The 115,343-nt window shown below is 69.5% G+C and carries 90 protein-coding genes and 1 riboswitch (1 of these 91 running past the window's edge); of the genes, 56 read left to right on the top strand and 34 right to left on the bottom strand.

Going from position 1 to position 115,343, the window contains the following annotated elements; translation table 11 throughout:
- Positions 1-152: 152 nt before the first annotated feature.
- Entirely contained in the window at positions 153-746 is a 594-nt protein-coding gene (locus J2851_RS04990) for an O-methyltransferase (protein WP_209764672.1), read from the bottom strand.
- A 97-nt stretch (positions 747-843) separates the two neighbouring features.
- On the opposite strand from J2851_RS04990, the gene J2851_RS04995 reads away from it, so the two are divergent.
- Positions 844-1,524: a GntR family transcriptional regulator gene (locus tag J2851_RS04995; RefSeq protein ID WP_209764673.1), complete on the top strand. Its 681-nt coding sequence runs from the start codon at positions 844-846 to the stop codon at positions 1,522-1,524.
- A gap of 25 nt (positions 1,525-1,549) precedes the next feature.
- Here the strand turns inward: J2851_RS04995 and J2851_RS05000 are convergent, their stop codons facing one another.
- From J2851_RS05000 to J2851_RS05015, 4 genes are all read right to left on the bottom strand, one after another.
- Positions 1,550-2,383 carry a tellurite resistance TerB family protein gene (locus J2851_RS05000; protein ID WP_209764674.1) on the bottom strand — a complete coding sequence of 278 codons (834 nt, stop codon included), beginning with the start codon at positions 2,381-2,383 and terminating at the stop codon, positions 1,550-1,552.
- A gap of 150 nt (positions 2,384-2,533) precedes the next feature.
- Positions 2,534-3,502: a CDF family Co(II)/Ni(II) efflux transporter DmeF gene (gene dmeF, locus J2851_RS05005; RefSeq protein ID WP_209764675.1), complete on the bottom strand. Its 969-nt coding sequence runs from the start codon at positions 3,500-3,502 to the stop codon at positions 2,534-2,536.
- A 15-nt stretch (positions 3,503-3,517) separates the two neighbouring features.
- The gene (locus tag J2851_RS05010) at positions 3,518-4,081 is read right to left on the bottom strand and encodes a manganese efflux pump MntP (protein ID WP_209764677.1); all 564 of its coding nucleotides are present in this window, start codon (positions 4,079-4,081) and stop codon (positions 3,518-3,520) included.
- A 60-nt stretch (positions 4,082-4,141) separates the two neighbouring features.
- A riboswitch (yybP-ykoY riboswitch) is annotated at positions 4,142-4,275 on the bottom strand.
- Between the two features lie 79 nt (positions 4,276-4,354).
- Positions 4,355-4,711 (bottom strand): hypothetical protein, encoded by a 357-nt coding sequence (locus J2851_RS05015; RefSeq protein ID WP_209764679.1) that lies wholly within the window; start codon positions 4,709-4,711, stop codon positions 4,355-4,357.
- Between the two features lie 148 nt (positions 4,712-4,859).
- On the opposite strand from J2851_RS05015, the gene J2851_RS05020 reads away from it, so the two are divergent.
- Positions 4,860-5,225: a hypothetical protein gene (locus tag J2851_RS05020; RefSeq protein WP_209764680.1), complete on the top strand. Its 366-nt coding sequence runs from the start codon at positions 4,860-4,862 to the stop codon at positions 5,223-5,225.
- A gap of 76 nt (positions 5,226-5,301) precedes the next feature.
- A complete protein-coding gene (locus J2851_RS05025; RefSeq protein WP_209764681.1) occupies positions 5,302-5,625 on the top strand; it encodes a DUF1289 domain-containing protein in 324 nt (107 codons plus the stop codon).
- 10 nt (positions 5,626-5,635) lie between these two features.
- Here the strand turns inward: J2851_RS05025 and J2851_RS05030 are convergent, their stop codons facing one another.
- The 5 genes from J2851_RS05030 to J2851_RS05050 all read right to left on the bottom strand — a co-directional run bounded on the left by J2851_RS05030 (position 5,636) and on the right by J2851_RS05050 (position 13,259).
- Positions 5,636-5,992, bottom strand: coding sequence for a hypothetical protein (locus tag J2851_RS05030; RefSeq protein WP_209764682.1), 357 nt, complete (start codon positions 5,990-5,992; stop codon positions 5,636-5,638).
- A 188-nt stretch (positions 5,993-6,180) separates the two neighbouring features.
- Positions 6,181-8,253 (bottom strand): carbohydrate-binding domain-containing protein, encoded by a 2,073-nt coding sequence (locus J2851_RS05035; protein WP_209764683.1) that lies wholly within the window; start codon positions 8,251-8,253, stop codon positions 6,181-6,183.
- 624 nt (positions 8,254-8,877) lie between these two features.
- A complete protein-coding gene (locus J2851_RS05040; RefSeq protein WP_209764684.1) occupies positions 8,878-9,153 on the bottom strand; it encodes a hypothetical protein in 276 nt (91 codons plus the stop codon).
- A gap of 643 nt (positions 9,154-9,796) precedes the next feature.
- Positions 9,797-10,954, bottom strand: a complete 1,158-nt coding sequence (locus J2851_RS05045; protein ID WP_209764685.1) for a right-handed parallel beta-helix repeat-containing protein — start codon at positions 10,952-10,954, stop codon at positions 9,797-9,799.
- Between the two features lie 10 nt (positions 10,955-10,964).
- Positions 10,965-13,259 (bottom strand): GumC family protein, encoded by a 2,295-nt coding sequence (locus tag J2851_RS05050; RefSeq protein ID WP_209764686.1) that lies wholly within the window; start codon positions 13,257-13,259, stop codon positions 10,965-10,967.
- Positions 13,260-13,725: 466 nt separating this feature from the next.
- Between J2851_RS05050 and J2851_RS05055 the strand changes: the two genes are divergently transcribed.
- The 13 genes from J2851_RS05055 (at position 13,726) to J2851_RS05115 (ending at position 28,780) form a co-directional block, all read left to right on the top strand.
- A complete protein-coding gene (locus tag J2851_RS05055; RefSeq protein WP_209764687.1) occupies positions 13,726-14,448 on the top strand; it encodes a nucleotidyltransferase family protein in 723 nt (240 codons plus the stop codon).
- Between the two features lie 55 nt (positions 14,449-14,503).
- On the top strand, positions 14,504-15,655 hold the full coding sequence (locus J2851_RS05060) for a DegT/DnrJ/EryC1/StrS family aminotransferase (protein WP_209764688.1): 1,152 nt from the start codon (positions 14,504-14,506) through the stop codon (positions 15,653-15,655).
- Positions 15,652-16,377, top strand: a complete 726-nt coding sequence (locus tag J2851_RS05065) for a sugar transferase (protein WP_209764689.1) — start codon at positions 15,652-15,654, stop codon at positions 16,375-16,377. Before J2851_RS05060 ends, J2851_RS05065 begins: the two co-directional genes overlap by 4 nt.
- A 147-nt stretch (positions 16,378-16,524) precedes the next feature.
- The gene (locus J2851_RS05070; protein WP_209764690.1) at positions 16,525-17,964 is read left to right on the top strand and encodes a nucleotide sugar dehydrogenase; all 1,440 of its coding nucleotides are present in this window, start codon (positions 16,525-16,527) and stop codon (positions 17,962-17,964) included.
- Positions 17,961-19,619 carry a Gfo/Idh/MocA family oxidoreductase gene (locus J2851_RS36240; RefSeq protein WP_209764691.1) on the top strand — a complete coding sequence of 553 codons (1,659 nt, stop codon included), beginning with the start codon at positions 17,961-17,963 and terminating at the stop codon, positions 19,617-19,619. Before J2851_RS05070 ends, J2851_RS36240 begins: the two co-directional genes overlap by 4 nt.
- Before the next feature lie 182 nt (positions 19,620-19,801).
- The gene (locus J2851_RS05080) at positions 19,802-20,965 is read left to right on the top strand and encodes a DegT/DnrJ/EryC1/StrS family aminotransferase (protein ID WP_209764692.1); all 1,164 of its coding nucleotides are present in this window, start codon (positions 19,802-19,804) and stop codon (positions 20,963-20,965) included.
- Positions 20,962-22,335 (top strand): lipopolysaccharide biosynthesis protein, encoded by a 1,374-nt coding sequence (locus J2851_RS05085; RefSeq protein ID WP_209764693.1) that lies wholly within the window; start codon positions 20,962-20,964, stop codon positions 22,333-22,335. Before J2851_RS05080 ends, J2851_RS05085 begins: the two co-directional genes overlap by 4 nt.
- Entirely contained in the window at positions 22,332-23,567 is a 1,236-nt protein-coding gene (locus J2851_RS05090; RefSeq protein ID WP_209764695.1) for a glycosyltransferase family 4 protein, read from the top strand. The genes J2851_RS05085 and J2851_RS05090 overlap by 4 nt, the downstream gene beginning before the upstream one ends.
- Positions 23,568-23,634: 67 nt before the next feature.
- The gene (locus J2851_RS05095) at positions 23,635-25,086 is read left to right on the top strand and encodes a nucleotide sugar dehydrogenase (protein WP_209764697.1); all 1,452 of its coding nucleotides are present in this window, start codon (positions 23,635-23,637) and stop codon (positions 25,084-25,086) included.
- The gene (locus J2851_RS05100; RefSeq protein WP_209764699.1) at positions 25,080-26,072 is read left to right on the top strand and encodes an NAD-dependent epimerase/dehydratase family protein; all 993 of its coding nucleotides are present in this window, start codon (positions 25,080-25,082) and stop codon (positions 26,070-26,072) included. Before J2851_RS05095 ends, J2851_RS05100 begins: the two co-directional genes overlap by 7 nt.
- Positions 26,073-26,345: 273 nt before the next feature.
- Positions 26,346-27,191: a hypothetical protein gene (locus J2851_RS05105; protein WP_209764701.1), complete on the top strand. Its 846-nt coding sequence runs from the start codon at positions 26,346-26,348 to the stop codon at positions 27,189-27,191.
- Between the two features lie 19 nt (positions 27,192-27,210).
- Complete coding sequence (locus tag J2851_RS05110) at positions 27,211-27,933, top strand: WbqC family protein (RefSeq protein ID WP_209764703.1); 723 nt, start codon at positions 27,211-27,213, stop codon at positions 27,931-27,933.
- Between the two features lie 16 nt (positions 27,934-27,949).
- Entirely contained in the window at positions 27,950-28,780 is an 831-nt protein-coding gene (locus tag J2851_RS05115) for a metallophosphoesterase family protein (protein ID WP_209764704.1), read from the top strand.
- Between the two features lie 5 nt (positions 28,781-28,785).
- Here the strand turns inward: J2851_RS05115 and J2851_RS05120 are convergent, their stop codons facing one another.
- Entirely contained in the window at positions 28,786-30,105 is a 1,320-nt protein-coding gene (locus J2851_RS05120) for an O-antigen ligase family protein (protein ID WP_209764706.1), read from the bottom strand.
- A gap of 237 nt (positions 30,106-30,342) precedes the next feature.
- Here J2851_RS05120 and J2851_RS05125 point away from each other — a divergent pair, with 237 nt between their 5' ends.
- The 4 genes from J2851_RS05125 to J2851_RS05140 all read left to right on the top strand — a co-directional run bounded on the left by J2851_RS05125 (position 30,343) and on the right by J2851_RS05140 (position 34,449).
- Complete coding sequence (locus J2851_RS05125; protein ID WP_209764708.1) at positions 30,343-31,566, top strand: glycosyltransferase family 4 protein; 1,224 nt, start codon at positions 30,343-30,345, stop codon at positions 31,564-31,566.
- Entirely contained in the window at positions 31,563-32,423 is an 861-nt protein-coding gene (locus J2851_RS05130) for a polysaccharide deacetylase family protein (RefSeq protein WP_209764709.1), read from the top strand. Before J2851_RS05125 ends, J2851_RS05130 begins: the two co-directional genes overlap by 4 nt.
- 809 nt (positions 32,424-33,232) lie before the next feature.
- Entirely contained in the window at positions 33,233-33,868 is a 636-nt protein-coding gene (locus tag J2851_RS36665) for an ATP-grasp domain-containing protein (protein WP_370881302.1), read from the top strand.
- An 86-nt stretch (positions 33,869-33,954) separates the two neighbouring features.
- Entirely contained in the window at positions 33,955-34,449 is a 495-nt protein-coding gene (locus J2851_RS05140) for a hypothetical protein (RefSeq protein WP_209764711.1), read from the top strand.
- 47 nt (positions 34,450-34,496) lie between these two features.
- Here the strand turns inward: J2851_RS05140 and J2851_RS05145 are convergent, their stop codons facing one another.
- The 3 genes from J2851_RS05145 to J2851_RS05155 all read right to left on the bottom strand — a co-directional run bounded on the left by J2851_RS05145 (position 34,497) and on the right by J2851_RS05155 (position 43,044).
- Positions 34,497-36,662, bottom strand: coding sequence for a response regulator (locus J2851_RS05145; protein WP_246500428.1), 2,166 nt, complete (start codon positions 36,660-36,662; stop codon positions 34,497-34,499).
- Between the two features lie 7 nt (positions 36,663-36,669).
- Positions 36,670-42,501: a HAMP domain-containing protein gene (locus J2851_RS05150; RefSeq protein ID WP_209764712.1), complete on the bottom strand. Its 5,832-nt coding sequence runs from the start codon at positions 42,499-42,501 to the stop codon at positions 36,670-36,672.
- 180 nt (positions 42,502-42,681) lie between these two features.
- Positions 42,682-43,044 carry a response regulator gene (locus tag J2851_RS05155; RefSeq protein WP_209764713.1) on the bottom strand — a complete coding sequence of 121 codons (363 nt, stop codon included), beginning with the start codon at positions 43,042-43,044 and terminating at the stop codon, positions 42,682-42,684.
- Between the two features lie 599 nt (positions 43,045-43,643).
- Here J2851_RS05155 and J2851_RS05160 point away from each other — a divergent pair.
- From J2851_RS05160 to J2851_RS05180, 5 genes are all read left to right on the top strand, one after another.
- Entirely contained in the window at positions 43,644-44,915 is a 1,272-nt protein-coding gene (locus J2851_RS05160; RefSeq protein ID WP_209764714.1) for a pentapeptide repeat-containing protein, read from the top strand.
- Positions 44,916-45,018: 103 nt separating this feature from the next.
- Positions 45,019-46,047, top strand: a complete 1,029-nt coding sequence (locus J2851_RS05165) for an amino acid ABC transporter substrate-binding protein (protein ID WP_307418996.1) — start codon at positions 45,019-45,021, stop codon at positions 46,045-46,047.
- Positions 46,048-46,313: 266 nt separating this feature from the next.
- Positions 46,314-47,504 carry an amino acid ABC transporter permease gene (locus J2851_RS05170; RefSeq protein ID WP_209764715.1) on the top strand — a complete coding sequence of 397 codons (1,191 nt, stop codon included), beginning with the start codon at positions 46,314-46,316 and terminating at the stop codon, positions 47,502-47,504.
- The gene (locus J2851_RS05175) at positions 47,501-48,904 is read left to right on the top strand and encodes an amino acid ABC transporter permease (protein WP_246500429.1); all 1,404 of its coding nucleotides are present in this window, start codon (positions 47,501-47,503) and stop codon (positions 48,902-48,904) included. Before J2851_RS05170 ends, J2851_RS05175 begins: the two co-directional genes overlap by 4 nt.
- Before the next feature lie 119 nt (positions 48,905-49,023).
- Complete coding sequence (locus J2851_RS05180) at positions 49,024-49,395, top strand: c-type cytochrome (RefSeq protein ID WP_209764716.1); 372 nt, start codon at positions 49,024-49,026, stop codon at positions 49,393-49,395.
- An 87-nt stretch (positions 49,396-49,482) separates the two neighbouring features.
- Here the strand turns inward: J2851_RS05180 and J2851_RS05185 are convergent, their stop codons facing one another.
- The 9 genes from J2851_RS05185 to J2851_RS05225 form a co-directional block, all read right to left on the bottom strand.
- Entirely contained in the window at positions 49,483-51,477 is a 1,995-nt protein-coding gene (locus J2851_RS05185) for a methyl-accepting chemotaxis protein (protein ID WP_209764718.1), read from the bottom strand.
- 151 nt (positions 51,478-51,628) lie between these two features.
- The gene (locus J2851_RS05190; RefSeq protein ID WP_246500430.1) at positions 51,629-52,720 is read right to left on the bottom strand and encodes a prohibitin family protein; all 1,092 of its coding nucleotides are present in this window, start codon (positions 52,718-52,720) and stop codon (positions 51,629-51,631) included.
- Positions 52,717-52,911 (bottom strand): hypothetical protein, encoded by a 195-nt coding sequence (locus J2851_RS05195; protein ID WP_209764720.1) that lies wholly within the window; start codon positions 52,909-52,911, stop codon positions 52,717-52,719. The genes J2851_RS05190 and J2851_RS05195 overlap by 4 nt, the downstream gene beginning before the upstream one ends.
- Before the next feature lie 120 nt (positions 52,912-53,031).
- Positions 53,032-53,709, bottom strand: a complete 678-nt coding sequence (locus tag J2851_RS05200) for a YcjF family protein (RefSeq protein ID WP_209764722.1) — start codon at positions 53,707-53,709, stop codon at positions 53,032-53,034.
- 181 nt (positions 53,710-53,890) lie between these two features.
- Positions 53,891-54,655: a thioesterase II family protein gene (locus J2851_RS05205; RefSeq protein ID WP_209764724.1), complete on the bottom strand. Its 765-nt coding sequence runs from the start codon at positions 54,653-54,655 to the stop codon at positions 53,891-53,893.
- Positions 54,652-56,322: a cyclic peptide export ABC transporter gene (locus tag J2851_RS05210; protein WP_209764726.1), complete on the bottom strand. Its 1,671-nt coding sequence runs from the start codon at positions 56,320-56,322 to the stop codon at positions 54,652-54,654. The genes J2851_RS05205 and J2851_RS05210 overlap by 4 nt, the downstream gene beginning before the upstream one ends.
- A complete protein-coding gene (locus J2851_RS05215; RefSeq protein WP_209764728.1) occupies positions 56,319-57,965 on the bottom strand; it encodes an ATP-binding cassette domain-containing protein in 1,647 nt (548 codons plus the stop codon). Before J2851_RS05215 ends, J2851_RS05210 begins: the two co-directional genes overlap by 4 nt.
- A gap of 4 nt (positions 57,966-57,969) precedes the next feature.
- Complete coding sequence (locus tag J2851_RS05220) at positions 57,970-59,007, bottom strand: TauD/TfdA family dioxygenase (protein ID WP_246500431.1); 1,038 nt, start codon at positions 59,005-59,007, stop codon at positions 57,970-57,972.
- The gene (locus J2851_RS05225; protein WP_209764731.1) at positions 59,004-71,576 is read right to left on the bottom strand and encodes a non-ribosomal peptide synthetase; all 12,573 of its coding nucleotides are present in this window, start codon (positions 71,574-71,576) and stop codon (positions 59,004-59,006) included. The genes J2851_RS05220 and J2851_RS05225 overlap by 4 nt, the downstream gene beginning before the upstream one ends.
- A 434-nt stretch (positions 71,577-72,010) precedes the next feature.
- Here J2851_RS05225 and J2851_RS05230 point away from each other — a divergent pair, with 434 nt between their 5' ends.
- The 3 genes from J2851_RS05230 to J2851_RS05240 all read left to right on the top strand — a co-directional run bounded on the left by J2851_RS05230 (position 72,011) and on the right by J2851_RS05240 (position 73,174).
- Positions 72,011-72,430, top strand: a complete 420-nt coding sequence (locus tag J2851_RS05230) for a PRC-barrel domain-containing protein (RefSeq protein WP_209764733.1) — start codon at positions 72,011-72,013, stop codon at positions 72,428-72,430.
- A gap of 234 nt (positions 72,431-72,664) precedes the next feature.
- Positions 72,665-72,925 (top strand): GlsB/YeaQ/YmgE family stress response membrane protein, encoded by a 261-nt coding sequence (locus tag J2851_RS05235; RefSeq protein WP_209764735.1) that lies wholly within the window; start codon positions 72,665-72,667, stop codon positions 72,923-72,925.
- Between the two features lie 45 nt (positions 72,926-72,970).
- Positions 72,971-73,174: a hypothetical protein gene (locus J2851_RS05240; protein ID WP_209764736.1), complete on the top strand. Its 204-nt coding sequence runs from the start codon at positions 72,971-72,973 to the stop codon at positions 73,172-73,174.
- Between the two features lie 26 nt (positions 73,175-73,200).
- On the opposite strand, the gene J2851_RS05245 is transcribed toward J2851_RS05240, so the two are convergent.
- Positions 73,201-73,620, bottom strand: coding sequence for a four-helix bundle copper-binding protein (locus tag J2851_RS05245; RefSeq protein WP_209764737.1), 420 nt, complete (start codon positions 73,618-73,620; stop codon positions 73,201-73,203).
- A gap of 142 nt (positions 73,621-73,762) precedes the next feature.
- Between J2851_RS05245 and trxC the strand changes: the two genes are divergently transcribed.
- Positions 73,763-74,206 (top strand): thioredoxin TrxC, encoded by a 444-nt coding sequence (gene trxC / locus J2851_RS05250; protein ID WP_209764738.1) that lies wholly within the window; start codon positions 73,763-73,765, stop codon positions 74,204-74,206.
- 20 nt (positions 74,207-74,226) lie between these two features.
- Here the strand turns inward: trxC and J2851_RS05255 are convergent, their stop codons facing one another.
- Positions 74,227-74,883, bottom strand: a complete 657-nt coding sequence (locus tag J2851_RS05255) for a class I SAM-dependent methyltransferase (protein ID WP_209764739.1) — start codon at positions 74,881-74,883, stop codon at positions 74,227-74,229.
- Between the two features lie 243 nt (positions 74,884-75,126).
- Here J2851_RS05255 and glpD point away from each other — a divergent pair, with 243 nt between their 5' ends.
- The 11 genes from glpD to gltA all read left to right on the top strand — a co-directional run bounded on the left by glpD (position 75,127) and on the right by gltA (position 87,604).
- Positions 75,127-76,668, top strand: a complete 1,542-nt coding sequence (gene glpD / locus J2851_RS05260) for a glycerol-3-phosphate dehydrogenase (RefSeq protein WP_209764740.1) — start codon at positions 75,127-75,129, stop codon at positions 76,666-76,668.
- 58 nt (positions 76,669-76,726) lie between these two features.
- Positions 76,727-77,830, top strand: a complete 1,104-nt coding sequence (locus J2851_RS05265; RefSeq protein ID WP_209764741.1) for an ABC transporter ATP-binding protein — start codon at positions 76,727-76,729, stop codon at positions 77,828-77,830.
- 206 nt (positions 77,831-78,036) lie between these two features.
- Entirely contained in the window at positions 78,037-79,122 is a 1,086-nt protein-coding gene (locus J2851_RS05270; protein WP_209764742.1) for an ABC transporter ATP-binding protein, read from the top strand.
- Positions 79,122-80,006 (top strand): carbohydrate ABC transporter permease, encoded by an 885-nt coding sequence (locus J2851_RS05275; RefSeq protein WP_209764744.1) that lies wholly within the window; start codon positions 79,122-79,124, stop codon positions 80,004-80,006. The genes J2851_RS05270 and J2851_RS05275 overlap by 1 nt, the downstream gene beginning before the upstream one ends.
- A 17-nt stretch (positions 80,007-80,023) precedes the next feature.
- Positions 80,024-80,821 carry a carbohydrate ABC transporter permease gene (locus J2851_RS05280; RefSeq protein ID WP_209764746.1) on the top strand — a complete coding sequence of 266 codons (798 nt, stop codon included), beginning with the start codon at positions 80,024-80,026 and terminating at the stop codon, positions 80,819-80,821.
- Between the two features lie 16 nt (positions 80,822-80,837).
- The gene (locus J2851_RS05285; protein ID WP_209764747.1) at positions 80,838-81,119 is read left to right on the top strand and encodes a DUF2160 domain-containing protein; all 282 of its coding nucleotides are present in this window, start codon (positions 80,838-80,840) and stop codon (positions 81,117-81,119) included.
- A 58-nt stretch (positions 81,120-81,177) separates the two neighbouring features.
- Positions 81,178-82,929 carry an ABC transporter substrate-binding protein gene (locus tag J2851_RS05290; RefSeq protein WP_209764748.1) on the top strand — a complete coding sequence of 584 codons (1,752 nt, stop codon included), beginning with the start codon at positions 81,178-81,180 and terminating at the stop codon, positions 82,927-82,929.
- Positions 82,930-83,081: 152 nt separating this feature from the next.
- Positions 83,082-84,587 carry a glycerol kinase GlpK gene (gene glpK, locus J2851_RS05295; protein WP_209764749.1) on the top strand — a complete coding sequence of 502 codons (1,506 nt, stop codon included), beginning with the start codon at positions 83,082-83,084 and terminating at the stop codon, positions 84,585-84,587.
- 16 nt (positions 84,588-84,603) lie between these two features.
- Positions 84,604-85,374, top strand: a complete 771-nt coding sequence (locus tag J2851_RS05300; RefSeq protein WP_209764750.1) for an SDR family NAD(P)-dependent oxidoreductase — start codon at positions 84,604-84,606, stop codon at positions 85,372-85,374.
- Between the two features lie 48 nt (positions 85,375-85,422).
- Entirely contained in the window at positions 85,423-85,887 is a 465-nt protein-coding gene (locus J2851_RS05305) for a flavodoxin family protein (RefSeq protein WP_246500432.1), read from the top strand.
- A 376-nt stretch (positions 85,888-86,263) separates the two neighbouring features.
- Positions 86,264-87,604, top strand: a complete 1,341-nt coding sequence (gene gltA, locus J2851_RS05310; RefSeq protein WP_209764751.1) for a citrate synthase — start codon at positions 86,264-86,266, stop codon at positions 87,602-87,604.
- Between the two features lie 148 nt (positions 87,605-87,752).
- Here the strand turns inward: gltA and J2851_RS05315 are convergent, their stop codons facing one another.
- Together J2851_RS05315 and J2851_RS05320 are read right to left on the bottom strand one after the other, a co-directional pair.
- Complete coding sequence (locus J2851_RS05315) at positions 87,753-88,619, bottom strand: aldose 1-epimerase family protein (RefSeq protein WP_209764753.1); 867 nt, start codon at positions 88,617-88,619, stop codon at positions 87,753-87,755.
- A 22-nt stretch (positions 88,620-88,641) separates the two neighbouring features.
- Positions 88,642-89,268, bottom strand: a complete 627-nt coding sequence (locus tag J2851_RS05320) for a MarC family protein (RefSeq protein WP_307419011.1) — start codon at positions 89,266-89,268, stop codon at positions 88,642-88,644.
- A 211-nt stretch (positions 89,269-89,479) separates the two neighbouring features.
- On the opposite strand from J2851_RS05320, the gene J2851_RS05325 reads away from it, so the two are divergent.
- The 10 genes from J2851_RS05325 (at position 89,480) to J2851_RS05370 (ending at position 99,820) form a co-directional block, all read left to right on the top strand.
- Complete coding sequence (locus tag J2851_RS05325) at positions 89,480-89,875, top strand: response regulator transcription factor (RefSeq protein ID WP_209764757.1); 396 nt, start codon at positions 89,480-89,482, stop codon at positions 89,873-89,875.
- Entirely contained in the window at positions 89,875-90,513 is a 639-nt protein-coding gene (locus tag J2851_RS05330; RefSeq protein ID WP_209764759.1) for a chemotaxis protein CheC, read from the top strand. The genes J2851_RS05325 and J2851_RS05330 overlap by 1 nt, the downstream gene beginning before the upstream one ends.
- A gap of 39 nt (positions 90,514-90,552) precedes the next feature.
- The gene (locus tag J2851_RS05335; protein ID WP_209764760.1) at positions 90,553-92,523 is read left to right on the top strand and encodes a methyl-accepting chemotaxis protein; all 1,971 of its coding nucleotides are present in this window, start codon (positions 90,553-90,555) and stop codon (positions 92,521-92,523) included.
- Between the two features lie 22 nt (positions 92,524-92,545).
- On the top strand, positions 92,546-94,147 hold the full coding sequence (locus J2851_RS05340) for a chemotaxis protein CheW (protein WP_246500433.1): 1,602 nt from the start codon (positions 92,546-92,548) through the stop codon (positions 94,145-94,147).
- 3 nt (positions 94,148-94,150) lie between these two features.
- Positions 94,151-95,263, top strand: coding sequence for a chemotaxis-specific protein-glutamate methyltransferase CheB (gene cheB / locus J2851_RS05345; protein ID WP_209764762.1), 1,113 nt, complete (start codon positions 94,151-94,153; stop codon positions 95,261-95,263).
- A 189-nt stretch (positions 95,264-95,452) separates the two neighbouring features.
- Entirely contained in the window at positions 95,453-96,064 is a 612-nt protein-coding gene (locus J2851_RS05350) for a HEAT repeat domain-containing protein (protein WP_209764764.1), read from the top strand.
- Between the two features lie 12 nt (positions 96,065-96,076).
- Positions 96,077-96,934 carry a CheR family methyltransferase gene (locus tag J2851_RS05355; RefSeq protein ID WP_209764766.1) on the top strand — a complete coding sequence of 286 codons (858 nt, stop codon included), beginning with the start codon at positions 96,077-96,079 and terminating at the stop codon, positions 96,932-96,934.
- Positions 96,935-96,945: 11 nt separating this feature from the next.
- Complete coding sequence (locus tag J2851_RS05360; RefSeq protein ID WP_209764767.1) at positions 96,946-97,377, top strand: response regulator; 432 nt, start codon at positions 96,946-96,948, stop codon at positions 97,375-97,377.
- Entirely contained in the window at positions 97,374-99,575 is a 2,202-nt protein-coding gene (locus J2851_RS05365; RefSeq protein WP_209764769.1) for a chemotaxis protein CheA, read from the top strand. Before J2851_RS05360 ends, J2851_RS05365 begins: the two co-directional genes overlap by 4 nt.
- Entirely contained in the window at positions 99,575-99,820 is a 246-nt protein-coding gene (locus J2851_RS05370; protein ID WP_209764771.1) for a hypothetical protein, read from the top strand. The genes J2851_RS05365 and J2851_RS05370 overlap by 1 nt, the downstream gene beginning before the upstream one ends.
- A 162-nt stretch (positions 99,821-99,982) precedes the next feature.
- Here J2851_RS05370 and J2851_RS05375 read toward each other — a convergent pair whose 3' ends face one another.
- The 5 genes from J2851_RS05375 to J2851_RS05395 form a co-directional block, all read right to left on the bottom strand.
- Positions 99,983-100,381: a response regulator gene (locus J2851_RS05375; RefSeq protein WP_209764773.1), complete on the bottom strand. Its 399-nt coding sequence runs from the start codon at positions 100,379-100,381 to the stop codon at positions 99,983-99,985.
- Positions 100,378-102,246 (bottom strand): sensor histidine kinase, encoded by a 1,869-nt coding sequence (locus J2851_RS05380; RefSeq protein ID WP_209764774.1) that lies wholly within the window; start codon positions 102,244-102,246, stop codon positions 100,378-100,380. Before J2851_RS05380 ends, J2851_RS05375 begins: the two co-directional genes overlap by 4 nt.
- Positions 102,227-102,868: a chemotaxis protein CheC gene (locus J2851_RS05385; protein WP_209764775.1), complete on the bottom strand. Its 642-nt coding sequence runs from the start codon at positions 102,866-102,868 to the stop codon at positions 102,227-102,229. The genes J2851_RS05380 and J2851_RS05385 overlap by 20 nt, the downstream gene beginning before the upstream one ends.
- Positions 102,869-103,259: 391 nt before the next feature.
- Positions 103,260-104,423, bottom strand: a complete 1,164-nt coding sequence (gene argE / locus J2851_RS05390; protein ID WP_209764776.1) for an acetylornithine deacetylase — start codon at positions 104,421-104,423, stop codon at positions 103,260-103,262.
- 189 nt (positions 104,424-104,612) lie between these two features.
- On the bottom strand, positions 104,613-104,960 hold the full coding sequence (locus J2851_RS05395) for a hypothetical protein (protein ID WP_209764777.1): 348 nt from the start codon (positions 104,958-104,960) through the stop codon (positions 104,613-104,615).
- 331 nt (positions 104,961-105,291) lie between these two features.
- On the opposite strand from J2851_RS05395, the gene J2851_RS05400 reads away from it, so the two are divergent.
- Positions 105,292-105,876 carry a DUF2934 domain-containing protein gene (locus J2851_RS05400; RefSeq protein ID WP_209764778.1) on the top strand — a complete coding sequence of 195 codons (585 nt, stop codon included), beginning with the start codon at positions 105,292-105,294 and terminating at the stop codon, positions 105,874-105,876.
- A gap of 52 nt (positions 105,877-105,928) precedes the next feature.
- Here the strand turns inward: J2851_RS05400 and J2851_RS05405 are convergent, their stop codons facing one another.
- Positions 105,929-107,221, bottom strand: coding sequence for a family 4 glycosyl hydrolase (locus tag J2851_RS05405; protein WP_209764779.1), 1,293 nt, complete (start codon positions 107,219-107,221; stop codon positions 105,929-105,931).
- 189 nt (positions 107,222-107,410) lie between these two features.
- Between J2851_RS05405 and J2851_RS05410 the strand changes: the two genes are divergently transcribed.
- From J2851_RS05410 to J2851_RS05430, 5 genes are all read left to right on the top strand, one after another.
- The gene (locus J2851_RS05410; RefSeq protein WP_209764780.1) at positions 107,411-108,742 is read left to right on the top strand and encodes a GH1 family beta-glucosidase; all 1,332 of its coding nucleotides are present in this window, start codon (positions 107,411-107,413) and stop codon (positions 108,740-108,742) included.
- 131 nt (positions 108,743-108,873) lie between these two features.
- On the top strand, positions 108,874-109,503 hold the full coding sequence (locus tag J2851_RS05415; RefSeq protein WP_209764781.1) for a class I SAM-dependent methyltransferase: 630 nt from the start codon (positions 108,874-108,876) through the stop codon (positions 109,501-109,503).
- Positions 109,504-109,655: 152 nt separating this feature from the next.
- Positions 109,656-111,797 carry a glycosyltransferase family A protein gene (locus J2851_RS05420; RefSeq protein WP_209764783.1) on the top strand — a complete coding sequence of 714 codons (2,142 nt, stop codon included), beginning with the start codon at positions 109,656-109,658 and terminating at the stop codon, positions 111,795-111,797.
- Between the two features lie 13 nt (positions 111,798-111,810).
- Entirely contained in the window at positions 111,811-113,433 is a 1,623-nt protein-coding gene (locus tag J2851_RS05425; protein WP_209764785.1) for a DUF6212 domain-containing protein, read from the top strand.
- A 99-nt stretch (positions 113,434-113,532) separates the two neighbouring features.
- The gene (locus J2851_RS05430; RefSeq protein WP_209764787.1) at positions 113,533-115,323 is read left to right on the top strand and encodes an ABC transporter ATP-binding protein/permease; all 1,791 of its coding nucleotides are present in this window, start codon (positions 113,533-113,535) and stop codon (positions 115,321-115,323) included.
- A gap of 9 nt (positions 115,324-115,332) precedes the next feature.
- Here J2851_RS05430 and J2851_RS05435 read toward each other — a convergent pair whose 3' ends face one another.
- Positions 115,333-115,343, bottom strand: the end of a protein-coding gene (locus tag J2851_RS05435) for a tetratricopeptide repeat protein (protein WP_209764789.1). It continues 2,059 nt past the right edge of the window; 11 of the gene's 2,070 nt are visible here — the last part of the coding sequence; its start codon lies beyond the right edge, outside the window; its stop codon occupies positions 115,333-115,335.

Consider the following 115,343-nt stretch of genomic DNA (forward strand, 5'->3'; position numbering starts at 1 on the left):
CCCCTCACCCCCAACCCCTCTCCCCCAAGGGGAGAGGGGCTTTTTCCATGCTGCTCAATGCATTATCGCATCCGCGAGATGTGTGCATACCGTAGCGCGAAGTGGGGGGAGGTCGGGAGGGGGGCCCAACGCAACCACTTCCCACAACCCACTCACCCCCGATGCGCCACATGCAACCCCTTGCCGACCGCGAAGGTCGTGGAGGCGACATCGGGCAACGCCTCCACCGCGGCGATGTAGCCGGCGATCTCCTCGGGATGGGACAGGGCGTTGTCGGCCAGCAGCAGGCAGTCCCGCTCCAGCTTCGGCAGGAGCAAGCGCAGCTGGTCCGGGGCGCTCCAGCGGTCGGCGTCGAAGAAGACGCAGTCGAAGGGGCCGGGCAGGCCGGCCACCACCTCCGTCGCGTCGCCGACCAGCAGGCGGACGCGGTCGGCCAGCCCGGCGCGCTCCAGGTTCGCGCGGGCCTCGGCGCTCTTGGCGGGGTCGCGCTCCACGCTGATCAAAGGCTCCGTGGCGCCGGTCGCGCGCAGGGCGGCGGCGAGCCAGAGGGTGCTGACGCCGTTGGACGTGCCGATCTCCAGCACGCGCCGACGCCGCCCGCTGCGCACCAGGACATGCACAAGCTCCGCCGTTTCCCGTTCCAGGTTCAGCATCTTGCGGGCGCGGTCGCCCTCGCGGCTGTCGTTCTCGCGGCCAAAGCTTTCCAGGTCGCGCAGCACGCGGTCGACGGCGGCATCCACCAGCATGGGTCGGGCTCCTCGGTGTGGGTGGAACGGTGCGGATGGGCTCGACTGTGCACCGGTGACATGTTACCGTCAATGGTAACATTGCATGGGGAAGAGCATGACCGTCCGGACGCGCCGCCCGAACCTGGGGGAGGAGGCCTACGACCGCCTGCGCGCGCTGCTGCTGGACGGCGGCCGGTACGCGCCGGGCGACAAGGTCAACGTGATCGCGGTGGCTCAGGAACTTGGGGTCAGCCGCTCGCCGGTGTGGGACGCCATCGCCCGGCTGGAATCGGAAGGGCTGCTGGAGGTCGTGCCGCGCCACGGCGTCTTCCTCGTGCGCTTCGACGCGCGCCGGCTGGCCGAGCTGTATGAAACCCGCGAAGCTCTGGAGGGCATGGCCGCGCGCCTCGCGGCGGAGCGGGCCGGGCTGGCGGATGTGGCGGAGTTGGAGCGGTCGCTGGCGGCGCAGCAGGCCCGCCTGGATGCGGGTGATACCGCCGGCTACGCCGACGCGGCGCTGGCCTTCCATCAGGCCGTGCTGCGCATCGCCGGCAACGAGACCATCGCGCGCATGCTGGACGCGCTCTACGCGCAGACGCGGACCATGTGCCGCGGCCTTCCGACGAGGCCGGGGGAGCTGCCCGCGCGGCGCGACGATCATGCGCATCTGGTCGCCGCCATCCGCGACCGCGACATGGACCGCGCCGAGGCGGTGGCGCGCGTCCATGTGCGGAGCTTGGCGCTCGCCGCGCGTTGCTTCCCTGGGAAGCCGGCATCGCAGGGAGACGCGCCGTGAACCCGCGCGTCGGCGGGCCGGTCGCTTACGCCGCCTGGTTCAGCTGCTGAAGCCTCTGCGGGTCGATGCGCAGGCGGGTGGCGAGGTACTGCAGGTAGGAGCGCTCCGTCTCCGAATTGCGGTCCACCGCCATCATGGACGCCAAGTAGACCTGCTCCGCCGTCTGCGGGTCGCGGACGGCCTGGACGAGGCTGTCGAGCGACTGCGGCCGATCCAATTCCTGCTCGACCACCCGACGCTCCTCCTGGCCGGCGCCGGCCTCGTCGAGCGCGGACAGGACGCGCCCGCGCTCCTCGGCGGTGATCGTACCGTCGGCGTTGGCGGCGGCGATCATGGCGCGGATCAGCAGCAGGGCGTGCTGGTCCTCCATCGCCAGGGCCGGGTAGGCCCCCTCGCCGGCCGGGGCGGGCTGGGCCGCTTCCGGCTGCGGCGCGCGGGGCTGGAGCACCTGCGACAGCCGGTCGCCGAGGGAGCCCCCACTGGCGCCGGCCGCGCCGCCGAAGATGCTGCCCAGGATGCCGCCGCCGGACGAGCCGCCCCACAGGCTGCCGCCCGACGGGGCTCCGCTGGCGGGCGTTTCCGTCGGCCGCCCGGAGTCCGGACGCATGTTCTGCTGGCGCTCCTGGAAGGCGCGGTAGGCGATGTAGGCCAGCGCGCCGAGCCCGGCGACGGACCCGACGCCCATGCCGCCACGTGTGTGTCCGGCGGAGGCGGCGCCCATCGGCCCGGCGCCCAGGCCGCCCGTGTTGTTCAGGCCAGTGTTGTTCAGGATGGAGCCCATGCGTTCCATCCCCATGCCGCTGCGCCCGCCCATGCCGGTCGCGAGCATGGTGCCGAGAAGTTTCTGGAGGTCGGCCATTCGTCGTCTCCCCACGGTTCGATGTTGCCTTGCGCAAGCGACAACAGGCGGGGAGGGCGGGTGTTCGACGGCCAAGCCGCCGTTTACGGCAAAAGCCTCCGGAAATTCAGGCAGAACGCCCGCCTGTACCGACGGGCATCGCCGGGCGGCTTAAGCGCAGCGGTTGACTTCGATGCTGAGGTGCCGGATGCCGAGTGCGGCCGGGATGCGCGCGCGGTAATGCTCCGGCGGCTGCGGGTCGTGGGTGACCAGACTGACGATGGCGGCGTTGACGCCCGGTCCGATGGACCAGACATGCAGGTCCGCCACGCGGTCGTCCCCGCGCTCGATGGCGGCGCGGATGCCCTCGCGCACGCTGTCCGGCGCCTGATGGTCGAGCAGGACGCGGCTGGTCGAGCCGATCAGCCCGCGCGACCAGTTCGCCACCATCACCGCCCCGACCACGCCCATCACCGGGTCGAGCCACGTCGCCCCCGAATATTTGGCGCCGAGCAGGGCCGCGATCGCCAGGACGGAGGTTAGCGCGTCCGCCAGCACATGCAGGTAGGCGGAGCGCAGGTTATGGTCCTCATGCGCATGGTGGCCGTGCCCGTGATGATCGTGTTCATGATGATCATGGGAATGTCCGTGGTCATGCCCATGCCCATGCCCATGCCCATGCCCGTGCCCACCCAGGACCAGGACGCTCGCGGCGTTCACGACGAGGCCGAGGATGGCGACGAGGATCGCCTCGTCGTAGGCGATGGGGCCGGGGGTGATCAGGCGCGCGACGCTCTCCCACCCCATGCCCAGGGCGACGACGGCCAGGAGCAGCGCGCCGGTGAAGCCGCCCAGCGCGTTGACCTTGCCGGTCCCGAAGCTGAATCGGGGGTCGTGGGCGTGGCGGCGGGCGTACATGTAGGCGAAGGCGGCGATGCCCAGCGCCAGCACGTGCGAGGCCATGTGGACACCGTCGGCCAGCAGGGCCATGGAGCCGGTCCACAGGCCGGCCGCGACCTCCACCACCATGGTGGCGGCGGTCAGCGCGACGACGACCAGGGTGCGGCGCTCGGCCGCGTTGGCTTTCTCCTGCCCGAAGGCGTGGTCGTGCCTCCAGCGGTCCAGCGAATGGGTGTGCATGAAAACCTGTTCCGGTCAGAGCAGCGTGTGTTCGACCAGAATCTTGGCACCGATGGCGATCAAGCCAAGCCCGCCCGCCAATTCCGAGCGGCGGCCGAGCAGCGGGCCGGCGGCGCGGCCCAGCAGAACCCCGCCGAAGCCCATCAGGAAGGTGACGCCGCCGATCAGGGTCGCGGTCACGGCGATGTCGACGTCGGCCATGGCAAGGCCGACCCCGACCGCGCTGGCGTCGATGCTCGTCGCCACGGCCATGGTCAGCAGGGCCAGCCAGCCCGACCGGGTCGCCGCCGCCTCGTCGTCGTCCTCGCCCTTGACGGCGTTGCGGACCATCGATCCGCCGATCAGCAGCAGCAGGCCGAAGGCGATCCAGTGGTCGACCGCCTGCACCATGTCGGCGAAGGTAGCACCCACGCCCCAGCCGATGGCGGCCATGCCCAGTTGGCAGGCCCCGAAGGTGACGCCGACGCGGATCGCCTCGGTCACGCCCGGGCGCTTCTGCGCCGCGCCGCGGCCGAGCGCCGCGGCGAAGCTGTCCATGGAAAGGCTGACGGCGAGCGCGAGGGAGGTCATGCCGAACATGGGACCAACTCCGGCCAAACGATCACGACAGCGCGCCCGCCCCCGTTTGGCCTTCGGGTCGCAGCCGCACCATCGGTCTTGCCGGACTGGCCGGATCCGAAGTCCGGCTGCCGCACGCACCACGGGGGAAGCCCCCGAGTCTGTTGGCACGCGCCCCTCTCCACGGAGGGTGGCTACTCCCCAATGACGGCGCGGACCCTACAGCGGCCGGTTCGGAACGTCAATCTATATGAACAGCTGTTCATACGTTTTGAATCGCTCTAAATCTCCCGCCTATCGTCGGCGGTGGTCACGGTCGCGCCGGAGGGCGTCCTGCTCGTCCTGCGACTGGCGGCGCTGGCGGATGCGGTCCTCCTGCCATTCCCAAAAACCAGCGCCGATGTCGTCCACCTCGCCCCAGCCGCGGGCGGGCCGGGTGCGGACCAGGAACGGGTCGCCGGCCCCGGCGATGGGGCCGAGCGCGGTGCGGTCGTCCCGGTCGGGCGACAGGTTGTTGCTGTAATGCGGGCCGCCGTAGGCGTCCCGGTAAGTGTCGTAGGGGGTGTAGCCCTGGGCGGACGCCGCGGCCAAAAACAGCACGGGAAACAGCACGGCGAGCGTCCCGACCAGGGCGGTACGGCGAACCGGCATGGCCGCTGCCTCCTCGCAGGGGTTTTCCCAACGGAATACGAACAGCCTGCGCCCGCCGCCCGTGCGATGAGCAGATGCAGGAGGGGAGGGTTCTGGTGCAAAAGGAGGGCGGCGGTCATGCCGCGTCCTGGTCCGGAGACATAAGCCCGTGTTTCGAAGCCCGCGTTCCCTGCTGGTCCTGTTCGCCGTCTTCTGCGTCGCGGCCCTGATCCTGTTCGGCCGGACCCCGTCCGACGATGTCGGCCGCGCGGTGGACGGCCGGGGCTTCCTCGCCGTCTGCGAGGCCAGTCCCTTCGCGTCGGGCAACGGATCGGACGTGGCCGAGGCGGCACGGCTGTGCTCCTGCGTCCTGGCTTGGCATCTGCGGGAGGGGGAGCGGACCGGCTATCCGCTGCCGGCGGCGCTCTACCGCAGCAACCCGACGGCCGCGGCGACCGGGGAGGTCAGCAGCCTGGCCCGGATGGTGGACACGAAGGCGCGCGAGGCCTGCCGGTCGGGGCGCAGGACCCAATGACTGTGCGAATGCCCATGGTCACGGACGCGTGAAGGGCCCTTCCGATCGGGCACCGGCGCACCCATCCTTTTCGGCCATGAGCACGCCCGACACTCGGAACCCCTGCATCAAGGTCTGCCGATTCGATTCGGCGGGCACCTGCCTCGGCTGCCTGCGGACGCGCAGCGAGGTGAAGCATTGGAAGCGCTTTTCCGACGAGGCGAAGGCCGCCATCAACGGGCGCCTGCGGGCGCTCGGCGTCGATGACCCGCGGGCCGGCCGCAAGAAGACGGCCAAGCGCCTGAAGAAGCTCGACAAGAAGATCCGCAAGCTGGAAGCCAAGCTCGGCGCGCTGCGGGCGGAGCGGGCGGATTTGGCCCCGCCTCCGGCCCCTTCATCGGCGTTGGACGCGGCGGATTGACGGTCGCCGGTCAGACCGGGCAGACCGCCTCGACGATGCGGCACACGTCGCCGGCGGTTTTCGGCGCGAATCGGGCCAGCAGACCGCTGCGCAATTCCGGGATCAGCAGCGACAGCGGGCGGTCGCCCGGCGGGCTCAGGTCGTGCTCCAGATCGCAGACGCTGACGTAATCCAGCCCCTTCAGCGCGACGAGGAGCGACTGCCGCCCCTCCGCGTCCACCTCGTGCGCGATGGCCCGCCCGTTGGCGGTGGCGTAGACGGCCGCCTGCTCCTGCGTGTAGCGGGAGATCGGCAGCAGGCGCAGCGCCGGGTGGCTGCCCAGCACGGTGGCGACGAGGGAATTGAGGCCGGAGGAGAGGCTCGACATGGGGTCCAAGGCGTCTGTCGTTCGGTCCCCATCCTACCACAAGGCCGGGCCTGCGACGCCATGCCATCCGCCATCGCAAAATGATCACGCGGACCAACAGGCAAAAAAGCCGGGAAACGTCCCAAAACGGAAAAGGGGCCGGCAGCGCAGGCTGCCGACCCCCGATCCCGACGGAATGACGCGGTGCGTCAGGCCGCCGACGACAGGTGCGTGTCGTGGTGCAGCGCCAGCAGGTGCGCCGCGTCCATCCCGTGGTCGTAGGACTCGGCCGAGGTGACCTGCGTGTCCACCGCGGCGATCGCCGGATGCTCCACATTCTGCACGGCGACGTGGGTCCACACGTCCGTCTGGTCGCCCAGCGACTGGGCCGTGGCCGTGCCGGCGGTGGTGGCCGACGCCGGGAACCAGCTCTTGTCCGCGCTGACCACCAGCGTGCCGTTCCACCACATCCCGGACTGGCCCTTCACCACATCCTGACCGTCCAGCGCGCCCTTGTCGTAGGACACGTTGGCGTCCGTGGCGTTGGAGGCATGGCCGTTGATCGTCACCTTGTTGACCGTCAGGTTGCGGTCCTGGCCGTTCACGGTGCCGTCGTTGTCGTACTGCACCTGCACCTTGTGCGCCTGGCCGGCGGCCAGATCGGTCTTGAAGGTGTAGTCCTTGGCCGTCGTGCCGGCGACACCCTCGCCAACCTTCTTGCCGTCGACCAGCAGGTTGAAGTGGGCGTTCACGCCGCCCGCCGCGTTGCCCGACGCGTTCACCGTGATGGTGGAGTTGCCGGCCGTCGGGGCGGTGCCGCCCGCCGGGAAGAAGGACTTGTCGGCGCTGACGGCCAGCGTGCCGTTCCACCACATCCCGGACTGGCCCTTCACCACGTCCTGGCCGTCCAGCGCGCCCTTGTCGTAGGACACGATGCTATCGGTCGGGTTCACGGCGTGGCCGTTGATGGTGATCTTGTTGACGTACAGGTTGCGGTCCTGGCCGTTCACGGTGCCGTCGTTGTCGTACTGCACCTGGACCTTGTGCGCCTGGCCGGCGGCCAGGTCGGTCTTGAAGGTGTAGTCCTTGGCCGTCGTGCCGGCGACGCCCTCGCCGACCTTCTTGCCGTCGACCAGCAGGTTGAAGTGGGCGTTCACGCCGCCCGCCGCGTTGCCCGACGCGTTCACCGTGATGGTCGAGCTGCCCGCAGTGGGGGAGGTCGGCGTGGTGGGCGTGGTCGGGGTGGTCGGCGTGGTCGGGCTGTTGCCGCCGCTGGTCGAAGACTTGTACTCGTAGGCGCCGATGTCCACGGCCCCCTCGCGCGACGCGCCGCTCATGTCGGTGGTCGGGGCGTTGGCCGAGGTGCCGGCGTTGATGGCCGGCGAACCCGCCGCGAGGTGGTAGTCGCCGCCGCCGTCGGCCACGTACTTCACGAACTTCGGGTCGGCCGCGATGGTGCCGGTCGCCTTCAGGCCGTTCTGCAGGCGGAAGTCCGTGCTGTTGTCGTACACGAGATTGTTCGTGTAGGTGTTGTGCGTACCGGTGGTGCCGCCTTCCGCCACGCCGTAGGCGCGGTTGTCGTAGACGATGTTGTTGGCGAACTTGATGTTGTCGGCCGCACCACTGTAGGTGTAGTGCTCGTCCGCGCCGATCCACGCGCCCATGTAGTTGTTGAACGCCGTGTTGTTCACGATCGTCAGGTTATGGGCATCGTGCCACAGGTGGATGCCGACGCCCGCGTTGTCGTAGACGAGGTTGTTGGCGATGGTGCCCGTGGAGCTGTGATAGATCGCGTGCACGAGGCTGCTGTTCGTCCCGGACGGGCCGACGTTGTACACCTCGTTGTTCTGGATCGTCATGTTGGTGCCGCCGCGGTAGCTGTCCGCGTAGATGCCGGCGCCACCGGTGCCGCTCAGGTTGTTCCCGATGTCGTGCACCTTCGAGTTCTCGATCACCGAGTTGCTGCCGGTGGTGTAGAGCCCGATGCGGAAGGACGAACCGGACACCTCGAAGCCGTCGATGGTGACGTTGGAGCCGCTGTTGCTCCAGGCCATGTCGGCGCCGCCCGACGGGGCGACGATCTTGGCGCCGTACTTGGTGTCGGAGACGTAGGTCACGCCGTTGGCCGAGGTCGAGAAGCCGCCCTGGTAGGTGCCCGGCGCCACATGCACCGTGGTGCCGTTGCCGGCCGCCTGCGAGGCCTTCGCGATGGTGCGGAAGGGCGAATCCTTGGTGCCGTTGCCGGAGTCCGAGCCCGAGGTCGAAACGTAAAGATCAGCCATGGTCAAACCAGTCCTTCTGATTCATTCGCTTTGCGAAAATTTTGAAGCCGCATGTGTCAGGGCGTGGCCGGTTCTGGACGTCCCAAGCTGGACGTCCCAAGCTGGACGTCCCAAGCTGGACGTCCTTGCCGGTCCCCGGCCCTTGCGGGGCGCGGTCATTCGCGCGTATTCCCGCGGCCCTGGCCTTGCGGGTATCGATTTTTCCCTGTCCGTCCTGTCGGTGCGCAACGGTTCGGCAGGCGGCCCGGATCATGGGCAGCGCGTGCGCGCCGTCGGCGTCACGCCCGGCGAACGGACATCGTCAAGGGAAGGGCTAGGATGGAATTTCGGTTCCGGTCGCCATTGCCGGGAACTCCTGTCTGCTGTCCCAAAAGGGGCTGCCGCGCCGATGCACCGTTCGTCTTGCCGGCTGCGGCAAGGGCAAGAACGGTGCTGCCCGGTGTGACCCCATTCGTGAAACCAGCATAGACCGACCCGTTGGGGCGAAAGTCGGTCATGTTTGTGTATAATTTTTGGGATCCGGAAGGTATTTTGCCCGGCGTGCCGGCCGCGACACACCCAAAAATGCCACAACGGGGCACGTTTGGCGCACCATCAGCCGCTCCTGCATCAGGCCCTTCACGCTCAGAACTGGGTGGCGGGTTCCTCCGGCGGGTTCGCCGCCGTGCGCGCCCTCGGCTGGGCGGAATGCGGCCCGGCCGGCCAGCCGAGCGCCTGGACGACCCGGCGGGCGGTGTCCGGATCGGGGAAACAGGCCAGGACGGAGATGCGGCCGTCCGGAAGGAAGCGGAAGCGCAGCCGGGGCGGGGCGGCGTCAAGCTCCTCCACCCGGCACCAGAGCTTGGCCAGAGCGCTCTCCGCCTCGGTCACGGAGATTCCCCGCAGACTGATCCTGACCATGCCACCCCCTCCCTGATCGTGGCTCCCGTCCCTTTTCATCGTTCGTCGCGGCCATCTCCGTGGCCTGGCGTTTCGGCACGAACCGGCGTGCTCATTCCGTGGTCAAGCGGAAGGCGCCGCCGAAAAAATCATCGCCGTTTTCCGCAGCAGGATGGAAAACGGGCCGGATTGATCACCGGCGATACTGTGGCCGCAAGTCAAGCAGCCGACACTCCACGGCTTCGGTCGATGCCGACGGCACATAAGTCTGCGTTGCCCGCAGGGCGTTGGACCGCAACAGTGGCGTGACAGTAAAAACAGGACGATGTTCGAAGCGATTTTCGGCCGATTTCGTAGCGTCCATCGCAGGCGTCCTCGCCAACGTTGCACGGCGTACCCATCTCCGGCGCAAACCCGCATCAGACGCCGGACTTCTGCACGTGAGATCGTTTTTTGCCCACCGAGTGGACGATGTTGTCTGTGTGATGCATAAAAAAGCGTCACGCATCATCGCCAAAGCGCGCGGCATCTGACAATTGGCCTTTCGTAACCAACGCTTTTTCATCCGATTGCTTGGAGTGGCTATGCGATTGCGCCGGATGCAACGCTTCGGTGCCATACGAAAACGCGATCGGCGGGCGCCAACTCAACGGAGACCTGCGATTTATCCCGAACTCGGCCGCTTCGGCGGAATGGGCGCCGTCGCGCCGACCGGAGGCCCGCGATGCGAGAAGGCCCCGATGTCCACCGCCCCGTCCCGCGGAACGCCGTCCCGGTCCGTCGGCGGGGCCGCGGCGGCGGTGCCGGTCCCGATCGCGGGGGATCCCGGGCCCGGACGGTAGTCGCCGCCGCCATCCCGCGCGTAGTGCCGGAAACCGGGATCGGCGGCGATGGTTCCGGTCGCCGTCAGGCCGTTCTGCAGCCGGATGTCAGTGCCGTTCCCGTAGACGAGGTTCGTCATGTAGCGGTTGTTCCTGCCGGTTTCCCCGCCTTCCACGATGCCGTAGCCGCGGTTGTCGAAGACGATGTTGTTGGCGAAGGTGATGTTGTCGGCCGGTCCCCGGTGGCGATAATGCTCGTTCGCCCCGATCCAGGCGCCGATGTGGTTCTGGAACAGGGTGTTGTTGACGATCACGAGGTCGCGCGCGTCGTGCCACAGGTGGATGCCGGCGCCGGCGTTGTTGTGGGCGAGGTTGTTGGCGATCAGGCCGGTCGTGCTGTGATAGAGGCCGTGCACCAGCCGGCTCTTCGTGTTGGGCGGGCCGATCCGGAAGACCTCGTTGTTGCGCAAGGTGATGTTCGTGCCGCCGTAATAGCCGTCGCCGTAGATGCCGGCCCCACCGCGGCCGTTCAGGAAGGTGCCGATGTCGTGCACCTTCGCGTTCTGCACGACCGAATCGCTGCCGGTCGTGTAGAGCCCGATGCGGAAGGTCGATCCCGACACCGCGAACCCGTCGATGACGACACCGGCGCCGCGGTTGTCCCAAGCGATGTCTGGGGCGATGTCGGCGCCGCCCGGCGGCGGCTCGATCCGCGCCCCCCACGGGACGTCGGACCGGTAGGTCACGCCGTCGGCCGTGGTCTTGAAGCCGCCGGGGTAGAGGCCCGGCGCCACATGGACCGTCATCCCCGGCCGCGCCGCCGCCGCCGCCTTCGCGATGGAGCGGAAGGGAGCCTCCCGCGTTCCGGGATTGCCGTCCGACCCCTCGTCATCCACGAACAGGTCGCCCGCCGCCCTGCCGTCCGAGGGCAGGGCGATCGCCAATCCCAGGACCGACAGGGCGACCAGAAGGGAACGGCGGCTCGGCGTCAGGCTCATCATGCGCCGGCCCTCAGTTCGTGTAGTATTTGCGGAAGCCTGGAGAAAAGACCTCCGAGTCGGAGTAGCCGTAGACGCTGTACTTGCGCCCGTCCACCTGCGACAGGACGATGCCGTCCACCGGGACGTTGTCGTCGGACAGGCGTTGCAGGGCCGTCGCCAGTGTGGAGGAGTGGGTGGACCGCCAGCGGACGATCATCAGCGTCCGGTCGACCAGCCGCGCCAGGATGTTGGAGTCGTAGACCGCCAGCACCGGCGGCGAGTCGATGATGACGTTGTCGTAGTGGAGCGCCAGTTCCCCGACCAGATCCTGCATCCGGCGCGATTGCAGCACGTCGGACGACGCGCCCCGGGCGTGGCCGGCGGCGATCACGTGCGTGCCGGTGGCCTCGTCGCGCTGGATCACATCCTCCAGCCCAAGCCCCTCCTCGATGCATTCGGCGAGGCCTGGCCCGCGCTGGAGCCCGAAGATGCGGTGGAGCATCGGCGCGCGCAGGTCGGCGTCCAGGATGATCGTCCGCCGGCCGGACAGCGACAGCATGCGGGCGAGGGAGGAGGCGGTGCTGCTCTTCCCCTCGCCGGACACGGCCGAGGTGATCAGCATGACCTTGGCCGAGGCCGGCCCGCACGCGCCCGACCGCAGGGCGATGGTGCGCAGATGCTCCTGGAAGGAGGTGTCGCCGCCGTTCAGCACCTCGGCGGCCGGCGGACCGCGCCGGCCCCTGGAGCCTGTGCGTCGGCGGATCACCGGCAGCGTGCCGATGACGCGCAGCGGGGTCATGCGGCGCAGCTGCGACGTGCTCTGGATCGTGTTGTCGGCGCGCTCCAGCATCACGGCCAGGATGCCGCCGCCGCCCGCGGCCATGATCACGGCGGTCGCCATGATTGCCAGGGTCGGCGGGTAGCTGGCGCGGCGCGGCACCACCGCCTGGGACAGCACTTCCGTATCGGCGCCGCGGTTCCTCAGATAGTCGATCTGCGCGTTGACGCTGTTGAGACGCGCGGTCAGCTGCGGCATCAGCGCCCGCTTGGCCTCCACCTCGCGCTCCATGACGCCGACGTCCACCTGCGCGGCGTTGGCCTTGGCCATCTGGTCCTTCAACTGGTCCACCTGGCGATGCAGCCCTTCCTCGGTCGCCTTGCCGATGGCGACGGCGTTCAGCCGCGCGGTCTGGATCTTGTTCATCTCCTCGGCCAGCTTGGCGCGGATGTCGCGCAGCTCCTGCCGGGCAGCCTGCATCTGCGGGTGGTTTTCCTGGTAGCGCAGCGCCAGCTGCCCGGCGCGCGCGGTCGCCACGGCCTGCGCCTCCTGCAGGCGCTGGATCAGGGATGAGCCGAGCACCTGAGCCGCCGCCTGCAGATCGCCGGCGTTGCGCAGCTGCTGCGCCTCGGCGAACTGCGCCTCCGCCCGCACGCGTTCGGCGGTGGCCGCCATCAGCTGGCGGCTCAGCTCGGCCAGCCGCTCCTCCAGCGCGCGGGTGCCGTTGGCGGACAGGCCGAGCGACAGCTTCCGCTCGTCGACCTTGCGTTCCGAATCCTGGATGTCGTGGTTCAGCGCCGCGATTTCCTGCGTCAGGCTGGCGACGAGCGCTTCCGCCCCGGCCAGGTCGCGGGCCCGTTTCCGGTCGATGAAGGCTTCCGCGATGGTGTTGGCGATCAGGGTCGAGCGCTGCGCGTCCTCCGAATAGAAGCGGATGCCCACGACTCGCGAGGCGTCGGCGGAGGAGGTCTCCAAACGGCGCTGGAAGCGCTCGATCACCTCGTTGCGGATGCGGTCGGGCGTCCAGTCCTCCGGCTGCTTCTGTGTCAGGGCGGCGATGGGGGCGGCGAGCGCATCGGGAAGGGGTTCCGCCCAGGACGCGATCGTCGTGCGCGCCGTGTCCGCAAGCCGATCGAGCTGCGAGGGCGGCCGCAGGGCGGGGTTGAATTCCGCCAGCTGGTCGAGCTGCAGGCGGTTCACCACGGCGTCGGCCAGCTCGCGGGAGCGGATCACGGCGATCTCGTTCTTGCGCGCCGTCTCCTCCGACGGAAGCATCGTCCCGATCTGGGTCGGCGTGCCCATCGGCGTCAGCTCGCGCGGCTTGAACATGATGCCGGCCTCCGCCTCATAGAGCGGCGTCATGAGCCGGGTCGCCAGGAAAGCCAGCAGGGCGACGCCCGCGACCACGAGGGCGATCAGCCCCTTCCGGCGTTTCAGCGCCGCCACGGTGTCGATCTCGCCGCCCCCGCCACCCGAGCCGTCGGCATCCTGGACCACATAGGGCGCCGGATCGCGGACGCCTGCGGGCACGATCTCGAACTGATCCATTGGCTTCCTCTTTCCCCGTCATGGAAGGCACGGTGCCGGCCGTCGTCTTTTCTTATCGATGAAATCGCGCGCACTCGGGCGGGCGCCGATCTGATTCCACGTTTGCGCCGGTTTTCGGAGAGTAAGACGCAAGAAAATGAACCGAAAGCGAAAAAAGAGGTTACATCCGGGACGCAACGCCGCCCTAAAGCGTGGTATGGCGCGGTCACGGGGAGCGGCCTCCTGCCACTTTCTTTCCGCGTTCTGCACTGCGAAAACGCGACCCATCCCTCATCCTAACGCGCCTTATGCTTACATCCAGCGAGCGTGTTTACACCACCCGTTATCGATAGCATAAGAAAGCAAGACGGCAAGACGCCCCGTGGCGTCGCCGGGGCGTGGCATCGCCGCCCCGACCATATGCGGCTCTCTCCCGGACGGGTCGCTCACGACAACGACCGGATCACGGCACAGGAGGAGGGGAGGAATGAAGGGTGTCATTCAATGCGGTGGCAAGGGAATGCGGCTGCGACCCTACACCATGGTCCTGCCGAAGCCTCTCATGCCCGTTGGATCGAAGCCGGTCCTGGAATTGCTGCTGAAGTGGCTGCGCCGCAACGGCGTGCAGGAGGTGTTCATCACCACCGGCTACCTGGGCCACCTGATCCGCACGGTCTGCGGCGACGGGCGGCAGTGGGGCCTGCGCATCCGCTACACCGAGGAGTTGGAACCGCTCGGCACCGTCGGCGCGCTCCGCCTGCTGCGGGAAGAGCTGGACGAGACCTTCCTGGTCATCAACGGCGACGTGCTGACCGACCTGAACATCGCGGCATTGGCCGACTTCCACCGCCGGCAGGAAACGATGCTGACCATCGCCACGGCCAGCCGGACCATCCAGACCGACTTCGGCATCATCGAGGAAAAGGGCAACCGCGTCGTCCGCTTCCAGGAAAAGCCCACCCTGACCCACCTCGTCAGCATGGGCGTCTACTGCATGGAGCCGGACATCCTGTCCTACATCCCGGACGGGGTCGCCTTCGGCTTCGACAACCTGATGCACGCCATGCTGGCCGCGCAGGAATCGGTCAGCACCTTCCAGCACGGCGGCCTGTGGCTCGACATCGGGCGGGTCGAGGACTTCCAGAAGGTGCAGGAGATGGCCTGGGACGAGCAGTGGCCGGCGGCCTACGAGACGCGCGTGGTCGCGTGATGGCCGATCCACTCATGCCTGTACTGAATTCTGCTGGCCTGCGGAGAAGACCATCATGCTTCTGGTAGCCGAGCCGACCCTCGGTGAGGAGGAAAAGGCCGCCCTTGCGGCCGTCATCGACAGCGGCTGGATCACCATGGGCGACCGGGTGGCCGCGTTCGAGAAGGCGTTCGCCGCCGCGCACGGTGTGGCCGACGCCGTGGCCGTCGGGTCCTGCACCGCGGGCCTTCACCTCGTCCTGGAAAGCCTCGGCATCGGGCCGGGCGACGAGGTGCTGGTGCCCGCGATGACCTTCGTCGCCACCGCCAACGCCGTGCTGCACGCCGGTGCGACGCCGGTCTTCGTGGACATCGAGGCGCTCGACCGGCCGCTGATGGCGCCGGACGACGCCAAGGACAAACTCACCGCCCGCACCAGGGCGGTGATCCTGGTGGACTACGCCGGCACGTTGCCTGATCCCGACCTGTGGCGGGCCTTCGCCGCCGCGCACGGCCTGCGCTTGATCGAGGACGCCGCGCACGCCGCCGGGGCCGAGGGCGCCGGGGCGATCGGCGATGCCGGCGTTTTCAGCTTCTACGGCAACAAGAACATGACGACCGCCGAGGGCGGCATGGTCTTCGCCCGCGACCCGGCTGTGCTGGAACGAATCCGCCGGCTGCGCGGGCACGGCATGACCAGCAGCACCCGCCAGCGCCTGAGCGGGCACGCGCAGGGCTACGACGTCACGATGCTCGGCTACAACCACCGGATGGACGAACTGCGCGCCGCGGTCGGCCTGGTCCAGCTCGCCAAGCTGCCGGCATGGAACGCCAAAAGGCGGGCGCTCACCGAGGCCTACCGGCAGCGGTTGCGGCGCGCGTGCCCGGACGTGCTCGTACCCTTCGCCGACAATCAACCGTCCTCCAACCACATCCTGCCGGTCCTTCTGCCGGAAGGCGCCGACCGGGAGACGGTGATGGACGCCCTGCGCGCGGACGGCATCCAGACCAGCGTCCATTACGCGCCGGTGCATCTCTTCACACTCTACCGGGAGCGCTGCCCGGACGTCGCGCTGCCGCTGACCGAGGAATTCGCCCGGCGCGAGCTGACCCTGCCCCTGCACCCGAAGATGGAGGACGCGCAGGTGGACACGGTGGTGCAGGCGCTGGCCGATGCGCTGTCCAGGGCGGACGTCCGCGGCGTGGCGGAACTGGAGGGGTCGGAATGACCAGCGAGTCCCAATTCCGCGAAGGGCCGGCCGCCGCCCTCAGCCCGGAGGCGGCCGTGCGCCGGGTGTTCGACATCATCACGGCGCTGGCCGGCATCCTCTGCTTCCTGCCGGTCCTGATCCCGGTCATCATCGCCATCAAGCTCGACTCGCCCGGCCCGATTTTCTTTTCGCAGCCGCGGCTGGGGCAGCATGGCCGTCTTTTCCGCCTCTACAAGTTCCGGAAGTTCCGCGACGGCTCCGGCGGGCGGGCGGTGACGCTGAAGAACGACGAGCGCATGACCCGTGTCGGTCGCTTTCTGGAGCGTACGAAGATCGACGAGGTCCCCCAGCTCTGGAACGTGCTGAAAGGGGACATGGCGATCGTCGGGCCGCGGCCGGAGACGCTGGACTTCGCCGACTGCTTCCAGGGCGGCTTCCGCGCCGTGCTCGACCACCGGCCGGGCATCTTCGGCCCCAACCAGGTGTATTTCCGCAACGAGGGCGCGCTGTTCCCCGCCAAGGCGGATCCGCACGAATTCTACGTCACCGTCCTGTTCCCGGCGAAGGCGCGGGCCGACCTGCATTATTTCCCGCGGCGCACCCTCGCGCAGGACGCCCTGTGGGTGGTTCGCGGCCTCCTGGCGGTCTTCGGCCTGGGCCTGCCCGCGGGATCCCCGCTGGAACGCTTCCGCATGCCGGAGGGGCGCATGCCGGAAAACCGGGCGTCCATTCGGGACTAGCCCCACGCGGGCCCGGGCCACTCCTTTTCCTTCCGACCCCGGCCCCGTCAATAAGATAAGATAGTGGCGCGATCGAAAGCGCCGAAAAACAAAAACGCAACCAGCGCCGCCGGCGCGCCCGGCGGACCGCAGCGCAGGAAACGTCACATGCACCAGATCGACAGCACAGCGTTGAAGGCGCTTGACGACGGGGCGGCCGCAAGGCTGATCGCCGATCCCGCGACATCCAGCCGGCCGGCCCACGCCGGACGCCCGGATGTCGGGGCGTTGCTGGCGCGCTTCCAGGAGCGGACCGCGACCGTGGCGGTGGTCGGCCTCGGCTATGTCGGACTGCCCCTGTCGCTCGCCGCCTGCGAGGCCGGCTTCCACGTGCTGGGCTACGACATCGACGCCGCGACGGTGGCCCGCCTGAACGCCGGGCGCAGCCCGCTCAGCCACATCGGCGACGACCGCATCGGCCAGGTGGTTGCCGACGCCCGCTTTGCCGCGTCGGTGGACAGCGCCTGCTTCGAACAGGCGGACGCGATCCTCATCTGCGTGCCGACCCCGCTCGGCCCCCACCACGAGCCCGACCTGTCCTTCGTCGAGGAAACCACGCGGGTCATCGCGGGGCATCTCCGCCCCGGCCAGCTGGTCGTTCTGGAATCGACGACCTACCCGGGCACCACGCGCGAGGTGATGCGGCCGATCCTGGAGGCCGGCGGCCTGCGCTCCGGCGAGGACTTCTTCCTGGCATATTCGCCGGAGCGCGAGGATCCCGGCAACGCCCAGTTCGAGACGGCGCGCATCCCCAAGGTGGTGTCCGGCGACGGGGAGGCGGCGCTGGCGCTCGCCACCGCGCTCTACGACCAGTTCGTCAAGACGGTGCCGGTGTCCTCGCCGGAAACGGCGGAGGCGGTGAAGCTGACGGAAAACATCTTCCGCTCCGTCAACATCGCGCTCGTGAACGAGCTGAAGATCGTCTACGACCGCATGGGCATCGACATCTGGGAGGTGATCGAGGCCGCCAAGACGAAGCCCTTCGGCTACATGCCCTTCTACCCGGGCCCGGGTTTGGGCGGGCACTGCATTCCGATCGATCCCTTCTACCTGACCTGGAAGGCGCGGGAGCTGGGTGTGGCCACCCACTTCATCGAGCTGGCGGGCGAGGTCAACAACGGCATGCCCGCCTACGTGCTCAACCGCACCCGCGACGAGCTCGACCGGCGCTTCCGCAAGGGCCTGTCCGGCGCGCGCATCCTGGTGATGGGCATCGCCTACAAGAAGAACGTCTCCGACATGCGCGAAAGCCCGGCCCTGACGGTCATGGAGCTGTTCGACCGCGCCGGCGCGAAGGTCGACTACCACGACCCCTATTTCGCGGTCATCCCGCCGACGCGCCAGCACGCGTCGCTCGCCGGCAAGGCGTGCATCCCGTTCGAGGATTACGCGCTCGCCCGCTACGACGCGGCGGTGATCGTCACCGATCACGACAACGTCGACTACCTCAAGCTCCTGCGCTTTTCCAAGCTGGTGATCGACACCCGCAACACCATCGGCGCGCTGGGGCTCCTTTCCGATTTCGCGAACGTGGTGGCCAAGGCATGACGATCATCACAAAAGAAACTGAAAAAGACGACGCTCCCAAGAGCGACGTCGATCCGACGCCGGTACCCACGGTGCGCGTCGCCGTGGTGGGCTGCGGCTACTGGGGCATCAACCTGGTCCGCAACTTCCACGCGCTGGGCGCGCTGGCAGCCATCTCCGAGGCCTCGCCGACCCGAGCGGAGGAGCTGTCCCGGCAGTTCGAGGTTCCGGCCCTGCCGTTCGAGGCGGTGCTGGCCGACCCGGCCATCCACGCGGTGGTGCTCGCCACCCCGGCCGAGACGCACGCAGCGCTGGCGATCCGCGCCATCGAAGCCGGCAAGCACGTCTTCGTGGAAAAGCCGCTGGCGCTGGCCGAGGCGGACGCGGCGAGGGTGCGCCGGGCGGCCGACGCGCACGGGCGCGTCGTGATGGTCGGGCATCTCCTGCAATACCATCCCGCCTTCCTGCGGCTGAAGCAGATGGTGGCGGAAGGGCGGCTCGGCCGGCTGCGCTATGTCTATTCGAACCGGCTGAACCTCGGCAAGTTCCGCAACACCGAGAATGTGTTCTGGAGCTTCGCGCCCCACGACATCTCCATGATCCTGGCGCTGACCGGCGGCCCGCCGGACCGCGTCCAGGCGGTCGGCCACAGCTTCCTCTACACGGGCATCGCCGACCTGACGACCACGCACATGACCTTCCGCAACGGGATCAGCGGGCACATCCACGTGTCCTGGCTGCACCCTTTCAAGGAGCAGAAGCTGGTCGTGGTCGGCGACGCGGGCATGGCGGTGTTCAATGACGCCGAGCCCTGGGGCAGCAAGCTGATGCTCTACCCGCACAAGGTGGACTGGCGCGACGGCATGCCCTCGCCCAACCGGGCCGACGCCGTGCCCATCGAGGTTCTGCCGGCCGAGCCGCTGCGGCTGGAGTGCCTGCACTTCCTCGACTGCGTACGCGACGGCAAGCGGCCGCGCACCGACGTGACCGAGGGAATCGGCGTGCTGGCGGTGCTGGAAGCCGCCCAGCAATCGATGAAGTCCGGCGCGCCGGTGGACCTCGCCGTGGCGGAGCCGGTGGCGGCACCTCCGCCGGCCCCCTACACCGCGCACCCCACCGCCTGCATCGACGACGGGGCGGCGATCGGCGCCGGCACGAAGATCTGGCACTTCAGCCACATTCTGAAGAACACGGTGATCGGCCGCGACTGCACCATCGGGCAGAATGTGGTGATCGGCCCCAACGTGACGGTCGGCGACCGCTGCAAGATCCAGAACAACGTCAGCCTCTACGCCGGCGTCACGCTGGAGGACGGTGTCTTCTGCGGCCCGTCCTGCGTCTTCACCAACGTCAACAACCCCCGCGCCGAGGTCGAGCGCAAGGACGAGTTCCGCCCGACCCCCGTCGGCCGCGGCGCCACCATCGGCGCCAACGCCACCATCGTCTGCGGCCACAGCCTGGGCGCCTACAGCTTCGTCGCGGCCGGCGCCGTGGTCACCAAGGACGTGCCGCCGCACGCGCTCGTCGCCGGCAACCCCGCCCGCCGCATCGGCTGGATGAGCCACGCCGGCGAGAAGCTGGGCCCCGACCTCGTCTGCCCGCGCACCGGCACCCGCTACTGCCTCGACGGCCCGGACCGCCTGGTGGAAGCCGTCGAGGAAGCGCAGATCGCGTGATGGCCAATCAACCCTCTCCCGCCTCCGGCGGGAGAGGGAGGGGCCCGCGAAGCGGGAGGGTGAGGGCAAGGTCATCCCGAAAAACCAAGCCCTCACCCTCCCACCGCTTCGCGTCGGGCCCCTCCCTCTCCCGGCAGGGCCGGGAGAGGGGAACAGCGAAAGACCCAAAAGGAAAAACAAGGATGACCGACACCACGTCCCTGCGGCGCCCGATCGCCTTCATCGATCTGGTCGAGCAGCAGAAGCGCATCCGCCCGAAGCTGGACGCCGCCCTCGCGCGCGTGCTCGACCACGGCGCCTACATCATGGGGCCGGAGGTGGCCGAGCTGGAACGCCGGCTCTCCGCCTTCTGCGGCGCCCGCCACACCGTATCCTGCGCCAACGGGACCGACGCCATCGTCATGGCGCTGATGGCCAAGGGGCTGAAGCCCGGCGAGGCCGTCATCGTCCCCAGCTTCACCTTCTGCGCGACCGCCGAGGCGGTCAGCCTGCTGGGCGGCGTGCCCATCTTCGCCGACGTGCGGGAGGACACCTTCAACCTCGACCCCGACAGCCTGAAGGCCGCCGTCCTGACCGCGCGGGAGCAGGGCCTGCCGCTGGCCGGCGTCATCACCGTGGACCTGTTCGGCCAGCCCGCCGACTACGACGCCATCGAGCCGATCGTGCGCGAGAACGGGCTGTGGCTGATCTGCGACGCGGCGCAGGCCTTCGGCGCGATCTACCGCGGGCGCCACGTCGGCACCATCGGCGACGTCACCACCACCAGCTTCTTCCCGGCCAAGCCGCTGGGCTGCTACGGCGACGGCGGGGCGGTCTTCACCGACGACGACGAGACGGCGGCCGTCCTGAAGTCGCTGCGCGTGCACGGGCAGGGCACCGACAAGTACGACAACGTCCGCCTCGGCCTGAACGGCCGCATGGACACCCTCCAGGCGGCCATCCTGATCGAGAAGCTGGAGCTGTTCGCCGGGGAGCTGGAGGCCCGCGCGCGGGTCGCCGACCGCTACGACGCCCTGCTGCCGTCGGATCTGGCGCGGCCCGTCCTGCTGCCCGGCTGCACGTCGGCCTGGGCGCAATACACGCTGCGCACCGGCTCGCGCGACGCGGTGATGGCGCGGCTGAAAGAGCATGGCGTGCCGTCGGCGGTCTACTACGCCCGCCCGCTGCACCGCCAGGGCGCCTACCGGCACTACCCCGTTGCGGGAGGCGCTCTCCCCGTCACCGACCGGCTGATGGACACGGTGCTGAGCCTGCCCATGCACCCGTATCTCGCCGAGGAGGACCAGCGCCACATCGCCGACAGCCTGCTGTCGGGCCTCGGGGCCGTGCAGGCCGCGGCGGAATGAGCAGGCTGGCGCAGGCGGCCGAAGGCTTCCGGGACGGCGTGCGGCATCACGGCACGTTCTTCCGGCGGGTCTCGGCCGACGTGTTGCGCATCGCGGGCGCGGTGGGGCTGGCGCAGGCGCTGGTCTTCGCCGCCTCCCCGCTGCTGACCCGCCTCTACGACCCGGCGGCCTTCGGCCACTTCACGATCCTGGGCGCCATCGTCACCATCCTGACGCCGCTGGCCTCGCTGCGCTACGGCTGGGCGCTGCCGCTGCCGAAAGACGAGGAGACGGCGATCGACCTGCTGGCGCTGTGCCTGGTGGTGACGGTTGCCGTGCCGGTGCTGGTCGGGCTGGTGGGCGCGCTCGCCGTGGCACTGCCTCAGCACTGGGTGGAGATCCGGCTCGCCGATGCCCTGCTGCTCGCCGCGGCGCTCCTGATCGTCGGGCTGAACGAGGTCGTGACCAGCTGGCTGATCCGCAACCAGGCCTTTCCGCAGGTGGCCGGGCAGCGCTTCGTCACCCTGCTGGGCACCGCGGTGTGCCAGCTGGCGGTCGCGGCGGTGAAGCCGGACGCCGACGGGCTGATGCTCGGCTTCATCGGCGGCTACGCCCTCGGCTTGGTCCGGGCGGCGACCCAGTGCCGGCCCGATCTGGAGCGCAGCGTCAAGGCCATGACCCTGCACCGCCTGCGCCGTGTCGCGGCCGAATACCGCCAATTCGCGCTGCTGACGGCCCCCTCCGGCGTGATCAACGGGGTGGGGCGGCAGCTTCCGAACGTGGTCCTGCCGTCGCTCTACGGGCTTGCCATGGCCGGGCAATGGTCGCTGGCGCACCGAGTGCTGTGGCAGCCCTCGGCCCTGCTGGGGCAGGCGGCCAACCAGGTCCTGTGGGGCAACGCGGCGCGGCTCCAGACGGAGAATCCGCGGCGGCTCTGGCTGCTGTTCCTGGTCTTCAACGCCGGCCTGTTCGCGCTGATGACGCCCGGCCTGATCCTGACCGCCTTTGGTCCGGAGATCTTCGGCTTCGTGTTCGGCGCGGGGTGGGAGGAGGCTGGGCGCTACGCCGGGATCATCGTCCTGTCCAGCATCGTCGGCGTCGCCGCGCAGGCGACCTCCTGCCTGCACCTCTACGGCCTGAACCGCTGGATGTCGGCGTGGGAGGTCGGCCGGCTGCTGACCGTGGCTGGCGCCATGCTGGCGGTTTGGTGGCTGGGCTTGTCGGCACTCGGCGCCGTCATCGCCATGACCGCCGCCTTCGCCCTGTCGGACGCCGCGCTGCTGGCCCTCAACACCATCGCCGTCTGGCGAATCCGCCGGGCGGAGGGGCGCCGGCTTGAGAAGAGCCGGCCTGAGCCGGCATCCACCATCGCACCGAGGTCGCCGGGATGAACATTCTGCTGATCAACCACTATGCGGGTTCGGACCTGATGGGCATGGAGTACCGGCCCTTCTACCTGGCCCGCGAATGGGTGGCCGACGGGCACAAGGTCACCATCGTGGGGGCGAGCTTCTCCCACCTGCGCAACAAACAGCCGGTCGCCGACACCGACCTCGCCGTGACGGAGGAGGACGGGGTCCGCTTCCGCTGGCTGCGGACCCGGCCCTACCAGGGCAACGGGGTGGACCGGATCGTCAACATCCTGACCTTCGTGTCGAAGCTGACCGCCTATGCCGGCCGCATCGCGCGGGAGGAGCGGCCGGACGTGGTCATCTGCTCCTCCACCTACCCGCTGGACATCTACCCGGGGGAGCGGATCGCCCGCATGGTCGGGGCGCGGCTGGTGTTCGAGGTGCACGACCTGTGGCCGCTGACGCCCATGCTGCTCGGCGGCTATTCGCCGAACCACCCCTACATCCGCCTGTTGCAGCATGCGGAGGACCGGGCCTACCGGAACGCCGACACCGTCATCTCCATCCTGCCGAACGTCTGCGACTATATGGCCGAACGCGGCATGGACCTGCGCAAGTTCGTGCACGTCCCGAACGGCATCCCGGTCGCCGCCTTCCAGAAGGCCGTGGCGGGCGAACTGTCTGAGGCGGTCGCCGCCCGCATCGCGGCGGAGCGTGCCCGCGGGCGCTTCCTGATGGGCTATGCCGGCGGAATCAACATGGCCGACGCGATCGGGACGGTGCTGGACGCCGCCGCGCTGCTGAAGGACGAGCCGGTGTCCTTCATCCTGGCCGGGGGCGGGCAGGGGGCCGACGAGTTCCGCGCCCGGGTGGAGGCGACGGGGCTGGACAACTTCCACCTCGTCGGCGTCATCCCGAAGCCGACGGTGCAGGACTTCCTGCAACGGATGGACGCGCTGGTCGTGTCCTGGCCCAAGAGCCCGCTGTACCGGTTCGGCGTGTCGCCCAACAAGATGTTCGACTACATGCTGGCCGGCCGCCCGGTCGTCCAGTGCAGCAACGCCAGCAACGACCTCGCCCGCGAGGGAGCCTGCGGCTTCACCGTGCCGCCGGAAGACCCCGACGCGCTCGCCGACGTCATCCGCCAGCTGGTCCACATGGATCCTGCCGAACGCGCGGCACTCGGCCAGAACGGGCGGCGCTTCGTGCAGGAGAACCACGACTACCGCGTCCTGGCGTCGCGCTTCATCGCCGCCGCCGCGGCGACCTGAGGCCACGGCCCGGTCGCCAGTAAGATTTTGAGCCCCGCAAGACTTTTAGCGAGGTGTGAAATTGCCCATGAATGTCTGTGAAACGCTGGCCGCGCCACTGGACGCCCTGTTGGGCGCCGGCCGACCGGTCGTCTGCGTGCAGGGGCTGGGCTTCGTTGGGTCCGCCATGGCCATCGCGGTCGCCAACGCGCGCGGTGCCGACGGCCGGCCGCTCTACAGCGTGGTCGGCGTGGACCTGCCCAACGAGGCCGGGCGCCACCGCATCGCCTCCATCGCCGCCGGCGAGATGCCCTTTCCCGGCGCCGACTCGGAGCTTGACCAAGCGCTTGCCCGCGCGCACGAGGCCGGCAACCTGACGGCCACCGACGACGCGGAGGTGTTCGCGCGCGCCGACGTCGTGCTGGTGGACATCAACCTGGACATCGACTGGTCGGCCCCGCAGCCGGAGGTCCGCTTCGCCGCCATGCAGCGCGCCGTCGACGCTCTGGCCGCACGGCTGAATCCGGGCGCGCTGGTGATCGTGGAGACCACCGTCCCGCCCGGCACCTGCGAGCGCGTCATCGCGCCGCGGCTGGCCGCCGGGCTGGAGGCGCGCGGCTTGGCCCCGGACTCCGTCCGGCTCGCCCATTCCTACGAGCGGGTGATGCCCGGCGCGCAATACTACAACTCCATCGTCAACTACTGGCGCGTCTACGCCGGCACGACGCCGGAGGCGGCGGACGCCTGCGAGCGGTTCCTGTCCACGGTCATCAACGTGGCGGATTATCCGCTGACGCGCCTCGGCTCCACCACCGCGTCGGAGACGGCGAAGGTGCTGGAGAACAGCTACCGGGCGGTCACCATCGCCTTCATGGAGGAATGGGGCCGCTTCGCGGAAGCCGTGGGCATCGACATGTTCGAGATCGTGAACGCCGTGCGCATGCGGCCGACCCACGCCAACATGCGCCAGCCGGGTTTCGGCGTCGGCGGCTATTGCCTGACCAAGGACCCGCTGTTCGCCGCGGTCGCCGCCCGCACGCTGTTCGAGCGCGCCGACCTGTCCTTCCCCTTTTGCACGGAGGCGGTGCGGACCAACGCGGCCATGCCGCTGGTCGCGCTGGACAAGCTGCGCGGCCTGCTCGGCGGGGCGCTGGCGGGCAAGCGGATCCTGCTGCTCGGCATCTCCTACCGGGAGGACGTGGGCGACACCCGCTATTCGCCGGCCCAGACCTTCGTCGAGGCCGCGGAGCGGGAGGGGGCGGAGGTCACGCCGCACGACCCGCTGGTGACCTGGTGGGAGGAGCTTGGCCGGCCGGTCCGTGGCAGCCTGCCCGACGCGGACGGCTTCGACGCCGTGGTATTCACGCAAGGGTCGCCCGCCTACCGCGGCATCGACCTCGCCGATTGGCTGAAGGGGGCGGCGGTCGCTGTGGTCGACGCCAACAACGTCCTGACGGACGACCAGCGACGCCAGCTGCGCGACCTGGGCTGCCGCATCACCAGTGTTGGCCGCGGAATCACGATGGGGGAAACATGCTGAAAGCGCTCGTGACCGGCGGGGCCGGCTTCATCGGTTGCCATCTTGCGCGCACCCTGGCCGACCGGGGCTTCGCGGTGGACATCCTCGACAATCACGCCCGCGGCGTGCGGGACGAGGCGCTGGAGGAACTGCTGGCGCGGCCCCATGTGCGGATGCTGGAGGCCGACCTGCGCGACGCCGCCGTCGCCGACGCCATGGACACGGACTACGCCCAGATCTTCCATCTCGCGGCCATCATCGGCGTCGCCCAGGTCCGCTCCCGCCCCTACGAGGTTCTGACGGCCAACGTCGCCATGCTGGAGACGGTCCTGGCGCTGGCGCGGCGGCAAGCGAACCTGGGCCGGCTGGTCTTCGCCTCCACCAGCGAGATCTACGCAGGCACGCTCCAGCATTTCGGCATTCCCGTTCCGACCCCGGAGGACACGCCCCTGACCGCCGGCGACCTGACGGAGCCGCGGACCACCTACATGCTGTCGAAGCTGTATGGGGAGGCCATGTGCCGCTTCTCCGGCGTGCCCTTCACCATCGTGCGCTTCCACAACGTCTATGGCCCGCGCATGGGCTTGTCCCACGTCATCCCGCAGCTTCTGGAGAAGGCCCACGCCCTGCCGGCCGGCGCGCCGCTGGAGGTGGCGAGCGTGGAGCACAGCCGGTCCTTCTGCTACGTCGACGACGCGGTGGAATATCTGATCCGCATGGCGGCGCTGCCGGCCTGCGCCAACGACACCTTCAACATCGGCACCCAGGCGCCGGAGGTGCGCATCGGCGATCTGGCGCGGACCGTCCTCGACGTCGTCAGGCGCGACAACCCCGTCGCCCCCCTTCCGGAAACGCCGGGCTCTCCCGCCCGCCGGGCGCCCGACATGGGCAAGGCCGTGGAGGCCACCGGCTACCGGTCGCAGATCGACCTGCGCACGGGGGTGCAGCGCACCTACGACTGGTACCGGGACCGTGTGTTCGGCAATGACGCCGTCTGCGCGGTATAAGGTGCCGCCCGCACTGCCGTCTTATCGCCTCTTATGTATGTATCTTTTCGCATCCTTGCCGCTGGCGGACGCGAAACGTAAGATTCGAAAAAAGAACGCCTGAACAAAGGGTTGCCGAAAATCAAAGGGTTGCCAAAAATCAAACGGTTGAAAGGGAGGAATCCATGCTTGATCCCGCTTGGGGCTGCCCTCCGAGGACGCCGTGAGGCGCGCAGGCTGCGCCCGATCGTGCGCGACCGACCTTGCATCGCCCACCAAGGACACGGGTGCCCCATGAAGATATCCGACGAATCCCAGGGATTGTTTCCCGACGCCGGGTTGCTGGTCGCCGATTTTCCCGCGCCTCCCGTCACCGCGGTTCCGGACGCCCGTCCGGAAATCGAGCCCGATTTTGGCGAAGACACCTTCCGCCACATCCTGGCGTTGGCCCAGGCGCGCGGCTACCGCTTCGCCACCTTCGCCGACTATCACGCGACCGGCGCCGTGCCGCACAGCCGCTGCTTCTTCCTGCGCCACGACGTGGACATTTCCCCGGGCATGGCCCTGCGGCTCGGCGAGATCGAGCACGAGCACGGCGTCCGCGGCAATTTCTTCTTCCAGTTCAACGCGGAAACCTACTCCTTCTTCGTGCCGGAGACGCTGGGCATCATCCGCGCCCTGCAGGGCATGGGCCATTGCGTCGGCCTCCACATCGACGAGCAGCTGACCGGAACGGAGGAGGAGGCGATCGCGAAGACGCTGGACTGGGTCATCGACTGCGTCCTCCCCATCGACCGCACCATCAGCTTCCACCGCGCGTCGCGCGGCAACCTCGGCCGGCGCTACGAGCGGTTCCTCAGCGCCTACGACTCCCGTCTGTTCGACGCGCAGTCCTACCTGTCAGATTCGCGGCGCAGCTTCGCCTTCTACGAGCCGCTGATGGGTTGGCTCGGCGAAGGGCGCCCCTGCATCCAGCTGCTGCTGCATCCGGAATGGTGGGGCGGCGTCAACCGGCTCGACCGGTTCTGGGACGTCCTGCGCGACCGCCGCTCCGAACAGCTGCGGCGCTACATGACGACCAATTTCCCGAAGGTCTTCGACGGCATGCTGCCGACCGACGACACCAACTTCCTGATCTAGCGGGGTGGACGGGAGCGACATGACCCAGACGCGCGTCCGAGTGGCCATTCACCAGCCGAACTACCTGCCGTGGCTCGGCTATTTCACGAAAATCGCCAACGCCGACGTGTTCGTCTTCCTGGACGACGCGCAACTGCCCCAGGGGCGGAGCTTCGTCCACCGCACCCGGATCCATTCGGCGGCGGGCGGCGACTGGCTGTCGGCGCCCGTCCGCCGCGCCGAACGGCAGCTGATCCGGGACGTGCGCTTCGCGGACGACGACTGGCGCCGCCGCCATCGCGCGACCCTGCTGCACACCTACCGCCGCACACCGCACTTCGAGCCGGTGATGGCGCTGGTGGACCGCATCCTGGAGGCGGACACCGACCTGCTGGCCGCCTTCAACATGCGCGCGGCGATGCTGCTGGCCGACCATCTCGGCCTGTCCTGCCGCTTCGAACTGTCGAGCGCGTTCGGCGTGGAGTCCACCAGCGACGAGCGCCTGATCGACCTTGTGAAGGCGGTGGGCGGGGACACCTACCTCTCCGGCGTCGGCGGACAGAACTACCAGGACCCGGCGAAGTTCGAGCGCGCCGGCATCGACCTGTGGGTGCGCGAGTTCACGCCGCACCCCTACGGGCAGGGGCCGGGCGCCTTCCAGCCCTGCCTGACGATCCTGGACGCGCTGTTCAACATCGGGCCGGCCGACACCGTGCGGCACCTGTCCTACCAACCGATGGCAAGCCCGTGCCCCTCGGCCTGATGGCGGAGGTTCAACGGTGAGAATTGCCATCCTGTCGGACATCCACGCCAACCTCGAAGCGCTCCAGGCCGTGCTCGGCGCGATCGCGGAGGAGGGCGTGGACCGTCTGGTGTGCCTGGGCGATATCGTCGGCTACAACACCGATCCCGGCGCCTGCGTCGCCCTGCTGCGGGACGCAGGCGCGCTGTGCGTCGCCGGCAACCACGACCGGGCGGTCACGCGCCAGATCGGCATGGACGGATTCAGCGCCCGCGCCATCCGCGCCGTGTTCTGGACCCGCCGGCACCTGGCGCCGGATGACACCGCGTGGCTGTCCGCACTTCCGCTGAAGGCGGCGGTGGAGGGCCAGCTGGTTGCGGTGCACGGAGCCCTGCACCCGGACATCGGCTGCGAGCTGGTCCGCCTCGATGGAGACGGCGAGCGCCGGCTGAGCTTCGCGGCGCTGGCCGCCCACCCCTCCGGCGCGCGGGTCTGCGCCTATGGGCACACCCATCGCCTGGGCGTCCACGAATACCGCGACGGCGCCATTCTCGCTCCCATTCTCGCTCATGACGGCGACGAGGTCGCCCTGCGGCCCGGCTCCTACTACCTCGTCAACCCCGGAACGGTCGGCGAGCCGCGCACGGCGGAGCGCCGGGCGACCTTCATGCTGCTGGACACCGCGCGCCAAACCCTGTCGGTGCGGCGCGTCGCCTACGACGACACCCTGGCCTTCGCCAAGACCCGCCGCGCCGGCATCGAGCCGCGCCGCCTCGCCGGGCTCCCCGCCCCCCTGCGCGCCGCGATCAAAGCCGGTCTGCGCAGGGTCGGGCTGTACGAGGTCCTGCTGAAAGCCTTCAATTCCTGACGCCATCATCCCCTCTCCCGGGGCGGGAGAGGGATCATCCTGGCGTTGCGGCGGGCCCAGTGCCGCCATCCCATGATCAGGCCGAGGTAGGCGAAGTAGATGCGGTCGTCGGGCAGGTAGCCCTGGACGGTCGTGTGCGAGATGAACTCCGTCAGGAACAGCAGCGCCAGCATCATGTCCGTCCAGTCGAGCCGGCGGTCGCGGGCCATGGCGACGCAGGTGGCGACGCCGAGGATCAGGACCGGGAAGAACAGGCAGGCGCCCGCCAGCCCCATCTCCATCAGCACTTCCAGCGACAGGTTGTGCGGGTAGTCCAGGCTATGCTGGAGACGGAATTCGCCCATGCCCCAGCCGAGCAGGGGGCGCACCAGCCATTGCCGGAAGGCGAGATCCTGCGCCTCCTCCCGGATGTCCAGCGAATGGGTGCTTTCGTTCGAGGTTTGGAGCCGGATGCGCTCCAGCGTGTAGAACTGCTGCGACGCGCCGGTCGCGCCCTGATAGGCCGTAATCGCCACATAGCCGGCCCAGCACAGCACCACGAGCGCGGTGACGAGAAGCAGCAGCCGCCGCATCCCCGCGAAGAGGCCGCGCGGCGCCAGCAGGAGGCTTCCCGCGGCGAGCGAGATGCTGAACACCGCGAAGACCAGATGGCCGCGGGCGCCGATCAACAGCAAGGCGAACAGCGCCAGAACGGCGCCGGCGATCGCCAAGGGCAGCCGCTGGCGCGGCCCCAGGATGACCTGCGACAGGCAGGCGTAGAACAGGATCGCGGCGTGCGCGCCGTATTCCATGTAGTTGTTGCCGTTGACCCGCCCCGCGTTCTCCATGTCGTTCGGGTCGACGCCGAGCACCCAGCGGTAGGTGCTGTAATAGAGCAGCAGGGCGATGCTGAAGGCGATCATCAGGCGCACCATGCGGCGCCGCCGCTCCAGATCCTGCGCCAGGACGACGACCAGGAAATAGCTGCTGACCCCGATCAGGACGAAGCGCCAGGCCTTGTCCACGTTCTTCGGCTCCAGGCTCGACCAGAAGACGCTGATGACGCCGAAGGCCGTGAAGGACAGCATCAGGATGTTCGGCAGGTCGAGCGGCATCGGCTTCAGCCGGCGCGAAAAGATGCCCCAGACGGTCAGCCCGACCGCGAGGATGAAGAACAGCAGCGTCAGGTCCACGGGGGAGCCCTGGAACTCCGGCAGCATCTTGTAGCGGCCGGCGTAGACGAACAGGATGAAGCTGGCTTCGATGGACAGCGCGTCCTCGCGCATCCGCGCCAGCAGACCGGTGCCGGGGTGCCGCGCCGGATGCGCGCGCAACGTGGCCTCCATGACCCTCGCTCCCTTTCTTTTGCCATCTTATCATCGCAGGGCGGGTGCGATGCGCCCCGCTCGAAAAGGGATGAGTCCGCCGCGCCGTGGGAGGACCACCGAAAGACGGCGAGCCACCGGAGGGGAGCATGCGGTGCGTTCAAACGTGTACTTCGATAAGGTCATTGCGCCGAAAAGCATAAGAAAGCAAAGTTATGATCCCCGGGGCAAATCCGACGATGGGGAGGACCAACAGCCATGCCGGACCGTTCGGACCGATCGGACCGCGTCAAGGTCGTCCACCTGACGACCACACATTTTGCCGACGACGCCCGGATCTTCACCAAGGAATGCGTCGGCCTGGCGCAGACCGGCTACGACGTGGCACTGGTGATCCCGGACAACCGCTACCGCACGGACGACGGCCGGCCGATCCGCCGCCAGGGCGTGGACATCGTGGCGGTGGAACGCCCGGTCGGATTGCTGCCGCGCCTGCTGAAGACCGGCTTTTCAGTGCTTCGCGCGGCCATCCGGCAGAAGGGCGACGTCTATCATTTCCACGACCCGGAACTCATCCCCGGCGGCCTGCTGCTGCGGCTGATGGGCAAGACGGTGATCTACGACGTCCACGAGGATCTGCCGCGCGACCTGATGACCCGCGCCTGGATTCCGCTGCGCCTGCGGCCCGTTCTCGCCGGTGTCGCGCGCGTTCTGGAGTGGACCGCCGGCAAGGCCATGTCCGGGGTGGTCGCCGCCACGCCGATCATCGGGCAGCGATTCCCGGCGCGTAAGACCGTCCTGGTCCAGAACTTCGCCATGGCGGCGGAGTTCGCCGACGCCAACGCCGAAGGCGGCGCACCGCCCTACGCGGAGCGCCGGGGCGTGGCCTTCGTCGGCACCATCACCGAAACCCGCTGCGCGGTGGAGGTGGTCGACGCCATCGGCAAGGTCGGTCGCTTCCCCCAGGCCACGCTGCTGATGGCCGGAAGCATGGGCTCCGCGGAGTTGCAGAAGCGCATGGAGGCGCTGCCGGGCTGGCCGCGGGTGGACTACCGGGGCCGGCAGGATCGCGCCGGCGTGAAGCGCCTGCTGGTCGAGTCGCGCGTCGGGCTGGTGCTCTACCACCCGACGCGGAACTACCAGGAAGCCCAGCCGGTCAAGCTGTTCGAATACATGGCGGCCGGCATTCCCCTGATCGTCGCCGACTTCCCCTACATGCGCGGCGTGGTCGAGGAAAGCCGCTGCGGCCTGTGCGTGCCGCCCTGCGACACGGACGCGGTCGCCGCCGCCATCGACTGGATCTTCGCGCATCCGGAGGAGGCCGAAGCCATGGGCCAGCGGGGACGGGAGGCCATCCGCGCCCGCTACAGCTGGGAGAACGAGCAGCGGACCCTGGTCCAGCTCTACGAACGGATTCTGGCCCCGCGCAGCCCGGCCGTCCCGTCGGGCCTCGTCGGCGGCACAACGGAGAAACCGCGATGATCCGAACCGTCTGGAAGCGCCTCTACCGGGACTATGTCATGCCCAACCGCATGGCCGACTACGAGCAGCTGCTCGGCCTCGCCCGCGCGATGGGATACGGCGGCACGACCATCGGCGCCTTCTACCGGGACCTGAAGAACGGACTGGTGGAGGACGGCCACCGCGCGCTCGTCCTGCGCCACGACATCGACAGCAGCCCGGAGCTGTGCCCGGCCTTCGCCGCGGCCGAAGAGCGGGCCGGGATGCGGGGATCCTATTTCTTTCGCCTCTCGACGATCGACGTCGGCATCATGCGCGACCTCGCCGCCGCCGGCCACGAGGTCGGCTACCATTACGAGGAGCTGGCGACCATCGCCAAGGAGCGCGGCGCCAACCGGACGGCCCAGGTCGACGCGTTGATCCCGGCCGCGCGGGAGCGGTTCGCCGCCAACCTCGCCGCCCTGCGCGAACGGACCAGGTTGCCCCTGCGCGTGGCGGCGAGCCATGGCGACTTCGCCAACCGGGCGCTGGGCGTCACCAACGTGGTGATCCTCCAGGACCGCGCCTTCCGCGCCGCCCAGGGGATCGACGTCGAGGCCTACGACGCCGACCTCATGCGCCCCTTCGGCCTGCGGGTCGCCGACACCTACCATCCCGCCTTCTGGAAGCCCGAGCTGCCGCAGCCGGCGCTGCGCGCGGGCGTCGGTCCCGGCTACATCCTCACGCACCCGCGGCAATGGGGGCGGCAACCGCTGTGCAACGCGCGGGACGATCTTTTGCGACTGGTGGAAGGCGCGCTGTTCACCCTGGGGATCCCGCGCGCCGGCGGCGGCGCGGGACAACGTGCGGTGCCCCCCGCCGCCTGCGATCCAACCTGACACGCAAAGTCTTCAGCTGCCCGGCCGGACGTCAAGGCCTTCCACCGTCTTACACCGCCGAGATCAGCCCATCGCAAAGGGAGTCGCCTGAATGCCGATTTCTTTTTGGGCGCCGAAATTGCCATCGTTTCCTTCACGGTAAGATAACAAAAGGCCATGGCGTATGACGCCGGAAGCGGCCTTTCGTCCATCGCAGGCGCGTCCACGCAAAGGGGTGATGCCGCAGAATGAAGACGATCCAAGAAAAGGGACTCCGTGAAAGGCCGCTGGCCTTCGTCATGGGCAGCATGAACCTGTTGCGCCCGGTCGGCCTGGCCGGCGCGTCCTGCGTCGCGGTGGCGGCGCCCGGTTCTCCGACCGTTCACTCCCGCTTCACGCGCGGGGTGCTTCCGTGGGTGGATTTTTCCGAACGCACGGACGTCCTCGTGGAAAAGCTGGTGCGCTTCGGCGCGGCGTTGCCGGTGCGCCCCATCCTGTTCTACGAGGAGGACGAGCATCTGCTGGTCATCTCGCGGCACCGCGAGACGCTGGGCCAAGTCTTCCGCTTCGTGGTGGCGGACGCGGAGCTGGTCGAGGATCTGGTGGACAAGAACCGCTTCCACACGCTCGCGGAGCGGCTCGGCCTGCCGGTCCCGGCAACGCGGCACCTGCGCCCCGGCGAAAGCCCCGTCCCGCCGGACCTGGACCTCGCCTTTCCGCTGATCGTGAAGCCGGCGACGCGGCGCGACACGGTCTGGCGGGAGATCGGCGAACTGGGCAAGGCCCGGCAGGTGGAAAGCCCGGCGGCCCTGCGGGAACTCTGGCCGCGCATGGCCGCCTCCGGCCGGAATTTCCTGGCGCAGGAAATCATCCCCGGCCCCGAATCCCGCATCGAAAGCTACCACGTCTATGTGGACGCAACGGGCGCCATCGCCGGGGAGTTCACCGGGCGCAAGATCCGCACCTACCCCGTCGCCTACGGCCACACGACCGCGTTGTCGATTACCGACGCAAGCGATGTCCAGGAGCTTGGCCGTGCCCTGACGCGGCGGCTGAACCTGCGCGGGGTCGCGAAGTTCGACTTCAAGCGCGGGCCGGACGGGCGGCTGCACCTGCTGGAGATCAACCCGCGCTTCAACCTCTGGCATTTCCCCGGCGCCCTGGCGGGCGTGAACCTGCCGGCGCTGGTCTACGCGGACTTGGCCGGACGGGCACGCCCCGCCACGGCGCGGGCGCGGGCGGGCGTCGGCTGGTGCAACGTCGTGAAGGACTTCGCGGCGGCGCGCGCGGAGGGGCTTGCGTTGTCGGACTGGCTCGGCTGGGTGCTGCGCTGCGAGGCGAAGTCCGGCATCGCCTGGGACGACCCCAAGCCCGTTTTGCGCAAGTTGCCTCTTTTCCAAAAGGAGTGGCCCTTTCGGGCGCGCCGGTCCGCCGATCCCGCCTATTGGCAGAAAAACATGCCATAAGAAAACGGCTGTGCTAGAGTTGGCCGGCTGCGGGGGTCCACACGGACTCCCCTTGGCGTTCCGTTGTGCCTTGGGCGTGAGGGTTGATGGCAAAAGCACGCGAAAAGGGAAAGATACCCCACGGCGACTGGTCGGCGATCCGCACGCGCCACGCGGCGGGCGAATCCCTGGCGAGCATCGCGCGCGACTACGGCTGCACCGGCCCCGCCATCCGCTACATCATCAATCGCCCCACCGACGCTCCCGCCAGCGCAGGCGATGCCCAGCCGGACGCCGCACCCGCTCCCGCCGCCACGCCGCCGGCCCCGGCCCCCGCCCGCGAAACCGCTCCGCCGTCCTCACCGCCGACCCCGGCTCCGGGGATCGATCCGGAACTGCGCTGGCGGGTCAGCAGCGAGATCGCCTCGTTCCTGACCGTCTTCGATTCCTTCCTGACGTCCGACTCCCCGGCCCGCTACGACGAGCTCCTCGCCGCCACCGACCGCCTGATGCGCGTCGCCGCCCGGACCCACATCGAACTGGAACGCGCCCGCGCCGCGGATCAGCGCGCACGCGGCGCGAAGGCCGGGCCGCGGGCGTGACCTGTTTTCCCCCTCCCTTGAGGAGGTTTTTGCGGTAGGGCCAGGTTCTACTTCGCCTCCGCGCAGGCCGGCGTTGCCCCGAGCGCCACGCGGACGGCGCGGGCGAGGTCGCGGTCGCGGTAGGGTTTGATCAGGATCTCCGCGCCTGGGCCGGCGGTGCCGACGCCGCCCGCGACGCCGTGGGCATAGCCCGACGCGTAGAGCACCTTCAGGTCGGGATAGCGCCGCTGGGCCTCATTGGCCAGTTCCAGCCCGTTCATGCCGCCGGGCATGACGATGTCGGTGAACAGAAGGTCCACGCGCGGGTTGCCGGCCAGGACCGTCAGCGCCGTTGGGCCGTTCTCCGCCTCCAGGACGTTGTAGCCGAGTTCCTGGAGGGTCAGCACGGCGACGTGGCGCACGTCGTGGTCGTCGTCCACGACCAGCACCATCTCGCCGTGGCCGGGCATCGGCGCGGCGTCGGCCTCCGCCGCGTCGGGGTCGCGGCTGGACTGCGGGTCGGCGTCGGGCGCGCAGGGCAGGTAAAGGTGGAAGGTGGTGCCGCAGTCCGGCGCGCTCTCCACCTTGATGACGCCGCCGGACTGCTTCACGAAGCCGTGGATCATGCTGAGGCCGAGGCCGGTGCCCTTGCCCACGTCCTTGGTGGTGAAGAAGGGCTCGAAGGCGCGCTCCAGCACGTCCGGCGGCATGCCGCAGCCGGTGTCCGACACGGTCAGCCGGACATAGTGGCCGGGGTGCAGGTCGAGCCCGGCGTCGTTCCCGTCCTCGCCGACCGTGACGGTGGTGGTGGCGATGCTCAGGCGGCCGTTGCCGGCCATGGCGTCGCGCGCGTTGATGACGAGGTTCAGCAGGGCCGATTCCGCCTGGGTCCGGTCCACCAGCGCGGGGCACTGCGGCGGGGCGGTCTCGATCACCACCTGGATGTTGGGGCCGAGCGTGCGCTCCATCAGCTCGCCCATGTTGCGCACCAGCGCGTCCATGTCCACGCTTTCGGGGTGGAGCTGCTGGCGCCGCGCGAAGGCGAGCAGCCGGCGCGTCAGGTCGGAGCAGCGCAGCGCCGCCTGCAAGGCCATGTCCACGCGGCGCGCCGCCTTGGGATCGTCCGGCACCATGCGGGCCAGCCGCTCCAGGCTGCCGATGACCACGGTCAGCATGTTGTTGAAGTCGTGGGCGATGCCGCCGGTCAGCTGGCCGATGGTCTCCATCTTCTGGACGTGGGCCAGCTGCTGCTGCATCTCGCGCGTGTCGGTGACGTCCAGGATGGTGCCGCACAGCTCCTGCGGGGCGCCGCTCTCGTCGCGCAGGACGACCGCCTGGTCGAGCAGGATGCGGTACTTGTCGTCGGCGCCGCGCCAGCGGTACTCGACCGTGGCGACGCCGGTCTCCAGCGCCGTTGCGAACTGGGCCAGCGCCCGCTCCCGGTCGTCGGGATGCAGGCGGGATTCCCAGAAGCCGCCCTCCTTCAGGAAGCGTTCGGCCGGAAAGCCGAACAGCTCGCTGGTGTTTTCCGTCACGTAGCGGAAGGGCGTGCCGCGCCCGATGCCGGCCGTGTAGAGCAGGATGGGCAGGGATCGGGCGATCAGCGCCTGCCGCTCCTCCGACCGGCGGAGCGCCTGTTCGGCCTCCATCTTCTCGGTGCGGACGCGGAAGTTCTCGGCCAGCAGCCGCTCGCGCACGGCGGCCTGGCGCTTCACCTCCTCCGTCTTGCGGTACAGCTCCACGAAGACGGAGACCTTGCTGCGCAGGATCACCGGATCGACGGGCTTGAACATGTAGTCCACGGCCCCCGCGGAATAGCCGCGGAAGATGTGCATCTCGTCCTTGTTGATCGCGGTCAGGAACAGGATCGGGATGTGGCGGGACTTCTGGCGGTTGCGGATCAGCTCCGCCGTCTCGTAGCCGTCCATGCCCGGCATGTGGACGTCCATCAGGATCGCCGCGAAGTCCTGGTCCAGCACGCGCTTCAGCGCTTCCTCGCCGGACTTGGCGAGGACCACGGTGGCGCCGAGTTCGGACAGGGTCTCGCGCATGGCCAGCAGGTTGCGGCCGTCGTCGTCGACGACCAGGATGCGCACCTCCAGCGGCGGCAGGGAGTCCGCGACGATCCGCATCGCGTCGGCGGCGGCCCGCGCGGCTCCCGTTGCGCTGCCCGTGGCGGCGCCCGTAGCGGTTATTGGCCGGTTCATTGCGCCGTTGCCCAGGTTGGACGGCATCGAATGGTCACTCCCGGCTGAGGCGAGACATCACCGGCGCGCCGCCCGACCCCCGCTGGAGGCCCGTCCAGACGCGCAGCAGCGACAGCAGGTGGTCGATGTCCACCGGCTTTGCAAGGTAATCGGTGGCGCCGGCCTCGATGCATTTCTCGCGGTCGCCCTTCATGGCCTTGGCGGTGACGGCGATCACGGGCAGGCCGCGGCCCTGGTCGGTCGTCCGGATTTCACGGATGGTCTGATAGCCGTCCATCTTCGGCATCATGATGTCGACAAGCACCACGTTGACGTCGGGGTTCTGCTTCAGCAAGTCCAGCCCTTCCTGCCCGCTTTCGGCGTGGAGGACGGCCATGTCGTGCGCTTCCAGCACGCTGGCGAGCGAGAAGATGTTGCGGAAGTCGTCGTCGACGATCAGCACCTTCTTGCCGTTCAGCGCCGGGTCGCGCTGCCGTATCTGGGCAAGCGCGCTGCGCTTTTCCTCCGGCAGGCGGTCCACCGCGCGGTGCAGGAACAGCGCCGTCTCGTCCAGCAGGCTGCCGGCGGAGCGGACGCTGCGCAGCACCACCGATTCCGCCAGCCGGCGCAGCCGCGCCTCGTCCTCCGGCGCGATGGTGTCGGAGACGTAGACGACGACCGGCATCCAGGCGGTGGTGTCGCGGGTGCGCAAGCTCTCGATCAGCTCGAAGTCGGACGGCTGCGGGATGGAGAGGTCGAGCACCATGCAGTCGAACCGCTCCTCCGCCAGCGCGGCGCGGGCCGCGTCGGTGCTGGTGACCGTGCGGGTCTCGATGTCGCCGTTGCCGACCAGGTTGGCGATGCCGCCCGTCTCCGCGTTGGTTTCCTTCTCCACGATCAGCAGCTTGCGGTGGTGGCGCTCCACGAAGCCCTTCACCTTGGCGAGCGCTGCGAAGATCGCCTCGCGGTCGGCCGGCTTCTCCGTGTAGTCGAAGGCGCCCATGGCGAGCCCGCGGCGCCGCTCCTCCTTGGCGGAGATGACGTGCACGGGGATGTGGCGGGTCTGCGGGTCGCGCTTCAGCAGGTCGAGCAGCGCCCAGCCGTCCATGTCCGGCAGGCCGATGTCGAGCAGGACCGCGTCGGGGTGGAACTTGCGGGCCATCGGCATGGCCGGGCCGCCGGCGTAGGAGACGATGGCCTTGAAGCCCTTCTCCCGCGCCAGATCCACCAGGATGGAGGCGAACTTCACGTCGTCCTCGATCACCAGCACCACGGGGTCGCCCGGCCGGATGCGCTCCCGGTCGTCGAGCGAGGGGTGGAGTTGCAGCAGGGCCAGCCCCTCCTCCGACCCGGAGGCGACGATCGGGCGGGTCGGCGACGGGATGGCGGCGGGCTTGGGCGCCGGCTCCTGGTGGCTGGCGAGGTCGAAGTTCAGCGGCACGTAGAGCGTGAAGGTGCTGCCCTTGCCGAGCGCGCTCTGCACCCGGATCTCCCCGCCCAGAAGGCGCGCGATCTCGCGGCTGATCGACAGGCCGAGGCCGGTGCCGCCGTACTTGCGGCTGGTCGTGCCGTCGGCCTGCTGGAACGCCTCGAAGATGATGCGCTGCTTGTCCTCCGGGATGCCGATGCCGGTGTCGGTGACGGTGAAGGCCAGCACCTGGTCGGCCGCGTTCAGCACGGGGTGGCCGCTGCTCCAGCCCTCCGACACGGGGCTGACGCGGAAGGTGACGCCACCGACTTCCGTGAACTTGAAGGCGTTGGACAGCAGGTTGTTCAGCACCTGCTCCAGCCGCTTCTCGTCCGTCTGGATGGTGACGGGCAGGGCCTTGTCCATGTCGATGGTGAAGCGCAGGCGCTTCTCCTCCGCCAGCTGGGTGAAGGTGCGCTCCACATGGCCGCGCAGGTCGCCCAGCACCACCTCGCCGATCTCCAGCGTGACCGTGCCGGATTCGATCTTCGACAGGTCCAGGATGTCGTTGATCAGGTTCAGCAGGTCCGAACCGGCGGCGTGGATCGTCCGGGCGAATTCCACCTGCTTGTCGCTGAGGTTCTGGTCGGCGTTGTCCGACAGCAGCTTCGACAGGATCAGCAGGCTGTTCAGCGGGGTGCGCAGCTCGTGGCTCATGTTGGCGAGGAACTGCGACTTGTACTTGGAGGTCAGCGACAGCTGCTCCGCCTTCTCTTCCAGCGCGGCCTTGGCGAGCACGACCTCGCGGTTCTTGCGCTCCACCTCGACGTTCTGGCTTTCCAGCTGCTGCGCCTTTTCCTCCAGCGCCTCGTTGGTCTGGCGCAGCTTCTCCTGCTGGGCCTTCAGCAGCTCCTCCGACTGGCGGAGCGAGGCGGCCTGCTGCTCCAGCCGCTCGTTGGTGGTCTTCAGCTCCTCCTGCTGGCTCTGCAGCTCGGTGGTCAGGCGCTGCGACTGCTTCAGCAGGCCTTCCGTCCGCATGTTGGCCGCGATGGTGTTCAGCACGATGCCGATGCTCTCGGTCAGCTGCTCCAGGAAGGACTGGTGCGTCTCGCTGAAGCGGTTGAAGGAGGCGAGTTCGAGGACGGCCGCCACCTCGTTCTCGAACAGCACCGGCAGGACGATGATGTTCAAGGGCGGCGCCTCGCCGAGGCCGGAGCTGATGTTGACGTAGTCCTTCGGCACGTTGGTCAGCAGGATGCGCTTCTTCTCGTAGGCGCACTGGCCGACGAGGCCCTGCTTCAGTGCGAAGCGGTTGCCGAGGTTCTTGCGCTCCTTCAGCGCGTAGCTGGCGACGAGGTCGAGGACGGTGTCGTCGTTGTCGCGCGTGGTGACGTAGAAGACGCCGTGCTGAGCGTTCACCAGCGGCGCGATCTCCGACAGGATCAGGTTGGAGACGGTCACCAGGTCGCGTTCGCCCTGAAGCATGCGGGTGAACTTGGCGAGGTTCGTCTTCAGCCAATCCTGCTCCGCGTTCTTCAGCGTCGTGTCGCGAAGATTGCGGATCATCTCGTTGATGTTGTCCTTCAGCGCCGCGACCTCGCCCGACGCCTCCACCGCGATGGACCGGGTCAGGTCGCCCTTGGTCACCGCGGTCGCCACCTCCGCGATGGCGCGGACCTGGGTGGTCAGGTTGGCGGCCAGCTGGTTCACGTTGTCGGTCAGGTCGCCCCAGACGCCGGTGGCGCCGGGCACCTTGGCCTGTCCGCCCAGCTTGCCTTCGATGCCCACCTCGCGGGCCACGTTGGTGACCTGATCCGCGAAGATGGCCAGCGTCTCGATCACGCCGTTGATGGTGTCGGCCAGCGCTGCGATCTCGCCCTTGGCGTCCACGGTCAGCTTGCGCTTCAGGTTGCCCTGGGCGACCGCCGTCACGACCTCCGCGATGCCGCGCACCTGATTGGTCAGGTTGGTCGCCATCATGTTGACGTTGTCGGTCAGGTCCTTCCAGGTGCCGCCCACACCCTCCACGCGGGCCTGGCCGCCCAGCTTGCCGTCGCTGCCCACCTCGCGGGCCACGCGCGTCACTTCCGACGCGAAGCTGTTGAGCTGGTCCACCATCGTGTTGATGGTGTCCTTCAGCTCCAGAATCTCGCCCTTCACGTCGACGGTGATCTTCTTCGACAGGTCGCCCTTCGCGACCGCCGTCGTGACCTCCGCGATGTTGCGCACCTGCCCGGTCAGGTTCGCGGCCATCATGTTGACGTTGTCGGTCAGGTCCTTCCAGGTGCCACCCACACCCTTGACCTGCGCCTGACCGCCGAGCTTGCCCTCGGTGCCCACCTCGCGGGCCACGCGGGTCACCTCGCTGGCGAAGCTGTTCAGCTGATCCACCATCGTGTTGATGGTGGATTTCAGCTCCAGGATTTCGCCCTTCACATCGACGGTGATCTTCTTGGACAGGTCGCCGTTCGCCACGGCGGTCGTCACGTCGGCGATGTTGCGGACCTGGTTGGTCAGGTTGCCGGTCAGCAGGTTGACGCTGTCCGTCAGATCCTTCCAGGTGCCGGCCACGCCCTTCACCTGCGCCTGCCCACCCAGCTTGCCTTCGGAGCCGACCTCGCGCGCGACGCGCGTGACTTCGCTGGCGAAGCTGTTGAGCTGATCCACCATGGTGTTGATGGTGTCCTTCAGCTCCAGAATCTCGCCGCGCACGTCCACGGTGATCTTCTTCGACAGGTCGCCGTTTGCGACCGCCGTCGTGACCTCCGCGATGTTGCGGACCTGACCGGTCAGGTTGGTCGCCATCGCGTTCACGTTGTCGGTCAGGTCCTTCCAGGTGCCGGCGACACCCTTCACCTGCGCCTGTCCGCCCAGTTTGCCCTCGGAGCCCACCTCGCGGGCCACGCGCGTCACTTCCGAGGCGAAGCTGTTGAGCTGGTCCACCATGGTGTTGATGGTGTTCTTCAGCTCCAGAATCTCGCCCTTCACATCGACTGTGATCTTCTTCGACAGGTCACCGTTCGCGACCGCCGTCGTCACGTCGGCGATGTTTCGGACCTGATTGGTCAGGTTGCCGGTCAGCAGGTTGACGTTGTCGGTCAGATCCTTCCAGGTGCCGGCCACGCCTTCCACGCGGGCCTGCCCGCCGAGGCGGCCTTCCGTGCCGACCTCGCGCGCCACGCGCGTCACCTCGCTGGCGAAGCTGTTGAGCTGGTCCACCATCGTGTTGAGGGTGTTCTTCAGCTCCAGGATTTCGCCCTTCACATCGACGGTGATCTTCTTCGACAGGTCACCCTTCGCGACGGCCGTCGCCACCTCGGCGATGTTTCGGACCTGATTGGTCAGGTTGCCGGTCAGCAGGTTGACGTTGTCGGTCAGGTCCTTCCAGGTGCCGCCCACGCCTTCCACCTGGGCCTGCCCGCCCAGCTTGCCTTCCGTGCCGACCTCGCGGGCCACGCGCGTGACCTCGCTGGCGAAGCTGTTGAGCTGGTCCACCATCGTGTTGAGGGTGTTCTTCAGCTCCAGGATTTCGCCCTTCACATCGACGGTAATCTTCTTCGACAGGTCACCCTTCGCCACGCTGGTGGCGACCTCCGCGATGTTGCGGACCTGGTTGGTCAGGTTCCCGGTCAGCAGGTTGACGTTGTCGGTCAGATCCTTCCAGGTGCCGGCAACACCCTTCACGACCGCCTGTCCGCCCAGCTTGCCCTCAGACCCCACCTCGCGCGCGACGCGCGTCACCTCGCTGGCGAAGCTGTTCAGCTGGTCCACCATGGTGTTTATGGTGGACTTCAGCTCCAGGATCTCGCCGCGGACGTCCACGGTGATCTTCTTGGACAAGTCGCCGTTCGCCACGGCGGTCGTCACGTCGGCGATGTTGCGGACCTGGGCCGTCAGGTTGGCGGCCATCATGTTGACGTTGTCGGTCAGGTCCTTCCAGGTGCCGCCGACGCCCTTCACCTGGGCCTGCCCGCCCAGCTTGCCCTCGATGCCCACCTCGCGGGCGACGCGCGTCAGCTCCGTCGTCACGGAGACGAGCTGCTCGACCATCGTGTTGACGTTCTTGGCCGTGCGCAGGAACTCACCCTGGAGGGGGCGCCCCTCGATCTCCATGGGCATGGACTTGGACAGGTCGCCCTTGGCGACCGCGCCGATGACGCGGGCCATCTCCTGCGTCGGCTGGGTCAGGTCGGTGACCAGCGTGTTGACGCTGTCCACGCAGGTGCCCCAGCTGCCCGACGCGGTGGGCAGACGGGCGCGCTGGCTGACCTTGCCTTCCTTGCCGATGGCGACGCTGAGCCGCCCGACCTCGTTGACGAGCGACTCGTTCATCTCCACGACGTCGTTGAACGCCGCGGCGATCTCGCCGTCCAGGCCTTGCAGTTCCAGCGGGAGCCGCACGGAGAAGTCCCCCTTGCGGAACTGCCGGAGCGCGCGGAGGAGAATCTGCGGGGTAAGCTGGTCGTGAGAGGCCGTCATCGACATGTTGCGATCAACCCTGTCCGTCTGATGGTCCTGTCCTTGCGCAAAAGGGGCTCATGCGCAAAAGGACCCATGCACAAAATGGTCGGGCCGCGCCGGGACGACGCGACCGCTGGACGTGTTCAAGGATGGCGGCGGGGTGGGCCCGCGCGCTTGCGCCCGGTGGGATGACTATCCTCAAGACCCGGCGAAGACGCGCTCCAGCACGTTTTTCAGCTGGTCCGCGTCGTACGGCTTCTGCAGGAAGCCGTGCGGCTGGACCGTCCCGGCGCGCTTCAGCAGCTCCGGGTCGCTGGCCCCGGACATGAAGATGCTGCCGACGGAGAAACGGTCGCGCAGCGCGCGGGCCGTCTCGATCCCGTCCTGCGCACCCGCAAGCCCGATGTCGACCAGGGCCAGGGAAGGGCGCTCCCGCTCCGCGATGGCCAGGGCCTCCGCGCCCGACGCCGCGACGCCGCAGACCTCATACTCCATGTCCTCCAGCACGTCGGTGAGGTACATGGCGACGATGGACTCGTCCTCCACCACGAGAACGCGCATTGGATGTGAGCCTTTGGCGGACGACGCCTGTTCCGATCCTATGTCCATCCCAGCCTCCGCGGGTTTGCTGAGCGGGTAGGTCATGCCTCTTCCCTTTTTTGTTTTGCCGGCTGCACCGTATGGTCGCGATCCGTCTGGGCGGGCGGAAAAACCACGCCGCCCGACGCATCGGCGGTGCGGCAAAAGACGCGCGGAACCAAGCGCAACTCCTGCCAAGCATATCGGCAGGACTAGCACGGCGGGTCGGGTCGGATAAGGGAAAAAAGGTCAAATACCTCCAATGGGTTATGTCGATTTTCGTGGTATGCTTACGAAAGTGCGGCAGGCAGCGGGCCCCTGATTCCGCGGCGTCGAATCGACAGAATCCGCGGTGCTGCCGACGGACCGCCTATGAACATGGAGGGGCGGCGGCTTCGCCTTTGGTGGCATAACGGCGTGATCGGAGGCCGGCCGGTCGCCCTGCCGCGCAAACCCAGCCATTCACGATTCGGGTGTTAAAAATTTGAGCGGAATTAATACAATGCTGTAACATGATGCGGCGGCCCGGAGTCCGATGGGGGGACCCGATGGGCGGAACGGCGCAGGCTCATGACGTGGCGATGATGAACGGTCGGGGCGACGAAGCGACGGACCTGGAAGCGCTGGCGCAGGCCATCCGCGCGCACGCCCTGTACTTGGCGGCGCGTCCCAACGGGCTGCGCCTGCAGATGAAGTCCGCGGACCTGACCGGCTACGACCTGTCGGGGCTGGTGCTGTCGGACGCCGTGCTGACCGGGACGAACTTCCGCCGCAGCGTGCTGAAGCGCTGCAACCTGGACGGCGCCGACCTGTTCGGCGCCTGCTTCGTCTCGGCGGACCTGCGCGGCACCTCGCTGGTCGGGGCCGACATGCGCGGCGCCAACTTCACCAAGGCCTGCCTGCGCAACACGGTGTTCGAGCGCGCGGACCTGCGCCCTGGCCAGCTCGTGCTGTGGAAGAACCGCCGCGCGTCCGGCCGGAAGCCGGCCGCGGGCGCCGCCGGCCTGATCGGGGCCAACTTCCGCGACGCTGACCTCACCGGCGCCAACCTGTCGCGCGCGAACCTAGAGGGGGCGGACTTCAGCAACGCCACGCTGTTCGGGGCGAACCTCAGCGGCGCCGACCTGCGCGGGGCCGACTTCGCCGGGGCACGGCTGAAGGGCGCGATCCTGAACAACGCGACGGTCGCCGGGACCTCCTTCCAGGGTGCCGACCTGCGCGGGGCGGAGCTGCGCAACGTCGCCATGGACAGCGCCGACTGGAAGGACGCCCGCCTTCAGGAAGCCATCTACCACCGCGCCGAAGCGGCCCTGCCGCCGCAGATCCGGGCCGGGCTGGACGGGCACGTGCTGTGGATCAACAGCAACGGCAAGGAGGGCCGGCGCTTCGACGTGTCGGACGGCGCCTTCGCCGGCACCGACTTCGACGGCTGCGACCTGAGCGGGGCGATCTTCCGCAACTGCGACTTCACCGGCGCGACCTTCCGCGACAGCAAGCTGCAGATCGCGCAGTTCCCCGGCTGCCGCATGCGCGAGACGAGCTTCGAGAACGCCAACCTGTCGGGATCCAGCTTCGAGGGCTGCGATTTGCAGCGGGCGCGCCTGCGCAACGCGGTGCTGCGCGCCATCGAGCTGCTGTCGCCGGAGGGGGTGCCGACCGGCCGGATGTGGCCGACCAACCTGAAGGGGGCGAACCTAGCGGACAGCGATTTCCGCGGCGCAGACCTGCGCGGCGCGCGGCTGGCCGGCGCTGAGCTGGCGGGCTGCAACCTGTCCGGCGCCGACCTGCGCGACGCCGACCTGGACCGGGCGAACACCGCCGGCACGACTCTGCTGCACAGCCGGCTGAGCTGATGTGACCGTTGAAATAGCTCCCGATCGGATTTCACACTTGTGGACCGTGCTGCCTGCTTTTTAAGCTGAGGCGTTGCCTTCTACTTATGTGTGGAGATTCTCCGTGAAGATTCGTCTGGCCGTTGCGTCCGCTGCTATGTCTGTGGCGCTGGCCACGGGTGCGTCCTCCGTCGCCCAGGCGGGCGTCCTGGACACCGTCAAGCAGCGCGGCAACGTGGTCTGCGGCGTCAGCGGCAAGGTGCCGGGTTTCTCGGTCCCGGACGCGCAGGGCGTCTGGTCCGGCATGGACGTGGACTATTGCCGCGCCATCGCGGCGGCCGTGTTCAACGATGCCAGCAAGGTCACCTTCCGCCCGGTGACCACGACGGAGCGCTTCACCGCGCTGCAGACCGGCGAGATCGACGTGCTGGCCCGCAACACGACCTGGAGCTTCACCCGCGACGCCAACCTGGGCATCGAGTTCGTCGGCGCCAACTTCTACGACGGCCAGGGCTTCATGGTCAGCAAGCAGCTGGGCGTGAAGAGCGCCAAGGAGCTGAACGGCGCCAGCATCTGCATCCAGACCGGCACGACGGCGGAGCAGAACATCGCCGACTTCTTCACCGCCAACAAGCTGACCTTCAAGCAGGTGGTCTTCGAATCCTCCGACGAGGCGGCGAAGCTGTACGACACCGGCCGCTGCGACGTCTACACCACCGACACCTCGGGCCTCGCCGCCCGCCGCACCACCCTGTCGAAGCCGGCCGACCACGTCATCCTGCCCGAGGTGATCTCGAAGGAGCCGCTTGGCCCGTCGGTGCGCGCCGGCGATCCGCAGTGGGCCAACATCGCCAAGTGGGCGCTGTTCGCGCAGATCAACGCCGAGGAGCTGGGCGTGACGCAGGCCAACGTGGACGAGATGCGCCAGTCCAAGAACCCGGACGTCCGCCGCCTGCTGGGCAGCGACGAGGCGCTGGGCAACGAGCGTTGGGGTCTGGACCGCGACTGGGCCTACCGCATCGTCAAGCTGGTCGGCAACTACGGCGAGGTGTTCGAGCGCAACGTCGGCACCAAGACTTCGCTGGGCCTGGACCGCGGCATCAACCAGCTGTGGACCAAGGGTGGTCTGATGTACGCCCCGCCGGTGCGCTGAGTCAGTTGTAGCAAAAGCCCCTCTCCCCCTGTGGGAGAGGGGGTGGGGTGAGGGGAAAACGCTGGAAGCGCAAAAGATTTTCACTACAAAGACACTAAGACACAAAGAAATTCACAAAGGAGTTCTGCCGGTTCCGGCGTCTCGGCGGGTGTTCGGGTCTTCTTTGTGAAAATCTTTGTGTCTTAGTGTCTTTGTGGTGAATCGCTATCATTGCGTGGCTTTCCGTGCTTTCCGCCGCTTGTTCAAGCATCACGGACACAAGAAGCATGACGAACGACCGCAGCGTGCCGGAGGGGCCGCCGCGCGGGGCCACCTGGACGGCGGCACGCGTCCGCGGGCTGGCGATCCAGGGCGTGATCCTGGCGACCCTGGTCGGGCTGCTAGCCTGGGGGATCGGCAACGCGATCCACAACCTGAACAAGGCGGGGATCGCGGCCGGGTTCCACTTCCTCGGAAACCGGGCGGGGTTCGACATCAACTTCCGCCTGATCGACTACAGCCCGGCCGCGACTTATGGCCGAGCCTTCGTCGTCGGGGTGCTGAACACGCTGACCGTGTCGGTACTGGGCATCGTCGCGGCGACCGCGCTGGGCTTCGCGCTGGGCATCGGGCGGCTGTCGCGCAACTGGCTGGTGTCGCGCACGGCGGCGACGGTGATCGAGACGGTGCGCAACCTGCCGCTGCTGCTGCAACTGCTGTTCTGGTACACGGCGGTGCTGGCGCCGCTGCCGCGCCCGCGCGACGCCATCTCGCTGGGCGGCGTGGCCTTCCTCAGCAACCGCGGGCTGACCGTGCCCGGGCCGGTCAGCGACGGGCCGGTCTGGATGGTCTGGGCGGCGATGGGGCTGGGACTGGCCGCCGCGGTGGCGGTCGGGCTGTGGTCACGGCGCCGGCGCATCCTGACGGGGCGGCGCTTCCCGGCGGGCTGGGTCGGGCTGGCGCTGATCGTGCTGCCGCCGCTGGCGGTGTTGACGTCGGGTGCCGTTCCACTGTCTTGGGACGTCCCGGTGCTGAAGGGCTTCAACTTCGATGGCGGCCTGACGCTGGTGCCGGAGCTGATCGCGCTGTGGCTGGCGCTGACGCTCTATTCCGGCGCCTTCATCGGCGAGACAGTACGGGCCGGCATCCTGTCGGTGCCCAAGGGGCAGGTGGAGGCCGCGCAGGCCATGGGCCTGACGCCGGGGGCGGTGCTGCGGCTGGTGGTGGTGCCCCAGGCCATGCGCGTGATCATCCCGCCGATGACGACGCAGCACCTGACGCTGCTGAAGAACTCCTCGCTCGCCGTGATGATCGGCTTCCCGGACCTGGTGGCCGTCTTCTCCGGCACCACGCTGAACCAGACCGGCCAAGCGATCGAGACGATCGGCATGACCATGGCCGTCTATCTGGTGGTCAGCCTGGCGATCTCCTTCGGCATGAACCTCTACAACAGCAAGATGGCGATCGTCCGGCGATGAGTACGACCTTCGAAACTCCCGTCCTCGCGCCGCCGAAGGCATCGCGCAGCCCGTGGCGCTGGGCGCGCGAGAACCTGTTCTTCTCCGCCTGGGGAACGCTGGCGACGCTGTCGCTCGCCCTGCTGCTGGCCTGGGCGCTGCCGCCGCTGGTCAAGTGGGCGCTGCTCGACGCGGTGTGGAGCGGCGCCACCCGCGAGGCTTGCCTGACGCCGGAAGGCACCGTTGGCGGCGGCGCCTGCTGGGTGTTCGTCAAGGTGCGCTTCGGGCAGCTGATGTACGGCTTCTACCCGCTGGAGCAGCGCTGGCGCGTCGATGCGGCGGCGCTGATCCTGGCGCTGGGGCTCGCCACGGTGCTGCCGCTGCGCGCGGCGACCCAGCGGGCCGCGGCGCTGGCGGGGGTGGTGATCGGCGGGCTGGGGGCCGGCTGGCTCGGCGGGCCGGTTCTGGGCGTGGTGGTGGCGCTGTTCCTGGCGGGGCCGCTGCTGCTGGCGCGCGACCTGTCGCCGCTGCGGCGCCTGCCGGCGGCGGCGCGGGTGCTGCTGGCGGTCGGGCTGTCCGCCCTGGCGGCGGGCGTAGGCGGGGTGGCCTTCGGGACGCCCAAGGCCTTCGGCTGGGTGGCGCTGGTGCTGGCGGCCGGCCTGTTCGGCTGGCGCTTCGACAGCCTGCGGGCGGCGGGGCTCTATCTGCTCGGGCTGGTCTTCCCGGTGCTGGCGCAGGCGCTGCTGAGCGGCGGGGCCTATGGCCTGCCCTTCGTCCCGACGGAGCAGTGGGGCGGGCTGTTCCTGACGCTGACCATCGCGCTGACCGGCATGGCGGCGTCGCTGCCGCTGGGGATCCTGCTGGCGCTCGGCCGGCGCTCCGCCCTGCCGGTGCTGCGGCTGACCTGCATCGGCTTCATCGAGTTCATCCGCGGCGTGCCGATGATCACGGTTCTGTTCCTCGCCTCGGTGATGCTGCCGCTGTTCCTGCCGGAGGGGGTGGGGGTGGACAAGCTGCTGCGCGCGCTGATCGGCGTGGCGCTGTTCTCCGCGGCCTATATGGCGGAGGTGGTGCGCGGCGGCCTCCAGGCGCTGGATCCCGGTCAGCGCGAGGCCGCGGAAAGCCTGGGGCTGGGCCGGGTGCAGACGATGGGATTGGTCATTTTGCCGCAGGCCCTGCGCGTGGTCATTCCCGGCATCGTCAACACATTCATTGGCCTGCTAAAGGATACCTCGCTGGTCGCCGTGATCGGTCTGCTGGACCTGATCGGCATCATCAAGACGGCGACGTCCGATCCCAACTGGCTGGGCTTCGCGGCGGAGGGTTATACCTTCGTCGGGCTGGTCTTCTGGGTCCTTTGCTTCAGCATGGCACGGTACAGCCTGCGCCTGGAAAGGACCCTCCGGAACGGGGTGGCCTGACGGGTGTTCCAGTGCTAAACGCTACGCCCACGTCGGGCGAATCCAATAAGCCTGCCGGTCCGGCTTTCCGCGGTCGAACCGGTTGGTCGTCATCGTGTTCGCTAATTGAGGAAACCAAGATGAAGCGTACTTTTGCCGTGTTGGCTCTCGGGTTGATCGCGTCGTTCCCCGGCATCGCTTCGGCGCAGGATGCCGCGGCCGGCGAGAAGGTGTTCAACCAGTGCAAGGCCTGCCACACCATCGAGACCGGCGGCCCGAACCGCGTCGGCCCGAACCTGCACGGCGTCGTCGGCCGCAAGGCCGGTTCGCATGAGGGCTTCAACTACTCCGACGCGATGAAGAACTCCGGCATCACCTGGGACGAGGCCCAGCTCGACAAGTACCTGACCGACCCGAAGGGCACCATTCCGGGCAACAAGATGGCCTTCGCCGGCGTGAAGAACGAGCAGGCCCGCAAGGACCTGATCGCCTTCCTGAAGAACAACAGCTGAGTGGCCTGACGGCCTCTCTCCGCTGACGAGAGCGCACGAGCGCCCACCGGCACCCGCCGGTGGGCGTTTTCCTTTCCGAAGACCCGATCAGGCCGCCTGGTCGAGCGGGGACAGCCCGATGGTGAGGCGGCGGAATTCCGTCGCGAAGGTTGCCGCCGCCTGCGGGGCGAGGTCGAACTTCACATGCATGACGGTGGCGTCGCGCGACAGCACGGTGAAGGGCAGCGGCTGGCTGCAGCCCTGGATCGTGAGCGTCCCGCGGTTGCCGATCGCCGCCGGATCGATCCCTTCCACGGTGGCTCCGCCTTCCGACAGGTCTTGCAGCCGGCCGCGCAGATCCCCGGCCGCGGCCGCGACCGCGCAGGGGGCGGTGATCGCGAAACGCGGGCTGCGGCGGCGATCCACCTCCGGCGTCGCGGTGCGCACGGCGCGCACGAGCATCTGGCGCAGCGTCTCGATGCTGCCGGCCACGTCGGAGGCGACCCGGCGCACCTCCACGGCCCGGCTGCCGGTCTCCGCCGCTTCCTCCGACACCTGGGCGATGCGGACCGACACCTCCTGCGCCGCCGCGGCCGTCTGGCCGACGTTGCGGGAGATCTCCCGGGTCGCGGCACCCTGCTGGTCCATGGCGGCGGCGATGCTGCCGGCAACGCCGTCGATCTCCGTGATGGTGTGGCCGATGTCCTTGACCGCTGTCACGGCGGTCGCGGTCATGCTCTGCAACTCGGCGATCTGGCGGGAGATCTCCTCCGCCGAGCGGGAGGTCTGGGTCGCGAGGTTCTTCACCTCGCCCGCGACGACGGCGAAGCCCTTGCCGGCCTCGCCCGCGCGCGCCGCCTCGATGGTGGCGTTCAGCGCCAGAAGGTTGGTCTGGTTGGCGATGCCCTGGATGAAGGTCGCCACCTCGCCGATGTGGCCGATGGCCTCCGACAGGGACACCACGACCTCCTCCGTCCGCCGGCCGCCGTCGACCGCGCGGCGCGAGATCTGGCTGGCGAAGGCGACCTGATTGGAGATCTCCGCGATGGAGGCGGTGAGCTGGTCGGTGGCCGTTGCCACGGCCTGGGCGTTGCCCAGCGCCTGTTCGGCCGCCGCTGCGACGTTCTGGGAGTTGCCCGACACCGACTCGGCGGAGGAGGCCATGGCCTGCGCGTTCTCGTCCATCAGGGTCGAGCGTTCGGCGACCCGGTCCACGGCGGTGCGGGTCTCCTGCTCCACCGTGCGGGCCATGGCCTCCAGCGCCGCTATCTTGGCCTGTTCCGATTCGCGCCGTTCCCGCTCCTGCTCGTCGCGCAGGCGCTGGTTGTCCAGGCCCTTCTGGCGGAAGGTGGCCACCGCCTGGGCCATGGAGCCGATCTCGTCCTGCCGGTCCAGGCCGGGCACGACCGTCTCGTACTGGGAATCGGCGATCTGGAGCATGGCGGTCCGGATGCGCCCCAGCGTGAGGAACTGGCGGCGGACGACCAGAAGCATGATCGCGCCGACGGCCAGCGTGATCACGGCGGCCACCTTCAGCGTGTTGCTCACCACCTCGTCCACGACGTGCAGCGCGTCGCTCTTCTTCAGGCCTACGAACAGAACGCCGATCACCTCGCCGTTCTGGTTGGTCAGCGGGTCGTAGGCGGTGAAGTAGGCGTCACCCAGGATGTTCGCCTCGCCGCGGTAAGGCTCGTGCTTTTCGAACAGGGCGGTGTAGACCGGGCCCCGCGCCAGGGTGGTGCCGACCGCGCGGCTGCCGTCGGGATTCCGGATGTTGGTCGCCACCCGCTTGTCGCCGTGGAAAATGGTCGCCACGCCGCCGTTCACGCTGCGGATCGAATCGACCACGTCGTTTGCGCCGTCGAGCTTGAAGTCGTCGATGTAAAGCGCGCTGTTCTTGACGTGGAATTCCGACCCCTTCTGGTCGAGGAGGAGGTGGAAGCTGGTGATCGCCTGCTCCCGCCGCTCCAGCGCTTCCTCACCGATGCGGGTCTGCACGATGTAAACCGTGGCGAAGGTCAGGGCACCGCCAAGGACGACGAGGCCGAGCGTGCACAGAATGGTCAGCTTTGTTGCCAGACTCAGCGTACGCAAGGCTTTCATCGACCTGTTCTCCGTCCCGTTGCGACGGACCCGAGGGGCCCCTCGCTCATTGGTGTGATTTTGTGTTAAATGCGAACGAATGCCCCTGCGACGCATTGATGCAGATCAACTGCAGCTTCCGCGTGTATGGATTATCGCTGCGCGTGCAAATTCACCGGAGGGGCGCCTCGGCGGCGGGATCGGACGGAAGGGCCGAGGAGTCGGGGGGCGTGTCCTGCGGGCTGCCGGGCGGGGCGTCGACGGGAGAGGCCGGGGTGGACGCCGTGGCCGGGGCGGGCTTTGCGTCGTCGCCGGTGTTCAGGATCACGGGAAGACCGTCGCGCCCGCCGATGATGATCGTCTTGGCGTTGTTGGAGGTGGCGAAGGCGCGTGTCGCCTCGATGCCGCGCAGGCGCAGGTATTCCGGCGTGATGTTGCGGGCGACGATGTCCTGGAAATCGCGGATGCCTTCCGCCTCGATGCGCTTGCGCTCGCGCTCCTTGGCCTCGCGGGCGATGCGGAAATCATATTCCTGCATGATCTGCTGCTGTTCCACCTTGCGGTCGATTGCTTGGCGGACCAGCGGCGGGAAGGTGACGCCGGCCACCAGCACGTCCTCCACCCGGATCATGGTGGCTTCGATCTGCTTCGGCGTGGCCGCCGCCGCAGACGGGAAATTGTCCGGCGGCGCCGGGAACTGCTCCTGCGCGCGCCGCAGCAGGAAGCCTTGGATGTCGGCGCGGTCCACGGAGTAGAAGCTTTCCGGGTTGTGCTGCGACACGAACTCGTAGACCAGGCTGGCGATCTCCGGATAAACCAGCTTCGCGGCGTAGTCGTCGCCCGCCAGCTTGTGGACCAGCCCGGCGGCCGGCGGATTGATGCGGTAGCGCAGCGCCACCTCCACCGTCATCGCCATGCCGTTGGCCGACACCGCCTCGTAGCTGCGGCTTTCGGTGCGCAGGCGGACATCGTACATGGTGACCTTGTCCCACGGGAAGACCATGTGGGTGCCTTCGTTCAGCACCCGGTCGGTCACCGTGCCGCCGAAGAAGCGCAGCCACAGAACCCCGACATGGCCGGCCTGCACCTCGATGAAGATGGACGGGGCGATGGCCAGCAGCCCGAGGATGACCGTCAGGGCGAGCGCGTAGAGCGAGACGCTGTGCCGCTTCACCCACAGCCGGGCGCGCTGGCGGAACGGCGCGCGGCCGGTGGTCATGTCCCTGGGGGAAAGGTCCTTGGAAGTGGTGTCTGCGGTGGTCATCGTTTCGGCGCCAGCGCCTTGTCGCGGTCCCGCGCGCTGGGACGGCTCACCGCCTGGACCACGAAGTTGACGGGCGGCGTCAGGAAGAAGGCCATCAGGAAATGGCCGACGAAGCCGAAGGTGGTATTGCGGCCCATGAAGCCGCACACCGCGCAGGCGGCGAGATACAGCAGAATGGCGAAGAAGGGCATGCGTCCGGGCCTTGGGCGATGGGGGGCGGCGTGACGACGAGCAGCCTTGCGGGGGAGGGACGGGGAGGTGCCGTGGCGCTCCCCATCCCTTCCGTCCGCCGGCGGTCAGGATGGCGCTGCTCAGGCCGCGGCCGGAGCGGCCTCCGGACCGGTCTCCGGCACGGCGCCCTTGCGGCCGCGGGCCTCCTCGAACTTCGTGCGGAAATAGGCCTTCACCTTTTCCGGCTCGAAGGTCAGGAAGGTGCCGCCGGAGGCGAAGTGCTGGTGGAACACCTTGCCCAGCGCGTAGGTGAAGGCGGCGTTGAAGGCCGGCTGCGTGGCCAGGCGCGTCACCGCGCCCACCACCGGGACGGAGCGCAGGGCCATCCGCACCGCCATGGAGCCGAGCACCCCGCCGGCCAGCGCCGTCGGGGCCACCGTGGCGAGCAGGGTGCCCGCCGCGGACCGGCCGATGTCGCCGCGGAAGTCCACGCCGTGCACCTCCGACAGCTCCTTCAGCAGGCGCAGCTGCACGACCGCCAGGGCGGCGGTGTCCACGAAGTTCAGCGGGATGACGCCCGCCGCGGCCGACAGCAGGACGTGCTGGCGGATGACGGCCTCGGCACGGTCGGCGACGGACGCGGCCGCCGGCTCGGCGGTCGGCGCAGCGGCCGGCTCAGCGGCCGGGGCGGCTTCCGACGCGGTGGTCTGGGCGCTGGCCTCGGCGGCCGGCTCCGGTGCAGTGGTGGTCGGCGGGGTGGCTTCGGCGGCCGTGTCCGGCGTGCCGTCGCCGCCCGGCTGATCTTTCTTAATGACCATGGTGTGGCGCTCCAAAAAGGACGTTGCGAAGGAACAAAGGAAAGAGAGCCGCGGCCGGGGCAGGCGCACGGCGAACGTCGCCCCCGAGGGGACGGCCCGCTTCGAAACACCGCCGGGGAATGCCGGCGGCACCGTGATATGGGCTAACCAATTCGGTTGTCGTCGTCAAAATATTTGCTTCCTATTGGATGGTAATGGCGCGTCGTGAGCCGTGTGAATCGTCCTTCATGATCGTGTGCACAATTTCCCGGCAGTGCTGGTGCGGGAAGAAATGGCCGCCGGGCAGGCGGTGCAGCGCGAAACCGGCGCCCGCGAAGGCCTCCCAGGCAGCGACCTCGGCCACGGACACTTCCGCGTCGTCGGTCCCGGCGAAGCCCAGCATGGGTATCGGCAGGGGCGTCGGGACGGGCTCGTCGACCTCGTCGGACATGATGAAGTCGGCGCGCAGCATGGGCAGCATCAGCTCCATCAGGTCGGCGCAGGCCAGCACCTCCGGCGGCGTTCCGCCGAGGGCGACGATGCGGTTGCGGAAGGCGGCCTCGTCGAGCGTGCGGCTGTGCGTCCGGCGCAGCGGCAGGTGCGGCGCCCGCCGGCCGGAGACGGCGAGCAGCCGGGGCGGCGCTCCCCGCTCCACCAGCGCGCGGGCGGTGGCGTGGGCGAGCGACGCGCCCAGCGAGTGGCCGAACAGCAGCAGCGGCCGGTCGAGCCGAGGGGCGAGCGCCTCCATGATGCCGGGCACGGCGTCGGCCACCGCGGTCAGGCTCGGTTCGGCGATGCGGCTCTCGCGGCCGGGCAGGCGGACGGCGACCAGCTCGTCGCGCGGGTCGAGGTGCCGGTGCCAGTCGCGGTACACGGCGGCCCCCGCGCCGGCGTGGGGGAAGCAGACCAGGGTGCGGCGTGGGTTCGCCACGGTGTGGAAGCTTTGCAGCCAGGGGGAGGGGCTCATTGCGCCGGCTCCAGGCTGAACAGGGTGTGGTGCCGGTGACCTTCCTCGATGCGGCCTTCCTCGATGCGGCCCTCGTTCATGTGGTAGACGCGGTCGGCGAGGTGGAACCAGCGGTCGTCGTGGGTCACGCAGATGACGATCTTGCCGGCCGCGCGCAGCTCCGGCAGCAGCTCCTCGTAGAAGACGCGGCGGAAGTGCGGGTCCTGGTCGGCCGCCCATTCGTCCAGCACGATGACCGGCTTGTCCTCCAGCTGCGCCACGACGAGGGCGAGGCGCTTGCGCTGGCCGGTGGACAGGCTGACCGTGCTGAAGGCGCCGTCCGCCACGGTCACCTTGTCCTGCATCTCCAGCCGTTCCAGCAGGGCGCGGATGCGCGCCGGGTCGGGATCGGCGACGCCGTAGAGCCGGCGCGACAGGTGGTAGTCGGAGAAGATCGCGGAAATCTGGTCGCGGTAGCTCTGCATCCGCTCCGCCGGCACCGGCTCCCCGTCGGCCAGCCGCTCCCCACCCGACAGCGGCATCAAGCCGGTCAGCAGGCGCAGCATGGTGGACTTGCCGGACCCGTTGCCGCCCGTCACGAAGGTGATCTCGCCGGCACGGAATTCCGCCGACAGGGGGCCGACGGCGAAGACCGGCGTGCCGTCCGCGTCGGTGTAGGCGAAGGTGGCGCCGCTGAGCGCGATGCTGGCGGGGGGTTTCGGCAGGGGCTCGGCGGACTCGTTCGGGGCGTCGCCGGCCGCGGCGCGCAGCCGCTCCTCCATCGCCTCGATGTTGGACAGGGCGAGTTCGGTCTGGGTGACCAGCGGGGCGACGAAGGACACGGTGCTGACCGGGCCGACGATGAACAGCGCCGCCGTGGTCGCCGGCACCACCACCTGATAATAGCCGCTGGTAAACAGCGGGACGGCGAAGACCATCATGCCGATCAGCGCGTAGAACATTGCCTCGACCAGCGAGAAGTTGCGGCCCCACTGCGCCTTCATGTCCACGTTGACCGCCCGCGCCCGCGCCGACGCCTCGCCCAGGTCGCGGATCAGCCCGTCGGCGCGCGGGCGGCTCATCCGCACCTCCTTGAAGCCCTTCAGCAGGTCGGTCAGCCCGTCGAAGACGCCGGCCTCGGCCGCCGCGGACTCCATCATGTTGCGGCGCAGGCGGGTGGTGCGGCCGACCTTCACCGCCGTCGCCAGACCGGCGAAGCCAAAGGCCATGACGCAGGCGATGGGCGACAGCCAGGCCAGATAGACCGCCAGGAAGACCAGCATCACCCCCTGCTGCCCGCCGATGGCCAGCATCGGCAGGGTGCGGGCCAGCGTCTGCGTGTCTTGGGTCAGCACGCCGTTCAGGGAGGCGCGGCCGATGCGCTCCACCGTCACTAGGTCGGCGCGGCGCACCGCGTCGAACAGGCGCAGGCGGATGCGGTGGATCAGCCGCTCCGCGTCCTGGGAGGCGGTGACCAGCGCGTAGTTGTGGGTCACGCCGAACAGCGTCACCGTCACCGCGTACATGATCAGCAGCCGCGGGTTCACCGTGCCCGTGGCCGCGTCCTTGGAGGCGGCGTCCACCAGCCACAGCAGGGCCGCCGTGGCGACCGCCGACAGGGCGTTCATCAGCGCCAGCGTCTTCAGATTCTCCGGAATCTCGCGCAGGACGAGGGGGAGGAGCTTCATGCGGCACCTTCCGTGACGGTCAACTCGGTCAGGCGCCCTTCCTCCATGTGCAGGCGGCGGTCGGCGACGTCGAAGTAATGGTCGTCGTGGGTCACCGCGACGATGGTCAGTCCGCGCGCCTTCAGGGCCGGCACGACCTCGCGGTAGAATTTGAAGCGGAAATGCGGGTCCTGGTCGGCCGCCCATTCGTCGAGGATCAGGATCGGCTTCGTCTCCAGGATCGCGGCGACGAGGCCCAGGCGCTTGCGCTGGCCCATCGACAGGTCGCGGCGGCCGAAACGGTCGCCCTCCACCGCGGTCACCCGCTCCATCTCCATCCAGCGCATCAGGTCTTCGGCTTTCACCCGGTCGACGGGGTCCAGGCCGTAGAGGCGGGCGAACAGGTGGAAGTCGGCGAAGACGGTCGCCATCAGCTCGCGGTAGGCGGCGATGCGCTGCGGCCCGATCGCCGCGTCGTCCAGCGTCAGCCGGCCGCGCAGCGGGTGGTAGAGGCCGGTCAGCAGCTTGATGAAGGTCGACTTGCCCGACCCGTTGCCGCCCGTCACGAAGATCACCTCGCCGCGGCGGATGGTCAGGTCGAAGGGGCCGACGGCGAAGGGCGGTTCGCCCGGCGGGGCGGGGAAGGCGAACTCCACCCCCTCCATCCGCCATTCGGCGAAGTCCTTGGGCACCGGCAGGCCGGGGCCGTCGCTGCCCGGCTCGGCCAACTCGGCGAGTTGCTTTTCGAGGTCCATCATGCGGCCGGCGGCGGCCTCCGCGGCGCTGGTCACGGCCAGCGACTGCATCAGGCCGAAGACCGGGGTCGCCAGGAAGAAGACCGCGGCGGAGACCTTCACCACCTCCTGCGCGAAGGTGCCGGAGTAGGTCGGCACGACGAAGACCACCACGCCCAGCATCAGGTTGAAGGCGCATTCGCCGAACACGAACTGCTGCCAGCTGTGCAGGTGCACCTGGTCGCGCGCTGCCGTGGTGCGGGCCGACACGGTGCCGAAGGTGGCGTTCAGGTCCTGGCTGCGGGCGCTGTTGAGGCGCTGCTCCTTGAAGCCGTCGAAGAGGTCCGACACCCCTTCGAACATCACCGCCTCCTCCGCCATCATGGCGCCCTGCCGCTCGTCCAGCGCGCGGCCGAGCCGCACGTAGAACCAGGCACCGCCGCCCAGCAGCCCGCCGATCAGCAGGAAGGCGGTGGGGGAGACGGTGGCGATGTAGACCAGGATCGTCCCGGTCAGCAGGACCGAGCGCAGGGTCAGCGCCAGGAATTGCGAGTTCTGGGAGATGATCTGGCTGCTCTGCGTCACGCTTTCGAACAGCGGGGTCTGGCCGAACCGCTCCAGCTTCCACAAGTCGGCGCGGCGGATGCGGTCGAGCAGGCCCATGCGCAGCTCGTCCACCACCTCCTCCACGTCCGACGCCATGTGGGCGACCATGCGGCTTTCCACGACCATGTAGACCAGCACGCTGGCGACGAAGGCCAGCGCCATGGGCACGTCGACGATGTCGGCCTTGTCCTCGGCGATCCGCTCCGCCGCGCGGTTGACGATCGCCAGCACCAGCGTGCTGCTGAGCGCCGACGCCGCGGCGTAGAGGACCAGCCGCCGCAGCGGCCCCGGCCCGAGCCGGCCGAGCAGGCGGAGAAGATTCACGGTCTTACGAGTCCTGCGACAGAAGGATGCGCGCCGCGTCCTGCGGGACGCCGTCGTCGATGCGGACGCGCAGCACGTGCCGGTCGGGATCCTCGAAGGCGCCGCGGCCGTGCAGGACCTCGTGGTTGTTGACGGCCAGCAGCGCGTCGGCGTCCAGCAGGGTCTCCAGGCGGCGGCTCTCGTCGTCCAGCTCCGCCTGGAGGATGTCCAGCGCGTGGCGGACGTCCGGCGTGTCGTAGGCGGGGAAGGCTTTGAGCCCCTTCCTCAGCGTGTCGGTGCGGAAGCGGACGCTGGGGCGGTCGCCGAAAACGCGGGCGAAGGTCACCTCGACGCTGTCGCGGCGGCCGGTGGTGGTGAAGGTCGCGGGGATGCGGAAGGGAAGCTCGTGGCGCGACAGCAGGTCGAGCGCCCAGCGCCCGTCCTCGCTGCGGGCCAGCGCGTCCTTGACGCAGCGCACGTCGCGCAACGTGGACCGCCCGCCGCCGCAGGCCGCGGGAACCACGACGTAGAGCAGCATGTAGCGCTCCGGCGTTGGGAAATACTGCGTGTCGGTGTGGAAGTCGGCTTCATAGGCGTGTTCGGAGAAGGTGGACGCGCTGCCGTCGCGCACCTTGTCCGGCCGCAGCTTGATGTCCCACACGACCTTGCGGTCGATCTTGTCGGTGGCGGTCGGGCTGCCCATGCAGAGGCTGAGCGCGTAGAGCACAAAGCGCCGGGTGTCGAGGTCCAGCCCGCCGAGCCCGAGCCGCCGCACCAGCACGCCGCTGTGCTCGCCCTCCAGCGCATCGCGCAGCGCGGTGCCGAGCGCCGCCAGGGTTGGGGCGGCCTCAGTTATGGCCGCGCGCAGCTCCGCCTCCCGCCCATGGGGCACGAGGGCGGAGGGATCGGCGTCGGGCCCGTAGAACGCCTTCAGGACGACCAGGACCCGCGTGATCTCGTCCGCGGGGATCGGCTGCGCGGAGAACTCGCCGGCGCGGAAGCCCAGGTCCTGAAGGTGGGTCAGCATGGTGTCTCCCAAAGGAGGAAGGGTGGTGGTCATCATGCGAAGAGGCTCCCGGCGGCGCGCAGCATGTCGGCCTGGCCCGCGCGGGGGACGGCCGGCCAGCCGAAGCCCATGCGGCCCAGCAGGGCCTGTGTGCGGTCGGAGGTCAGTTCCAGGCGCCGGGCGCGGCCCTGCGGCGACCGCCCGTTGTAGAGGCCGAAGGCCTCCATGGTCTGGGCCAGCGCGCCGTCCATCGCCGGTTCCCCAATCGCGCGCTCCAGCCGGTCGAGCAGGGCGCCGAAGCCGACGGCGCGCACCGCCTCCTCCATCCCACGGGCCGACGTGACGAAGTCGGCCAGCGTGTCGCGCCGGTTGTTTTCCACGTGGTGGGTCTCGTTGGTCAGGGCCCCGGCCCCGGCCAGCAGGGCCACGGCGCGGGCGACCCGGTCCACGTGGCAGAGCCAGACGTGGGAGTCGTCGGGCACCACCCCCAGCCGCACGAAGGCGGCAAGCTGGCGGAAGAAGGCGTTGTCGCGGATGTTCAGCTGCAACGGGCCGCCCTCCGCCGCATAGACCACGTTGCCGACGCGGTGGATGCAGGCGTTGGGCAGCTCCCCGCGCGCCGCGACGACCAGCCGTTCCGCCTCCTGCTTGCTGCGGACGTAATAGTTCTCGTCCAGGACCGGCGGCACCGGATCGTACTCGGTGAAGAGGCGGAAACCCTCCTCCGGCGCCTTGCCGGTGACCGACAGGGTGGAGATCAGGTGGAAGTCGGCGGCATTGCCCGCGGCAATGTCGATCAGGCGGCGGGTCGCCTCCACGTTGTCGGCGTGGAACTCCCGGTAATGGCCGAAGTGGTTGACGTTGGCGGCGCAGTGGAAAACGGCTTGCGTCTCCTCCGCCAGACGGCCGCGCGCGGAGCCGGTCAGGCCCAGGTCGTCGCGCCGCAGGTCGCCGGCCAGCACGGTCAGGCGCGGGTCGGCGGCGAGCGCCGGGCCGACCTCCTCCCCGAAATAGCCGCTGAGCACGCGGGCGAGGCGGGCGCGGGCGGCCGCGTCGTCGCCCCCGCGCACCAGCGCGGTGACCCGGCGTTCGCCGTCGGACAGAAGCTCCCGCAGCAGATAGGCGCCGAGATAGCCGGTGCCGCCGGTGAGAAGCGCATGACCGTAGTCGCGGCGGGCGTCGTAATCACTGGCCTCGTAGGGCCGGTTGCGCTTCGCATAGGCGTCCTGCTGCGCGCCCAGCGCGGCGTCGCGCTCCGCGTCGTAGGCGGCGAGGCCGTCCTGGTAGGCGTGCCAGTGGGCGCGGGCGGTGCGGACGAGGTGGTGCAGGTGGTCGGGCTGCGGCTTGCAGCGCAGCGCGAAGTCCGCCAGCACCGGGTGTTCGTACAGGTCGTTGATCTTGCAGGCGAACTCCCGCCGCAGTCGGTTGACCGCGGCGATGGCGCGCAGGCTGTCGCCACCCAGCTCGAAAAAGTTGTCCTCCCGCCCCCGGACGGGGCGTTGCAGAACCTCCGTCCACAGCTCCGCCACGCGCTGCTCCACGGCGGTGCGCGGCGGGGTGCGGGTGGCGTCATCGGATGACGCATCGGTTCCCGGCAGGGCGGCGTGGTCGGCCAACGCCTTCAGCAGGGCGTTGCGGTCCACCTTGCCGGCCACCGTCACGGGAATCGCCGGCACGCGGATCACCGCGGCGGGGACCATGTAGGCCGGCAGCTTTTCCGCCACATGGGCGGTCCAAGCCGCTTGCGGCGGCTCCGCGGCGCCAGCCTGGAGCGTGACGAAGGCCCACAGCGTCTGGGCGCCGCCGGCCGGCGTGTCGACCAGGGCGACCGCCTGCTGCACGGCCGGATGCTCCTCCAGCCGGTGCTCAATCTCGCCAAGCTCCACGCGCTGGCCGCGCAGCTTCACCTGCCCGTCGGAGCGGCCAAGGATCAGCAATTCCCCATCCGGCAGCCAGCGGCCGAGGTCGCCGGTGCGGTAGCGCCGCCCCTCCGGCGTCTCCACGAAGGCCGCGGCGGTCAGGTCCGGCCGGTTCAGGTAGCCGATGCCGAGGCCGGCGCCGCTCAGCCACACCTGCCCGATGGATCCCGGCGGGACCGGCCGCATCTCCTCGTCCAGGATGTGGACGCCGGTGTTGGGCAGGGGCCGCCCAGCGGTCATGCGGGAGGCACCAGGGAGAAGCCGGCCGATGGACGCCGCCGCGGTGTTCTCCGTCGGGCCGTAGCCGTTGTAGTAGCGCAAGCATCCGGCGTAGTGCAGCGCGTCGGCGGTGTTGGGCGGCTCCCCCACGGTCATCAGGATGCGCAAGGAAGGCAGGTCGGCCTGCTCGAACAGCCGCAGGTAGGAGGGCGGCAGGGTGGCGGAGGTGACGCCCTGCCGGACCATCTTCGCCAGCATCCCGGCGGTGTCGTCCATCTCCGCCCGGCGGACCGGCACCAGCGCGCCGCCGACCGCCCAGGCCATCACCGTGTCGGCGATCCAGGCGTCGAAGGAGGGGGAGGAGCTGAGCAGCACCCGCTCGTCCGGCTCCGCACCCAGCATCCGCGCCATGGACAGGGCAAGATTCATGGTGCCGCCGTGCGGCAGCATCACGCCCTTCGGCACGCCGGTGGAGCCGGAGGTGTAGATGATGTAGGCGAGGTCGCCGGGCTCACTGGCCTGGCCGGCGGCGGGGGCCGTGGTGTGGGCGTTGCTGGGCACCTCCTCCGGCCGCAGCACGGCATAGCCCGCGTCGGCCAGCACCGGGGGCAGCGGGTGGCCGTCCAGGGCCAGAACGATGCGGATGCCAGCGTCGCGGGCGATGAAGGCGAGCCGGTCGGCCGGAAGGTCGCGGGTCAGCGGCAGGTAGGCGGCACCCGCCTTCCAGACGGCCAGCACGGCCTCCGGCAGCGCGGGAGAGCGTTCCGTCAGCACGCCGACCGGCTCGCCGCGGCGGACCCCCAGGGCCAGCAGCGCACGGGCCAGCGCGTTGGCGCGGGTGTCCAGCGCGGCGTAGCTGATGGTTTCCGTGTCGGTGATCACCGCCGGGGCGTCGGGCCGGTCGGCGGCCAGTTGTGCGAAGCGGTGGTGAATGCAGGCGGCGGGGTGAGGCATCGCCGGGCCGGATTCCCATTCGGCGAGTTGGGCGACCTCATTCGGCAGCAGCGCGGGCAGGGGGGTGTCGGGCTGACGGTCGGGGCCGGCGAGATGGCGCGCCCAGCCGGCCAGCGCCTCCGTCCAGGCGCGGGCGGTCTCGCGCTCGTAGAGGGCGGCGTTGGCGTAGAGCTGGAGCACGAGCCCGCCGTCCGCCTGCCCTTCGTGCACCAGCACGATGTCCTGGGCCGGGGCGCTGTGGCGCAGCTCGTACCGGACCTCGCCGTCCGCGGGGCTGTCGATGCCCGTAAAACGCAGGCCGGTGGGCTGCGCGCCGGAGGCGCCGGGATTTTCGGTGACTGCGATGTCGAACAGCGGGTAACGGCCGGGGTTGACGGCTTGCGGATGGTCGCGGCGGAAGTCGCGGACGATGCGGGCGAAGGGGTAGCGGCTGTGGCGCAGCCCCTCGGCCAGCGTGCGCTGGGCCGCCTGGATCGCCTGCTCCACCGTGTCGGCGCGGCGCACGCGGCAGGCCAGCGGCAGCATGTTGACGTAGTAGCCGACGACCGCAGCCTCCCCCGCCGTCTCGCGCGTGGAGGTTGCGGTGCCCAGCAGGAACTCCGCCCGGCCGGTGCGCCGCCGCACCTCCTGCGCCATCAGCGCCAGCATCAGCGCGTGCAGGCTGGCCCCGTTGCGCTGGGCGAAGGCGCGCAAGGCGCCCGCCGTCGCCGGGTCGAGGCGCAGGCGGTGGCAGTGGCTCCCCTTCGCGCTGCCCCCGGTGCGCGCGGCCGGACGTGGCAGGTCGAGCGGCCACTCGTCGAAGGCGGCGGGGTCGAGCGTGCCGAGAATGCCTTGCCAATAGGCGGCGTCCGCCCGCCCGGCGTCGCCGGACAGGTAGGACTCTTCGCTCGCGGCGGAGCGGTCGAAGCCGGGGACCGGCGTGGCTGGCACCTCGCCGCGCAGCAGCGCGCCCAACTCGTCCGCCAGCAGGCCGAGCGACAGGCCGTCGCCGATGGAATGGTGAAGGACGAGCCAGAACAGCGGGGCGGACGCGTCCGCGGGGCGCGTCAGGCCGGCGCGCCAGAGCGGCGGGGCGGCCATGGCGAAGGGCTCCGTCTGGCGCGCCCGGATGCGGGCGAGCGCGGTCGCGCGGTCGGGGGTGGTGTCCAGTTCCAGCGCGGCGGCGGTGGGGTGGACGGTGCGGCGGAGCGTGCCGGCTGCGTCCTCCTGGAAGCCGGTGCGCAGCGCCTCGTGCCGGGTGACCAGGGCGGCCCAGGCGGCTTGCCACTGATCGTCGGAGGGAAGCTCCCCTTCCACAGCCAGCGTCAGCGGGATGTTGAAGCCTCGGGTGTCGAGCCCGGCCTGCTCCGCCACCCAAAACTCGCGCTGCCCCTCGGTCGCGCGGTCGGAACCGGCATCGACGGATTTCGCGGGAACCAGGGCGGCGATGCGAGCGGCGAAGCCGCGCAAGGTCGGCTCCGCGAACAGCTCGCGGGCGGGGACGGGGTGGCCGAGGGCGGATTCCAGGCGGTGCGCGACCGCGATCGCCAGCAGGCTTTGCCCGCCCAGCGCGAAGAAGTTGTCGTCGCGCCAGACCGGGCCGCGGCCCAGCACCTCCGCCCAGACGCGGGCGACGGTATCTTCAAGCGCGCCTTGCGGGGAGGCCTCCGTGCCCTGCGGCACACGGCCGGCGACCAGCGCCTTCAACGCGGCGCGGTCGACCTTGCCGGAGGCGGTGAGCGGGATGTCCTCCACTGGGATCACCGCGGCGGGGATCATGACGGCGGGAAGCCGGTCGGCCAGCCAGGCGCGCCACACCTCCTCGGACGGAAGCGAGGCATCGGTGGCGGGGCGGACGAAGGCCCATAGGCTCTGCGCCGCACCGGCCTTGCCGTCCACAAGCGCCACCGCCTGGGCGACGGCGGGGTGGGCGTCCAGCGCGTGTTCGATCTCGCCCAGTTCGATGCGGATGCCGTTCAGCTTCACCTGATCGTCGACGCGGCCCAGGATCTCCAACTCGCCCCCGGCGCGCCAGCGGCCGAGGTCGCCGGAGCGGTAGAGCCGGCCCTGCGGCGTGTCGACGAAGGCCGCCGCGTCCTGCTCCGGCCGGTTCAGGTAGCCGCGGGCGAGGCCGACGCCGCCCAGCCAGACCTCCCCGACCGCCCCCGGCGGCAGCGGCGTGCCGACGGCGTCGCGGATGGACACGCTGGTGTTCGGCAGCGGGCGGCCGACGGGCAGGACGCCGCGGTCTTCGGGCGTCAGCAGGCCCATGGCGCTGGTGATGGTGTTCTCGGTCGGGCCATAGGCGTTGTAGTAGCGCAGGTGCCCGGCGTAGGCGCGCACGTCGGCGGCCAGCGGCGCCTCCCCGCCGGTGACCAGGGCGCGCAGGCTCGGCAACTCCGCCCCGCCGAACAGGCGCAGGTAGGTGGGCGTGATGTCGGCGACGGTGACGCGCTGTTCCGCCAGGAAGTCCAGCAGGCGGGCGGGCGACCCCAGCAGGTTCGCGGGCACCGGGCAGAGCGCAGCACCAAAGGCCAGCGGCACGCCGATGTCCGACAGCGACACGTCGAAGGAGGGGGAGGCGAACATCAGCGTCCGGTCCTCGGGCGTCAGCCCCAGGATCTCGCCGGCGCTCAGCACCATGTTCACATAGCCCGCGTGCCGGACCAGCGTCCCCTTGGGCCGGCCGGTGGAACCGGAGGTGTAGAGGATGTAGGCGGTGTCCTCGGGGCTGCCGGGCCGGCCCAGCCGGTGGGCGTGGCTGCGGCGGAAAGCCTCGGTCAGCTCCTCCGGCCGCAGGACGGGCGTGCCGGCCAGCGCGTCGGGCACCGCGACGCCGTCCAGCGCGACCAGCAGACGAACCGACGCGTCGGCCGCCATGAAGGCCAGCCGTTCCGGCGGCAGGTCGGCGGCGAGCGGCAGGTACACCGCACTCGCTTTCCAGATGCCGAGCAACGTCGCCGGCAGGCTGGCGGAACGGCCGGTCAGCACGCCAACGACGGACCCGGGCTGCACCCCGCGCGCGGCCAGGGCATGGGCCAGCGCGTTCGCCTCCTCCTCCACCATCCGGTGGGTCAGGGTGCGGTCGCCGGCGATGACCGCCGGGCGGTCGCCCTGGCGCGCGCCGGGACGGTCGAGCGCCTGCTCGAACAGCTCGTGGAAGCGCAGGGTCGGGCGGGCGATGGCCGGGCCGTGGTCCCAGGCGGCCAGCAGTTCCTGTTCCTCGGGAAGCAGGGCGGGCGGGGCCAGATCGGCGCGGGCGGCGTCTTCGGCGAGCCAGCGCGCCCACCCGGCCAGGGCGGAGAGCCAGGCCTCCGCCGTGTCCCGGGCATAGAGGGCGGCGTTGACGTGCCATTGCAGGAGCAGCCCGCCGTCCGGCAGCCCTTCGTGGATCAGCACCATGTCCTGGCCCGGCGAATGGCCGGTGCGCTCGTAGGCGACGTCATCGCCCGCGGCCGTCAGGCGGGCGAGGCGCAGGGCGGTGTCGGCCGGGCGGCTGTCCGGGTTCTCGGTGACGGCGATGTCGAACAGCGGGTAGCGGGCGGGGTCGCGGTGCTGCGGCCGGGCCTTCCAGAAGGCCGAATACATGCGCGCGAAGGGATAGCGCGCGTGCTCCAGCGCCTTGGCGAGGGTCGCTTGCGTGGCGCGCAGGTCCGCCGCGAAGGGCGATCCGGCCGCCGGGCGGACGGCCAGGGGCAGCATGTTGACGCCATAGCCGACGACCTGCGCGTCGGCCGCCGTCTCCCGCGTGGAGGCGGTGGTGCCCAGCGTGAATTCCGCGCGCCCGGTGCGGCGCCGCACCTCGCGGGCCAGCAGGGTCAGCAGCAGGGCGTGCAGGCTGGCCTCATTGCGGCGGGCCAGCGCCTTCAGGCCGGCGGCGGTCGCGGCGTCCAGCCGGATTTCGAAGCGGTGGCTGCCGGGCTCCGCGCCGGGGGACCGGGGCGTGTCGAGCGGCCAGTCCGCGAAGGCGTCGTCGGGCAGGGCGGCCAGCAGGGTGTCCCAGTGGCGCGCATCGTCGGCGCAGGCCGGACCGGCCAGATATACCTGCTCCCGTGCGGCCATTCCGCCATAGCGGGCGGCGGGCGGCGGCAGCCGGTCGCCGAGCAGCAGGACGGTCAGCTCCTCCAGCAGGATGCCGACGGAGCGGCCGTCGCCGACGCTGTGGTGCAGGGCCAGCCAGAACAGGTGGTCTCCCGCGTCCTCCACGGCGACCAGCCCGGCGCGCCACAGCGGGGCGGCGCCCATGGCGAAGGGCTCCCCCTGGCGGTGGCGGATGTGGGCCAGCGCGGAGTCCCGGTTGAGGGCTGTGGCGGTTTCCAGGCCTTCGTCAAGCGCCGGGACGACGTGGCGGCGCAGGCGGCCGTCGGCGTCCTCCCGGAAGGCGGTGCGGAGCCCCTCGTGCCGGGCCACGAGCTGACCCCAGGCGGCGGCCCAGCGCTCCGGCGCCGGCATGTCGCCCTCGATGCGGCGGATCACCGGGATGGTGAAGGGGCGGGTGTCGAGCCCGGCGGCCTCCGCCACCCAGAACTCCCGCTCCCCCTCGGTGGCGAGGTCGTCCTCGACGGGGGCGGCGGCGGGCGCGTCCGCGCCGCGCAGGTCCGCGACCTTGCGGGCGAAGCCGGCCAGCGTCGGGGCGGCGAACAGGGCGCGGGCGGGGACCGGGACGTCGAGATCCGCCGACAGCCGGTGCGCCAGGGTCACGGCCAGCAGGCTGTTGCCGCCCAGCGCGAAGAAGTTGTCTTCACGGGCGATATCCGTGCCCAGCAGGTCGGCCCACAGGGCGGCGATGCGCGTCTCCAGCTCGCCGGCCGGCAGGTGGCGGGCGGCCTTGCCGGGGTGCGGCTGGGCGTGGGCGAGGCGCAGCAGCGCGTCGCGGTCGATCTTGCCGGCCGTGGTCAGGGGGATGCTTGCCACCGGCGTGACGCTGGCCGGCACCATGTAGACGGGCAGGCGGTCGGCCAGGAAGGCGCGCCAGTCCTCGTCTTCCGGCAGCGTCGCGCCGTCGGTGGGGCGGGCGAAGGCACGCAGGGACTTGGTGCCCTCCGCCGCGCGGTCCAGCAGCACGACCGCCTCGGCCACGCCCGGATGGTCGCGCAGCGCCTGCTCGATCTCCCCCAGCTCGACGCGCTGGCCGTGCAGCTTCACCTGGTGGTCGATGCGCCCGCACAGGACGAGCTGCCCGTCGGCGTCCCAGCGGCCGAGGTCGCCGGTGCGGTAGAAGCGCCCCTCCGTCGTCTCCACGAAACTCCCGGCGGTCAGGTCCGGCTGGTTCAGGTAGCCGCGTGCGAGGCCGGCGCCGCCGAGCCACAGCTCTCCCGCCACGCCCGGCGGCACCGGCGTGCCGTCGGCGCGGCGCAGCGAGACGCGCGTGTTGGGCAGCGGCCGGCCGGCCGGGACGAGGACGCCGGCATCGGGACGGATGCGCCCCATGGAGACGAGGATGCTCGCCTCCGTCGGCCCATAGGCGTTCCAGAAGGCGAGGTCCGCCGCGTGGTGCCGCGCGTCGTCGGCGTTCGGCGCCTCCCCGCCGGTCAGCAGGACGCGCAGGCCCCGGAAGGGCGTGTCCTGGCTGACCCGCAGGTAGGAGGGGGAATGGAAGGCGACGGTGACGCCGAGGGCGGCGTAGAACGCCTTCAGCGCCCAGGGATCGTCGCGGAGATCATGCGAGACGGGGACGAGCGCCATGCCGTGCAGCAGGGCCAGCCCCAGCTCCCATAGGGAGGCGTCGAAGCCCGGCGTGGCGGCCAGCGACATGCGGTCGTCGGCGCGCAGCCCCACGGCCTCCCCGGTCGACAGCACGGAATTGACCAGCCCGCCGTGCGGCACCGCGACGCCCTTCGGCTGGCCGGTGGTGCCGGAGGTGTAGATGATGTAGGCGAGGTCGCGCGCCGTGCCGGAGACGGCGGGACGGTTGGTGGAGCCCTCCAGGGACTCCGGGCGCAACGTCGCCTCGACCGCCTGGGCGAGCGCCGGGGGCACGGGATGGCCGTCCAGCGCGATCAGCAGCCGGGCGCCGGCGTCGCGGGCCATGAAGGCCAGCCGCTCCGGCGGCAGGTCGCGGGCCAGCGGCAGGTAGGCGGCCCCGGCCTTCCAGACGCCGAGCAGGGCGGCGGGCAGCTCCGCCGACCCATCGGCCAGCACGGCCACCGGCTCCTCCGGCCCGACGCCGTGGTGGAGCAGCGCGTTGGCGATGCGGTTGCCCTCGGCGTCCAGCGCGGCGTAGGTCCGCACGCCGTCGCGCGTGACCACGGCGGGGCGGCGGGGCTGGCGGTCGGCGAGGGCTTCGAACAGCCGGTGGGCGCGCTCGTCGGGGCGGGGGCGTTCCTCGCCATGCTCCCAGCGCTCCAGAAGTGCAGCCTCGTGCGGAAGCAGGGCCGGCAGTGGCGCGTCGAGGCGGTTGGCGTCGGCGGCCAGCCAGCGCGCCCAGGCGGCGAAGCCGGTCAGCCAGGCGCGGGCCGTGTCCTCGGCGTAAACATCGGGGTTCCAGAGCAGCATCAGCTCCAGCCCGCCCCCCTCGTCCTCCGCCAAGGGTTCGTGGCTGAAGGCGAGGTCGAGCCCGGCGGCGGGAACGGCCAGCGCGCCCGGCAGCCGGCGCGGGGCGAAGGACAGGCCGGACTCCGGGTCGAGGCTGAAGCGCGACGGGTTGGCGGTCAGCGCAATGTCGAACAGCGACGTGCGGGACGGCGGGCGGGCGCCGGGGTGGCGCTGGCGGAACTCCCGGTGGATCAGGCCGGCGGGTTGGTCGGCGTGCTCGACCGCCTCCGTCAGGCTGGCCTGCGCGGCGCGGAGCTGCGCGGACAGGGCGCCATCCGTGGCCGTCAGGACGATCGGCAGCAGGTTGACGAAATGGCCGACCGCGTCGTCGGAACCGGCGGGGCGGAGCGAAACGCCGGTGCCCAGGATCAGGTCGGCCCGCCCCGTGCGCCGCCGCGCCTCCGCCGCAAGGATGGCGAGCAGCAGGCCGTGCAGCCCCACCCCCTGCGCCTGCGCCAGCCGGGTCAGCGCCGTGACGGTCGCGGCGTCCAGCCGTTCGGTCAACGGCGGGGCGGAGCGGCCGCTCGGCGCGTCGGGGCGGCGCAGGTCGGTGGGAAGCTCGTCGAAGGCCTCGCTGCGCCGGTCCACCAGGGCGTCCAGCCGGTCGCGCCAGAAGCTGCGGTCGCGCTCCGCCCGGTCGGAGGCGAGGTAGCGCTGCTCGGCATGGCCGGCAACGGCGACGCCGTGCGGGACGGGCGGCAGGTCGCGGCCGAGCAGAAGGGCCAGCATGTCCCCCTGCACCGTGCGGGCAGACAGGCCGTCCACCACGGCGTGGTGCAGGACGAACCAGAACAGCGTCTCGTCGCCGGATTCGACCCGCAGCAGGCCGGCGCGGGCCAGCGGCGGCTCGCCTAGCGCGAAGGGCGTGGTGGCGTAGCCGGCGACCAGCTCCCGCGCTTCCTCCGGCAGGTGGCAGCGGTCGACGGACAGGCGGGCGGACGGCGGCAGCGCTACGGGGGCCACGGTGTGCCAGAGGACGCGCCCGTCGGCGCCCGTGGCGAAGCCCGTGCGCAGCGCGGGGTGGCGGGCGAGCAGGGCCGCCCAGGCGGCCTGCCAGCGATCCTCCTCCGGCACCGGGCCGCGGACGGACAGCACGCGCACGATGTGCGACCCGGCGGCGGGCAGGCCGAGGCCGGCGGCGATCCAGAAGTCCTCCTGCCCGGCGGTGGCGAGGCCGCTGTCCGCGTCCGGCGCGTCGTCGGGGACGGCAGCGTCCGACGCCACACGGCGGGCCAGCGCGGCGACGGTCAGCGTCGCCAGGATGCTCTGCACCGGCACGTTGATGCCCAGTGCACGCAGGCGTTGCCCGACCTGGATGGCGAGCAGGCTGGTGCCGCCGATGGCGAAGAAGTTGTCGTCGCGCATCACCGGGCGGACGTCCAGCACCTCCTCCCACACACGGGCGATGGCGGTCTCAAGCTCGCCCTCCGGGGACGTGCCCTCAGCGTTGCCGCGGTCGGCGTCGGCGAGCGCCAGCAGGGCCTGCCGGTCCACCTTGCCGGCTGAGCTGATCGGCATCCGGGGAACGGCGCCGACCCGGGCCGGCACCATGTAGGCGGGCAGGGCGCCGGCGAGGTAGGCGCGCCAATCCTCGCCCTGGGCGTCCTCCAGCTGCGGGCTCTCGACGAAGGCAACCAGCCGCCCTTTGTGCTGTAGGGCGGCGGCGCGGCGGACCTTGGGGTGGCGCAGGAGCGTACGTTCGATCTCGCCCAGCGAGACGGACTGGCCGGACACCTTCACCATGTCGTCGGCGCGGCCCAGCGCCTCCAGTTCCCCGTCGGCGTTCCAGCGGCCGAGGTCGTGGGTGCGGTAGGCGCGGCCGAAGCGGGTCTCCACGAAGTTCTCGGCGGTCAGCTCCGGCTGATTCAGGTAGCCGCGCGACACACCCCGCCCGACGACGTGGATCTCCCCGATCTCGCCCGGCGGGACCTCGTTGCCGTCCTTGTCCAGCAGATGCACGGCGGTGTTGACGAAGGGCCGGCCGCTGGGCAGCGGACCGTCGCCGTCCGGCGACGCGCGGTGCATGCAGATGGTGCCACAGACCTCCGTCGCGCCGTGCATGTTCCAGTAGGCGAGGTGCCGGGCGTAGTGCCGTGCGTCGTCGGCGTTCGGCCGCTCCCCCGCCGTCAGGATCATCCGCAGCCCCCGGGGCACGGCCCCCTGGAACAGGCGCAGGTAGGAGGGCGTGAACAGGGCGATGGTGACGCCGCGTTCCTCCATCACGGCGCGCAGCCGGTCCGGATCGTCGATCAGCGCGCGGGTCGCCGGGACGTAGGCGGCGCCGGACAGCAGCGGCAGGCACAGCTCCCGGAAGCCCAGGATGAAGCCCGGCGAGGTGGAGAGCAGGATGCGGTCGTCGGGCCCGATGCCCTGCGCCTCGATGTGGCCGAGCGCCATGTTCACGCAGGCGTCGTGCTGGATCTGCACGCCCTTGGGCTGCCCCGTGGAGCCGGAGGTGAAGAGGATGACTGCGAGGTCGTCCGGCTTTGCCGGCCGGTTCGGGCTGTGGGCGTGACGCGCGCGGAAATCCGCGTCCAGCGCGTCCGGCCGCAGGATGGCGTGCTGGGCGATTCTGGCGTTTTGGGCCAGCGCCGCGTCGAGGTCGGGCGGCGGCGTGAGGCCGTCCAGCGCGATCACCACGCGCATGCCCGCTTGGCGGGCCATGTTGGCCAGGCGCTGTCCCGGCAGGTCGGCGACCATCGGCACGTAGACGCCGCCGGCCTTGAGGATGCCGAGGAAGGCGAGAGGGAGGTCGCCGGACCGTTCGGCCAGCACGCCGACGGGTTCCTGGGCGCCGAGGCCGAAACCGAGCAGGGCGTGCGCCACCGCGTTCGCCGCCGCGTCCAGGCCCGACCAGTTCACCACCGCCTGCGGGCCGATCACCGCCGGCGCGTCCGGCAGGCTGCGGGCAAGGAGTGCGGCGCCTTCGTGAAGGCAACGGATCGGCCACGCCCTGACCGGACCAAAGCTGGTGGAGCTTTGCGCAGCATCGGCGGGACGCGCGGGGTTGGTGTCGGTCATCGAAATAACCCGGTAATGCTTGCGGCGAATCGTTATCGACGGAGAAATTCGATCCACGATTTTACAAAAACGTCATACGACTCCCAAAAAGGGAATAGCCGATGGATAATACATCCGGCAAATCAGATGTCAACGAATGATACAACTGAACGGAAATTTCAACGCAGCAACATATCCAATTCAGGGTGTTGGCTTGGTCGTGCGCACCTGGGTATGCACCGTGACGCCGGCCTGCAGTCGCAAGACAGGATGGGCGGTTGTCGGTCGGTGCGGACGGCAATCAGTGATTGCTGTTCTCTGCGCCCGACCAGAGCCTGTGGCCGAACAGTCTTTCCAAAAGAATCAGGCGGCAAAAAGGGGGTAGAGATGGAAGCTTCCCGACCCGCCGCGCGTTGGTCCCAGCAGTGAATAACAAATCAGAGGGAGAACCCGAAATGAAGACCCTGATGACCGCTTGCGGACTCGTTGCCATGCTCGCGGCCGCTCCGGCTTTCGCTCAGAGTTCTACGCCGACCACCAAGACGACGGCGCCGTCGGTCGCCTCGACGGAAGGGGCGGTCGATCCCGCCATCGCCCGGATGAGCGCCGACCAGCTGAAGAACAAGGAAGTTTATGGCAGCGACGGCAAGGAACTCGCCAAGGTCGAGGGCGTGGTCCGCAAGGGCAACGACACCTACGCCGTGCTGGACGTCGATCATCTGGTCAACATCAGCGACAAGGACGCCGTGCTGCCGATGAACAAGCTGCACATGAAGGGCGACAAGCTGACGGTCGATATGACCAAGGACCAGATGCAGGGCCTGGAGAAGTGGCAGAAGGGCAAGTATGAGGACATCAAGGGCGCCCTGAAGTAAGCACGGCGCCGCCGAAGCGACGCTTCGGTGGACGAGCCGGCCGGGCGGGGCATGGAGCGCCGTCCGGCCGGTTCCTTTTCAGGATGGGCCCCGCCGCGTTCGATTTCACCGCAGCAACCGTGAGCTTGGGACTGGTCGCCTGTTGATGGCGTGAGGGTTTGTGGGCCGGATGGCCGGCCCTGGCGGGCACCGATCGGGGGCTCCGCGCTGCCTTCGGGATGGGGAGACACGAAGATGGGTATCATTGCCTGGATTGTGCTTGGCCTGATCGCCGGCTTCATCGCCTCGAAGATCGTCAACAAGACCGGCGAGGGTGTTGTGATGGACATCGTCCTGGGAATCGTCGGCGCGGTGGTCGGCGGCTTCATCATGAACGCGCTGGGCGGGGCCGGCGTGACCGGCTTCAACCTGTGGAGCCTCGTGGTGGCCGTGGTCGGCGCGGTCGTCGTCCTGTGGATCTACCACGCGGTCGCCGGCCGCCGGACGGTGGCCTGACGTGCGCGTGCGTCCGATGGCATCACCAGCGATGGGCAGGGCGCGATGACGCCTGAGACGCCGGTTTACCGGCAAATCTGGTTCGCGGACGGGCGGGTCTTCCACCAGGGCGACCCTGTCACGCTGGCCGACGCGCAGGTCCTGCTGAACGACGCCATCGCCGACGGGGCCGTGGAGGTCGGGTCGTTCCTGCGCGTCGAGCCCGACCTTCTGGTCATCGAGCCGCCCGAGGCCGACCCCGGCGCCTGACCGGGGCCGGCCCCGGGGCAGTCGGATCAGCCGCCAAGGCTCGGAATCGCCGCCCGGCAGGCCTGCTCGCACCGCCGGCAGCTGTCCGCGCAGACGCGGCAATGCTCGTGCTGGCTTGCGTGCTTGGCGCATTCCTCGGCGCACCGCGCGCAGGCGGTCGCGCAGGCCTCGAGCATCAGGCGCAGGACGGGCACGTTGCCGCCCGTGCGGCGGGTCGCCAGCGACCCCGTCGCCGCGCAGACGTCCGCGCAGTCGAGGTTGAGCCTGATGCACTGCCGCAGCTGCTCCACCATGCTCTCCGCCAGGCAGGCGTCGGCGCAGGAGGTGCAGGTCTGCGCACAGGCGTAGCATTCCTCGATGCAGCGGATCAGGGCGTCGTTGACCCCCCCTTTCCCATTTGGGCCCTTGACGTCCGGGTGCGTGCTGATCATATCGCGCGCGTGCATGAGCCGGTTCCTTCTTCGGTGATGTTCGCTTGCCTATCCCAACTGCCTCACGGCAGGCCGGTTCCGCTTCGCGCGCGCGGGCCGTTGATCTTTCGGGGCCGGCCCTTAGATCGACAGGGACGGACGGATACGGAGCGGTGCGATGTCGGAGACCCTTCACGTTCCCTGCCCGACCTGCGACACGCTGAACCGCATGCCCAGGGAACGCCTGGGCCAGGCGGGCAAGTGCGGTCGCTGCGGCAACCCGCTGTTCCCGGGGGCGCCGGTGCCGATGGACGCCCGCCGCTTCGCCGTCCACGCCGAACGCGGCGACCTGCCGGTGCTCATCGACTTCTGGGCGGCGTGGTGCGGGCCCTGCCGGATGATGGCCCCGGTGTTCGAGAAGGCGGCCGGCGAATTGGAACCCCATGTCCGGCTCGCCAAGGTGGACACGGAGGCGTCACCGGACCTCGCCGCGCGCTTCGGCGTGCAGAGCATCCCGACGCTGGTGCTCGTCCATCACGGCCGCGAAATCGCCCGGACCTCCGGCGCGATGCCGCTGCCGGCCCTGCTCTCCTGGACCCGGCAGGCGCTCGCCGCCGTTTGAGCCGCCGGGAAGTGCTGCGCTCAACGCTGGCGCGGGTCCGTGTTCTCCGGCTGGTCCGCAGTTCCGGAGGGCACCGCTGTACCCTCGTACATGAAGGTCATGATTTTCGGGCCCGGCAGGTAACGTTTCGTCAGTTCCGTGACGCGGAATCCGGCGGCGCGGATCAGGTCGTCCATCTTGCGGTCCAGGTGACAGCCGCCCGAACAGCGTGACCACAGCGGCGTCAGGCGATGCTGCCATCGCTGAACCCCCGGGGCCGGGGCGAGGCCATGCTCCACGAAGCGCAACTCCCCGCCCGGTTTAAGGACCCGGCGCGCCTCCCGCAGGGCGGCGGAGGGGTCGGGGATGCTGCACAGGGACCAGGTCACGACCACAGTGTCGAAGCTGCCGTCCTCGAACGGCAACCGCTCCGCGGTTTGCTCCACCACGGTCACCGGGCGGGGCGCCGCGGCGGCGGCTTGCCGGGCCATGGCGAGGAGTTCGGGTGAGGGATCGACGCCAACGACCTCGCCGGCCGTCGCGCCATAGAAGGGCAGATTGCGCCCGGACCCGAGCCCGATCTCGAGGACACGCCCGCGCGCTCCCCCAACGACCCTTGAGCGAAACTCGCCGAGCGTTTCCTGTCCCATGACCCAGTCGATCAGCCGGGGAAGGATGTGATGCCGATACATGTCCATGCGTCCTTGCCTCCGGACTTTTGGGCCGGACCTTTGGGATGGTGCCCGTTTCCCGGACAGATGTGCGGTTGGAGCAGCCTTGGTTCAGGAGGCCAAGCGCAAAAAAGCCGCGGATCGCTCCTGCGGCTTTCAGGTCAGGTTCGCTTTTTTCGTATTGCAGCGCTGCGACCGGTCGATTATCGTTGAAAGCGAAAACAAAGGCGCGTACCGGACAAACGGACGCAACAAGTGGGGGAGGAGCCGATGGCCGAGGTCTACGACCTTGCCATCATCGGTGGCGGCATCAACGGCTGCGGCATCGCGCGTGACGCGGCCGGGCGGGGATGCTCGGTCTACCTGTGTGAGCAGAACGATCTCGGGTCCGGCACGTCGTCGGCCTCGACGAAGCTGATCCACGGTGGCCTGCGCTACCTGGAATATTACGAATTCCGCCTGGTCCGGGAGGCGTTGCAGGAGCGCGAGGTGCTGTGGCGCATGGCGCCGCACATCATCTGGCCGCTGCGCTTCGTGCTGCCGCACCTGCCGGGCCTGCGCCCGTCCTGGTTCCTGCGGATGGGCCTGTTCCTGTACGACCATCTCGGCGGGCGCGAGCGGCTGCCCGGCACGCGCGGGCTGGATCTGCGGCACGATCCGGCGGGCCAGCCGCTGAAGCCCGGTTTCGCTCGCGCTTTCGAATATTCCGATTGCTGGGTCGAAGACGCGCGTCTGGTGGTGCTGAACGCGCAGGACGCGGCCGCCCGCGGCGCCACGATCCGGACGCGGACGCGCTTCCTGACCGCGACGCGCACCGACGGCCTGTGGACTATGACCGTGGAAGATGTGCGCAGCGGCCGCCGCTCGACCATTCGGGCCCGCGCGCTGGTCAACGCCGCCGGCCCCTGGGTGGCGAACGTCCTGCACCAGGGCGTGCACGCCGGGGTGGACGCGCGGATCCGCCTCGTCCAGGGCTCCCACATCGTGGTGCCGAAGCTGTTCGACCACGACCGCTGCTACATCTTCCAGAACGCCGACAAGCGCATCGTCTTCGCGATCCCCTACGAGCGGGACTTCACGCTGATCGGCACCACCGACCGCGACTATCATGGCGATCCGGCCGCCGTCCACGCGTCGGAGGAGGAGATCGCCTACCTCTGCGCCGCGGCCGGCGAGTATTTCGCCAAACCGGTGACGCCCAAGGACGTGGTCTGGACCTATTCGGGCGTCCGGCCGCTTTACGACGACGGCGCTTCGACCGCGCAGGCGGCGACCCGCGACTATGTGCTGGCGGTGGACGCCCCGCAGGACGGGAAAGCGGCGCTGCTCAGCATTTTCGGTGGTAAGATCACCACCTACCGGCGGCTCGCCGACGCGGCCATCGCCAAGCTGACGCCCTTCCTGCCGAAGCTGGGTGCGGTCGGGTCGGGCTGGTCGAGCGCCACGACGCTGCCCGGCGGCGATTTCCCGGTGGAGGGTTTCGACGCGCTGGTGGCAAGCCTGCGGCGGGAGTTTCCGTTCGTGGCTCCGCCGCACATGCAGCGGCTGGCCCGCGCCTACGGCACGCGCGTCCGCACCATGCTGAACGGAGCGACGCGGGCGGAGGATATGGGGCGCGACTTCGGCGCCACCCTGACGGAGGCCGAAGTCCGCTACCTGATGGCCGAGGAATGGGCGGAGACGGCGGACGACGTACTCTGGCGCCGCTCCAAGCTCGGCCTGCGGCTCGGCCGCGAGCAGGCGGAGGCGCTGGAGGCCTTCATGGCGGAGGAGCGCGCCCGGCGGACACGGGCATCCGACGCGGCGGAATGAGCGCGCGCACACCATACTCTTAAAAAAGAACAACGGAATCGTTGGGGAGAGGGCGCCGGTGAGTCTGGTACTGGACAACGTCAGCAAACACGCCGGTGGGCACGTTCACATCGAGAACGTGTCGCTCACCCTGGAACGGGGGTCGTTGAACGTCCTGCTGGGGCCGACCCTGTCGGGCAAGACGTCGCTGATGCGGCTGATGGCCGGTCTCGACGCGCCGAGCGCCGGGCGGGTGCTGGTGGACGGCAAGGACGTGACCGGCGTCCACGTCCGCAAGCGCTCCGTCGCCATGGTCTACCAGCAGTTCATCAACTACCCCTCGCTGTCCGTCTACGAGAACATCGCCTCGCCCATGCGGGTCGCCGGCCGGCCGAAAGCGGAGATCGACCGGCGGGTGCGCGAGGCGGCGAAGCTGCTGAAGCTCGACAAGTACCTCGACCGCAACCCGGCGCAGCTCTCGGGTGGCCAGCAGCAGCGCACGGCCATCGCCCGCGCCCTGGTGAAGGACGCCCAGCTGGTCCTGCTGGACGAGCCGCTGGCCAACCTGGACTACAAGCTTCGCGAGGAGCTGCGGGAGGAGTTGCCGAAGATCTTCGCGGAGTCCGGCGCCGTCTTCGTCTACGCGACGACCGAGCCGACGGAGGCGCTGCTCCTGCGCGGCAACACGGCGACGCTGTGGGAGGGGCGGCTGGCGCAGTTCGGGCGTACCCCCGACGTCTACCGCCGCCCGGCCAACCTGACCAGCGCGCGGGTCTTCTCCGACCCGCCGCTGAACACGATGCGCGTGCACAAGCGCGGCCTCCAGCTCGTCCTGGCGACGGGGGAGCATGGGCTGGCGCGCGGCGTGCTGGCGGAACTGCCGGACGACGACTACACCATCGGCTTCCGCGCCGACCACCTGTACCTGACGCGGCCCGACGCCGAGGCCATCGCCCTGACCGGCACGGTGGCGGTCAGCGAGATCACCGGCTCCGAAAGCTTCGTGCACATCGACCTTCCTCACGCCAACGGAGGATCGGATCGCTGGGTCGCGGTGACGCGCGGCGTGCTGGAGGTGGAGCCGGGCGAGCGCATCGAATGCTTCATCGATCCCCGGCGCCTGTTCGTGTTCGGCCACGACGGCCGGCTGGCGGCGGCCCCGCCGCTCGTGCTGGCGGCGTGAGCGGGAGAAACACCCATGCGGACGGTCCCGGAATTCATACAGTCGTCATCCCCGCGAAGGCGGGCATCCAGAAAACTCCGCACAACAGCGCCTGTGCGGCCTGGATCCCCGCCTTCGCGGGGATGACGACGGGAAAAGTGGTTGGGCTCTCCTGATACTTGCAATGCGGTGCGCTTTTCCTGAGCGCCTGCGGAGGGAAACGGGGTATGGCACGCATCGACCTTCAGAACCTCGGCCACAGCTACACGCCCAACCCCAGGAGCGACACGGACTACGCGCTGAAGCCCATGACCCACGTGTGGGAGCAGGGCGGCGCCTACGCTCTGCTGGGGCCGTCGGGCTGCGGCAAGACCACGCTTCTCAACATCATCTCCGGCCTGCTGACGCCCAGCGAGGGCCGGGTGCTGTTCGACGGCAAGGACGTCACGGCCCTGCCGACCGAGGCGCGCAACATCGCCCAGGTGTTCCAGTTCCCGGTCGTCTACGACACCATGACGGTGTACGAGAACCTGGCCTTCCCGCTGCGCAACCGCGGCCTGCGCGGCCCGGCGGTGGACGCGCGGGTGCGGGAGATCGCGGAGCTTCTCGACCTGACGCCCGACCTGAAGCGGCGCGGCCGCGGCCTGACCGCGGACGCCAAGCAGAAGATTTCGCTGGGGCGCGGGCTGGTCCGGCCGGACGTCGCGGCGATCCTGTTCGACGAGCCGCTGACCGTCATCGACCCGCACCTGAAGTGGGAGCTGCGGTCGAAGCTGAAGGCGCTGCACCGCGCGCTCGACCTCACCATGATCTACGTGACCCACGACCAGACGGAGGCGCTGACCTTCGCCGACAAGGTGGTGGTGATGCACGACGGCCGCGTGGTGCAGATCGGCCGCCCGGACGAACTGTTCGCCAAGCCCGCCCACGTCTTCGTCGGCCATTTCATCGGTTCGCCCGGCATGAACGTGCTGCCGGCGGAGGTGGCGGGCCGCGCGGCGAAGATCGGCGGCCACGTCATCCCGCTGGGGCGCGCCTACCCGCCGCTGAACGGCGGCGAGAAGATCGAGGTCGGCGTGCGGCCGGAGTTCGCAACGCTCGCCCCCGCCGGAACCGGCGTGCCGGTGCGCGTCACGCGGATCGACGACCTGGGCCGGGTGCGCATCGCCAAGGTGGAGCTGTCGGGGCTGCCGATGGCCGCGACCGTGCCGGAGAACCTGTCGGTCACCGGGGACGAGGCCTCGCTGACCTTCGATCCTTCGATGATTCACGTCTACGCGAATGGTTCGCTGGTGGAAGGGGAGGCCGCCTGATGGACAAGCCCATCAACCAAGGGGCGTGGCTGCTGGTGCTGCCGGTCCTGCTGATCGTCGCCTTCTCGGCCATCGTGCCGCTGATGACGGTCGTCAACTACTCGGTGCAGGACACCTTCGGCAACAACCAGTTCTTCTGGAACGGCATCGGCTGGTATCAGGAGCTTCTGGACCCGACCAGCGACCTCGGCGGCCGCTTCTTCGACGCGCTGTGGCGCAACCTGCTGTTCTCCTTCCTGATCCTGGCGATCGAGGTGCCGCTGGGCATCGCCGTGGCGCTGTCGATGCCGCGGGACGGCTGGCGGGTGGCGGCGACGCTGGTCGTGCTGGCGCTGCCGCTGCTGATCCCCTGGAACGTCGTCGGCACCATCTGGCAGATCTTCGCCCGCGAGGACATCGGCCTGCTGGGCTGGGTGGTGAACCGGCTGGGCATCCCCTACAACTATACGGCGGATCCGCTGTCGGCCTGGGTGACCATCGTCACCATGGACGTCTGGCACTGGACCTCTCTGGTGGCGCTGCTGTGCTACGCGGGCTTGCGGTCCATCCCCGACGCCTTCTACCAGGCGGCGCGCATCGACGGCGCCTCGCAATGGGCGATCTTCCGCAACATCCAGCTGCCGAAGATGCACCGCGTGCTGCTGATCGCCGTGCTGCTGCGCTTCATGGACAGCTTCATGATCTACACGGAGCCCTTCGTGGTCACCGGCGGCGGCCCCGGCAACTCCACCACCTTCGTGTCGATCGACCTCGTCAAGCTGGCGCTGGGGCAGTTCGACCTGGGCAAGGCGGCGGCGCTGTCCATCGTCTACAACCTGATCATCCTCGCGGTCTGCTGGGTCTTCTACACGGTGATGACCCGCATGGACGCCCAACGGAACTGAGCGGAGGGAACGGAGCCATGCTGCGCGCGCGGATCGTCCTTGGCCTCTACATCGTCTTCCTGCTGCTGCCGATCTACTGGCTCGTCAACATGAGCCTGAAGACCAACACGGAGATCGTCAGCAGCCTGACGCTGTGGCCGCACAAGCTGACCTTCGACAACTACACGAAGATCTTCACCGACCCGTCCTGGTATTCGGGCTACCTGAACTCGCTAAAATACGTGGCGCTGAACACGGTGCTGTCGATCGCGCTGGCGCTGCCGGCGGCCTACGCCTTCTCGCGCTTCCGCTTCGTGGGCGACAAGCACCTGTTCTTCTGGCTGCTGTCCAACCGCATGGCACCGCCGGCCGTCTTCGCGCTGCCCTTCTTCAACCTCTACTCCGCCATCGGCCTGTTCGACACGCCGCTGGCCGTGGCGCTGGCCCACTGCCTGTTCAACGTGCCGCTGGCGGTGTGGATCCTCGAAGGCTTCATGTCCGGGGTACCGCGGGAGATCGACGAGACCGCCTATCTCGACGGCTACAGCTTCCCGCGATTCTTCGTGAAGATCTTTACGCCGCTGGTGGCGAGCGGCATCGGCGTCACCGCCTTCTTCTGCTTCATGTTCAGTTGGGTGGAGCTGCTGCTGGCGCGCACCCTGACGTCGGTGGACGCCAAGCCGATCGCCGCGACCATGACCCGCACCGTGTCGGCGGCGGGCATGGACTGGGGCCTGCTGGCCGCGGCGGGCGTGCTGACCATCCTGCCGGGTGCCTTGGTGATCTGGTTCGTGCGCAACTACATCGCCAAGGGCTTCGCCCTGGGCCGCGTGTGAGGGGGAGGGATCCATCATGGAACACGTCGCCTGGATGGCCTGGACCTGGCAGACCGGGGTCTTCTTCGTCGTCATCGCGGCGCTTCTGGCGCTTCTGACCATGTTGGCCGTCAACCGGCCGGAGATCGCGCGGGAGGGGGTGCTGGGCATCAGCACGACGCGCGGCGACCGGCTGTTCATCACGCTTCTCGGCAGCGCCTTCATCCATCTGGCCTGGCTGGGTCTGGTCGGCCAGGACCTTCACTACGCGACGGTCCTTTCGCTGCTCTACGCCGCGGCGGTGTTCCGCTGGGTGTGAGCGACGGGGCACCGCCGGCAAGAGCGGGCTTCAACAAAGGGGTATGGGAGGAAACACGATGCGCAAATTGTGCCTGGCCACCGCATCCGCGGCGGCCCTGATCCTGGGTTCCGCACCGGCCTTCGCCGACATCGAGGCGGCCAAGCGCTGGATCGACAGCGAGTTCCAGCCGTCGACCCTGTCGAAGGACGAGCAGCTGAAGGAGATGCAGTGGTTCATCGACGCCGCGAAGCCCTTCGCCGGCATGGAGATCAACGTCGTCTCCGAGACGATCACCACGCACGAGTATGAATCGAAGACCCTCGCCAAGGCCTTCAGCGAGATCACCGGCATCAAGCTGCGCCACGACATCATCCAGGAGGGTGACGTGGTGGAGAAGATCCAGACGCAGATGCAGTCGGGCAAGAACATCTACGACGCCTGGATCAACGACAGCGACCTGATCGGCACGCACTTCCGCTACAACCAGGTCGTGCCGCTGACCGACTGGATGGCGGGCGAGGGCAAGGACGTCACGCTGCCGACGCTGGACGTGGACGACTTCATCGGCAAGTCCTTCACCACCGGGCCGGACGGCAAGCTCTACCAGCTTCCCGACCAGCAATTCGCCAACGTCTATTGGTTCCGCTACGACTGGTTCCAGAACCCGGACCTGAAGGCGAAGTTCAAGGCCAAGTACGGCTACGAGCTGGGCGTCCCGGTCAACTGGTCGGCCTATGAGGACATCGCCGAGTTCTTCACCAACGACGTGAAGGAGATCGACGGCGTCAAGGTCTACGGCCACATGGACTACGGCAAGAAGGACCCGTCGCTCGGCTGGCGCTTCACCGACGCGTGGCTGTCCATGGCCGGCAACGGCGACAAGGGCCTGCCCAACGGCAAGCCGGTGGACGAGTGGGGCATCCGCATGGAAGGCTGCCGCCCGGTCGGCTCCTCCATCGAGCGCGGCGGCGACACCAACGGTCCGGCCGCCGTCTACTCCATCACCAAGTATGTGGACTGGCTGAAGAAGTACGCGCCGCCGCAGGCCGCCGGCATGACCTTCTCCGAATCCGGCCCGGTGCCGGCCCAGGGCAACGTCGCGCAGCAGATCTTCTGGTACACCGCCTTCACCGCCGACATGGTGAAGCCCGGCCTGCCGGTGATGAACGCCGACGGCACGCCGAAATGGCGCATGGCCCCGTCGCCGCACGGCTCCTACTGGAAGGAGGGCATGAAGCTCGGCTACCAGGACGCCGGTTCCTGGACGCTGATGAAGTCCACCCCGGTGGACCGCCGCAAGGCGGCCTGGCTCTACGCCCAGTTCACCATGTCCAAGACCGTCAGCCTGAAGAAGAGCCACGTCGGCCTGACCTTCATCCGCGAAAGCGACATCTGGGACAAGAGCTTCACGGAACGCGCGCCGCAGCTTGGCGGCCTGATCGAGTTCTACCGCTCGCCCGCCCGCGTGCAATGGACCCCGACCGGCGTGAACGTGCCGGACTACCCGAAGCTGGCTCAGCTCTGGTGGCAGTCGATCGGCGACGCGTCGTCGGGGGCGAAGACCCCGCAGGCGGCCATGGATTCGCTGGCCGCGGCCCAGGACTCGGTGCTGGAGCGCCTGGAGCGGTCGGGCGTGCAGGGCGACTGCGGGCCGAAGATGAACAAGAAGGAGTCGGCGGAGTTCTGGTACGCCAAGGCCGAGAAGGACGGCAACATCGCCCCGCAACGGAAACTCGCCAACGAGAAGCCGAAGGGCGAGACCGTGGACTATGACGAGCTGATCAAGTCCTGGCCCGCCAACCCGCCGAAGAAGGCGGCGATGAAGTGATGGTATAAACCCTCTCCCCTCTGGGGAGAGGGTGGTGCGAAGCACCGGGTGAGGGGGTTGCGCGTGGCGGTACGTCCGGCACAAGCGCAACCCCCTCACCCCAACCCTCTCCCCGGAGGGGAGAGGGAGAAAAAGAGCGAACAGGGGGAGCCATGCCCGACGCCGGTCACGTCCTTGCCATCGACCAGGGCACCACGTCCACGCGCGCCATCGTCTTCGACCGGCAGGGGCTGCCCGTCGGCGTGGCCCGGCGGGAGTTTCCGCAGCATTACCCGGCCGACGGCTGGGTGGAGCACGACCCGGAGGACATCTGGCGCGACACCGTCGCCGTGCTGCGCGACGCCGTCGCGGAGGCGAAGCTGGGCGCTGCGGACATCGCCGCCATCGGCATCACCAACCAGCGCGAGACGACCGTCGTCTGGGACCGTCGGACCGGGGAGCCGATCCACCGCGCCATCGTCTGGCAGGACCGCCGCACCGCCGACACCTGCCGCCGGCTGGTCGAGGAGGGTTGCGGGCCGCTGGTGCGGGCGAAGACCGGGCTGCTGATCGACGCCTATTTCTCCGCCACCAAGGCCGCCTGGATCCTGGACCATGTTCCGGGATCGCGGGAGCGGGCGGAGCGCGGGGAGCTGTGCTTCGGCACCATCGACAGCTTCCTGCTGCACCGGCTGACCGGCGGGCGCGTGCACGCGACCGACGCGACCAACGCGTCGCGCACCATGGTGTTCGACATCCACCGGCAGGACTGGGACGACGAGCTTCTGGCCCTGTTCCGCATCCCCCGCGCCATGATGCCGGAGGTGCTGGACAGCAGCGCCGAGTTCGGCGCGACGGAGCCGGACATCCTGGGGCGTTCCATCCCCATCACCGGCATCGCCGGCGACCAGCAGGCGGCGACCTTCGGGCAGGCCTGCTTCGAGCCGGGCATGGTCAAGTCCACCTACGGCACGGGCTGCTTCGCGCTGCTGAACACCGGCGACAAACCGGTGGAGTCGCGCTCCAACATGCTGACGACGGTGGCCTACCGGCTGGACGGGCGGCCGACCTACGCGCTGGAGGGCTCCATCTTCGTCGCGGGCGCTGCGATCAAGTGGCTGCGCGACGGGCTGGGGATCATCACGCACGCCTCGCAGACCGACGATCTGGCGACGCGCGTGCCCGACAGCCACGGCGTCTATCTGGTGCCGGCCTTCGTCGGGCTGGGCGCACCGCATTGGGACCCGCACGCCCGCGCCGCCATCTCCGGCCTGACGCTCGACGCCGGGCCGGCGCACATCGCCCGCGCGGCGCTGGAGGCGGTGGCCTTCCAGACGCGCGACCTGCGCGATGCCATGGTCTCCGACTGGCCCGCGCCGGATTCCAAGACCGCTGGAGCCCTGCGCGTGGACGGCGGCATGGCGGCGAACGACTGGCTGTGCCAGTTCCTGGCCGACATGCTGGACCTGCCGGTGGAACGGCCGGCGGTGATCGAAACGACCGCGCTGGGGGCGGCGAGCCTCGCCGGGCTGAAGGCCGGCGTCTACCGCGACCAGGGGGCGCTGGCCGCCGCTTGGCGCTGCGACCGCCGGTTCGAGCCGCGCATGGAGGGGGCGAAGCGCGCCCGGCTCTATGAGGGCTGGCTGGACGCCGTGCAACGGGTGCGCCGTGGGCGCTGATCGGGGGACCGTTGGAATGAATTTGGGCGAAGACCTGCGCGGGAAGCGCGTGCTGGTGACCGGCAGCAGCCGGGGGATCGGGGCGGCGGTGGGGGCAGCGTTGGCCGGGCTGGGCGCCCGGGTGGCGCTGCACGGCTCCGGCGCCAGCGACGCGGCGGCGCGGCTGGCGGCGGACCTGCGGCGCAGCGGCGCCGACGTTCACGCCTTCACCGGCGACTTCCGTGACCCGCGCGCGGTGGAGTCCGTGGTGGATTCGGCGGTGGAGGCGCTGGGCGGCCTCGACATCCTGATCAACAACGCCGGCACCATGGTCGGGCGCATGCCGCTGGGGGCGCTGGACGACCGCTTCCTGGACGAGGTGATCGACCTGAACCTGCGCTCCGTCGTCGTGGCCTGCCGACGCGCCCTGCCGGCGCTGAAGGCGGCCGGCGGCGGGGTGATCGTCAGCACCGTGTCGATCTCCGCCAAGACGGGGGGAAGCCCTGGGTCGTCGCTCTACAGCGCGTCGAAGGCGTTCGTCTCCACCTTCACCCGCTCGCTGGCGGCGGAGTTGGCGCCGGACCGCATCCGCGTCAACGCCGTGTCGCCGGGGACCATCGACACCGACTTCCACCAGCGCTACTCCTCCCCGGAGAAGCTGGCGGCGACCGCGGCGCGCATCCCGCTGGGGCGGCTCGGCACGGCGGAGGACTGTGTCGGGGCGTACCTGTTCCTGGCCTCGGACGCGCTCAGCGCCTACATCACCGGGCAGGTGATCGAGGTGAACGGCGGCCAATTGATGGTGTAACTCGCCCTCTCCCGCCCCCGGCGGGAGAGGGGATTCAAGGCGCGTTCCATGCCCAGGCGTCTTCTCATTGTCGCGCACGCGCCGTCCCCCAACACGCAGGCCTTGCGGGACGCGGTGCTGCGCGGCGCCCGTTCCCCGGACGTCGGCGGCGTGGAGGTCGTGGCCAAGCCGCCGCTGGAGGCCGGGCCGGACGACGTGCTGGCGGCCCACGGCATCATTCTCGGCACGCCGGAGAACCTGGGGTACATGAGCGGCGCGCTGAAGGATTTCTTCGACCGCGTCTACTACCCCTGCCTGGAGCGCACGCAGGGCATGCCCTACGCTCTGTTCGTCCGGGCGGGGCACGACGGCACCGGAACCTGCCGGGCCGTCGCGGCCATCACCACCGGCCTGCGCTGGCGCGCGGTGCAGGAACCGCTGGTCTGCCGGGGACCCGCAATGGCGGAGTTCGAGGCGCGCTGCGAGGATCTGGGCCTGCTGATGGCGGCCGGGCTGGAGGCGGGGATCTTCTGACCGTCCTCGACCGCAGAGCGACGGCATTCGGCTCCTTTTTCCGGAGCGGGAGAGCCCTGCGGTCTCAAACCACGCCCTTGTTGCCTCATGCCCTCGACTCCTGTAGGATATAAAACCTATTTAGCCGGGAGGGCGCCGCCATGAAACACCATCGCCGCTCATGTTTCATAACGTTTCATGGCGTTTCATTCCATCGCACCCGACGCAGCGCGCGGGGGGGCAATGACAATGGTCCTGCGCCGGGAGTCCGGGCTGCACATGCAATCGCCCTGTCCTCTACCGGAGGTCCTATTGACGGCGCCCGTAAAACATCCAGTCTCCTAAGGCAACAGCGCCTCTGATCCGAAGGCGCGTCGAACGGTGGAAGGAGGAGTGGATGGACAGCAGCAAGGGCCGGCCGTGCTGGCATGGCGAGGTGAAGCCCGTCGGGACCGTGACGGTGACCGACGACACCACGGGCAAGTCCGTGAAGCTGCCGTTGCTGGAAGGCACGGAAGGCCCGCGCGTCATCGACATCCGCAAGCTGTACGCCGAAACCGGCTATTTCACCTTCGATCCCGGCTTCACCTCCACGGGAAGCTGCGAGTCGGCGATCACCTACATCGACGGCGACCAGGGCATCCTGCTGCACCGCGGCTACGCCATCCAGGACTTGGCCGAGCATTGCGACTATCTGGAGGTCTGCCATCTGCTGCTGAACGGCGAGCTGCCGAACCCGCAGCAGAAGGAGACTTTCGCCAACACCATCACCTACCACACGATGGTGCATGAGCAGTTGGCGAAGTTCTACAGCGGCTTCCGCCGCGACGCACACCCGATGGCGGTGATGTGCGGCGTGACTGGCGCCCTGTCGGCCTTCTACCACGACTCCACCGACATCTTCGACCCGAAGCAGCGGATGATCGCCGCGCACCGGCTGGTCGCCAAGATGCCGACCATGTCGGCCATGGCCTACAAGTATTCGGTCGGCCAGCCCTTCATGTACCCGCGCAACGACCTGTCGTATGCGGAAAACTTCCTCTACATGACCTTCGGCACGCCCTGCGAGCCTTACCGGGTCGATCCGATCCTGGCGCGCGCCATGGACAAGATCTTCATCCTGCACGCCGACCACGAGCAGAACGCCTCCACCTCCACCGTCCGTCTGGCCGGCTCGTCGCACGCCAACCCCTTCGCCTGCATTGCGTCCGGCATCGCGGCGCTGTGGGGCCCGGCGCACGGCGGCGCCAACGAGGCGGTGCTGAACATGCTCGACCAGATCGGCTCGGTCGACCGCATCCCCGAGTTCATCAAGCGCGCCAAGGACAAGAACGACCCCTTCCGCCTGATGGGCTTCGGCCATCGCGTCTACAAGAACTACGACCCGCGCGCCAAGATCATGCGCCAGACCTGCTACGAGGTCCTGGACGTGCTGGGCATCAAGGACGAGCCGCACCTCGCCATCGCGATGGAACTGGAGAAGATCGCGCTGGAGGACGAGTATTTCGTCGAGCGGAAGCTGTACCCGAACGTCGACTTCTATTCGGGTATCATCCTGAAGGCGATGGGCTTCCCGACCAGCATGTTCACCGTGCTGTTCGCGCTGGCCCGCACCGTCGGCTGGATCTCCCAGTGGAAGGAGATGATGGAGGACCCGCAGCAGAAGATCGGCCGCCCCCGCCAGCTCTACACCGGCCGCCCCGGCCGCGCCTTCGTCCCGCTGAACAAGCGCGGGTGATGGCTTAATTCCTTCTCCCCTCCGGGGAGAAGGTTAGGATGAGGGGGCGGCCGAAGGCCGGACACGCGCTGCAATGAGCGTCGGTTGTCGGCCTGCGGCCGCCCCCTCACCCCGACCCTCTCCCCGGAGGGGCGAGGGAGACCGGTCTTTACCCCACCGTCACCCGGTAGCTCAGCTCGCGCATGTCGCCGGGGGCGAGGTGCATCAGGCCGGGCTTATCCACGAACGGGCCGTCGAAGCCGGCCGGGGAGGCGTGGCCGCGCCAGGGTTCGATGCACAGGAAAGGCGCGCCGGTCGGTTTCGACCAGAGGCCCAGCTCCGTGAAGCCTTCCCACGACACGGTGATGGACGGCGCGCCGGGCGCCTCGAAGCGGACGGAGCGGCTGGCCGGCTGGTCCAGGATCACCGCGTCGGCCGCGAACAGCCCCTCGCTCAGCGGCAGCCGGCGGCCCTGGATCGGGCTGGGCTCCGGCGTCGGCGACAGCAGGCCACCCTCCACGCGGCGGATCGGCGCCGGCTCGTCCTTTTCGAACACCAGCGCGTGCGCCTCCTTGGGCAAGCCGTCCGCCAGCGGCCAGCGGAAGGCCGGGTGCGCGCCGACGGACGCCGGCAGGACCTCCGTCCCCGGGTTGGTCAGCGTGTGCCGGACGGTCAGACTGTTCCCGTCCAGCTCGAAGCTCAGCTCCAGGCGGAAGGCGAAGGGGTAGAGCGCGCGCGTCTGCGCGTCGTCGGACAGCGACAGCCGGCAGGAGGTCGGGCCTGTGTCCGCCCAGGCGAAGCGGCGGTCGCGGGCGAAGCCGTGCTGCGTCAAGCGGTAGGCCTTGCCGTCGTGCAGAAGCCGGTCGTCCTTCAGCCGGCCGACGATGGGGAACAGCACCGGCGCATGGCGCGGCCATTCCGGCCCCGCCTGCCACAGCAGTTCCCGTCCATCGGCGGTGCGCAGGGAGCACAGCTCCGCGCCGTCGGCCTTGATCGTGGCGCTCAGATGTCCGTTGTCGATGGTGTAGCGGTCCATGAGGCCCTGTCTCCCGGGGATGTCAGTGTGGCGGGTAGATGGCGGTGATGCCCTCGATCATCGTCTGCGCGGCCAGCGCCGCCAGGACGATGCCGAGGACGCGGCTGACCGTGTGGATCACGGTGCGGCCCAGCAGCTTGTCCACCGCGTCGGCGATGATCAACAGGGCGGTGACGCTGCCGATCGCCACGGCCGCCGCGGAAAGCACCATCCCCTGGCCGGCGAGCGTGGCGCCGTAGCGGTCCATCAGCAGCAGGGTGGAGGTGATGGCGCCCGGCCCGGCGATCAGCGGAATGGCCAGCGGGAAGACGGCGAGGTCGTGCGCCTCCTCCTCCGTCCGCGCCTCGTCGGCGGTGCGCTCCTTGCGCTCGGCGCGGCGCTGGAACAGCATCTCGAAGGCGATCCAGAACAGCAGCGCGCCGCCGGCGATGCGGAAGGCCGGCATCCCGATCGACAGCGCGTTCAGGACGATCTCGCCCAGATAGGCGAAGAAGACGATGATCGCGAAGCTGATCAGCGTGCCGCGGAGCGCGATGGTCCGCTTGCGCGGGCTGTCGAACCCGCGCGTCAGGCCGAGGTAGATCGGCACCAGCCCGACCGGATCGACCACCACCAGGAACACGACCAGCGCGCTGACGAAATCCTCCACGGAATGAACTCCGGATGAAAGCGTTGACGTCCCCATTGACGTCCGACGACCCTGTTAGCAAATGGCGAGGATGCCCGCCACGGCGCGCTTGGTCCGGGTTCACTTCGCAATGGGGAGGGTCCTACGCGGGAATCCGTGCTGGCGTGCGCCGTGGCCGTGGTTATAATCAGCACAAGTTTCGAAATTTTGTCCCCTCTCCGGAGCCCAGGCTTTGAGCAAGACCGTAATCGTCGTCGACGATAGCAAGCTGTCCCGCATGCACGTCCGCGGCATAATACTTCGGAACAAGCCGGATTGGACGGTCGTGGAGGCCGCGAACAGCGCGGAGCTTTACGAGAAACTGGACGAAAGTAGTATCCAGATCGCCATAATCGATTTCAACATGCCCGGCGACAACGGGCTGGAAGCGGCCTCCCGCCTGCGCGAGAAGCGGCCCGACATCCACATCGCCATCATCACCGCGAACGGCCAGGACGCCGTCGTGTCCGGCATCCGCGCGCTCGGGGCGGCCTTCATGCCGAAGCCGCTGGACGAGGAGCAGGTGGCGCGGTTCCTGGCGGCGTCCGACCTGCCGCGCCGGCAACCCTCCGCCGGCAAGGCGGGCTGATGCCGCAGAGACTGGACGAACTGGAACGGGACGCCCTGGCGGAACTGGGCAACATCGGCGTCGGCAAGGCCTCCACCGCGCTCAGCCGCATGGTCGGTGGCCCCGTACTGGTTTCCGTCCCCAACGTGGAGATCGTGCCGGGCGACCGGCTGGTCGCCGCGCTGGAACAGGCGCTGCCGGGACCGCTGGTCGCCGTGTCGGAAAGCCTGTCCGGCACCTTCCGCGGCTCCGCCATCCTCCTCCTGCCGGAGCGCAGCAGCCTGCCGCTCGCCAGCGCGGCGCTGCCGCCGGACGTGCCGAAGGAAGACGCGCAGGAGCTTGAGGCCGAGGCCCTGGCGGAGGTCGGCAACATCGTGCTGAACAGCTGCCTGTCACTGATGGCAAACCTGCTGGGCACCGGCATCGACACGACCCTGCCGTCCATCCTGCGCGGCCCGGTGGCGCGGGTGCTGGAGGGGTGCGGTGTCGAAACCGCCGCCGAGGCGTCGGCCATCCTGTTCCAGGTGACCTTCCGGCTGGAGTCGCAGGCCCCCGCCGGGGCGATCGTGGGCGGGGAGATCGTGCTGGCGCTGGATGCGGAATCCAGCGCCGGGCTGAAGGCCATCATCGGGCGCTATATCGGGCGCATTCTGAACTAACCAACAAACTCCGGCTTACGGGGCGAGGGGCAAGGCATCATGGCACTGGTCAAGAAGAAGCAGATCGACACGGCGCGCACCGCCCGCGACGCGGAGCCGGAGAACGGCACCGCGACCGCCGCGGGCGCTCCCACGTTCGACGCCGCCGCGGCTGATCCCGCCGACCGCCGCGCCGCCGAGGCCCGGCGGCGGGCCCGTGCGGGCAGCCGGCGCCGCAAGGCGGCGGAGGGCATCGCCGCCGCGTCGAACGAGCTGGCCAGCGGCGTGGCCCAGGCCGCCGCCGCCGCGGAGGAGCTGCGCAAGGCCATGGAGCAGGTCGCCGCCGGCGCGGAGGAGGCGGCCAGCGCCACCCAGCAGTCGCAGCGGATGATCGACCGTGCCGCCCTGCTGATCGGCAAGGCGCGCGGCAACGCGGAATCGGCGCTGGCCCGCGTCGAGGTCCTGCAGACGCTCGTCAAGGACGTCAGCGCCCAGATCCTGGGGTCCGTGGAAGGGCTCGTCCGCGCCGCCACCCGACAGGAGGCCGCGGTGTCCCTGGTCCGCGACCTGGAACGGCAGGCGGGGCAGATCGGCGCCATCGTCGGCAGCGTGGCCGCCATGGCCGACCAGACGAACCTGCTGGCCCTGAACGCGGCCATCGAGGCGGCCCGCGCGGGTGACGCCGGCAAGGGCTTCGCCGTGATCGCCGACGAGGTCCAGGCGCTGGCCGAGCGGTCGGAACGGTCGGCCAACGACATCCAGCGGATGGTCGTTCAGATCCAGGAGGCCGTCGGAGCCATCGTGTCCGGCATCGTGGCGTCCGCCGACGCCGCCAAGGCCGAGGTTGCGCGCGGCCGGACCATCGCGGCGCAGCTCGACCGCGTGCGCGGCGACATGGGCGCCATTGCCCGCGGCGCCCAGGAGACGATCAAGGCGGCCATCGAGGCCGACGTCGCCACCCGCGAAGCGCAGCGCGGGGCCGAGAACATCGCGTCGGCCGCGGAGGAGCAGGCGGCGGCCAGCGAGGAGGCGCTGAAGACCGTCGGCCAGCAGGCCGAGGCGCTGGCGCAGAGCGGGCAGGCCGCCGGCCAGCTGTCGGAGTTGGCGGACGACCTGTCCGGCACCACCGACGTGCGCCGCGCGGCGACGGAGCTGGCCTCCTCCGCGGAGGAGCTGTCGGCCGCGATCGAGGAGATCAACCGCGCCGCCGCCCAGATCATGGCGGCGATCTCCCAGATCGCCCGCGGCGCGCAGACCCAGGGCGCGGCGACCCAGCAGTCGAGCGCCGCCATCGCCGAGGTCGAGGCCAGCGCCCGGCTGAGCCAGGCCCGCGCCGAGGACGCGCTCGAGCGCTGCGGCGCCATGGAAAGCCTGCTGGGCGAGACTCAGGCCATGGTCGGCGCGCTCGCCGCCGGGGTGCGGCAGACGGTGGACGCCAACCGCGGCACGGTGGGGCGGATCGAGGAGCTGGAGCAGGTCGGCCGGCGCATCGACAAGGTGGTGGACGCCATCTCCATCATCGCCATCCAGACCGGCATGCTTGCGGTCAGCGGCTCCATCGAGGCGGCCCGCGCCGGGGAGTTCGGGCGTGGCTTCACGGTCGTCAGCACCGACATCCGCAACCTCGCCCGCGACAGTTCGGAGAATGTGGAGCGGGTGAAGGACATCGTCCGCACGATCCAGGACCAGATCGGCCGCGTGCGCCGCGACACGGAGGAGGTCAGCGCCGCCGCCGAGCAGGAGGCCACGCGCCACCAGGAGTTCGCGACCAGCCTCGCCTCCGCGGTCGGGGAGCTGCGCACCGTGACCGACGGCAGCCGCGAGATCATGGAGAACGCCGCGGAGGTCCAGCGCGCCGTCGCCGAGACGCAGAAGGGCGTGGAACAGATCGCCGCCGCCGCGACCCAGGCCGGGCTGTCCGCCAACGAGGCGGCGAAGGCCGCCCGCGAGCAGGCCAAGGGCGCCGAGGAGCTGGCCGCCGCCATCGAGGAGATCGCCGCCATGGCGGACGAACTGCAGGGGGCCGGCTGACGGCCCGCCGGGGAGACGGCCGATGGCGGCGATCATGGGGGCGGCGATCATGAGAAAGGACGGGGGGCGTTCCTTCGTCACCTTCGTTCTCGGCGGGACGAGCCTGGCCGTCCCGATGGACGAGGTGCTGGAAATCCTGCGCCCGCCGGAGGTGGTGCGCGTCCCGCTGGGGCCGGCGAGCCTGGAGGGGCTGGCGCGGCGGCGCGGCGTGGTGCTGCCGGTCATCAGCCTGCGGCGCATCCTGGGTGTGGATGACCCGGATGGAGAAGGACGGGACGGAGACCGGCGGGATGTGGGCGGCCGGCTGCTGGTGGTGCGCCATCGCGGCCAGCCGGTCGGCCTGCTGGTCGACCGCATGACCGGGCTGTCCAGCGTGACGGAGGGCCGGATCGCCGCCGTGGACGAGGCGGCGGAAGGCGACATTGAGGAGGCGTTCCTGGCCGGCGTGATCCGCGCGACGGCTGGGCAGGCGGGGGCTGGGCAGGCGGGGGCTGGGCAGGCCGGGGCGCTGATTCTCGACACCGGTCCTGTGATCGAGCGGCAGTTCGCGGATTTGGGCCGGATTGGCGGTGGGGGATTGGCCCTGGGCGAGGCGCCGCGCCCGTCCTCGGCAACCGTGGAGGCCGTGGACGAGGAGCGTCTGGTCGTCTTCGACGTCGCCGGGCAGGACTTCGCGCTGCCCGTCGCCGCGGTGCAGGAGATCGTCGGGTTCCCGGAGGCGGTGACCCGCGTGCCGCGCGTCCGCTCCCATCTGCTGGGCGTGACCAGCTTGCGCGACACGCTGCTGCCGCTGGTCGGCCTGCGCGAGCTGTTCCAACTTACCGAGGGCGGGGAGGGCAGCCGCGGGACGCGGGTGGTCGTGGTCCGCACGGCCGAGGGGCTGGTCGGCGTGGTCGTGGACGGCGTGCATGAAATATTGCGGATTTCGCGTGGGCGGATCGACCCGGTTCCGGCGTTGTTGGCGCGGGAAGCGGAATTCGAGGACGTCGCGGGCATCGCCCGGGCGGATGGCGGCCGCTTGATCTCGATCCTGTCGGCAGACCGGCTGTTCCGCCATGGAGCGGCGCTGGGGACCGGCACGCGGGGAGTGGACATGGGCGGCAAGGATGGGGACGGGAAGAGCGGTGTGGGCACGGTGCGGACGGAGGCCTTCGTGGTCTTCCGGCTGGCCGGCGCCGAATACGGGCTGCCGGTGGCGGCGGTGCAGGAGGTGCTGCGCCGTCCGGACGCGCCGACGCCGCTGCCCAACGCGCCCGACTTCGTGCGGGGCGTGATGCCCCTGCGTGGCGGCGTGTTGCCGCTGATCGACCAGCGCCGCCTGCTCCGCCTTCCCGAGGGTGGGGAGGGCGCGCAGGCACGGGTGGTGGTCATCGCCGCAGGATCCGCGCGGGCGGGGCTCCTGGTGGATGGCATGACCGGGATCGTCAACGTGCCGGAGGACCGCATCGACGCGGCCCCGGTCGTGTCCCAGGCGCAAAGCCGGCTCATCCGGCGCGTCGCCGCACTGGACGACGCGTCCCTTCGGCAAGGGGAGGCCGCGGAGGGCCGCCGCATGATCCTTCTGATGGATCCGCAAGAACTGCTGGACATGGACCAGCTGACCGCCCTTCTCGCCGTGGCCTGATCCATGCCCCGAGTTCTGGTCGTTGACGATTCCATCCTGATGCGCCGGCGCATCGCGGGCATCCTGTCGGACGCCGGCTTCACCGTGGAGACCGCCGCCGATGGGGCGGAGGCGCTGGCGCGCGTGGCCGAGTTCGACCCGGACGTGGTCACCCTGGACGTGACCATGCCGGGGATGGACGGGCTGACCTGCCTGAAGCGCATCATGGTCGAACGCCCGAAGCCGGTGGTCATGGTTTCCGCCCTCACCGCGGAGGGGGCCGACGTGACGGTCGAGGCGCTGCGGCTGGGCGCGGTGGAGGCCGTGCAGAAGCCGTCCGGCATCGGCGCCATCGGCCGCATCGCCGAGGAGCTTGTCGACACCGTGCGCGCCGCCGCCTCGTCCCGCCCGCGCCGGGTGCAGGGCCTGCGCGAACGCCTGCGCCTCGCCCGCTCCCTGATCGCGGGGGAGGATTTCGCCGCCGAGCCGGCGTCCCCGGCCCCGGCCGGGCTGGTGCCTCCCGATGCCGAAAACGGCCTCGTGCTGATGGGCGTGTCGACCGGCGGGCCCAGCACGCTGGAGGACATCCTGCCCGCCCTGCCCGGCGATTTCCCCTGGCCGGTGGTCGTGGCCCAACACATGCCCGCCAACTTCACCGGGGCGCTCGCCCGGCGGCTGGACCAGATCTGCGACCTGTCGGTCGTCGAGGCCGCCCTGCCGACGCCGCTGGAACCGGGCACGGTCTGCATCGCGCGGGGCGGGGCCGACCTTCAGGTCGTCCGTCGCGGCGGCCGGCTGGTGGCCCAGCCGGTGCCCATGGCGCAGGACCGCAGCTGGCATCCCAACGTGGACCGGATGGTCGAAAGCGCGCTGCGAGTCCTGCCGGCGTCGCGGCTGGTCGGGGTCCTGCTGACCGGCATGGGCTATGACGGTGCCGCCGCCATGACCGAGCTGCGCCGGCGGGGCGGACGGACCATCGCGGAATCGGAGGAGAGCGCCGTGGTGTTCGGCATGCCGCAGGAACTGATCCGCCGCGGCGGGGCGGAGGTGACCCTGCCGTCCGACCGCGTGGCGCAGCACTTGGTGCGGTGGATGAGGGAGATGGCGCCGGCAAGGCCCCACCACCCCAAGACCTGAACGCGGGGCTAAAGCGGATTGCAATCCGCTTTGGACCGCGACCGCGGGCCCGGTCGCAGGTGCGACCGAAGCCCGGCCGGCGAATGAGGCCATGTGAATCTAAAGCGAATGCAAATTCGCTTTAAGGCCACAGTCTGGGGCCCGCCGCCGTTGTGGCGAAACGCGTTGCACTGATGAGGAATTCGGATCATGGCCCTGGTGAAACCGCGCAAGCCGGTGGAGCCGATTCCGACGGAGGACGGCGGCGATCCCCTGCTGCGGCTGGAGGACGCCGATCCGGCGCGGCGGCGCGCGGCGGCCCACGCCCTGGGCGGCCGTGCTGACGCCGTGGACGCGCTCGCCAAGCGGCTGCCGCGGGAGCAGGACGCCAGCGTGCGGGAGGCGTTGCTGACCGCGTTGGTGCTCACGGGCACCGCGGACGCGGCGCGCTCGATTCTGCCGCTGCTGGCGAGCGAGGACGTCGGCCTGCGCAATGGGGTGATCGAAAGCCTCCAGCAGATGCCGGCGGCTGTGGTCATGCCGGAAGTGGCGCCGCTGCTGCGGTCGGACGACCCTGACCTGCGCATCTTCGCCGCGCAGCTCATTGGCCGCTTGGCCCACCCGGATCGCCTGCCGTCGCTGATCGGGGTGCTGGAGCGGGATCCGGAGGTGAATGTCTGCCTCGCCGCGGTCGAGGCGCTTATGGAAATCGGCCGGCCGGACGCCCTGCCGGCGCTGGAGCGGCTGGCCACGCGTTTTCCGGACGACCCCTTCGTCGCCTTCTCCGTCGATGCGGCGCGCCGCCTCTTTTCCGGGCCCTGAATGTCCGATCGAATGTCCGATCCTGCCAACAAAGACGACTCGGGGCTGAGCCCGGCGGATTATGAGACCTTCTGCACCTACCTGCGGGAGCGGACGGGCCTGTCCTTCACCGAAGCCAAGCGCTACTACGTGGACCGCCGCGTGGCCGAGCGCATGGCCGCCGTCGGCGCCGATAGCTTCCGCGACTACCTGAACCTGCTGCGGTTCCAGGCGTCGGGCGAGGAACTGCAACTCCTCGTCAACCTGATGACCGTCAACGAGACCTACTTCTTCCGCGAGAAGTACCAGCTCGACTGCCTGGTCAACTCGGCGCTCGACGAGGTGGTGCGTGCGCGCCGGCCCGGTTCGCGCGTGCGCATCTGGTCGGCTGGCTGCGCCACGGGGGAGGAGCCTTACTCCATCGCCATCATGCTGCTGGAATACTGGAAGCGGGTGGACGAGTTCGAGATCGAGCTGTACGCCTCCGACATCGACAGCCGGGTGCTCGCCCGCGCGCGCGAGGGCATCTACGAGGAGCGCGCGCTTCATGCGGTTCCTCAGGAATTGGTCGCCAAGTACTTCACGCAGCTCGATTCCCGGCGCTGGCAGATTATGGAGGAGCTGCGGGAATCCATCGACTTCTCGCTGGTGAACATCGCCGACCCGAAGCAGGTGGCCGGATTCCAGTCGTTCGACGTGATCTTCTGCCGCAACCTGTTGATCTATTTCGACGACCTCGGCCGGCGGCAGGCGGCGGCGATGTTCTACGAGGCGCTGTCGCCCTGCGGCTTCATCGCGCTGGGTCATTCGGAAAGCATGAGCCGCATGTCGTCGCTTTTCGTGCCGCGCCGCTTTCCGGACGCTATTCTGTACCAGAAGCCCCAGACATAAGGAGGCCGGCGGTGAGGGAACCAGAGGACAACGATAGGCATGGCGACAGGCGCCGCGTGCTGGTGGTGGACGACGCGGCCACCGTGCGCGCCTACAGCCGCAAGGTGCTGGAGGCCGACGGCTTCGCCGTGGACGAGGCCGTCAACGGCATCGACGGGCTGGAGCACGCGCTCGCCAACCCGCCGGACCTGCTGATCGTGGACATCAACATGCAGAAGATGGACGGCTACGCCATGCTCCGCCGCCTGCGGCAGGAGCCCGCGCTGCGCGACGTGCCCGCCGTCATGATCAGCACCGAATCCAAGGACAGCGACCGCGAGAACGCTTTGCTGGCCGGGGCCAACTGGTACTTCGTCAAGCCGGTGCGCCCGGACGACCTGACCGCGGCGGCCCGCCTGTTGACCGGGCGCGGCGCGGGCCAAGCCGGAGGCCAACGCTCATGAGCGAGCTGTTCGACCAGTTCGTCCTTGAGGCGCGCGAGCTGCTGGACGCCGCCGGCGCCAGCCTGCTGCGGCTGGAACGCGATCCGGCGGACGCGGGCGCCATCAACGACCTGTTCCGCGCCCTGCACACGCTGAAGGGCGCCACCGGTCTGTTCGACATGGCGCCCTTCACGCGCCTGGTCCACGGCGGCGAGGACGCCCTGATGGCGGTGCGGGAGGGGCGGGCGGCCATCAGCGGCGACCTCGCCGACCGGCTGCTGCAACTGCTGGACCTCGGGGCGGCCTGGGTCGACCGGCTGGAGGCGGAGCGGGCGCTGCCGGACGGTGCCGAGGCCATGGCGCGCGAGCATGAGACGCTGCTGCGCGCCGCCCTGGGCGGGACGGACGCGGGGACGGCCGGGCAGGACGCCGCCTTCGCCTGGGTGGACGACCTGTCCACGGCGGAGGGGGAGCGCCTGGGCGGCCGGGCCGTGACGGCGGTCAACTACGAGCCCAACGCGGACTGCTTCTTCAGCGGCGACGATCCGCTGGAGCTGTGTCGGCGGATTCCCGATCTGCTGCTGCTGCGCATCGAACCGGTCGAGCCCTGGCCCTCCCTGGCGGAGCTGGACCCCTACCGCTGCGCGCTGCGCTTCCGGGCGCTCAGCGGCGCGGCGAAGCCGGACGTGGAGCGGCTGTTCCGCAGCGTGCCGGATCAGGTGCGGATCGCCGCCGTCACCGTCAAGACCAAGCCGCGCGCCGCGGAGCCGCCGCCGAAGGGGGGCGTGGAGGATCTGGCCGGGGCGATGCTGCGCGAACAGCGGCGCATCCTGGCCCTCAGCGGCAGCGTGGCCGAGGTCGAGGGGCGCCAGGGCGCGGTCGTCCGGGCGGTGCGCAACATCCTGACCGCGCTCGGCCGCCACGGCGACGCGGCGGAGCTGGAGCGTGCGGCGGGCAATCCGGAGTCACTGCGCGGCTTCATCGAGGGGCTGGCGGGAGGCGTCGCGCCGGCCGCGCCGATTTCCCCCACCCCGGCCGCTCCGTCGGCCGGCCGCCGCGCCCTGCGGGTCGACGCCGACCGCATGGACAGGCTGATGGCGCTGGTCGGCGAGCTGGTCGTGGCCAAGAGCCGGCTTCCCTACCTCGCCCGCGAGGCGCAGGAGGGGCAGCGCGCCGACACCCTGGCGCTGGGGATCAAGGAGGCGCAGGGGCAGATCGACTCCATCGTCGCGGAGTTGCAGGACGCCGTGCTGCGCCTGCGCGTGCTGCCGCTGTCCCGCGTGTTCGAGCCGCTCCCCAGGCTGGTCCGCGACGCGTCCCGCCGGCTCGGCAAGTCGGTGGAGCTTGAGATGTCCGGCGCGGAGACGGAGGCCGACAAGGACGTCTTGGACATCCTGGGCGAGCCGCTGCTGCACCTTGTCCGGAACAGCCTGGACCACGGCGTCGAGCCTCCGGACGCGCGGCGCGCGGCCGGAAAGCCGGAAGGTGCTGTGATCCGCGTGCGGGCTTTCCAGGATCGCGACGGGGTGGTGGTCGAGGTGTCCGACGATGGCGCCGGCATCGACGCGGAAGCCGTGCGCCGCAAGGCGGTGGAGCGCGGCCAGGTCACGGTCGAGCAGGCCGCGGCGATGGAGGACGCGGACGCCCTGCGGCTGGTCTTCCTGCCGGGGCTCAGCACGGCAGAGGGTGTGACCGACCTGTCGGGCCGCGGCGTCGGCATGGACGCGGTGCGCAACGCGGTGGAACAGGCTGGCGGACGCGTGGAGATCGCCTCCACCCGTGGGGCCGGGACGACCATCCGCCTGGTTCTGCCGGCCACCATGATGATCACCCGCGTGATGGTGGTGGAGGCCGCCGGCGCGCTCTACGGCATTCCGGTCACGCTGGTTTCGGGCATGCAGCGCGTGCCCCGCGACGCCATCCGCCGGGTCAAGCACGCGGAAAGCGTGGTCCTGAACGACACCGTGCTGCCCCTGCTGCGCCTGCGCCGCCTGCTCGGTCAGACGGAAGAGGAGCGGGTGGAGGGAAGCGAGGCGGTGCTGGCCGTCGATCTCGGCGGCCATCGGCTGGCCCTGGTGGTGGATGCGTTCCGCGAGCGCGCCGATGTGGTGCTGAAGCCGATGACCGGCGTCCTGGCGCGGCTGCGCGGCTATGCCGGCACGGCGGTGCTCGGCGACGGGCGCCTGCTGTTGGTCCTCAACCTGCGGGAGCTTCTGTGATGCCGATCCGCTTTGACGGCGAGACCGCCCGCTTCGACGGCGCCTGCACCGCGGACGAGGCCATTCCGCTGGCGGAATGGACGGAAGCGGCGAACGCCCCCCGCGTGGACCTGGGCGCCTGCACGAGCCTGCACACCGCGCTCCTCCAGGTGCTGATGGTCGCGCACACGACGGTGGCGGTGGAGCCGGAGGACGCGTTCCTGAAGGCGTGGGTGGCGCCGCTGCTGCGCAACACTCCAGGGTAACCGCTTGAAGGCGACGCGCGGGAGTTGCGGGCAATAATTGTCACGGATGACACGGGACTGCCCGGATCAGTGCGTAGGTTGGGTGGAGTGCCAGCGGAACCCAACAATGCCGGTCCGGCGACGTGAGTTGGGTTTCGCTGGCGCTCCACCCAACCTACGGATCTAGCTGAACAGCTCCATCGTGTCGGGGGTCTTCTCCGGGGTGCGGCCGTCGAGGATGGCGCGGACAACCTCCACGGCGGCCGTCAGGGTGGCCTGGGAGAAGGGCTTGGGCAGGCAGCCGATGCCGTATTCGCGGCTGGGCTCCACCTCCTCGCGGTAGGAGGTGACGAAGAGGCAGGCGATGCCGTCCGCGGTCATCTGGCGGGCCGCGTCGATGCCGCTGGAGCCCTGGGACAGGTGGATGTCCACCAGCGCCAGGTCCGGCTGGACCTCGCGCGCGAGGGCAATGGCCTTTTCCGAGGTGGCGGCCGGCCCGTGCACCTCGTGCCCGGCCGATTCCAGGTAGAAGGTCTGTTCCATGGCGATCAGGACTTCGTCCTCGACGAGCAGGATCTTCATCCGTTGATCTCCGCCGGGCTGTCTTCAAGCATCGCGTTCCGCGGTTCCCCCACGGTCAGCACGATCCGGAAGGAGGTTCCGCGTTCCACGGGCAACCGGCTGACGGTCGCGCTTATCTGGCCCGTGAGGCTGGTGATGAGGCGCATCCCCAGGCTGCGCGTCTTGCGCATGTCGAAGCCTTCGGGCAGGCCCGGCCCCTGGTCGGACACGATCAGTTCGGCGGCCAGCTCAGGGGGGGCGCCGGTCTTGTGCAGTTCCACCAGGATGTTCGCCGGCTCAGCCCCGCGGTGCTTGATGGCGTTGGTGATCAGCTCGTTGGCGATCAGGCCAAGCGGGGCCGCCTGGTCGATCGGCAGGTCGATGCGGTCGGCCTTCACCGCGATCGCGCCCAGCGTGGCGCCGGACGCCCGCGACAGGTCGGTGCACAGCTCGTTGAGGTAGCTGCCGAACTCGATGGTCTGGAACTGATCGGTCTGGTAGAGGCGGCTGTGCACGCGCGCGATGGCGTCGATGCGCGCGCGGGCGTCCTGGAAATGCGCCCGTTCAGCGGCGCCGGGAAGGCTCATGGTCTGTAGCGTCAGCAGGCTGGAGACGAGCTGCAGGCTGTTCTTCACGCGGTGGTTCACCTCGCGCAGCAGCGTGGACTTCTGGCCCACCAGCTTGCGCAGCGTCGCTTCCATCGACTTGATCTCGGTGATGTCGATGTGCATCAGCACGGCGCCGCCGAACGGACCGGCGGCCATCGGGGCGGCCAGGCAGCGGTACCAGCGAGGGCCCCCCGCCGACAGGCCGGGATACTCGATCGACACCGGCGTGCCGCCGAACAGGAGGAGGCCGCGCAGGCCCTCGATCAGGGCATCGGCGTAGTCCGCTCCCCCGGCCTGGGTCGAGGCGCAGGCCTCCAGGTAGTTGTCGCCGATGATGGAGCCGTCGCCGAGGAAGCCGGCGCCCGGCCCGCCCTCCGCCCAGGCCTTGTTGACGGAGATGATGTGGCCGCCATGGTCGAGCACGGCGATGTGCGCCGGCAGCGCGTCCAGCGTCGCCTTGGTCTGCTCGGCCAGCTGCCGCATGGCCAGGGCGTTGGCCTTCAGCTCCTCGCGGGTGCGGCGGCGCTCCGTGATGTCGCGCAGGATGCCGGTGATGAAGCTGCGCCCTTCCGATTCCCAGCGGGCGAGCGACACCTCCAGGTCGATGCGCGAACCGTCGCGCCTGCGGCCGATCAGCTCGATGGGGGCGTGGCGGTCGGCGGCGTCGCGGTCGACCAGGCTGGACCAGTCGGGCGAGCCCTCGGCCAGGACGAGGCTCACGCTCTGCCCGATCAGCTCGTTGGGGCGGTAGCCGAACTGCTGCGCCGCGGCACCGTTGGCCCATTGCAGGACGCCGCGGGTGTCGGTGGTGACGATCGCGTCGGGGGCCGTGTCCACGATGGCCCGGTAACGGGCGTCGCGCTGCTCGCGCAGGACGCGCTCGCGGTTGACCACCGCGGTCACGTCGGTGACCTGGATCACGCAATAGCGCGCGCCGTTCGCCGTCATCGGGCGGATCAGCACGTTGTGCACCATGCGCCGGCCATCGGCGCAGCGCAGCGGGAACAGCACCGGGTTGAGCGTGTGCGACAGGACGCTGGGCGCGCCGGTGTCCAGCACGTCGCGGATCGCCGTGTGCAGGCGCGAATCACGAAGCGCCGGCAGCGCGTCCACCAGCTCCTGACCATGGATCGTCGCCGAGGGAACCCCGGAGGCGGCCTCCATCCATCCGTTCCAGAACTGCACGCGGCCGTGGCGGTCGAGCACGACGATGCCGACGTCGAGCGCGTCCAGAATGCTCTCCTGCCAAGGCAGCCGCTTAACGTCCGTCGGTTCCATGGGGTGTCCCGGAGGCGATGCGTTCAATGAATCCATGGATGAGGCCCTTCAGGGACTCCAGAGACGACAACCCCATCATAAGGGCGATGTAACCCCGGATGCTTCGGCTGCGGATCAGGAAGTCGATGTAGAGAAACATCACCAGTTCGTCGGCGTTCGACTCGCCGTTCTCGAAAATCCGGTCGCTGTCGCCGCGCAGCACGCTCGGCAGCGAGATGTCCAGCCGGTCCTTGAGCGTATTGGCCATCACGACCAGACAGCCGTTCAGGATGATGTTCCCGATCTCCGCCAGAGCGTCCTGCTCCAGGTCGACGATCTCCTCCAGGCTGAGCGCGCTGCCCAGCACGGCGCGGGCCAGTTCCAGGCTGTTGGTTTCCGGGAAGATCAGCAGCGCGCGCCCGGAGAAGGAGCCCTGGAACGACTGTTCCACCGCGACCAGGCCCGACCGTTCGCGCGTGGCCAGGAAATGGGCGGCGTCGGCGCGGCTGACGATCTCCACCGACGGCACCGACAGCAGCACCTGGTCGGTGACCATCCGGCTGAGATGGGTGGCGGCGCGCCCGACCCCCATGTTCACCAGCTCCGTCAGCGCATCGCGCTCCAGGTCGGTCAGTTCAACCATGCACCGGCGCTCCAAGTCGTCCTGAAATGGTCTGCCCGTACGGGACCGTCCCGCCGCGCCAAGTATCTCGACATTTTGACCAATTTTGGACAGGAAGGCTGTAAAAATAATTCCCGTCAACGGCATATGCCGAATATGGGAGAGCTATAGCCATATCAGTGTGGCTCTGTTGTTCATGCAGCGCGCGTCAGGTTCCATTGGGCTTGCCTTGCCGGTTTACAACGTTTGTACACCCGTTCTTGCAGTGCCTCCCCGGTCGGACTTCCTCGCCGGGATGACGGTTGGAAACGGCGGCACGGACGGGAATGATCCCCAACTCTTCCGGACGGATCGACCGTTCGCCGTTCGGTGCGGACGGGCTGCCGCCATTTCGGCGCAACCCGCCACGCCGCTAGGCCGCAAGACGGCGGACGAGATCCCGTATGAACCCTTCGCAGGCGGTGACCTGGGCGACGTCGATGTATTCGTTCGGCTGGTGCGCCTGGTCGATGCTGCCCGGGCCGCACAGGACGGTGGACAGGCCGGCCGCCTGGAACTGCCCGGCTTCCGCGGCGAAGGACACCATGCCGGTGTCGTTCCGCCCGGTCAGCGCGTGGCACAGCTGCGCGGCCGCCCCCGCGGGTTCCGGCGCCAAGCCGGGAACGCCGGCCAGCTGCTCGGTGCGGATGTCGCAATCGGGGCTGATGCGCCGCATCCGCGCCAGCAGACGCTCGCATTCCGCCGCGAAACGGTCGCGGTAGCGCGTCCAGTCGTCGCCGGGCAGCGGGCGGATGTCCCACAGGAAGGAACAGTGGCGGGCCGTGATGTTGGGGGCCGTGCCGCCCTCGATCGTCCCGACGTGGAGCGTCGTGAAGGGCGGGTCGAAGGCGCAGGCGGGGCCGCAGGCAGGATCAGCCGCGGCGATGTTCTCCTCCGCCATGTCGGCGATCAGGGAGACCAGCCGCGCCGCCACCGTCACCGCGCTGACGCCCCGGTCGATCTGCGAGGAGTGCACCTCGTGCCCGGTCACCGTCGTCCGCAGGACGTAGCAGCCCTTGTGCGCCAGCACCACGCCCATCGACGTCGGTTCGCCGACGATGACGGCGCTGGGGCGCGGCAGCTCCGCGGTCATCCGCTCGATCATGGCCGGCGCGCCGAGGCAGCCGACCTCCTCGTCGTAGGACAGGGCGAGGTGCAGGGGCCGCTTCAGCCCGGCCGCCAGCATCTCCGGCAGCATGGCCAGCGCCACGGCCGGGAAGCTCTTCATGTCCGCGGTGCCCCGCCCGTACAGGCGGCCGTCGCGCTCCACCATCGTGAAGGGGTCGGTGTCCCAGGGCTGGCCGTCCACCGGCACGACGTCGGTGTGGGCGGAGAGCACCACGCCGCCTTCCACCGCCGGTCCGATCGTCGCGAACAGGTTGGCCTTGCCGCCGTCCGCGCTGGGGACGACGCGGCTTTCGACGCCGTGGCCGGCAAGATGATCGCGGACCCAGTCGATCAGCGCCATGTTCGACCGGCGCGAGACCGTGTCGAACCCGACCAGCCGGGCGATCATCGCCTTGGAATTTTCATGCACCCTGGAAGATCCGTTTTGGAACCCGGCCCGTATCCGCACCGGTGTGATATTCTTTAGACCCTAAACACTGGCCCCTGCATCCCCCTTTGTCAAATGCGACATCCCCGCGGCGCCGAAAACGCCGCAGGGATGTCGCGACTTGCGGGGGTGGGGCGTGTGGTCCGGCGAGCGGCTGGACGGACCTGGGGGTCAGGCCGCCGTCCAGACCTTTTCCGTCAGGACCGTGCGCACCAGGGTGAGGGCGCTTTCCGCGCTTTCCCGCCCGTCGAGCTTGGAGGCCAGCGCCTCGATCTGCGGGGCGGGCATGGTGGAGCGCAGCCGGCGCACGGTGTCGGTCAGGTGGCGTTTGGCGAAGCGCGCCTGGTTGCCCCGTTCGGACAGTTCCTGGAAGGCCTGCCGCCGCGTCGCGGCGTCGCGTCCGGCGCTGGCCGCGGACGCCCGCTCGGCCGCTGCGGCTAAGTCGTTGTTCGCTTGAAGATACTTGGTGATCGCCTCGGTGAGGATCCGGTTGGCTTGCATCAAGGGATCAAGGGACATGCGATGGACTCTTTGCCTTCTGTGATGGCGCCGGGTCGGGGCGGCCCAATGCCCAGTTGGTTTGGTGAAAACTAAATTCAGCGAATGCCGATGTTCAACCCGGCGAAGTGTCCTATGCGGACCGGGTCGCGATCCCTGGGTGCCACCATCGCCCCCCGACCTACCACGTGTCGCCGCCTCTGGAGGCGCGAGAATATAGGACCATATGATTTAAGGAACGGTTTTTTTGTATACTGTCGTCTGTCACATAGACCGGGAACTCAGCGGCACAGCCGTCGTTTTTCTCAAGCGTCGTGGTTTCTGCGGCCAAAGCCCAATTGGAGACTGAAGAATGCAAGGCGATCGCGAGGAACGGATCCGCCGTCGCGCCTACCAGATCTGGGAGCGCGAAGGGCACCCGGAGGGGCGTGGTGAGGCTCATTGGGCGCAGGCTTGCGCCGAAATCGATGCCGAAGACAAGGCGTCGATCGTCGAGAAGGCGGTCGACGCCGGAGCCGGCGTGGTGACGAAGGTGGTGCGCCGCACCAAGAAGGCGGCCACGCAGGCGATCGGCGCCGGCCTGAACGCCGTCGTGGACGTGGTGGAGGAGGCGCTGGCCCCGAAGAAGACCCGCGCCCGCAAGTCCAAGGACGAGGCCGGCAAGCCGGACCCCGCGAAGGCGGAAGCGGCCCCGGCACCCGCGGCGGAGCCCGCCAAGGCGGCGAAGGGCGGCAAGAAGAGCCAGCTTCCGGTGCCCGAGACCGGCACCCGCGCCGTCGCCAAGACCGAGGACATGGACAGCGCCGAGAAGGCGATGAAGCCGGCGCGCGGCAAGGCCGGCAAGTCGGTGAAGCCGGAGGACGACAAGCAGCCGGAAGCGTCCGCGAAGCCCCGCCGCAAGTCGGCCGCCGGGCAGAACACCGAAGCGGCTCATTGAGACGGTCGGAAAGCCCCTCTTCCCACCTTGGGAGAGGGGCTTCGTTTTCCCGTTACACGCAGGGCCGGATGTAGGGGCGGTTCGCCTCCCACAGTTCGTCCAGGATCTTGACGGCGGCGTCGGTGGAGTTGATCACCGGGTCGATCAACAACGCTTGAAGCGCCAGCTCTTTCGAGGCGTGCACCGCGGCCTCGACGGCAAGCTGCTGCACGCCCGCCTGGACCGCCAGCAGCTTGGCGATCGGGTCGGGCAGGGGACCCAGGGAGATGGGGTGGACGCCGGCCGCGTCGGCCAGCAGCGGCACCTCCACAGCCAGATCCGGGGCCAAGTTCGGGATGACGCCCCGGTTGAGGACGATGCCCGATTCGATGAAGCGCTTCTGGTTGTGCAGCACGCCGGCCATCAGCTGGACGGCCCGCTCGCCCCAGGAAGGCTGGGTCCAGTCGTCGGGGATCGGGGTGGTGCCGGCGATGACGCCGTCCATCAGCCCGTTCAGGATGCCGCGCCCGCGTTCGTCCTCGGCGAAGTCGAAGCCGTGCTCCCCGCCCTCCCAGCCGTAGGGGAGGTATTCGCCCATATGGTCGTCGCTGCAGGTCGGCCACAGGCCGAAGGCGTGGAACATGCGCCGGGTCAGCGGCGTGAAGGCCGGGTCGTGCGTCTTCTCCTTCTCGCGCAGCAACGGGTAGAGGTCGCGCCCGGTGGCCTTGTCGCGGATGTGCATCAGCCATTGGAAATGGTTCAGCCCGGCGCCCCAGACCTCCACGTCCTTCTCGGCCATTCCCAGAATCTGGCAGACGAACCAGCGCGCCAGGAAGACGCCGTGGCACAGGCCGAGCGTCTTGACGCTGCTGTATTTGGACAGGCCCAGGACGACGCGGCTTTCCGGGTTCGACAGGTTGATGAACAGCGCCTCGGGGCACAGTTCCTCCACATCGCGGGCGAAGTCGAAGATCAGCGGAAGCGTGCGCAGCGTGAAGAACAGGCCGCCGGGACCGCCGTTCTCGCCCAGCGTGTGGCGGATCCCGTGCTTCTTCGGAACCTCGAAGTCCAGCCTCCACAGGCGGTTGCGGTCGATGGCGACGGAGTTCACGACGAACTCCGCCCCGGCCAGGGCGGCGCGGCGGTCGGTCGTCTGCTCGATGACGATGCCGGCCCCGCCCTTGTCGTTGAGGACGCGGGCGAGCGCCGTCATGCGCTCCAGCGCCTCCGGATTGGTGTCGACCAGCGTCAACGTGCTGCCGGCCAGCTCGCGCGTGGTGAAAAGGTCGCGGTACATGCTGAGCCCGAAGGCCGCGCTGCCAGCGCCCAGGAAGACGATCTTGGTGGTTTTCGGGTTTGAGAGCATAGAGCGCCTCCCATTGGCGGGAAGGAGGGCCTGCCGTCGAGTCCCGCCGATCACGCAGCCCTGCCGCCGTGAGGCAAGTATACTCTTGTTAACCCGAAGAGACTATAACCAAAGAACAGAACAAAGGCGGTCGCGCCTTCTGCGCCGCAACATCGCGGGTGCAGCATTACACTTTAAGGGAGTCTCGCCATGGCACCCTTCACCTTTCCCCGGGATTTCCTGTGGGGCGCCTCCACCGCCGCCTACCAGATCGAGGGGGCCATTCATGAGGATGGCCGCGGTCCCTGCGTGTGGGACATCTTCACCGCGGCCGGGCGCATCCAGGACGGCAGCAGCGCCGCCGTCGCCTGCGACCATTACCACCGCTGGCCGGAGGACGTGGCGCTGCTGAAGGCGGCGGGCTTCAACGCCTACCGCTTCTCCATCGCCTGGCCGCGCGTCCTGCCGACGGGGTCGGGCGCCGTGAACCGGGCAGGGCTGGACTTCTACGACCGGCTGGTGGACGCGGTGCTGGAGGCCGGGATCCGGCCCATGGCCTGCCTCTACCACTGGGACCTGCCGCAGCCGCTGGAAGATCGTGGCGGCTGGCAGGGGCGGGAGATCATCGGGCCCTTCGCCGACTACGCGCGAATCGTCACGGCGCGGCTGGCCGACCGGGTCAAGGACTGGATGATGCTGAACGAGCCCAACGTGGTCGCCACCCACGGCTACGGCACGGGGGAGCACGCGCCCGGCCACAAGCTGGGCGAGGTCGGCATCCTGCGCGCGCTGCACCACCAGAACCTCGCCCAGGGTGCGGCGCTGCGGGCCATCGCGGCGGAGCATTCCGGGCTGACGCTCGGCACCGTGATCAACCTCCAGCCCTGCCGGGCGGAAAGCGACCGGCCGGAGGACGTCGCCGCGGCGGCGCGCTGGGACGCGGTGTGGAACCGCGTGGCGCTGGACGGTGTGATGCGCGGCAAAATCCCGGACCTGATGGCCGAGCGGATGAAGGACTTCGTCCTGCCCGGCGACGAGGAGGCGATCCGCTACCCCATCGACCTCCTGGGCATCAACTACTACTCCCGCATGACCATGAAGCACGAGGCGGGGCACCCCTTCGACGTCTGGTGGGGCGACGCCCATTGCGACCGCTGGACCGCAATGGCCTGGCCGGTGCAGCCGGACGGGCTCTACGACCTGCTGATGGAGTTCAAGCGCGACTACGGCAATCCCGCTGTCTTCGTGGCGGAGAACGGCGCCGCCTACGACGACGTGGTCGGGCCGGACGGGGCAATCCACGACGCGGAGCGGGTGGCCTTCCTGCGCGACCATGTGGCGGAGGTCGGCCGGGCCTTGCAGCAGGGCTGCAACGTCAAGGGCTACCTGTGCTGGAGCCTGCTGGACAACTTCGAATGGGCTTTCGGCCTGAACAAGCGCTTCGGCATCGTGCGCGTCGACTACGACACGCTGAAACGCACGCCGAAGGACAGCTACCGCTTCCTGAGCGAGGTCGCGAAGAGCGGGCGGCTGCCGGCGTAACGGGACGGTGGCGCCGCGGGCGTTGCGATGCACATCGCGGCGCCGCATAAAAGGCGTGGCAGCGGTGCCCTTCGACGGCGGCGCTGTCACGCCAAAAGATCATCGTCCGTGCGGAACGGTTGGAAGCAGCGATGCCCGAAAACGATCTGAGTCGCTATGCGCGTCTGGACGACTTCCTTCGCAAAATCCGGAAGGACGTTTATCCCGAGCCTCAGCACCCCATGCACACGACCATAACGCAGCGGATGATCGACCATCTCTTCGGGAAGTACCCGGAGGCCAACGGTCGAATTCTGGATGTCGGGTGCGGGCAGGGCGCCGCGCTGGAGGAGTTCAGGAAGCGTGGGGCGCAGCCGGTCGGAATCGCGCTTGGCGAGGACTGCGAGATATGCCGGGCCAACGGCTTCGACGTTCATGAGATGGACCAGTCGTTCCTGGATTTTCCGGATCGGTCCTTTGATACGGTGTGGTGTCGGCACGCCTTGGAGCACAGCGTGCTGCCGCACTTCACCCTGCACGGCTTTCACCGCGTGCTGCGCCCCGGCGGATATCTGTATGTGGAGGTCCCCGCCCCGGACACCGCCTGCCGGCATCAGGAAAACCAGAACCATTACAGCGTGATGGGACCCAGCATGTGGGTGGAGTTGATCAAGAGAAACGGGTTCGCTCTGCTGGACGCCATCAGCATCGATTTTGAAACGGGGATGGGCCCCGATGTTTATCATTCCTTCATAGCGCAAAAAATGCGTGATCCGGAGTAGCCGGCGGAGGGACGACGCAATGTTTCCGCCCTCTCCCGGACGGAGATTTGCAGGACCGCAGGACTTTGCAACGAAACTATAAATAATACGCGATCGCGCATCCCGGAATTATCACATGCCGGGCAAGCGTGGGCGGCGCTAATCAGGATGCGGTGCCACTGCTGCGTCCGGTCATGTCAATAGTAAGTACACAAATCGCTCCTCCGCCCGATGACGCCGACCACATTCGCGCGGCGATCATTGTCCCGACCTACAAGCATTCGGGGCTGCTGGCGGAGGCGCTGGACACGGCGCTTGCCCAGGACACCGATTTCGCCTTCGCGGTCGTGGTCGTCAACGACGGCTGCCCGTTCCCGGAAACCGACCGCGTCTGCCGGGAGTTCGCGGCGTCATACCCCGGGCGCGTCTTTTACCTGAACAAGCGCAATAGTGGCCTCAGCGCCGCGCGCAACAGCGGGATCGCCTTTGCGCTCGACGCCTTCCCGGCGCTGGAGGCCGTGTATTTCCTCGATTCGGACAACCGCATCCGGCCGCACCTGCTGCAACGGATGCTGGACGCCCTGCGCGCGTCCGGGCCGGAGGTCGGCTGGGCCTATCCGGACGTGGACAAGTTCGGCTTCTTCGAATTCTGCGACATGTCCGGCCCCTATTCGCCGCTGGAGCATCTGTTCCGCAACGTCAGCGAGGCCGGCAGCATGGCGTCGCGCCGCCTGCTCGACAGCGGCGCGCGGTTCGACGAGACGATGCGCCAGGGCAGCGAGGACTGGGAGTTCTGGCTCCAGGGGCTGGAGCGCGGCTTCCACGGCGTCCATGTCCCCGGCACCGGCTTCGGCTACCGCCGGCGCGGCGAGAGCATGCTGACCGAATCGGAACGCGACTACCGCCCGATCCTGACCCACATCCAGGGCCGGCACCCGGCGCTGTTCTCCGTCAAGGCCATCGCGCGGGCGGAGGCCGCCGTGGGCCGGCGCTACGCCGTTTTCCTGCCGGACCGTGCCGTTGTCCGCTGCACCACCGACCCGGCGTTGGGCGTCGAGGATCTGCCGCTCGCCGACTTCGTGCGCCGCGCGTTGCGCGCGCCGGAGCGGCCGGACTACGCGGCCTGCCCCGGCCAGCTGGTGGTGATGGACAGCGCCCTTTACGCGCTTCTGGAGCGGCACAAGCTGCTCCAGGGCGTGCTGTGGACGCTGGAGCGGACGAGCCTCCAGGCGTCCCTGGTGTATGGGCGCGTGACGGTCGAAGCGTCGGAGGAGGGTGGCGTCTCCACGCAATGGGCCGGCGTCCCGGTCGGGCTGGAGGACACGGTGCCCGCCCCGCTGCCGTCGGGCGGTGCGGAAATCGTAGCGCTGCAGACCCGCACGCTGCTCGACCTCGTGCGGCGCCAGCCGACCGGAGCGCCCCTGCTGGAGCGGGAATACGATAAGCCCTGCGCGGAGGCGCACCTGCACCTGCGCCTTGCCGTGCCCGACCCGATCGTTCCGTCCTGGACCGTGGACGCTGCGCTGGTGTCGCTGTACGACACGCTGGCGCGCCAGTGGTCGATCAAGGCGGTCGGCGGCTGGGCCGCGGCCCCCATCGACCGTTACCGCGCCGGCGTGGCGACTCCGCGCGACGTCTACTGGACGGTTCACCAGCTGCCGACAGCCCTGCCGCTGCTGCGGGACGGGCGCCAGGCCGCGCTGGTGGTCGAACCGGGCTGCCCGCGCAAACACGCCATCGCCCTGCGTATGGCCCAATGGCTGCGCGAGCGGGGATACCGGCCGCATCTGGTCGCCATGGGATCGGGCAAGGCCGCCTGGACGCCGGGTGACGCGGACACGCTCGACACGGTCATTCCCTTCCCGATGCCGCTGGTGCTGCCCGAAAGGCCGCTGACCCGGCGGGAGGCCTATCTGGGCACGCCGGTCCGCGACTGGGACAACGATGAAGAGGATCTGGCGGTCGGCACGCTCGCCGCCTTCGACCTCGTGGTCACGGTGCAGCATGGGCCGGCCCATGGGCTGATGGGGCGGCTGCGCAAGCTGGGCGTCACCACCTGGGCCCTGCTGGGGCTGCCGGAGGCTGGCCGCACCGCCGCCGACGTCGTGAACGCCTGCGCCGCCTTCGAGCACGCCTACCAGACCATCGTTCCGCTGGACGCGCGCAGCTTCCGTCTGTGCCAGGCCCTGGCGCTGCCGCTCGACAAGCTGCGGCGCTGGGGAAGCGAGACGGGCGAGGGGAACGACCCGGACTGGGACGCCTGCCCCGCGCTTGTTGACCCGTTCACTCCGTCCACTCCGCCGCCTTCCGCCTGAGACAGGAGCCACCATGAAGCTCTCCGCGCCCGCGTCGCTCTTCGCTTCGCTCTACGACGGAACCCCGAAGGTCATCGTCGTGCACCGGCCGGCCGTCCCGAACGGGGAGGAAATGGACGGAAGCGCTCTGCCGCTGCGGACGCTGCATCTGGTCCGGCATGACGGCGCCTATCTGCTGACCGCGCCGGGCGCTGGGGAGGGGGCCGGGGAGGGGGATGGGGAGCCGGAGCCCCTGCGGACGCTGGCCATCCCGCCGGCGACGGTCTGGTGCCTGTGGTCGCGCGACGAGGCGGCGAAGGCGGACGCGGAGCGGCTGCTCGCCTGGTGGGAAGAGGCGGGCGGTCCGGGCAGCGCGCCGTTCCACGTCACCGGCGGCCCGGCCGAGGTGCAGGGCGCTTTGCTGGAGCGCGCCTTCGACGCGATCCGCAGCCTACACCGGCGCAACCACGACCTTCAGCGCAACCTGTCGACCCTGCGCGAGGAATGGGGCGTGGGATCCCGCCTGCCGCCGGAGGCGACGGAGTTGCTGGACAACCTGCGCCTCTCCCCGCCGCGGCTGCTGTTCGCCACGCCGCGTCCGGTCGCCGCGATGCCCGTGCCGCTGCGGCATGGGCGCGGCAACGCGGCGCCGCTGGAGATCGTGCAGCGGTTGCCGCTGTGGGCGCGCGGGCTGGTCGGCATCGACCTGCATCTGGACCGCGCGCCGAAGGGCAGCGGAACCTTCGCCATCACCCTGCACGCCATCGATTCCGGCCGGCTGGTCGCCGACTGGCGCGTGCCCTTCGCGGCGGTGCGCGACGGCTGGCTGCCGCTGCGCCTGCCCGCCGCCTGCGAGCGGATGGACCGCATCCTGGAACTGCGCATCGGCGCCATCGGGGTGGTGACGGAGGCGCCGCGCCTGTCGCTCGCCCCGGCCGGACTGCTCGACGAATACGCGGTGACCCCCGCGGCGCGCGCCGGCGGACAGCCGGGCATGCTGGCGCTGCGGCTGTGGGGCGGCCTGCCGGGCCTGAACTACGGCCCGGCGGAGCACGCGGCCGAGCATCCCCTGCCCGCCCGCATGGTCTGGCCGCTGACCGAGCCCGTCCTGGCGCAGGTGCGCAAGAGCATCGAGCACAAGGCGACCTTCCCCTGGTTCGGTTTCCTGCGCGGCGGGCGCATCCTGCTGCACCCGCTGTACGGCGTGACGGCCGCCGCCCACATCGCGCTGGAGGAGGTCCCGGGGGCGATCGCCGTGCGCGGCCACGCCGTGATCGAGGACCCGCGCTGCCGGACGCCCATCGCCTGCAAGCTGGTCGTGGCGGCGCCGAACGTGTCCGCCGAGGACGCGCAGCGGGAGGAGGGCATCCTGGCCTCCAGCGGCTGGGTGGTCCTGGACGCGCCGCGCCGGACGCTCGGCCTCGCCGCCGCGCTGGCCGCGCCCTGGCAGGGGCCGATGACGCTGCACCTGTTCACCACCATCCCCGATGGCAGCCACGGCCTGTACGGCCGGACGGTCTTCCACGACTTCGAGATCGAGATCGACGGGGCCACCGCCTGGGCCTCGCCGGCCGCGCTGCCGGCCGCCTCGGACCCTGACATTTCGGACTTGGGTCCACGGGACGGCGACCGCACCGGGTCGGCGAACGGTCAGTAATACGAATAAAATTACGCGCGCTCGCTTTTTAGGCAATCTGTTGGTAATAACCTGTTCGTTAGAGTGGGGGGATGCACAACCGGTTGGGCGGGACGAACCATGCCGATCACGGACAGGACGCCGGCGCAGCCCGGCTTCACCCGCCGGTTCATCGGCCTTGCCGGCGGATACTGGGCCGGTGACAAGAAATGGACGGTGCGCCTTCTGACCGGCGCGCTGGGCCTGCTGACCGTCGGTCAGGTGGTCGTGCCGATCCTGATCAACCTGTGGAGCCAGCGCCTGTTCGACGCGCTGGAGCAGCGGTCGATGGACCGCTTCATGACGATGATCGCCGCGGTCGGCGGCATCATCCTGTTCAACATCGCCAACACCATCCTGCACCTGCGCGTGAAGCGCAGGATTCAGCTCGGCTGGCGGACGTGGCTGACGGACAGGCTGCTGAACGATTGGCTGTCGCGCGGGCGGCAGCACCAGGTGACCTATCTGCCCGGCGACCACGACAACCCCGACGGCCGCATCGCGGAGGACATCCGCATCTCCACCGAGGTGGCGATCGACCTCGGCCTGTCGCTGTCCTATTGCGCGATGCTGCTGATCAGCTTCACCAACATCCTGTGGATGCTGTCGGGCGCGCCGGAGGTGACGGTGGCCGGCATCACCTTCCATATGCACGGCTACCTGCTCTACATCGCGCTGCTCTACGCCGCCATTGGCACGACCATCGCGCTGGTGATGGGAAAGCCGCTGGTCAACGCGGTGAACCGGCGCCAGGGGCACGAGGCGTCCTTCCGCTTCGGCCTCGCCCGCGTGCGGGAGAACGCGCAGGCCGTCGCCCTTCTGCACGGGGAATCGGGGGAGCGCGGCCGGCTGTTCGGCCTGTTCCAGGGCGTGCGCCGGGGCTGGATCGGCCAGACGCGCGCGCTGTCCAACATGATGATCTTCAGCGCCACCTACTCGGTGCTGTCGTCGGCCTTCCCGATCCTGGTGGCCGCCCCCAGCTACATCGCCGGCCACATCTCGCTGGGCGTGCTGATGCAGACCGCGCAGGCCTTCCAGCAGACGGTCGGCGCGCTGTCCTGGCCGATCGACAACCTCGCCCGCGCGGCGGAGTGGAAGGCGTCGGTGGAGCGCGTGCTGGGCCTGCACGAGGCGTTGCAGCGCCTGGACCGCGAGATCGGCGGGGAGGGGACGGAGCGCATCGTCGTGGACCGCACCGACGACGAACGCTGGCTGTCCTTCACCGACCTGTCCATCGCCGACCCCGACGGCCGGCGCGTGCTGGAGCCCTTCACGCTGGAGATCAAGCCGGGCGAGCGGGTGCTGATCTCCGGCGATCCGGCCGCCGCCGTGCGCCTGTTCCGGGCGGTGGCGCGGGTCTGGCCCTGGGGAAGCGGGCGCATCGCCCTGCCGGCCCACACCCGCGTCTTCTTCATGCCGGAGCGGCCCTACCTGCCGCACGACACGCTGCGCGCCGCGCTCAGCTACCCGGTCGGTCCGGAGATGGTCAGCGACCACGCGGCGCGGGCGGCGATGGAGCGGGTCGGGCTGTCGCACCTGCTGCCGCAGCTGGACGAGAATGAGGCCTGGGACGAGATCCTGGCGGTGCCGGAGCAGCAGCGGCTGGGCTTCGCCCGCCTGCTGATCCGCCGGCCCGACTGGATCTTCGTGGAGGACGCCACCGACAGCCTCGACCCCGACAGCGAGGAGGCGATGTTGCGGCTGATCGACGAGGAATTCCCCAAGGCGACCCTGATCACCATCGGCAGCCACGCCGGGCTGGAGGCGCATCACCGGCGCAAGCTGGTGCTGGAGCGGTTCGGCGATTCCGTCCATCTGCGCGAGGAACCCTGCGGCAACCGGGAGCGGGTGGTCGCCGACGTGGCGGATTAAGGGGCGTGTCTATTGGATCC

Source organism: Azospirillum rugosum, from assembly GCF_017876155.1.
In the GTDB taxonomy this organism is placed as follows: domain Bacteria; phylum Pseudomonadota; class Alphaproteobacteria; order Azospirillales; family Azospirillaceae; genus Azospirillum; species Azospirillum rugosum.

Coding starts and splice junctions, on each gene's coding strand:
- J2851_RS05105 (WP_209764701.1), top strand. CDS start 26,346: ATGAAGATATCCGACGAATCCCAGGGATTGTTTCCCGACGCCGGGTTG.
- J2851_RS05085 (WP_209764693.1), top strand. CDS start 20,962: ATGAGCAGGCTGGCGCAGGCGGCCGAAGGCTTCCGGGACGGCGTGCGG.
- J2851_RS05245 (WP_209764737.1), bottom strand. CDS start 73,620: ATGCACGCGCGCGATATGATCAGCACGCACCCGGACGTCAAGGGCCCA.
- J2851_RS05125 (WP_209764708.1), top strand. CDS start 30,343: ATGCCGGACCGTTCGGACCGATCGGACCGCGTCAAGGTCGTCCACCTG.
- J2851_RS05205 (WP_209764724.1), bottom strand. CDS start 54,655: ATGAGCCCCTCCCCCTGGCTGCAAAGCTTCCACACCGTGGCGAACCCA.
- J2851_RS05270 (WP_209764742.1), top strand. CDS start 78,037: ATGGCACGCATCGACCTTCAGAACCTCGGCCACAGCTACACGCCCAAC.
- J2851_RS05150 (WP_209764712.1), bottom strand. CDS start 42,501: ATGACGGCCTCTCACGACCAGCTTACCCCGCAGATTCTCCTCCGCGCG.
- J2851_RS05335 (WP_209764760.1), top strand. CDS start 90,553: ATGGCACTGGTCAAGAAGAAGCAGATCGACACGGCGCGCACCGCCCGC.
- J2851_RS05340 (WP_246500433.1), top strand. CDS start 92,546: ATGGCGGCGATCATGGGGGCGGCGATCATGAGAAAGGACGGGGGGCGT.
- J2851_RS05225 (WP_209764731.1), bottom strand. CDS start 71,576: ATGACCGACACCAACCCCGCGCGTCCCGCCGATGCTGCGCAAAGCTCC.
- J2851_RS05030 (WP_209764682.1), bottom strand. CDS start 5,992: ATGTCGAGCCTCTCCTCCGGCCTCAATTCCCTCGTCGCCACCGTGCTG.
- J2851_RS05055 (WP_209764687.1), top strand. CDS start 13,726: ATGAAGGGTGTCATTCAATGCGGTGGCAAGGGAATGCGGCTGCGACCC.
- J2851_RS36665 (WP_370881302.1), top strand. CDS start 33,233: ATGGCCGCCTCCGGCCGGAATTTCCTGGCGCAGGAAATCATCCCCGGC.
- J2851_RS05275 (WP_209764744.1), top strand. CDS start 79,122: ATGGACAAGCCCATCAACCAAGGGGCGTGGCTGCTGGTGCTGCCGGTC.
- J2851_RS05035 (WP_209764683.1), bottom strand. CDS start 8,253: ATGGCTGATCTTTACGTTTCGACCTCGGGCTCGGACTCCGGCAACGGC.
- J2851_RS05240 (WP_209764736.1), top strand. CDS start 72,971: ATGACGCCTGAGACGCCGGTTTACCGGCAAATCTGGTTCGCGGACGGG.
- cheB (WP_209764762.1), top strand. CDS start 94,151: ATGCCCCGAGTTCTGGTCGTTGACGATTCCATCCTGATGCGCCGGCGC.
- J2851_RS05400 (WP_209764778.1), top strand. CDS start 105,292: ATGCAAGGCGATCGCGAGGAACGGATCCGCCGTCGCGCCTACCAGATC.
- J2851_RS05200 (WP_209764722.1), bottom strand. CDS start 53,709: ATGGTCATTAAGAAAGATCAGCCGGGCGGCGACGGCACGCCGGACACG.
- J2851_RS05365 (WP_209764769.1), top strand. CDS start 97,374: ATGAGCGAGCTGTTCGACCAGTTCGTCCTTGAGGCGCGCGAGCTGCTG.
- J2851_RS05415 (WP_209764781.1), top strand. CDS start 108,874: ATGCCCGAAAACGATCTGAGTCGCTATGCGCGTCTGGACGACTTCCTT.
- J2851_RS05235 (WP_209764735.1), top strand. CDS start 72,665: ATGGGTATCATTGCCTGGATTGTGCTTGGCCTGATCGCCGGCTTCATC.
- J2851_RS05095 (WP_209764697.1), top strand. CDS start 23,635: ATGAATGTCTGTGAAACGCTGGCCGCGCCACTGGACGCCCTGTTGGGC.
- J2851_RS05230 (WP_209764733.1), top strand. CDS start 72,011: ATGAAGACCCTGATGACCGCTTGCGGACTCGTTGCCATGCTCGCGGCC.
- J2851_RS05380 (WP_209764774.1), bottom strand. CDS start 102,246: ATGGAACCGACGGACGTTAAGCGGCTGCCTTGGCAGGAGAGCATTCTG.
- J2851_RS05405 (WP_209764779.1), bottom strand. CDS start 107,221: ATGCTCTCAAACCCGAAAACCACCAAGATCGTCTTCCTGGGCGCTGGC.
- J2851_RS05160 (WP_209764714.1), top strand. CDS start 43,644: ATGATGAACGGTCGGGGCGACGAAGCGACGGACCTGGAAGCGCTGGCG.
- J2851_RS05330 (WP_209764759.1), top strand. CDS start 89,875: ATGCCGCAGAGACTGGACGAACTGGAACGGGACGCCCTGGCGGAACTG.
- J2851_RS05130 (WP_209764709.1), top strand. CDS start 31,563: ATGATCCGAACCGTCTGGAAGCGCCTCTACCGGGACTATGTCATGCCC.
- J2851_RS05220 (WP_246500431.1), bottom strand. CDS start 59,007: ATGATGACCACCACCCTTCCTCCTTTGGGAGACACCATGCTGACCCAC.
- J2851_RS05430 (WP_209764787.1), top strand. CDS start 113,533: ATGCCGATCACGGACAGGACGCCGGCGCAGCCCGGCTTCACCCGCCGG.
- J2851_RS05120 (WP_209764706.1), bottom strand. CDS start 30,105: ATGGAGGCCACGTTGCGCGCGCATCCGGCGCGGCACCCCGGCACCGGT.
- J2851_RS05060 (WP_209764688.1), top strand. CDS start 14,504: ATGCTTCTGGTAGCCGAGCCGACCCTCGGTGAGGAGGAAAAGGCCGCC.
- J2851_RS05040 (WP_209764684.1), bottom strand. CDS start 9,153: ATGGTCAGGATCAGTCTGCGGGGAATCTCCGTGACCGAGGCGGAGAGC.
- J2851_RS05175 (WP_246500429.1), top strand. CDS start 47,501: ATGAGTACGACCTTCGAAACTCCCGTCCTCGCGCCGCCGAAGGCATCG.
- J2851_RS05090 (WP_209764695.1), top strand. CDS start 22,332: ATGAACATTCTGCTGATCAACCACTATGCGGGTTCGGACCTGATGGGC.
- J2851_RS04995 (WP_209764673.1), top strand. CDS start 844: ATGACCGTCCGGACGCGCCGCCCGAACCTGGGGGAGGAGGCCTACGAC.
- J2851_RS05195 (WP_209764720.1), bottom strand. CDS start 52,911: ATGCCCTTCTTCGCCATTCTGCTGTATCTCGCCGCCTGCGCGGTGTGC.
- J2851_RS05155 (WP_209764713.1), bottom strand. CDS start 43,044: ATGCGCGTTCTCGTGGTGGAGGACGAGTCCATCGTCGCCATGTACCTC.
- J2851_RS05385 (WP_209764775.1), bottom strand. CDS start 102,868: ATGGTTGAACTGACCGACCTGGAGCGCGATGCGCTGACGGAGCTGGTG.
- trxC (WP_209764738.1), top strand. CDS start 73,763: ATGTCGGAGACCCTTCACGTTCCCTGCCCGACCTGCGACACGCTGAAC.
- J2851_RS05190 (WP_246500430.1), bottom strand. CDS start 52,720: ATGACCACCGCAGACACCACTTCCAAGGACCTTTCCCCCAGGGACATG.
- J2851_RS05000 (WP_209764674.1), bottom strand. CDS start 2,383: ATGGCCGACCTCCAGAAACTTCTCGGCACCATGCTCGCGACCGGCATG.
- J2851_RS05170 (WP_209764715.1), top strand. CDS start 46,314: ATGACGAACGACCGCAGCGTGCCGGAGGGGCCGCCGCGCGGGGCCACC.
- J2851_RS05050 (WP_209764686.1), bottom strand. CDS start 13,259: ATGGATCAGTTCGAGATCGTGCCCGCAGGCGTCCGCGATCCGGCGCCC.
- J2851_RS05350 (WP_209764764.1), top strand. CDS start 95,453: ATGGCCCTGGTGAAACCGCGCAAGCCGGTGGAGCCGATTCCGACGGAG.
- J2851_RS05255 (WP_209764739.1), bottom strand. CDS start 74,883: ATGGACATGTATCGGCATCACATCCTTCCCCGGCTGATCGACTGGGTC.
- J2851_RS05290 (WP_209764748.1), top strand. CDS start 81,178: ATGCGCAAATTGTGCCTGGCCACCGCATCCGCGGCGGCCCTGATCCTG.
- J2851_RS05305 (WP_246500432.1), top strand. CDS start 85,423: ATGCCCAGGCGTCTTCTCATTGTCGCGCACGCGCCGTCCCCCAACACG.
- J2851_RS05300 (WP_209764750.1), top strand. CDS start 84,604: ATGAATTTGGGCGAAGACCTGCGCGGGAAGCGCGTGCTGGTGACCGGC.
- J2851_RS05145 (WP_246500428.1), bottom strand. CDS start 36,662: ATGCCGTCCAACCTGGGCAACGGCGCAATGAACCGGCCAATAACCGCT.
- J2851_RS05100 (WP_209764699.1), top strand. CDS start 25,080: ATGCTGAAAGCGCTCGTGACCGGCGGGGCCGGCTTCATCGGTTGCCAT.
- J2851_RS05285 (WP_209764747.1), top strand. CDS start 80,838: ATGGAACACGTCGCCTGGATGGCCTGGACCTGGCAGACCGGGGTCTTC.
- J2851_RS05395 (WP_209764777.1), bottom strand. CDS start 104,960: ATGTCCCTTGATCCCTTGATGCAAGCCAACCGGATCCTCACCGAGGCG.
- J2851_RS05370 (WP_209764771.1), top strand. CDS start 99,575: ATGCCGATCCGCTTTGACGGCGAGACCGCCCGCTTCGACGGCGCCTGC.
- J2851_RS05180 (WP_209764716.1), top strand. CDS start 49,024: ATGAAGCGTACTTTTGCCGTGTTGGCTCTCGGGTTGATCGCGTCGTTC.
- glpD (WP_209764740.1), top strand. CDS start 75,127: ATGGCCGAGGTCTACGACCTTGCCATCATCGGTGGCGGCATCAACGGC.
- J2851_RS05065 (WP_209764689.1), top strand. CDS start 15,652: ATGACCAGCGAGTCCCAATTCCGCGAAGGGCCGGCCGCCGCCCTCAGC.
- J2851_RS05355 (WP_209764766.1), top strand. CDS start 96,077: ATGTCCGATCCTGCCAACAAAGACGACTCGGGGCTGAGCCCGGCGGAT.
- J2851_RS36240 (WP_209764691.1), top strand. CDS start 17,961: ATGACGATCATCACAAAAGAAACTGAAAAAGACGACGCTCCCAAGAGC.
- J2851_RS05410 (WP_209764780.1), top strand. CDS start 107,411: ATGGCACCCTTCACCTTTCCCCGGGATTTCCTGTGGGGCGCCTCCACC.
- J2851_RS05185 (WP_209764718.1), bottom strand. CDS start 51,477: ATGAAAGCCTTGCGTACGCTGAGTCTGGCAACAAAGCTGACCATTCTG.
- J2851_RS05375 (WP_209764773.1), bottom strand. CDS start 100,381: ATGAAGATCCTGCTCGTCGAGGACGAAGTCCTGATCGCCATGGAACAG.
- J2851_RS05315 (WP_209764753.1), bottom strand. CDS start 88,619: ATGGACCGCTACACCATCGACAACGGACATCTGAGCGCCACGATCAAG.
- J2851_RS05210 (WP_209764726.1), bottom strand. CDS start 56,322: ATGAAGCTCCTCCCCCTCGTCCTGCGCGAGATTCCGGAGAATCTGAAG.
- J2851_RS05025 (WP_209764681.1), top strand. CDS start 5,302: ATGAGCACGCCCGACACTCGGAACCCCTGCATCAAGGTCTGCCGATTC.
- J2851_RS04990 (WP_209764672.1), bottom strand. CDS start 746: ATGCTGGTGGATGCCGCCGTCGACCGCGTGCTGCGCGACCTGGAAAGC.
- J2851_RS05015 (WP_209764679.1), bottom strand. CDS start 4,711: ATGCCGGTTCGCCGTACCGCCCTGGTCGGGACGCTCGCCGTGCTGTTT.
- J2851_RS05425 (WP_209764785.1), top strand. CDS start 111,811: ATGAAGCTCTCCGCGCCCGCGTCGCTCTTCGCTTCGCTCTACGACGGA.
- J2851_RS05280 (WP_209764746.1), top strand. CDS start 80,024: ATGCTGCGCGCGCGGATCGTCCTTGGCCTCTACATCGTCTTCCTGCTG.
- glpK (WP_209764749.1), top strand. CDS start 83,082: ATGCCCGACGCCGGTCACGTCCTTGCCATCGACCAGGGCACCACGTCC.
- J2851_RS05045 (WP_209764685.1), bottom strand. CDS start 10,954: ATGATGAGCCTGACGCCGAGCCGCCGTTCCCTTCTGGTCGCCCTGTCG.
- J2851_RS05070 (WP_209764690.1), top strand. CDS start 16,525: ATGCACCAGATCGACAGCACAGCGTTGAAGGCGCTTGACGACGGGGCG.
- J2851_RS05010 (WP_209764677.1), bottom strand. CDS start 4,081: ATGTTCGGCATGACCTCCCTCGCGCTCGCCGTCAGCCTTTCCATGGAC.
- J2851_RS05110 (WP_209764703.1), top strand. CDS start 27,211: ATGACCCAGACGCGCGTCCGAGTGGCCATTCACCAGCCGAACTACCTG.
- J2851_RS05140 (WP_209764711.1), top strand. CDS start 33,955: ATGGCAAAAGCACGCGAAAAGGGAAAGATACCCCACGGCGACTGGTCG.
- J2851_RS05080 (WP_209764692.1), top strand. CDS start 19,802: ATGACCGACACCACGTCCCTGCGGCGCCCGATCGCCTTCATCGATCTG.
- gltA (WP_209764751.1), top strand. CDS start 86,264: ATGGACAGCAGCAAGGGCCGGCCGTGCTGGCATGGCGAGGTGAAGCCC.
- dmeF (WP_209764675.1), bottom strand. CDS start 3,502: ATGCACACCCATTCGCTGGACCGCTGGAGGCACGACCACGCCTTCGGG.